General features: G+C 68.8%; 119 protein-coding genes, 3 tRNA genes and 1 pseudogene (1 of these 123 running past the window's edge). 76 read left to right on the forward strand and 47 right to left on the reverse strand.

The features are described 5' to 3' along the window. Window positions 1–285, forward strand: the 3' end of a protein-coding gene (gene cofD / locus ACSG06_RS08655) for a 2-phospho-L-lactate transferase (RefSeq protein ID WP_440989864.1). It extends 708 nt beyond the left edge of the window; 285 of the gene's 993 nt are visible here — the last part of the coding sequence; its start codon lies beyond the left edge, outside the window; the stop codon is at window positions 283–285. Beyond that, window positions 285–1,025 carry a tRNA-dihydrouridine synthase gene (locus ACSG06_RS08660; RefSeq protein WP_440989865.1) on the forward strand — a complete coding sequence of 247 codons (741 nt, stop codon included), beginning with the start codon at window positions 285–287 and terminating at the stop codon, window positions 1,023–1,025. The genes cofD and ACSG06_RS08660 overlap by 1 nt, the downstream gene beginning before the upstream one ends. A 9-nt stretch (window positions 1,026–1,034) precedes the next feature. Here the strand turns inward: ACSG06_RS08660 and ACSG06_RS08665 are convergent, their stop codons facing one another. After that, window positions 1,035–3,224, reverse strand: a complete 2,190-nt coding sequence (locus tag ACSG06_RS08665; protein ID WP_440989866.1) for a sensor histidine kinase — start codon at window positions 3,222–3,224, stop codon at window positions 1,035–1,037. Window positions 3,225–3,313: 89 nt separating this feature from the next. Here ACSG06_RS08665 and ACSG06_RS08670 point away from each other — a divergent pair, with 89 nt between their 5' ends. The 4 genes from ACSG06_RS08670 to asd all read left to right on the forward strand — a co-directional run bounded on the left by ACSG06_RS08670 (window position 3,314) and on the right by asd (window position 6,166). Then, a complete protein-coding gene (locus ACSG06_RS08670) occupies window positions 3,314–4,150 on the forward strand; it encodes a triphosphoribosyl-dephospho-CoA synthase (RefSeq protein ID WP_440989867.1) in 837 nt (278 codons plus the stop codon). Next, entirely contained in the window at window positions 4,147–4,764 is a 618-nt protein-coding gene (locus ACSG06_RS08675; RefSeq protein ID WP_440989868.1) for a DUF447 domain-containing protein, read from the forward strand. Before ACSG06_RS08670 ends, ACSG06_RS08675 begins: the two co-directional genes overlap by 4 nt. Before the next feature lie 24 nt (window positions 4,765–4,788). Then, window positions 4,789–4,983, forward strand: coding sequence for a 30S ribosomal protein S17e (locus ACSG06_RS08680; protein WP_440989869.1), 195 nt, complete (start codon window positions 4,789–4,791; stop codon window positions 4,981–4,983). A gap of 142 nt (window positions 4,984–5,125) precedes the next feature. Then, window positions 5,126–6,166 carry an aspartate-semialdehyde dehydrogenase gene (asd, locus tag ACSG06_RS08685; RefSeq protein WP_440989870.1) on the forward strand — a complete coding sequence of 347 codons (1,041 nt, stop codon included), beginning with the start codon at window positions 5,126–5,128 and terminating at the stop codon, window positions 6,164–6,166. Window positions 6,167–6,312: 146 nt separating this feature from the next. Here asd and ACSG06_RS08690 read toward each other — a convergent pair whose 3' ends face one another. Continuing rightward, window positions 6,313–7,281 (reverse strand): D-2-hydroxyacid dehydrogenase, encoded by a 969-nt coding sequence (locus ACSG06_RS08690; RefSeq protein ID WP_440989871.1) that lies wholly within the window; start codon window positions 7,279–7,281, stop codon window positions 6,313–6,315. Window positions 7,282–7,376: 95 nt separating this feature from the next. On the opposite strand from ACSG06_RS08690, the gene ACSG06_RS08695 reads away from it, so the two are divergent. The 8 genes from ACSG06_RS08695 to ACSG06_RS08730 all read left to right on the forward strand — a co-directional run bounded on the left by ACSG06_RS08695 (window position 7,377) and on the right by ACSG06_RS08730 (window position 14,133). Continuing rightward, window positions 7,377–7,862 carry a YbaK/EbsC family protein gene (locus ACSG06_RS08695; protein ID WP_440989872.1) on the forward strand — a complete coding sequence of 162 codons (486 nt, stop codon included), beginning with the start codon at window positions 7,377–7,379 and terminating at the stop codon, window positions 7,860–7,862. Window positions 7,863–7,932: 70 nt separating this feature from the next. Continuing rightward, on the forward strand, window positions 7,933–10,029 hold the full coding sequence (locus tag ACSG06_RS08700) for an acetate--CoA ligase family protein (RefSeq protein WP_440989873.1): 2,097 nt from the start codon (window positions 7,933–7,935) through the stop codon (window positions 10,027–10,029). Then, window positions 10,026–11,081 carry a phosphotransacetylase family protein gene (locus ACSG06_RS08705; RefSeq protein ID WP_440989874.1) on the forward strand — a complete coding sequence of 352 codons (1,056 nt, stop codon included), beginning with the start codon at window positions 10,026–10,028 and terminating at the stop codon, window positions 11,079–11,081. Before ACSG06_RS08700 ends, ACSG06_RS08705 begins: the two co-directional genes overlap by 4 nt. 63 nt (window positions 11,082–11,144) lie before the next feature. Beyond that, on the forward strand, window positions 11,145–11,462 hold the full coding sequence (locus ACSG06_RS08710) for a hypothetical protein (protein WP_440989875.1): 318 nt from the start codon (window positions 11,145–11,147) through the stop codon (window positions 11,460–11,462). Next, a complete protein-coding gene (locus ACSG06_RS08715; RefSeq protein ID WP_440989876.1) occupies window positions 11,462–11,848 on the forward strand; it encodes a hypothetical protein in 387 nt (128 codons plus the stop codon). Before ACSG06_RS08710 ends, ACSG06_RS08715 begins: the two co-directional genes overlap by 1 nt. Then, window positions 11,832–12,374: a DUF7504 family protein gene (locus tag ACSG06_RS08720; RefSeq protein ID WP_440989877.1), complete on the forward strand. Its 543-nt coding sequence runs from the start codon at window positions 11,832–11,834 to the stop codon at window positions 12,372–12,374. Before ACSG06_RS08715 ends, ACSG06_RS08720 begins: the two co-directional genes overlap by 17 nt. A 279-nt stretch (window positions 12,375–12,653) precedes the next feature. Further along, a complete protein-coding gene (locus ACSG06_RS08725; RefSeq protein ID WP_440989878.1) occupies window positions 12,654–13,763 on the forward strand; it encodes a pyridoxal phosphate-dependent aminotransferase in 1,110 nt (369 codons plus the stop codon). Window positions 13,764–13,842: 79 nt separating this feature from the next. Further along, window positions 13,843–14,133: a PRC-barrel domain-containing protein gene (locus ACSG06_RS08730; RefSeq protein ID WP_089732762.1), complete on the forward strand. Its 291-nt coding sequence runs from the start codon at window positions 13,843–13,845 to the stop codon at window positions 14,131–14,133. Here the strand turns inward: ACSG06_RS08730 and ACSG06_RS08735 are convergent. After that, entirely contained in the window at window positions 14,130–15,581 is a 1,452-nt protein-coding gene (locus ACSG06_RS08735; protein ID WP_440989879.1) for a DHH family phosphoesterase, read from the reverse strand. The genes ACSG06_RS08730 and ACSG06_RS08735 overlap by 4 nt on opposite strands. A gap of 48 nt (window positions 15,582–15,629) precedes the next feature. Next, window positions 15,630–15,947, reverse strand: coding sequence for a quaternary ammonium compound efflux SMR transporter SugE (gene sugE, locus ACSG06_RS08740; RefSeq protein WP_440989880.1), 318 nt, complete (start codon window positions 15,945–15,947; stop codon window positions 15,630–15,632). A 107-nt stretch (window positions 15,948–16,054) separates the two neighbouring features. On the opposite strand from sugE, the gene ACSG06_RS08745 reads away from it, so the two are divergent. From ACSG06_RS08745 to ACSG06_RS08770, 6 genes are all read left to right on the forward strand, one after another. After that, window positions 16,055–16,128: transfer RNA gene (locus ACSG06_RS08745), tRNA-Lys, on the forward strand. A 259-nt stretch (window positions 16,129–16,387) separates the two neighbouring features. Beyond that, window positions 16,388–16,789 carry a class I SAM-dependent methyltransferase gene (locus ACSG06_RS08750; RefSeq protein WP_440989881.1) on the forward strand — a complete coding sequence of 134 codons (402 nt, stop codon included), beginning with the start codon at window positions 16,388–16,390 and terminating at the stop codon, window positions 16,787–16,789. Between the two features lie 9 nt (window positions 16,790–16,798). Further along, window positions 16,799–17,122, forward strand: a complete 324-nt coding sequence (locus ACSG06_RS08755) for a class I SAM-dependent methyltransferase (RefSeq protein WP_440989882.1) — start codon at window positions 16,799–16,801, stop codon at window positions 17,120–17,122. A 71-nt stretch (window positions 17,123–17,193) separates the two neighbouring features. Further along, window positions 17,194–17,913 (forward strand): class I SAM-dependent methyltransferase, encoded by a 720-nt coding sequence (locus ACSG06_RS08760; protein WP_440989883.1) that lies wholly within the window; start codon window positions 17,194–17,196, stop codon window positions 17,911–17,913. A 91-nt stretch (window positions 17,914–18,004) separates the two neighbouring features. Next, a complete protein-coding gene (locus tag ACSG06_RS08765; protein ID WP_440989884.1) occupies window positions 18,005–19,135 on the forward strand; it encodes an outer membrane lipoprotein-sorting protein in 1,131 nt (376 codons plus the stop codon). A gap of 67 nt (window positions 19,136–19,202) precedes the next feature. Next, window positions 19,203–19,538 carry a YrdB family protein gene (locus ACSG06_RS08770; protein ID WP_440989885.1) on the forward strand — a complete coding sequence of 112 codons (336 nt, stop codon included), beginning with the start codon at window positions 19,203–19,205 and terminating at the stop codon, window positions 19,536–19,538. Between the two features lie 22 nt (window positions 19,539–19,560). Here the strand turns inward: ACSG06_RS08770 and ACSG06_RS08775 are convergent, their stop codons facing one another. The 3 genes from ACSG06_RS08775 to guaB form a co-directional block, all read right to left on the reverse strand. Beyond that, complete coding sequence (locus tag ACSG06_RS08775) at window positions 19,561–19,713, reverse strand: hypothetical protein (protein WP_440989886.1); 153 nt, start codon at window positions 19,711–19,713, stop codon at window positions 19,561–19,563. A gap of 79 nt (window positions 19,714–19,792) precedes the next feature. Next, entirely contained in the window at window positions 19,793–20,359 is a 567-nt protein-coding gene (locus tag ACSG06_RS08780; RefSeq protein ID WP_440989887.1) for a hypothetical protein, read from the reverse strand. 90 nt (window positions 20,360–20,449) lie between these two features. After that, window positions 20,450–21,943 carry an IMP dehydrogenase gene (gene guaB / locus ACSG06_RS08785; protein ID WP_440989888.1) on the reverse strand — a complete coding sequence of 498 codons (1,494 nt, stop codon included), beginning with the start codon at window positions 21,941–21,943 and terminating at the stop codon, window positions 20,450–20,452. A gap of 452 nt (window positions 21,944–22,395) precedes the next feature. On the opposite strand from guaB, the gene ACSG06_RS08790 reads away from it, so the two are divergent. The 3 genes from ACSG06_RS08790 to ACSG06_RS08800 all read left to right on the forward strand — a co-directional run bounded on the left by ACSG06_RS08790 (window position 22,396) and on the right by ACSG06_RS08800 (window position 23,675). After that, window positions 22,396–23,181, forward strand: a complete 786-nt coding sequence (locus ACSG06_RS08790) for a DUF5794 domain-containing protein (protein ID WP_440989889.1) — start codon at window positions 22,396–22,398, stop codon at window positions 23,179–23,181. 38 nt (window positions 23,182–23,219) lie between these two features. Then, window positions 23,220–23,447 carry a DUF5795 family protein gene (locus ACSG06_RS08795; RefSeq protein WP_440989890.1) on the forward strand — a complete coding sequence of 76 codons (228 nt, stop codon included), beginning with the start codon at window positions 23,220–23,222 and terminating at the stop codon, window positions 23,445–23,447. Between the two features lie 49 nt (window positions 23,448–23,496). Continuing rightward, window positions 23,497–23,675 (forward strand) — tRNA-Trp (locus ACSG06_RS08800). Window positions 23,676–23,778: 103 nt separating this feature from the next. Here ACSG06_RS08800 and ACSG06_RS08805 read toward each other — a convergent pair. Together ACSG06_RS08805 and ACSG06_RS08810 are read right to left on the reverse strand one after the other, a co-directional pair. Further along, window positions 23,779–24,945: a spondin domain-containing protein gene (locus ACSG06_RS08805; RefSeq protein WP_440989891.1), complete on the reverse strand. Its 1,167-nt coding sequence runs from the start codon at window positions 24,943–24,945 to the stop codon at window positions 23,779–23,781. Between the two features lie 338 nt (window positions 24,946–25,283). Beyond that, window positions 25,284–25,601: a cupin domain-containing protein gene (locus ACSG06_RS08810; protein WP_440989892.1), complete on the reverse strand. Its 318-nt coding sequence runs from the start codon at window positions 25,599–25,601 to the stop codon at window positions 25,284–25,286. Between the two features lie 118 nt (window positions 25,602–25,719). Between ACSG06_RS08810 and ACSG06_RS08815 the strand changes: the two genes are divergently transcribed. Further along, window positions 25,720–26,493: a hypothetical protein gene (locus tag ACSG06_RS08815; RefSeq protein WP_440989893.1), complete on the forward strand. Its 774-nt coding sequence runs from the start codon at window positions 25,720–25,722 to the stop codon at window positions 26,491–26,493. A 44-nt stretch (window positions 26,494–26,537) separates the two neighbouring features. Here the strand turns inward: ACSG06_RS08815 and ACSG06_RS08820 are convergent, their stop codons facing one another. The 3 genes from ACSG06_RS08820 to ACSG06_RS08830 all read right to left on the reverse strand — a co-directional run bounded on the left by ACSG06_RS08820 (window position 26,538) and on the right by ACSG06_RS08830 (window position 28,107). After that, window positions 26,538–27,281 (reverse strand): DNA-directed RNA polymerase subunit epsilon, encoded by a 744-nt coding sequence (locus ACSG06_RS08820; protein WP_440989894.1) that lies wholly within the window; start codon window positions 27,279–27,281, stop codon window positions 26,538–26,540. Window positions 27,282–27,442: 161 nt separating this feature from the next. Beyond that, the gene (locus tag ACSG06_RS08825; RefSeq protein ID WP_440989895.1) at window positions 27,443–27,760 is read right to left on the reverse strand and encodes a DUF7521 family protein; all 318 of its coding nucleotides are present in this window, start codon (window positions 27,758–27,760) and stop codon (window positions 27,443–27,445) included. Between the two features lie 2 nt (window positions 27,761–27,762). Continuing rightward, complete coding sequence (locus tag ACSG06_RS08830) at window positions 27,763–28,107, reverse strand: ArsR/SmtB family transcription factor (protein WP_440989896.1); 345 nt, start codon at window positions 28,105–28,107, stop codon at window positions 27,763–27,765. A gap of 129 nt (window positions 28,108–28,236) precedes the next feature. On the opposite strand from ACSG06_RS08830, the gene ACSG06_RS08835 reads away from it, so the two are divergent. The 4 genes from ACSG06_RS08835 to ACSG06_RS08850 all read left to right on the forward strand — a co-directional run bounded on the left by ACSG06_RS08835 (window position 28,237) and on the right by ACSG06_RS08850 (window position 32,447). Continuing rightward, window positions 28,237–28,761 carry a DUF7523 family protein gene (locus ACSG06_RS08835; RefSeq protein WP_440989897.1) on the forward strand — a complete coding sequence of 175 codons (525 nt, stop codon included), beginning with the start codon at window positions 28,237–28,239 and terminating at the stop codon, window positions 28,759–28,761. 93 nt (window positions 28,762–28,854) lie between these two features. Next, entirely contained in the window at window positions 28,855–29,571 is a 717-nt protein-coding gene (locus ACSG06_RS08840; protein WP_440989898.1) for a queuosine precursor transporter, read from the forward strand. 331 nt (window positions 29,572–29,902) lie between these two features. Continuing rightward, complete coding sequence (locus tag ACSG06_RS08845; RefSeq protein WP_440989899.1) at window positions 29,903–30,289, forward strand: PaaI family thioesterase; 387 nt, start codon at window positions 29,903–29,905, stop codon at window positions 30,287–30,289. An 88-nt stretch (window positions 30,290–30,377) separates the two neighbouring features. Next, window positions 30,378–32,447 carry a histidine kinase N-terminal 7TM domain-containing protein gene (locus ACSG06_RS08850; protein ID WP_440989900.1) on the forward strand — a complete coding sequence of 690 codons (2,070 nt, stop codon included), beginning with the start codon at window positions 30,378–30,380 and terminating at the stop codon, window positions 32,445–32,447. Window positions 32,448–32,465: 18 nt separating this feature from the next. On the opposite strand, the gene ACSG06_RS08855 is transcribed toward ACSG06_RS08850, so the two are convergent. Continuing rightward, window positions 32,466–33,098 (reverse strand): helix-turn-helix domain-containing protein, encoded by a 633-nt coding sequence (locus ACSG06_RS08855; RefSeq protein WP_440989901.1) that lies wholly within the window; start codon window positions 33,096–33,098, stop codon window positions 32,466–32,468. Window positions 33,099–33,282: 184 nt separating this feature from the next. On the opposite strand from ACSG06_RS08855, the pseudogene ACSG06_RS08860 reads away from it, so the two are divergent. The 8 genes and pseudogenes from ACSG06_RS08860 to ACSG06_RS08895 form a co-directional block, all read left to right on the forward strand. Next, a pseudogene (locus ACSG06_RS08860) lies at window positions 33,283–33,351 on the forward strand (twin-arginine translocation signal domain-containing protein); the annotation flags it as partial. A 187-nt stretch (window positions 33,352–33,538) separates the two neighbouring features. Beyond that, window positions 33,539–33,829 carry a hypothetical protein gene (locus ACSG06_RS08865; RefSeq protein WP_440990312.1) on the forward strand — a complete coding sequence of 97 codons (291 nt, stop codon included), beginning with the start codon at window positions 33,539–33,541 and terminating at the stop codon, window positions 33,827–33,829. Window positions 33,830–33,981: 152 nt separating this feature from the next. After that, window positions 33,982–34,926, forward strand: a complete 945-nt coding sequence (gene paaA, locus ACSG06_RS08870; RefSeq protein WP_440989902.1) for a 1,2-phenylacetyl-CoA epoxidase subunit PaaA — start codon at window positions 33,982–33,984, stop codon at window positions 34,924–34,926. Between the two features lie 4 nt (window positions 34,927–34,930). Next, window positions 34,931–35,266 (forward strand): 1,2-phenylacetyl-CoA epoxidase subunit PaaB, encoded by a 336-nt coding sequence (paaB, locus tag ACSG06_RS08875; RefSeq protein WP_440989903.1) that lies wholly within the window; start codon window positions 34,931–34,933, stop codon window positions 35,264–35,266. Further along, complete coding sequence (gene paaC / locus ACSG06_RS08880; RefSeq protein ID WP_440989904.1) at window positions 35,266–36,138, forward strand: 1,2-phenylacetyl-CoA epoxidase subunit PaaC; 873 nt, start codon at window positions 35,266–35,268, stop codon at window positions 36,136–36,138. The genes paaB and paaC overlap by 1 nt, the downstream gene beginning before the upstream one ends. Next, window positions 36,131–36,601 (forward strand): 1,2-phenylacetyl-CoA epoxidase subunit PaaD, encoded by a 471-nt coding sequence (gene paaD / locus ACSG06_RS08885; RefSeq protein ID WP_440989905.1) that lies wholly within the window; start codon window positions 36,131–36,133, stop codon window positions 36,599–36,601. Before paaC ends, paaD begins: the two co-directional genes overlap by 8 nt. Next, the gene (paaE, locus tag ACSG06_RS08890; RefSeq protein ID WP_440989906.1) at window positions 36,598–36,765 is read left to right on the forward strand and encodes a 1,2-phenylacetyl-CoA epoxidase subunit PaaE; all 168 of its coding nucleotides are present in this window, start codon (window positions 36,598–36,600) and stop codon (window positions 36,763–36,765) included. Before paaD ends, paaE begins: the two co-directional genes overlap by 4 nt. 83 nt (window positions 36,766–36,848) lie before the next feature. Beyond that, window positions 36,849–37,667: a hypothetical protein gene (locus ACSG06_RS08895; RefSeq protein WP_440989907.1), complete on the forward strand. Its 819-nt coding sequence runs from the start codon at window positions 36,849–36,851 to the stop codon at window positions 37,665–37,667. 6 nt (window positions 37,668–37,673) lie between these two features. Here ACSG06_RS08895 and ACSG06_RS08900 read toward each other — a convergent pair whose 3' ends face one another. Continuing rightward, entirely contained in the window at window positions 37,674–37,835 is a 162-nt protein-coding gene (locus ACSG06_RS08900; protein WP_440989908.1) for a DUF7331 family protein, read from the reverse strand. 162 nt (window positions 37,836–37,997) lie between these two features. Between ACSG06_RS08900 and ACSG06_RS08905 the strand changes: the two genes are divergently transcribed. The 5 genes from ACSG06_RS08905 (at window position 37,998) to ACSG06_RS08925 (ending at window position 41,818) form a co-directional block, all read left to right on the forward strand. Then, window positions 37,998–38,858 (forward strand): NOP5/NOP56 family protein, encoded by an 861-nt coding sequence (locus ACSG06_RS08905; RefSeq protein ID WP_440989909.1) that lies wholly within the window; start codon window positions 37,998–38,000, stop codon window positions 38,856–38,858. Continuing rightward, window positions 38,855–39,517 (forward strand): fibrillarin-like rRNA/tRNA 2'-O-methyltransferase, encoded by a 663-nt coding sequence (locus ACSG06_RS08910; protein ID WP_440989910.1) that lies wholly within the window; start codon window positions 38,855–38,857, stop codon window positions 39,515–39,517. Before ACSG06_RS08905 ends, ACSG06_RS08910 begins: the two co-directional genes overlap by 4 nt. 51 nt (window positions 39,518–39,568) lie before the next feature. Beyond that, window positions 39,569–40,654: a glutamate--cysteine ligase gene (locus tag ACSG06_RS08915; RefSeq protein ID WP_440989911.1), complete on the forward strand. Its 1,086-nt coding sequence runs from the start codon at window positions 39,569–39,571 to the stop codon at window positions 40,652–40,654. Between the two features lie 47 nt (window positions 40,655–40,701). After that, a complete protein-coding gene (locus ACSG06_RS08920) occupies window positions 40,702–41,259 on the forward strand; it encodes a helix-turn-helix domain-containing protein (protein WP_440989912.1) in 558 nt (185 codons plus the stop codon). Between the two features lie 70 nt (window positions 41,260–41,329). Next, entirely contained in the window at window positions 41,330–41,818 is a 489-nt protein-coding gene (locus tag ACSG06_RS08925; RefSeq protein WP_440989913.1) for a phosphopantetheine adenylyltransferase, read from the forward strand. 1 nt (window position 41,819) lies between these two features. Here ACSG06_RS08925 and ACSG06_RS08930 read toward each other — a convergent pair whose 3' ends face one another. Continuing rightward, the gene (locus ACSG06_RS08930; RefSeq protein WP_440989914.1) at window positions 41,820–42,128 is read right to left on the reverse strand and encodes a cyclin family protein; all 309 of its coding nucleotides are present in this window, start codon (window positions 42,126–42,128) and stop codon (window positions 41,820–41,822) included. An 87-nt stretch (window positions 42,129–42,215) separates the two neighbouring features. Between ACSG06_RS08930 and ACSG06_RS08935 the strand changes: the two genes are divergently transcribed. From ACSG06_RS08935 to ACSG06_RS08950, 4 genes are all read left to right on the forward strand, one after another. After that, a tRNA-Leu gene (locus tag ACSG06_RS08935) sits at window positions 42,216–42,299 on the forward strand. Between the two features lie 693 nt (window positions 42,300–42,992). Then, the gene (locus tag ACSG06_RS08940) at window positions 42,993–43,490 is read left to right on the forward strand and encodes a type IV pilin domain-containing protein (RefSeq protein ID WP_440989915.1); all 498 of its coding nucleotides are present in this window, start codon (window positions 42,993–42,995) and stop codon (window positions 43,488–43,490) included. Window positions 43,491–43,609: 119 nt separating this feature from the next. Continuing rightward, on the forward strand, window positions 43,610–44,422 hold the full coding sequence (gene dacZ / locus ACSG06_RS08945) for a diadenylate cyclase DacZ (RefSeq protein ID WP_440989916.1): 813 nt from the start codon (window positions 43,610–43,612) through the stop codon (window positions 44,420–44,422). 2 nt (window positions 44,423–44,424) lie between these two features. Beyond that, window positions 44,425–45,264 (forward strand): mechanosensitive ion channel domain-containing protein, encoded by an 840-nt coding sequence (locus ACSG06_RS08950; RefSeq protein ID WP_440989917.1) that lies wholly within the window; start codon window positions 44,425–44,427, stop codon window positions 45,262–45,264. Window positions 45,265–45,291: 27 nt separating this feature from the next. Here ACSG06_RS08950 and ACSG06_RS08955 read toward each other — a convergent pair whose 3' ends face one another. Beyond that, window positions 45,292–45,807, reverse strand: coding sequence for an acyltransferase (locus tag ACSG06_RS08955; RefSeq protein ID WP_440989918.1), 516 nt, complete (start codon window positions 45,805–45,807; stop codon window positions 45,292–45,294). 161 nt (window positions 45,808–45,968) lie between these two features. Here ACSG06_RS08955 and ACSG06_RS08960 point away from each other — a divergent pair, with 161 nt between their 5' ends. Further along, complete coding sequence (locus ACSG06_RS08960; RefSeq protein WP_440989919.1) at window positions 45,969–47,099, forward strand: GNAT family N-acetyltransferase; 1,131 nt, start codon at window positions 45,969–45,971, stop codon at window positions 47,097–47,099. Window position 47,100: 1 nt separating this feature from the next. On the opposite strand, the gene ACSG06_RS08965 is transcribed toward ACSG06_RS08960, so the two are convergent. The 3 genes from ACSG06_RS08965 to ACSG06_RS08975 form a co-directional block, all read right to left on the reverse strand. After that, the gene (locus tag ACSG06_RS08965) at window positions 47,101–48,600 is read right to left on the reverse strand and encodes a TrkH family potassium uptake protein (RefSeq protein ID WP_440989920.1); all 1,500 of its coding nucleotides are present in this window, start codon (window positions 48,598–48,600) and stop codon (window positions 47,101–47,103) included. A gap of 81 nt (window positions 48,601–48,681) precedes the next feature. Beyond that, a complete protein-coding gene (gene purD / locus ACSG06_RS08970) occupies window positions 48,682–50,010 on the reverse strand; it encodes a phosphoribosylamine--glycine ligase (protein WP_440989921.1) in 1,329 nt (442 codons plus the stop codon). Between the two features lie 107 nt (window positions 50,011–50,117). Continuing rightward, window positions 50,118–50,291, reverse strand: coding sequence for a glycine zipper domain-containing protein (locus ACSG06_RS08975; RefSeq protein WP_440989922.1), 174 nt, complete (start codon window positions 50,289–50,291; stop codon window positions 50,118–50,120). A gap of 85 nt (window positions 50,292–50,376) precedes the next feature. Here ACSG06_RS08975 and ACSG06_RS08980 point away from each other — a divergent pair, with 85 nt between their 5' ends. Continuing rightward, window positions 50,377–52,512 carry a thioredoxin domain-containing protein gene (locus ACSG06_RS08980; RefSeq protein WP_440989923.1) on the forward strand — a complete coding sequence of 712 codons (2,136 nt, stop codon included), beginning with the start codon at window positions 50,377–50,379 and terminating at the stop codon, window positions 52,510–52,512. Here the strand turns inward: ACSG06_RS08980 and ACSG06_RS08985 are convergent. Beyond that, window positions 52,509–52,895, reverse strand: coding sequence for a TlpA family protein disulfide reductase (locus ACSG06_RS08985; RefSeq protein ID WP_440989924.1), 387 nt, complete (start codon window positions 52,893–52,895; stop codon window positions 52,509–52,511). The genes ACSG06_RS08980 and ACSG06_RS08985 overlap by 4 nt on opposite strands. Window positions 52,896–53,042: 147 nt before the next feature. On the opposite strand from ACSG06_RS08985, the gene ACSG06_RS08990 reads away from it, so the two are divergent. After that, entirely contained in the window at window positions 53,043–54,017 is a 975-nt protein-coding gene (locus ACSG06_RS08990; protein WP_440989925.1) for a PLP-dependent cysteine synthase family protein, read from the forward strand. 3 nt (window positions 54,018–54,020) lie between these two features. On the opposite strand, the gene ACSG06_RS08995 is transcribed toward ACSG06_RS08990, so the two are convergent. From ACSG06_RS08995 to cyaB, 6 genes are all read right to left on the reverse strand, one after another. After that, the gene (locus tag ACSG06_RS08995) at window positions 54,021–54,488 is read right to left on the reverse strand and encodes a hypothetical protein (protein ID WP_440989926.1); all 468 of its coding nucleotides are present in this window, start codon (window positions 54,486–54,488) and stop codon (window positions 54,021–54,023) included. Between the two features lie 51 nt (window positions 54,489–54,539). Continuing rightward, a complete protein-coding gene (locus ACSG06_RS09000; protein WP_440989927.1) occupies window positions 54,540–55,412 on the reverse strand; it encodes an alpha/beta fold hydrolase in 873 nt (290 codons plus the stop codon). Beyond that, window positions 55,409–55,879, reverse strand: a complete 471-nt coding sequence (locus ACSG06_RS09005; RefSeq protein ID WP_440989928.1) for a DUF5804 family protein — start codon at window positions 55,877–55,879, stop codon at window positions 55,409–55,411. The genes ACSG06_RS09000 and ACSG06_RS09005 overlap by 4 nt, the downstream gene beginning before the upstream one ends. Before the next feature lie 50 nt (window positions 55,880–55,929). Continuing rightward, the gene (locus ACSG06_RS09010) at window positions 55,930–57,102 is read right to left on the reverse strand and encodes a tRNA sulfurtransferase (RefSeq protein ID WP_440989929.1); all 1,173 of its coding nucleotides are present in this window, start codon (window positions 57,100–57,102) and stop codon (window positions 55,930–55,932) included. Window positions 57,103–57,174: 72 nt separating this feature from the next. Beyond that, a complete protein-coding gene (locus tag ACSG06_RS09015) occupies window positions 57,175–58,395 on the reverse strand; it encodes a methionine adenosyltransferase (RefSeq protein WP_440989930.1) in 1,221 nt (406 codons plus the stop codon). Between the two features lie 81 nt (window positions 58,396–58,476). Then, the gene (cyaB, locus tag ACSG06_RS09020; protein WP_440989931.1) at window positions 58,477–59,064 is read right to left on the reverse strand and encodes a class IV adenylate cyclase; all 588 of its coding nucleotides are present in this window, start codon (window positions 59,062–59,064) and stop codon (window positions 58,477–58,479) included. 104 nt (window positions 59,065–59,168) lie between these two features. Here cyaB and ACSG06_RS09025 point away from each other — a divergent pair, with 104 nt between their 5' ends. Together ACSG06_RS09025 and ACSG06_RS09030 are read left to right on the forward strand one after the other, a co-directional pair. Continuing rightward, window positions 59,169–60,188, forward strand: a complete 1,020-nt coding sequence (locus ACSG06_RS09025) for an FKBP-type peptidyl-prolyl cis-trans isomerase (protein ID WP_440989932.1) — start codon at window positions 59,169–59,171, stop codon at window positions 60,186–60,188. A 52-nt stretch (window positions 60,189–60,240) separates the two neighbouring features. After that, on the forward strand, window positions 60,241–60,546 hold the full coding sequence (locus ACSG06_RS09030) for a MazG-like family protein (protein WP_440989933.1): 306 nt from the start codon (window positions 60,241–60,243) through the stop codon (window positions 60,544–60,546). A 7-nt stretch (window positions 60,547–60,553) separates the two neighbouring features. On the opposite strand, the gene ACSG06_RS09035 is transcribed toward ACSG06_RS09030, so the two are convergent. The 3 genes from ACSG06_RS09035 to ACSG06_RS09045 form a co-directional block, all read right to left on the reverse strand. Then, complete coding sequence (locus tag ACSG06_RS09035) at window positions 60,554–61,786, reverse strand: digeranylgeranylglycerophospholipid reductase (RefSeq protein WP_440989934.1); 1,233 nt, start codon at window positions 61,784–61,786, stop codon at window positions 60,554–60,556. 121 nt (window positions 61,787–61,907) lie between these two features. Next, on the reverse strand, window positions 61,908–62,534 hold the full coding sequence (locus tag ACSG06_RS09040; RefSeq protein ID WP_440989935.1) for an RAD55 family ATPase: 627 nt from the start codon (window positions 62,532–62,534) through the stop codon (window positions 61,908–61,910). 26 nt (window positions 62,535–62,560) lie between these two features. Then, complete coding sequence (locus ACSG06_RS09045) at window positions 62,561–63,184, reverse strand: MinD/ParA family ATP-binding protein (RefSeq protein WP_440989936.1); 624 nt, start codon at window positions 63,182–63,184, stop codon at window positions 62,561–62,563. An 83-nt stretch (window positions 63,185–63,267) separates the two neighbouring features. Between ACSG06_RS09045 and ACSG06_RS09050 the strand changes: the two genes are divergently transcribed. Beyond that, on the forward strand, window positions 63,268–63,957 hold the full coding sequence (locus ACSG06_RS09050; protein ID WP_440989937.1) for a 2,5-diamino-6-(ribosylamino)-4(3H)-pyrimidinone 5'-phosphate reductase: 690 nt from the start codon (window positions 63,268–63,270) through the stop codon (window positions 63,955–63,957). A gap of 21 nt (window positions 63,958–63,978) precedes the next feature. Here the strand turns inward: ACSG06_RS09050 and ACSG06_RS09055 are convergent, their stop codons facing one another. The 4 genes from ACSG06_RS09055 to grxC all read right to left on the reverse strand — a co-directional run bounded on the left by ACSG06_RS09055 (window position 63,979) and on the right by grxC (window position 68,215). Then, window positions 63,979–64,926, reverse strand: a complete 948-nt coding sequence (locus ACSG06_RS09055; protein WP_440989938.1) for a DNA polymerase beta superfamily protein — start codon at window positions 64,924–64,926, stop codon at window positions 63,979–63,981. Window positions 64,927–64,995: 69 nt separating this feature from the next. Continuing rightward, window positions 64,996–65,283, reverse strand: a complete 288-nt coding sequence (locus ACSG06_RS09060) for a DUF7545 family protein (RefSeq protein WP_440989939.1) — start codon at window positions 65,281–65,283, stop codon at window positions 64,996–64,998. Window positions 65,284–65,321: 38 nt separating this feature from the next. Beyond that, window positions 65,322–66,800 (reverse strand): ATP-binding protein, encoded by a 1,479-nt coding sequence (locus tag ACSG06_RS09065; RefSeq protein WP_440989940.1) that lies wholly within the window; start codon window positions 66,798–66,800, stop codon window positions 65,322–65,324. Between the two features lie 56 nt (window positions 66,801–66,856). After that, window positions 66,857–68,215 carry a glutaredoxin 3 gene (grxC, locus tag ACSG06_RS09070; RefSeq protein ID WP_440989941.1) on the reverse strand — a complete coding sequence of 453 codons (1,359 nt, stop codon included), beginning with the start codon at window positions 68,213–68,215 and terminating at the stop codon, window positions 66,857–66,859. Between the two features lie 131 nt (window positions 68,216–68,346). Between grxC and cysS the strand changes: the two genes are divergently transcribed. Next, on the forward strand, window positions 68,347–69,834 hold the full coding sequence (gene cysS / locus ACSG06_RS09075) for a cysteine--tRNA ligase (RefSeq protein ID WP_440989942.1): 1,488 nt from the start codon (window positions 68,347–68,349) through the stop codon (window positions 69,832–69,834). A gap of 54 nt (window positions 69,835–69,888) precedes the next feature. Next, complete coding sequence (locus tag ACSG06_RS09080) at window positions 69,889–70,542, forward strand: DUF6517 family protein (protein ID WP_440989943.1); 654 nt, start codon at window positions 69,889–69,891, stop codon at window positions 70,540–70,542. A gap of 44 nt (window positions 70,543–70,586) precedes the next feature. Here the strand turns inward: ACSG06_RS09080 and ACSG06_RS09085 are convergent, their stop codons facing one another. The 3 genes from ACSG06_RS09085 to ACSG06_RS09095 all read right to left on the reverse strand — a co-directional run bounded on the left by ACSG06_RS09085 (window position 70,587) and on the right by ACSG06_RS09095 (window position 74,262). Next, complete coding sequence (locus tag ACSG06_RS09085; protein WP_440989944.1) at window positions 70,587–72,281, reverse strand: DUF7289 family protein; 1,695 nt, start codon at window positions 72,279–72,281, stop codon at window positions 70,587–70,589. Window positions 72,282–72,520: 239 nt separating this feature from the next. Next, on the reverse strand, window positions 72,521–73,378 hold the full coding sequence (locus tag ACSG06_RS09090) for an enoyl-CoA hydratase/isomerase family protein (protein ID WP_440989945.1): 858 nt from the start codon (window positions 73,376–73,378) through the stop codon (window positions 72,521–72,523). Beyond that, window positions 73,375–74,262, reverse strand: a complete 888-nt coding sequence (locus ACSG06_RS09095) for a 3-hydroxyacyl-CoA dehydrogenase family protein (RefSeq protein WP_440989946.1) — start codon at window positions 74,260–74,262, stop codon at window positions 73,375–73,377. Before ACSG06_RS09095 ends, ACSG06_RS09090 begins: the two co-directional genes overlap by 4 nt. A 94-nt stretch (window positions 74,263–74,356) precedes the next feature. Here ACSG06_RS09095 and ACSG06_RS09100 point away from each other — a divergent pair, with 94 nt between their 5' ends. Then, a complete protein-coding gene (locus ACSG06_RS09100) occupies window positions 74,357–74,779 on the forward strand; it encodes a DUF6069 family protein (protein ID WP_440989947.1) in 423 nt (140 codons plus the stop codon). Window positions 74,780–74,797: 18 nt separating this feature from the next. On the opposite strand, the gene ACSG06_RS09105 is transcribed toward ACSG06_RS09100, so the two are convergent. Together ACSG06_RS09105 and ACSG06_RS09110 are read right to left on the reverse strand one after the other, a co-directional pair. After that, entirely contained in the window at window positions 74,798–76,231 is a 1,434-nt protein-coding gene (locus ACSG06_RS09105; RefSeq protein ID WP_440989948.1) for an OB-fold domain-containing protein, read from the reverse strand. Then, complete coding sequence (locus tag ACSG06_RS09110) at window positions 76,228–77,403, reverse strand: thiolase C-terminal domain-containing protein (protein WP_440989949.1); 1,176 nt, start codon at window positions 77,401–77,403, stop codon at window positions 76,228–76,230. The genes ACSG06_RS09105 and ACSG06_RS09110 overlap by 4 nt, the downstream gene beginning before the upstream one ends. Window positions 77,404–77,493: 90 nt before the next feature. On the opposite strand from ACSG06_RS09110, the gene ACSG06_RS09115 reads away from it, so the two are divergent. The 15 genes from ACSG06_RS09115 to ACSG06_RS09185 all read left to right on the forward strand — a co-directional run bounded on the left by ACSG06_RS09115 (window position 77,494) and on the right by ACSG06_RS09185 (window position 92,556). Beyond that, a complete protein-coding gene (locus ACSG06_RS09115; RefSeq protein ID WP_440989950.1) occupies window positions 77,494–77,826 on the forward strand; it encodes a hypothetical protein in 333 nt (110 codons plus the stop codon). An 89-nt stretch (window positions 77,827–77,915) separates the two neighbouring features. After that, a complete protein-coding gene (locus tag ACSG06_RS09120) occupies window positions 77,916–78,269 on the forward strand; it encodes a hypothetical protein (RefSeq protein ID WP_440989951.1) in 354 nt (117 codons plus the stop codon). Window positions 78,270–78,333: 64 nt separating this feature from the next. After that, on the forward strand, window positions 78,334–78,891 hold the full coding sequence (locus ACSG06_RS09125; RefSeq protein WP_440989952.1) for a ribbon-helix-helix protein, CopG family: 558 nt from the start codon (window positions 78,334–78,336) through the stop codon (window positions 78,889–78,891). Window positions 78,892–79,039: 148 nt separating this feature from the next. Continuing rightward, the gene (locus tag ACSG06_RS09130; RefSeq protein ID WP_440989953.1) at window positions 79,040–80,392 is read left to right on the forward strand and encodes an ABC transporter substrate-binding protein; all 1,353 of its coding nucleotides are present in this window, start codon (window positions 79,040–79,042) and stop codon (window positions 80,390–80,392) included. Window positions 80,393–80,483: 91 nt separating this feature from the next. Continuing rightward, window positions 80,484–82,520 (forward strand): hydantoinase/oxoprolinase family protein, encoded by a 2,037-nt coding sequence (locus tag ACSG06_RS09135; protein WP_440989954.1) that lies wholly within the window; start codon window positions 80,484–80,486, stop codon window positions 82,518–82,520. Further along, window positions 82,517–84,250, forward strand: a complete 1,734-nt coding sequence (locus ACSG06_RS09140) for a hydantoinase B/oxoprolinase family protein (protein ID WP_440989955.1) — start codon at window positions 82,517–82,519, stop codon at window positions 84,248–84,250. The genes ACSG06_RS09135 and ACSG06_RS09140 overlap by 4 nt, the downstream gene beginning before the upstream one ends. Continuing rightward, window positions 84,250–85,383 carry an MFS transporter gene (locus ACSG06_RS09145; RefSeq protein ID WP_440989956.1) on the forward strand — a complete coding sequence of 378 codons (1,134 nt, stop codon included), beginning with the start codon at window positions 84,250–84,252 and terminating at the stop codon, window positions 85,381–85,383. The genes ACSG06_RS09140 and ACSG06_RS09145 overlap by 1 nt, the downstream gene beginning before the upstream one ends. Before the next feature lie 61 nt (window positions 85,384–85,444). Next, window positions 85,445–86,650, forward strand: coding sequence for a branched-chain amino acid ABC transporter permease (locus ACSG06_RS09150; protein ID WP_440989957.1), 1,206 nt, complete (start codon window positions 85,445–85,447; stop codon window positions 86,648–86,650). Then, window positions 86,650–88,098 (forward strand): branched-chain amino acid ABC transporter permease, encoded by a 1,449-nt coding sequence (locus tag ACSG06_RS09155; RefSeq protein WP_440989958.1) that lies wholly within the window; start codon window positions 86,650–86,652, stop codon window positions 88,096–88,098. Before ACSG06_RS09150 ends, ACSG06_RS09155 begins: the two co-directional genes overlap by 1 nt. Next, a complete protein-coding gene (locus tag ACSG06_RS09160; RefSeq protein WP_440989959.1) occupies window positions 88,091–88,858 on the forward strand; it encodes an ABC transporter ATP-binding protein in 768 nt (255 codons plus the stop codon). The genes ACSG06_RS09155 and ACSG06_RS09160 overlap by 8 nt, the downstream gene beginning before the upstream one ends. Continuing rightward, window positions 88,855–89,559: an ABC transporter ATP-binding protein gene (locus tag ACSG06_RS09165; protein ID WP_440989960.1), complete on the forward strand. Its 705-nt coding sequence runs from the start codon at window positions 88,855–88,857 to the stop codon at window positions 89,557–89,559. Before ACSG06_RS09160 ends, ACSG06_RS09165 begins: the two co-directional genes overlap by 4 nt. A gap of 143 nt (window positions 89,560–89,702) precedes the next feature. Continuing rightward, the gene (locus ACSG06_RS09170; protein ID WP_440989961.1) at window positions 89,703–90,146 is read left to right on the forward strand and encodes a DUF5518 domain-containing protein; all 444 of its coding nucleotides are present in this window, start codon (window positions 89,703–89,705) and stop codon (window positions 90,144–90,146) included. 93 nt (window positions 90,147–90,239) lie between these two features. After that, window positions 90,240–90,671 carry a hypothetical protein gene (locus ACSG06_RS09175; protein WP_440989962.1) on the forward strand — a complete coding sequence of 144 codons (432 nt, stop codon included), beginning with the start codon at window positions 90,240–90,242 and terminating at the stop codon, window positions 90,669–90,671. A 58-nt stretch (window positions 90,672–90,729) separates the two neighbouring features. After that, window positions 90,730–91,218, forward strand: coding sequence for a MaoC/PaaZ C-terminal domain-containing protein (locus tag ACSG06_RS09180; RefSeq protein WP_440989963.1), 489 nt, complete (start codon window positions 90,730–90,732; stop codon window positions 91,216–91,218). Between the two features lie 438 nt (window positions 91,219–91,656). Continuing rightward, window positions 91,657–92,556, forward strand: a complete 900-nt coding sequence (locus ACSG06_RS09185) for a poly-gamma-glutamate hydrolase family protein (RefSeq protein WP_440989964.1) — start codon at window positions 91,657–91,659, stop codon at window positions 92,554–92,556. On the opposite strand, the gene ACSG06_RS09190 is transcribed toward ACSG06_RS09185, so the two are convergent. From ACSG06_RS09190 to ACSG06_RS09200, 3 genes are all read right to left on the reverse strand, one after another. Beyond that, window positions 92,553–93,644: a poly-gamma-glutamate hydrolase family protein gene (locus ACSG06_RS09190; protein ID WP_440989965.1), complete on the reverse strand. Its 1,092-nt coding sequence runs from the start codon at window positions 93,642–93,644 to the stop codon at window positions 92,553–92,555. The genes ACSG06_RS09185 and ACSG06_RS09190 overlap by 4 nt on opposite strands. 131 nt (window positions 93,645–93,775) lie before the next feature. Further along, window positions 93,776–94,993, reverse strand: a complete 1,218-nt coding sequence (locus ACSG06_RS09195; RefSeq protein ID WP_440989966.1) for a Mur ligase — start codon at window positions 94,991–94,993, stop codon at window positions 93,776–93,778. Then, window positions 94,990–96,096, reverse strand: coding sequence for a poly-gamma-glutamate biosynthesis protein PgsC/CapC (locus tag ACSG06_RS09200; protein ID WP_440989967.1), 1,107 nt, complete (start codon window positions 96,094–96,096; stop codon window positions 94,990–94,992). The genes ACSG06_RS09195 and ACSG06_RS09200 overlap by 4 nt, the downstream gene beginning before the upstream one ends. Before the next feature lie 435 nt (window positions 96,097–96,531). Here ACSG06_RS09200 and ACSG06_RS09205 point away from each other — a divergent pair, with 435 nt between their 5' ends. The 4 genes from ACSG06_RS09205 to ACSG06_RS09220 all read left to right on the forward strand — a co-directional run bounded on the left by ACSG06_RS09205 (window position 96,532) and on the right by ACSG06_RS09220 (window position 100,584). Beyond that, window positions 96,532–97,407 (forward strand): amidohydrolase family protein, encoded by an 876-nt coding sequence (locus ACSG06_RS09205; protein WP_440989968.1) that lies wholly within the window; start codon window positions 96,532–96,534, stop codon window positions 97,405–97,407. 42 nt (window positions 97,408–97,449) lie between these two features. Then, entirely contained in the window at window positions 97,450–98,280 is an 831-nt protein-coding gene (locus ACSG06_RS09210) for a VOC family protein (protein WP_440989969.1), read from the forward strand. 124 nt (window positions 98,281–98,404) lie between these two features. After that, a complete protein-coding gene (locus tag ACSG06_RS09215) occupies window positions 98,405–100,015 on the forward strand; it encodes a long-chain-fatty-acid--CoA ligase (RefSeq protein ID WP_440989970.1) in 1,611 nt (536 codons plus the stop codon). Between the two features lie 86 nt (window positions 100,016–100,101). Then, the gene (locus ACSG06_RS09220; protein WP_440989971.1) at window positions 100,102–100,584 is read left to right on the forward strand and encodes an RDD family protein; all 483 of its coding nucleotides are present in this window, start codon (window positions 100,102–100,104) and stop codon (window positions 100,582–100,584) included. On the opposite strand, the gene ACSG06_RS09225 is transcribed toward ACSG06_RS09220, so the two are convergent. Beyond that, a complete protein-coding gene (locus ACSG06_RS09225; RefSeq protein WP_440989972.1) occupies window positions 100,585–101,349 on the reverse strand; it encodes an enoyl-CoA hydratase/isomerase family protein in 765 nt (254 codons plus the stop codon). It lies immediately after the preceding gene. A gap of 102 nt (window positions 101,350–101,451) precedes the next feature. Between ACSG06_RS09225 and ACSG06_RS09230 the strand changes: the two genes are divergently transcribed. From ACSG06_RS09230 to ACSG06_RS09240, 3 genes are all read left to right on the forward strand, one after another. Further along, complete coding sequence (locus tag ACSG06_RS09230; protein ID WP_440989973.1) at window positions 101,452–101,652, forward strand: YMGG-like glycine zipper-containing protein; 201 nt, start codon at window positions 101,452–101,454, stop codon at window positions 101,650–101,652. A 53-nt stretch (window positions 101,653–101,705) separates the two neighbouring features. After that, window positions 101,706–102,704 (forward strand): tyrosine--tRNA ligase, encoded by a 999-nt coding sequence (locus tag ACSG06_RS09235; RefSeq protein WP_440989974.1) that lies wholly within the window; start codon window positions 101,706–101,708, stop codon window positions 102,702–102,704. A gap of 79 nt (window positions 102,705–102,783) precedes the next feature. Further along, complete coding sequence (locus tag ACSG06_RS09240; RefSeq protein WP_440989975.1) at window positions 102,784–103,749, forward strand: biotin--[acetyl-CoA-carboxylase] ligase; 966 nt, start codon at window positions 102,784–102,786, stop codon at window positions 103,747–103,749. Window positions 103,750–103,786: 37 nt separating this feature from the next. Here the strand turns inward: ACSG06_RS09240 and ACSG06_RS09245 are convergent, their stop codons facing one another. The 5 genes from ACSG06_RS09245 to ACSG06_RS09265 all read right to left on the reverse strand — a co-directional run bounded on the left by ACSG06_RS09245 (window position 103,787) and on the right by ACSG06_RS09265 (window position 107,071). Next, complete coding sequence (locus tag ACSG06_RS09245; RefSeq protein WP_440989976.1) at window positions 103,787–103,969, reverse strand: hypothetical protein; 183 nt, start codon at window positions 103,967–103,969, stop codon at window positions 103,787–103,789. Continuing rightward, entirely contained in the window at window positions 103,966–104,400 is a 435-nt protein-coding gene (locus ACSG06_RS09250; RefSeq protein WP_440989977.1) for a universal stress protein, read from the reverse strand. Before ACSG06_RS09250 ends, ACSG06_RS09245 begins: the two co-directional genes overlap by 4 nt. 69 nt (window positions 104,401–104,469) lie before the next feature. Then, window positions 104,470–105,540, reverse strand: coding sequence for an amidohydrolase family protein (locus ACSG06_RS09255; RefSeq protein ID WP_440989978.1), 1,071 nt, complete (start codon window positions 105,538–105,540; stop codon window positions 104,470–104,472). Then, window positions 105,537–106,760 carry an HD domain-containing protein gene (locus ACSG06_RS09260; RefSeq protein WP_440989979.1) on the reverse strand — a complete coding sequence of 408 codons (1,224 nt, stop codon included), beginning with the start codon at window positions 106,758–106,760 and terminating at the stop codon, window positions 105,537–105,539. Before ACSG06_RS09260 ends, ACSG06_RS09255 begins: the two co-directional genes overlap by 4 nt. Window positions 106,761–106,897: 137 nt before the next feature. Next, a complete protein-coding gene (locus ACSG06_RS09265) occupies window positions 106,898–107,071 on the reverse strand; it encodes a hypothetical protein (protein WP_440989980.1) in 174 nt (57 codons plus the stop codon). Window positions 107,072–107,175: the final 104 nt, after the last annotated feature.

The following is a 107,175-nucleotide window of genomic DNA, read 5'->3' on the forward strand; positions in this document are numbered from 1 at the left end:
TTCGGCGCCGCGCTGAACGACACGACCGTCGTCGCGGTGTCGCCGTTCCTGGGCGACGAGGCGTTCTCCGGCCCTGCCGGGAAGCTGATGCAGGCCGTCAACGCCGAGCCGAGCACCGAGGGGCTGGCGACGGCGTACCCCTTCGCCGACGCGTTCGTCGTCGACGAGGGTGACGACGCCGAGTTCGGGAAACCGGTCGAACGAACCGACATCCGCATCGACGACCGACGGGACGCCGGTCGGGTCTGCGAGGCGGTGGCCCGCGCCATCGAGGCCGTCGAGTGATGTTCGAGCCACGCGTCGCCCTCGCGAGCCTCAGCGGCGAGGCGGACGCGGCGTGGGCCCGCGCCGGCAGCGGGTACGCCGGCATGGCGTTCCTCGGTGGTATCGCGCTCGACGAGGCGAGCCGCGAGGCCGCTCGCGAGCTGGTCGCCCGCGACCGGAACGAGTTCCTCCCCGCGGATCCGCTGGCGTTCGTCGACGCACAGCTGTCGGCACTCACCGACGTGGACATCAGGGCTGGATTCAACGTCCGGAGCGCGACCGTCGAGCCCGTCGGCGACGTCGCCAGGGTCTGTGCGGCACACGACGCCGTCGTCGAGGTGAACGCGCACTGCCGGCAGGAGGAGCTGTGTGCCGTCGGCTGTGGCGAGTCGCTGCTCCGCGACACCGACCGCCTCGCAGACTACGTGGCGACGGCCGCCGGGACGGACGCGACCGTGTCCGTGAAGCTCCGGGCCGAGGTCGACGGTGTCGACCTCGTCGAGACAGCGAGGCGGGTCGAGGCCGCCGGAGCTGACGTCCTGCACGTCGACGCCATGGACGCCGAGGAGATGGTCGCTGCAGTCGTGGACGCGACGGACTGCTTCGTCGTCGCCAACAACGGGGTCCGCGACCGGGAGACGGTCCGAGAGTACCTCGCGTACGGGGCCGACGCGGTCAGCGTGGGCCGTCCGAGCGACGACCCACGCGTGCTCGAACGGGTGCGCGAGGCGACCGTCGAGTGGTTCGCCTCACCGGCCTGAACGGCTGGCTCAGGCTGGTTCGACGCCGGTTATCTCGACCCGTGCACCACCGAGCTCGCTCTCGACGACGTCGACCGTCCAGCCGTGCGCTTCGGCGAGCTGGCGGACGATGGCGAGCCCGAACCCCGTCCCCGTCTTCGAGGTCGTGTAGCCGGAGTCGAACACCGCCGACTGTTCCGACGCGGGGATTCCGGGACCGTCGTCGGCGACCGCGAACCGGACGGTCCTGCTCTCCGGGTCGGTCGAGGCGTCGATGCGGATGGTGCTGCCACCGTGCTCGACGGCGTTCCGGACGAGGTTCTCCAGCAGCCGCTGGAGGCGGGGCTCGTCGGCGACGACCGTGGCCGACGCCGACACCTCGACGTCGTGACCTGACGTATCCACACTGCCGACGGCAGCCGCTGCCACCTCCTCGAACCGTATCTCTGTCGGCTCCGTCACTGCTGCGCCATCCTTGGCGAGCGTCAGCGCGTCGTCGACGATGTCTGCCATCCGCTGGTGGGATTCGCGGAGCACGTCGAGGTGTTCGGTCCCGTCCCCGGGGTCGTTCTCGAGCTGTTCGACGGTCGCCTGGGCGACGTTCAACGGGTTCCTGAGGTCGTGGCTCAGGAGGCTCGCGAACTCGTCCAGCCGCTCGTTCTGCCGTTCGAGCTCGCGTTCGCGGCGCTTGCGCGTGGAGATGTCGCGGATGACACCGACAGACCCGACGTAGCTCCCCCGGTCGTCGCGCAGCGGGGTGACGTTGTCCTCGACGCGGATCCGACCGCCGTCCGGTCGGGCCACCGTGAACTCGTAGGTGGCACAGCCCCGGTCGGGGTCCGTCAGGACGGTGGCGATGAGCTCGCTCCCGCGTTCGAAGTCGCCCTCGCTCATGAAGGTCGAGGCGTGCTCGCCGACGACCTCCGCTTTCGGGATGCCTATCGTGTCGGCCATCGCCTCGTTCGTCGTCTCGATGAACCCCTGGTCGTCGAGGACGTACATCGGGTCACCGATGGCTTCGACGAGCTGGCGGTAGGCCTCCAGCTCCTGCTGTCCCTCGTCCGTGTCGATCGGTCTGGCGATGCCGACCCTGAACGTCGACTCGCCGTGGTCCACACCGAACGCCTCGAACTCGTGGGGGAGCCGCTCGCCATCGGCGGTCAGGAGGTCGAAGGTCCCCGTCGCCGTCCCCGAACTCTCGACACGCTGCACGTAGGTGGCGGCGCCGGCTTCCGCCTCGTCCGGGACGAACTCGAGCGGACTCATCCCCGCGAGTGTCGACTCGTCGTACCCCAGCGTCTCCGTCACCTGCTCGTTCCAGCGGACCAGCGAGTCGTCCTCGAAGACGTAGACGAGGTCGTCGAGCGTGTCGATGATGGCCTGGACGAGGGACTGCTGGGCGTCGATCCGCTCCTTCGCGTCCAGATACGACGAGATGTCGTTGACCACGACGTGCGCCGCCGGCCGGCCCTCGACCGTCGTCGGGACGGCGGAGACGATGCCCGTCCTGACCTCGCCGTCCAGCCCGACAAACCGCTCGGGCTCGCCGGGGAGGGGCTCGCCGTCCTCGAACAGCGAACCGATGCGCTCGGCGACCGAAGCCCTGTCATCGGGATGCATGAGCGAGACGGGGCTCCGACCGAGCAGCGCATCGGCGCTTTCGGCGCCGAAGAACTCGACCGAGGCGTCGTTCACGTAGACGATGCCGTCGTCGGGAACGTGGATGCCCATCGGGACGGGGGACGCGTCGGCCAGCTCCCGGTAGCGGCGCTCGCTGTCTCGCAGGCGCTGCTCGCTGCGGTGGCGGGCGACCACGTTCTCGATGCGGTTCGCGAGCACCTCGTACTGGTCGCGGCTCCCCTCCTTCTGCAAGTAGTCCGTCACACCTGCGGAGATGGCCTCGCTCGCGATCTCCTCGCTGCCCTGTCCGGTGAACAGGACGAACGGGATGGACCCGTCGCGTTCGCGGACGAGCGAGAGGAAGTCGAGGCCGTCCACCTCGGGCATCTGGTAGTCGCTGACGACGCAGTCGAACTCGCCGACGTGGTCGATCGCGGTGGTCGGTTCCGCGAACGAGACGACCTCGAACCCGTCGCGGAGTCGTTCGAGGAACGTCTTCGTCAGGTCCCGGAACGAGGCGTCGTCGTCCACGTGGAGGACCCGGATCTCCCCATCCACCCGGGGGGAGAGGACCCCGTCGTCGAACCCACCACCAGTCATGTCCCCCGGTACTCGGGGGGTGACAAAAAGGGTTCTTGCCCGTCTCCGGTGGCGCGACTTTCATACCGACGCCGGTCGAACGGACGGACATGCGGACAGCACAGCACGCCCAACTCGCCCTGCTGCTCGAGGTCGCCGGCACCCCGAAGCCGGGGAACGTCGACCGGGAACGCGACTTCGACGACCTCCGCTTCGAGCACTTCCTCGCGGGGGCGGTGGGGTCGTGCGACGGACTCGACGCCGCCGCGGCCGGCGAGCCGGTCGGTGACTCGTTCGAGACGGCAGTCGAGGGGATGAGCCAGCAACGCGGCGGCAACGCACAGTTCGGTGCGTTGCTCCTGCTCGTACCCCTGGTCCGGGCGGCGGCGACGTGGGGGCTCACGCCCGACGACACGGTTGCCGTCGTGGAGGCGACGACCGTGGACGACGCGGCAGGCTTCTACCGGGCGTTCGAACACGTCGACGTCTTCGTCGACGACCCACCCGCGGACGCCGAGGAACTCGACGTCCGTCGCGGTGCCGACGCGATTCCGGCGGTCCGGGAGCGCGGGCTGACGCTCTCCGACGTGATGGAGCTGAGCGCACCCGAGGACGGTGTTGCCACCGAGTGGACGAACGGCTTCCCGCGGACGTTCGCCGCCGCGGAGACGGTCAGCGAAGGTGACGGACCGGTTCCCGACCGGGTCGCGGCGGCGTTCCTCGAACTGCTCGCGGCGGAACCGGACACGATGGTCGCGAAACAGCACGGCGCCGAGGTCGCCGAGTCCGTCCGGGAGCGTGCGGCGGCGCTCCGCGACGCCGACCGCGACGAACTCGAGACGTTCGCCGACGAACTGGTCGAGCGCGGCGTGAACCCCGGGACCACGGCCGACGTCGCGGCGGCCGCGACGTTCGTCGCGCTGGAACGAGACGGGGTGATCCCGTGAGCGACGGTGGCCGGCCCGCGACCGACGGAGACGACGGCTGGCCGGTCCCGCTCCGGGGCGTCACCGAGTCGGTCGTCGCGACGCGCGGCCCGAACGGTCGCTGGAACGTGGCCGCACTGGGACTGCACGCCGGCGATCCGGTGACTGCCCGCACGTGGGGCCGGACCCGGACCCGGCTGAACTTCGACCGGCGAGGCGGCGGTGTCGTCCAGTTCACCCGCGACCCCGTCGACTTCACGCGCGCAGCGCTCGACGTGTACGAACGGGCGGAGCCGGTGCTCGATAGCTCGCAGGCGTGGGCCCGCGTCGAGGCCGAACACGTCACGACCGGCGACGACGGGCACACCGGGTGGGCCGAGTGGCAGCTGCACCCCGTCGAGTCGACTGTCGTGTCCCGGTCCGTCGAACCGGTCAACCGGGCGTTCGGCGCGGTGATCGAGGCGACCGTCGCCGCCTCGCGTCTCGACGTCCCGAGCTACGACGAGACGACGCTCCGGCAGCGGCTCTCGTACTTCGAGGCCGTGGTCGAGCGCTGCGGCGGCCAGCGCGAGCGCGAGGCGATGGCGCTCATCGGCTCGCTGACGGACTGGAAGACGGAGAACGAATCATTTTAGGGGGCGAACGAGGAACGGATGGGTATGGCAATCAAGCCCGACTACGTCAAGAAGACGGGGAGCATCCTCCTCGAGCGATACCCCAACGCGTTCACGGACGACTTCGACATGAACAAGAAGAGCGTCACGAAGCTCACCAACATCGAGTCCAAGGGTGTCCGGAACCGCATCGCTGGCTACGTCACCCGGAAGAAGGGCACCGCCGCGGCCGAGCAGTAACTGCGACTCTCTCTGCGGACGTAGGTGCGGCCACGGTCCACGGGAGGGGCGACCCGTGGACGACCCGAGCAGGCACCGAGACGCCAGCAATCACTGACATCACCCGAAGGGTTTTCTCCCGGCGGGGCCGAGGGCATCAGCAATGACCGTACAGGTAGGCATCCTCGGCGCGACGGGTGCCGTCGGCCAGCGCCTCGTACAGCTCCTCGCACCACACGACGACTTCGAACTCGCCGCGCTCACAGCCAGCTCGGACAGCGCCGGCGAACTGTATCGGGACGCCGCGAAGTGGCGCGTCGACGCGCCCATCCCGGAGCACGTCGCCGAGATGACCGTCACCGAGACCGACCCCGACGCGGTCCCCGACGACGTCGACCTGCTGTTCTCCTCGCTCCCGTCCGCCGTCGGCGCCGAGGTCGAACCGGCGTTCTGCGAGGCCGGCTACGTCCTCTCGTCGAACTCCTCGAACGCGCGGATGGCCGACGACGTCCCGCTCGTCATCCCGGAGGTCAACGCCGACCACCTCGACCTGCTCGAGGTCCAGCGCGAGGAACGCGGCTGGGACGGGGCCCTCGTCAAGAACCCGAACTGCTCGACCATCACCTTCGTCCCGACGCTCGCCGCGCTCGCCGACGCCGGCTACGACCTCGAACGCGTCCACGTCGCGACCCTCCAGGCGGTCTCCGGCGCGGGCTACGACGGCGTCAGCTCGATGGAGATCATCGACAACGCCATCCCCCACATCGGGAGCGAGGAGGAGAAGCTGGAGACCGAGTCCCGGAAGCTGCTGGGCGAGTTCGACGGCGTCGACATCGACCAGCACGAGGTCGGCGTCTCGGCCTCCTGCAACCGCATCCCGACCATCGACGGCCACCTGGAGAACGTCTGGGTGGAGGCCGCAGAGGAACTGACCCCGGCCGATGCGAAGGACGCGATGGCAGACTACCCGAGCCTCGACCTGCCCTCCTCGCCGGAGCCGCTCATCCACGTCTTCGACGAGCCGGACCGACCCCAGCCCCGCCTCGACCGTACCGTCGGCGGCGGCATGGCCGTCGCGGCGGGCGGCTTCCAGGAGTCGACGTTCGGCCTGCAGTACAACTGCCTCGCGCACAACACCATCCGCGGCGCGGCCGGTGCGAGCGTGCTGAACGGCGAACTGTTGCTCTCGGAAGGCTATCTCTAAGCCGACCATCTTTTTCCCGCTCGGGTTCTCGCTGCGCTCGAACCGCTCGCGGCAAAAACATGGGTGAAAAAGGCCGGGCGCTCACTGCGTTCGCGCCCGGTGAACCGCGCTCGCTTCGCTCGCACGGACGACAACTGCGACGCTGACTACAGCGGCACCTGGTTCGCCAGCCTGTCGTACTCGCCGGACTCGGTGACGTGGCGGACGTTGGAGGCGACGATGTCGGCGAGTCGCTCGTAGTACTCGGGGGTGTGCCCGGCGTTGTGCGGGGTAATCTGGACGTTCCCGAGGTCCCAGAGCTCGTGGTCGGCGGGCAGCGGTTCGGGGTCGGTGACGTCGAGCGACGCACCGCGGATCCAGCCGCGCTGGAGCGCGGTGACGAGCGCGTCCGTGTCGAGGACGGGACCGCGGGCGACGTTGACGACGACGGCCTCCGGCGGGAGGGTGACGAGCTCGGAGGTCCCGACGAGGCCCCGTGTGGTCTCGGTCAGCGGACAGGCGAGCACGAGGTACTCCGTCTCGGCGAGCGCCTCGTGGAGGTCGTCGTCCTCGAACCCGACGACGCGGTCGGTCTGGCCGCCTTTCTCCGGCGAGTAGCGCACACCGATGGTCTCCACGTCGAAGCCCGCGAGCCGGTTGACCGTCGCCTCGCCGATGGCGCCGAGACCGACGACCGTGACCGTCGAGCCCTGCAGTTCGTGGGTCTCGAACGAGCGCCACTCGTTGCGGCGCTGGCGGCGGAACCCCTCGTGGAATCGCCGGGAGAACGTGAGCAGAGCGCCGAGGACGTGCTCGCCGATGTTCGGACCGTGGACGCCGGACGCGTTGGTGACGGTCACGTCGAGCTGGGCCAGGCGCTCGCGCGGGAGGTGACCGGTGCCGGCGTAGCCGCAGGCGAACAGCCGCAGGTTCTCTGCCTCGTCGAGCAGCTCGTCGGTGAGCCACATCCCGGTGACGATCTCGGCGTCGCGGATGGCATCGCGCTCCTCGGCGGGCGTCCGCGCGAGGCGGACGTCGTGGTCGGGCAGGCGCTCGCGCAACGCGGCGGCGTACTGCTCGATGGGCATCCCGTGGGCGGCCTTCCTGAGGACGAGGACGGCGGGCTGCTCGGTCATGGTCCCACTCACTCGGGGCGGGCACAAAACTGGTTGCCCTAGCAGCGTTGCCCGATTGCGTGGCTTTTTGGTGTGCTGTCGCACACCGGTACGGTATGCATTCGACCGCAGCGCGCTTCGGCGAGGTCGCCCGCGAGGAGTACGGGTTCGACCCGACGGTGACGGAGTTCCCCGAGGGGACGAAGACGGCGGCCGATGCGGCGGCGGCCATCGGCTGCGACGTGGCCCAGATCGGGAGCAGTATCGTACTCGTCGTCGACCCCGGAACCGAGGCCGAGCAGGTGGTCGTGTCGGTCACGTCGGGCGCGAACCGCGTCGACACCGAGACGCTGGCCGACCTCGCCGGTGGAGAGACGGCCCGCATGGCCGAGCCCGAGGAGGTGAAGGAGGCGACGGGCTGGACCATCGGCGGCGTACCGCCGTTCTGCCACGAGAACGATCTACCGGTGTTCGTCGACGAGACGCTGGAGGAGTTCGAGACGGTCTGGGTGGCCGCCGGGACGCCGGACGCCGTGTTCCCGCTCGACCCGGGACGGCTCGCCGAGCTCTCCGGCGGGACCGTCGCCGACGTGGCCGAGTAGTCCCACGACCACCGTCGGTTCCGGCGACGGATACGTACCTTTATCGGCGAGCCGACAGTCGTTTCGAACGATGGGAACGCTGTCAGGACTGTTCGCGCCGGAGCGAGTCGCCGTGGTCGGAGCGACCGACCGCGATGGCTCGGTCGGGCGTGCGATACTGGAGAACCTCGGCGCGTTCGACGGCGACGTCGTCGCCGTGAACCCGAACCGCGAGGAGGTGCTCGGCTACCGCTGCTACCCGGACGTGGCGAGCGTGGGCGAGCCGGTCGACCTCGCGGTCGTCGTCGTCCCACCGTCGGTCGCGAACCCGGTGGTGCGCGAGGCCGCCGAGGCGGGCGTCGAGAACGTCGTCGTCATCACCGCCGGGTTCAGCGAGACCGGCGCCGACGGCGCCTCGCGCGAGGCCGAACTGAAGGCCATCGCCGAGGAGTACGACCTCAACGTCGTCGGACCGAACTGCCTCGGCGTGATGAACACGACCGTCGACATGAACGCGACGTTCGGTCCGGAGATGGCGCTGCCGGGCTCGGTGTCGTTCATGAGCCAGTCCGGGGCGTTCATCACGGCCGTACTGGACTGGGCGGCGGACCAGGGAATCGGCTTCAAGGACGTCGTCTCGCTGGGCAACAAGGCGGTCCTGGACGAGACCGACTTCGTCCGCGAGTGGGGCGACGACCCCGACACCGACGTCGTGCTCGGCTACCTCGAGAGCGTCCAGGACGGACAGGAGTTTATCGAGGCCGCCCGCCAGACGACCCGGGAGACGCCCGTCGCGGTCGTCAAGTCCGGCCGGACCGACGCCGGTGCGAAGGCCGCATCGAGCCACACTGGCGCGATCGCCGGGAGCGAGGCGGCCTACGAGGCCGGACTCGAACAGGCGGGCGTGCTCCGGGCCGACTCCGTGCAGGAGCTGTTCGACTCGGCACGGGCGCTGTCGGGCCAACCACTCCCGGAGTCCGACGCCGTGGCAGTGGTCACGAACGCCGGCGGGCCGGGCGTGATGGCGACCGACGCCATCGGCGACGCGTCGCTGTCGCTCGCGAGCTTCGCCGACGACACGCTCGACACCTTCCGCGAGGTGCTGCCCGACGAGGCGAACATCTACAACCCGGTCGACGTCATCGGCGACGCCTCCGTCGAGCGGTTCACGACGGCCATCGACGCCGCGCTCTCTGACCCGAATGTCTCGGCGGCGGTCGTCGTCAGCGCGCCGACGGCCGTCCTCGACTACGGCGAGCTCGCCGCCGAGGTCGTCGACATCCAGGCCCAGCACGGCAAGCCGGTCGTCACCAGTCTGATGGGCGGCTCGCGCACCGGGCCGGCCGTCGAGACGCTGCGTGAGGCGGGCATCCCGAACTACTTCGACCCGGCACGCGCCGTCGACAGCCTCGACGCGCTCGCCCGCCAGCGCCGCATCAGCGAGCGCGAGTACGTCGAACCCACCGAGTTCGACGTGGACCGCGAGGCGGCCCGGGAGGTCCTCGTGGGGGCGAAGGAGCGCGACGACAACCGTCTCGGCGTCGAGGCGATGGGGCTGCTCGACGCCTACGGCATCGACACGCCGGCCGGCGAGGTCGTCGACGAACCCGCCGACGCCGTCGCCGCCGCACAGGACATCGAGGGACCGGTCGTGATGAAGATCGTCAGCCCGGACATCCTCCACAAGTCCGACATCGGCGGCGTGAAGGTCGGCGTCGCGAACGAGGACGTCTACGACGCCTACGAGGACCTGATCGCCCGGGCGACGAACTACCAGCCCGACGCCACCATCCTCGGCGTCCAGGTCCAGGAGATGGTCGACCTGGACGAGGGCACCGAGACCATCGTCGGCGTCAACCGCGACCCGCAGTTCGGCCCGCTCGTGCTGTTCGGCCTCGGCGGCATCTTCGTCGAGGTGCTGGAGGACACGACGCTCCGTGTCGCGCCGGTCTCCGAGCCCGAGGCACGCGAGATGATAGACGAGGTGAAGGCCGCCCCGCTGCTCCGTGGGGCTCGCGGCCGGACGCCTGCAGACGTGGAGGGGGTCATCGAGACCATCCAGCGGCTCTCGCAGCTCGTCACCGACTTCCCCGCGATACTGGAACTGGACATCAACCCACTCGTCGCCGGTCCGGACGGGGTCCGGGCGGTCGACGTCAGACTCACCGTGGACACCGATCAACTATGAATCCGTTACTCGTCACCGCGAACGCAGAGAGCACCGGCAAGACGGCGGTCACGCTCGCACTCGCCCAGGCGGCGCGCGAACGTGGGGCCGACGTCGGCTACATGAAACCCAAGGGCACCCGACTCCAGTCGAACGTCGGCAAGACGCTCGACGAGGACCCGATGCTCGCCCGCGAGCTGCTCGGTCTCGACGAGGAGATGCACGAGCTAGAGCCCGTCGTCTACTCGCCGACGTTCGTCCAGGAGGCGATCCGGGGCCGCGAGACGGCCGCGGAGGTGCGTGCGAACATCCGCGACGCGTACGACGCACTCGCCGGGAAGCACGACCGGCTGTTCGTCGAGGGTGGTGGACTGACCGCGGGCAGGATAGTCGACATCGCAGACGGCGACATCGCCGAGCTGCTCGACGCGTCCGTCCTGCTCGTCTGCCCGTACGACTCGGTGACCGACGTGGACGACGTGCTGGCGGCGGTGGACGACCTCGACGGCTCGCTCTCCGGCGTCCTGTTCAACCGCGTCTCCGAGTCGGCGTACGACCAGCTCCAGGAGGACGTGGTGCCGTTCCTCGAGGGGCGCGGCATCAGCGTCCACGGGGTGCTCCCACGGGAGCGCGACCTCGCGGGGGTCACCGTCGGGGAGCTCGCAGACGACCTCGGTGCGGACCTGCTGACCGACGTGCCCACCGACGCGTTCGTCGAGCGGTTCAGCGTGGCCGCGATGGGCCCGGACGCCGCCCTCCGTGGGCTGCGCCGGACGAAGGACACCGCCGTCATCACGGGCGGCGACCGCTCGGAGATCCACACCGCGGCACTCGAGGCACCGGGTGTGAAGTGCCTCATCCTCACCGGTGGCCACCGGCCGTCGGGCGCGGTGCTCGGCAAGGCTGCCGAGAAGGGGATTCCGGTCATGGTCGTGAACTCGAACACCCTCACGACCATCGAGCGCGCGGAGGACGTGGTCCGCGTCGGACGGACCCGGGACGAGGCGACCGTCGAGCGCATGAGCGAACTGCTCGCGAGCCACGCGGACCTCGACGCCATCCTCGGCGAGTGAGGTCACAACGCTTTTGAGACCGCCACCCACACGGGAGATAGTGACACGGAGCGTGGGTTCGTGATGGTGTCCGCCGAGACCTACTGGCTCGTCGTGCAGCTGCTCTCGCTGGCGAACGTGCTGGTGCTGACGGTCGCGTTCTGCCTCTCTCTCGTCGCGGTCAGGGGCTTCTCGGGGGCGCCCATCAACCGGATGCTCAAACCGCTCCCGGTCGCGTTCGGCTGCTTCGTCCTCGTCAACGTCCCGTGGGTGGTGTTCGGGGTGGCGAGACTCCCCGGCTACGGGGTCGCCTACGCGACCACGTTCTCGGTGGGCACGCTGGCCGTCGTCGTGGCCGCCCTCCGTGGGATGGTGCTGTTGACCGAACGGAGGGACGTCTGATGGTCCTCGACGCGCTCCTCGGGAACCCGCGTGCGGTCCTGAGCAGCGTCCAGATCGCGGCACTCCTGGCTGCGACCGGGCTGTTGCTCTACCCAGTGGTGGCCTACGCCGAGAACGTCGCGTACACCGAGGGACTGGTCGCACTCGCACTCGCGCTGTTGCTCCTGACCGCGTCGAACTTCCTCGGGCTGCTGATCGACGCCGGCTTCGTCCCGTTCCTCGGGAGCTCGCTGTTCGTCCGGAGCGTCATCAACCTCGGTGCGAGCGTCGCGGGCACCGTCGGGATCTACTACTTCGCCGGCCAGTTCATCGACACCTCGCGGGACGAGTTCGCCCCGTACGAGACCGAACACGAAGGAGGGTTCGAGGATGTCGACGACGACTGAGCGGGAGCCCTACGACCGGCTCACCCCCGGCACGCAGGCGCTGGTGCTCACGCCGTCGTTGCAGTCGCCGCTCGCGACGCTCCCGCCGGAGGCGTTCGAGAATCTGCTCGTCGTCTCGACGACGCGGCCGCCACGAAAGGTCGAGCAGTTCGTCCGTGACCGTGGTGGTGACCCGAACAAGGTCGGCGTGGTCCCGGTATCGGGCTCACCGGTCGACTACGAGGGCCCGCTGTGGACCACCTCGGTCGTCCACCCGAACGACCTGACCGGCATCCACGACCGGTTCGACCGCGCGATGGTCCACGTCAAACCCGGTGAGGGCTGGGTGGTGTTCGACAACGTCAACGTGCTGTTGATGTACGCCGAACGCTCGGCGGTCGGCCAGCTCGTCGACTCGGTCGCCGCGAAGACCCGCGAGCGGGCCGCCCGGGGTGTCTTCGCGCTCGTCCGTGACGCCGTCAGCGACGCGACCTACGAACGGTTCCAGGGGCCGGTGGATCTCGAACTCGACAGACGGGATGGGTGAGGGCGAAACGTACCGTTACCACTCGTAGGCGATCGGTGCTGCGTAAAACGAACAGGGAAGAACCCTGTACGACGGTCGGCCCGGGCACGACCGACCGTCGAGGGCCGGATTGTCAGAGGCACCCCGGCACGATTGCCTAGCAGATGCGTACGTTTACACTCATCCCCTGGATGTAGTAGCGGGTAATGAATCATAGTACAAAAAAGGATGTGGCCATTTATAAGGGGCATCGTCGTCTCGAACCGAACACTCAACATCTGGGCCGACGAGCGCGGGAACGTGTTCCCCACCATCGCGTACCTGGACTGGATCACCGGTCGCCCGGAAGCCGCAGCCTACGACCTCGGTTCCAGCGACCTCCGTGGCACCGGCGGTGACCGCCGTGACCCGATCCCGGGGCGGCTCTCGGGGCTCGCGGAACCCCCCGACTCCGTCACTCTCGCGGAGCAGATCGCGACGGAGTACGACGTCGAACCCCGAAACGTGCTCGTCACCGCGGGGGCGAGCATGGCCAACGTCATCGCGATCGCGACGGCGCTCGACGGACCGTCCGGGGCGACAGAACCGGGCGACGGCCAGCCGACGGTGCTCGTGGAGAAGCCGGGCTACGAACCGCTCCTCGCCACGCCACGCGCCTTCGGGGGGCAGATCCATCGGTTCGTCCGCCCCGCAGACGACGACTACCGCCTCGACCCCGACCGCGTCGGTGGTGCGCTCACCGGCGAGGTCCGTCTGGCCGTCGTCACGAACCGACACAACCCGTCCGGACGGCTATCCGCCCGCGAGACCCTCGACGCGACCGCCGACAGGGTCGGCGCAGCCGGGGGGCGACTCCTCGTCGACGAGGTGTACGCCCCGTTCACGCTCGACCCGACCGCCCGTGGGCTGGGCGGTCCAACCGCGGCGGGGCTCGACGACGTGGTCGTGACCGGCTCGCTCACGAAGTTCTTCGGCTTCGGCGGCCTTCGCGTCGGCTGGCTCGTCGCCGACGAGGCGTTCGTCGAGCGCGCCGAGCACGTCGCACACCACTTCCCCGCCCTCGCCCAGCCGAGCGTCTCGCTGGCCCGGCGGGCGTTCCACCACGAGGAGCGACTGCTCGCCGACCAGCGGGAACTCGCGGCGACGAACCACGACCTGCTCGCCTCGTTCGTCGACGAGCGCGACGACATCGCGGGCACGGTGCACGACGGCGCGACCTACGCGTTCCTGGAGCCGACGGCCGCGGACGGCGACACCGTCGCCGAGGCGGCGTGGGCGGAGGATATCCTCGTCGTCCCGGGTCGCTTCTTCGACGAACCGGACCGCGTACGGGTCAGTCTCGGCCGCAGCCCCGAGCACTGCGAGGAGGCCCTGTCGGCCCTCGGGACGGTGCTCGACGGGCTCCGCTGAGAACCGCGCGGGAGTCGCGTCTCGCGGTCCCACCTGCGTCTGACCAAGTTATAAGACCCGTCTCCACTACAGGACGGGTATGAACGGTACTCCCCAGGAGATCACGGCCCTCGTCGGCCGGGAGGTCTACTCGAACAACGGCGTGTTCGTCGGCGAGATCGAGGACGTCCGCCTCGACGTGGAGAACGAGGTCGTCACCGGGCTCGCGCTCGCGAACCTCAATCAGGAGCTCTTCAGCAACCGCATCGGGGACCATCGCGGCGTCCTCGTCCCGTACCGCTGGGTCCGCGCGGTCGGCGACGTGGTGCTCATCAACGACATCATCGAGCGCCTGAAGACGCCGGACGAGGAGGAGGAGGTCGTCGCCTAGCTCCCGTTGCTCGACTCGCCGCTCTCGACACCCATCGCCTCGAACAGCTTCCGCTTGACCGCTTCCTCGGTGAGCGAGAGGAGCGTGTCCCGGTTCTCGTCGTTCGTCTCGATGCCCGTGAAGATGCCCAGCGAGATCTCCGCACTGGCCTGCGTGGAGTGACCGGCCGCCTCGCCGATGCCGCCGTAGGCGTCCGAGAGCACCTTCCCGATGTTCATCCGGATGTCCTTCGAGCGTGCCGCGAGGAAGATGGTGTCGTCCGCGATACCGAAGACGGCCGTCGTCGTGATGCCCTCCAGGTTGAGGAGGTGCTGGGCTGCCTGTGCGAGCGCCTCGCGGTCGCGGATGAAGCCCGCGTTCGAGACGAGATGGCTGCCCTGCACCTCGCGGTTCTGGATGGCCTCGGCGAGCACGTCGAGCGTCTCCGGGCTCATCGACGGCGACTCCACCTGTTCGAGCAGGTCGTGGTTCGCGAACGGGTAGAGGTAGGCAGCGGCGGTCAGGTCGGCGGGGGTCGTGTCCCGCTTGAAGTCGAGCGTCTCCTCGCGGATGCCGTAGAGGAGCGCCGTCGCGACAGCCTCGTCGACCTTCATGTCGAACTCCTGGATGTACTTCGTCATGATGGTCGACGTGGAGGAGACGTTCGGCCGCACGTCGACGAACGCCGCGTCCCACTCCTCGTCGGACTCGTAGTGGTCGATGACGATGTCGACGGAGAGGTCGAACTCCTCGCCACCCTTCGCGTGGTCGACGACCGCCATCGTGTCGTACTGGTCGCGGTCCTCGACGTCGGCCCAGTTCAGCAGCTCGATGCCGAGCAGGTTGACGAACGCCCGGTTCTCCTGGTGGCCGATGTCGCCGAGGTAGCAGATGTCGGCCTCGACGCCGAGGTGCGAGGCGATGGCCTGCAGCGCGGCCGCGCTCGCGATGGAGTCCGGGTCGGGGCTCTCGTTGGTGAAGATGGCGACGCGGTCGTCAGAGTCGGTGAGCACCTCCGAGAGCTGCGTCGCACGGTACTCCAGCTCGCCCGATTCGAGCGAGCGCATCGCCGCGTCGGCGATGACCGAGGACGGGTTGATGACGACGTCCGCACCGAGCTCGGTGAGCTCGTCACCGGAGACGGGGTCGGAGGCGCGGACGACGACGAACTGGTCGCCGTTGCGCTCGCGGATGTTCGCGACGGCCTCCTTGTTCGCCTCGATGTCCGAGGACATGATGAGGACCACGTCGCAGTCGTCGACGGTGGCGGCGGTCTCGGGGTCGCGGATGTCCGCAGCCTGCGCGTTGAGGTCCTGGTCCCGGAGCGCCTCGACGCGCCCCTCGTCTCTGTCGACGATGAGCACGTCCTTGCCCTGGTCGACCAGTTCCTCGGCGACCGCGTGACCGACGCTCCCGCACCCGAGAATCGCGTATCTCGACATCGCAGCGATGCTGACCCCGGTACTCATGTACGCAACACCTTTGCCCGGGCACACTTAACGGTCCCGACCCTGGCCTCACGCGCCAGTCGAGTGCAGTCCCACGATTCCGGCGACGATGAGGCCCACGAAACCCGCTCGCGCCAGTGTCGCCGGCTCGTCGAACAGCAGCACACCGAGGATGGCGGTTCCGACCGCACCGATGCCGGTCCAGACCGCGTAGGCGGTGCCGACCGGCAGGCTCTCAACCGCCCGTGCGAGCAGCAGCATACTGATTGCGAGTGCGAGCACCGTCAGCGCCGAGGGCACCGGCTTCGAGAACCCCTCGGAGTACTCCAGTCCGACCGCCCACGCGATCTCGAACAGGCCCGCGACGACGAGGATTCCCCAGGACATGACTCCCGTCTGTCGCCGGAGGAGGTTACGGATTGCGGTTCGGGGGCGGGCGGTGCCCTGGAATGAAAACCCTTTTTAACACTACCACGCAACCAACGAGTGCACTCGGGCCGGTAGCTCAGTTAGGCAGAGCGTCTGACTCTTAATCAGACGGTCATGGGTTCAATTCCCATCCGGCCCGCTTCTCTTGCGAACGAAGTGAGCAATGAGAAGCGACTGCCGGTGGGAATTGGATCAGGGAGGGCACGCGCAGCGAAGCGAGCATGTCCGACCGCGGTTCAAGGTCCCATCCGGCCCGCTTCTCTCGCGAACACCCTACGCAGTGCCGACCCCGTACCACCCGACAGGATACCACTCCACGACTGGATAGACCACCGTCGGTGTCGGGGTAGCGACCGAGTAACAGTACGTCGGGGTGCCGCCACACGGTTCGAGGGGCCATGAGCACCGAGGAACGCCAGTCAGCAGCGGGAAGCGCCGTTCGCCGGAACGAGACCGTGTACGAGGAGCGGGCGATGGTCGACCGGTACGACAGCTTCGGCGACGACGGCTGGTTGACCGAGCGAGAGGCGGCCATCGTCGACGAGTACTTCGCCGAGCCGGGACGGGTGCTGGACGTCGGCTGTGGCACCGGGCGCACGACGCGGCCGCTCGCCGACCGGGGCCACGACGTCGTCGGCATCGACGTGAGCGAGCGGATGGTCGCGCAGGCACGGGAACGGCATCCGGACCTCACGTTCCGGGTCGACGACGCGACCGACCTCGCGTTCGCCGACGGCTCGTTCGACTACGTGCTGTTCTCGTACTACGGGCTCGACAGCGTCTCTCCGGCGACGGCGTGAGAGCGAGCGATGCGGGAGCTCCATCGGGTGCTGAAACCGGGCGGCGTGTTCGCGTTCAACTCGCACAACTGGCGGTACGTCCTGCCGGCACTGCTCACCGACCCGGGCTACATCCGGGAGTACTACCTCTCGAACGGGAACCTCCGGCGACTTCTCTCGCCGTACAAGCGCGACGCGTCCGAACTGGACCTGGACGTCTACCGGGGATCGCCCAGACGGACCCGCCGCCAGCTGGAGGCGGCCGGGTTCGACGAGATCGAGGTGCTGGCAAGGCGCGACGGGCTGCTCGGGCAGTTCGAGATCCAGCACCACTACGTCGCCGAGAGAGCCTGACGGGGTCGCTGAAATAGGGGCTGGCTAACCAAGGTCCGTCCGCTCCGTGGTCGGTCAGGGTGCCAGCGACGATGGGTACGGAGGGATTCGATGGACGACGGGAGGTCTCCGTGTACGGCTCCGCGGAGACGGCCGACGAGTACGACGGGACCAGCGCGGACGGCTGGCTCCACGACCGCGAGCGCCGGGTGGTCGACCGATACTTCACCGACATCGACGGTCGGCTGCTCGACCTCGGCTGCGGGACCGGACGGACGACCGGTCCGCTGGCCGAGCGAGGGATCGACGTCGTCCGGGTGGACAGCAGCGAGGAGATGGTGGCGCGGGCTCGCGAGCGCCATCCAGGGGTGGCGTTCATGGTCGACGACGCCACCGACCTCGCGTTCGCCGACTGTTCGTTCGACTACGTCCTGTTCTCGTACTACGGCATCGACTGCCTCGTGCCGGAGTCGGCGCGACTGGCCGCGATGACGGAGGCACATCGTGTCCTGCAGTCCGGTGGTCGGTTCGCGTTCAGTTCGCACAACCTCTGGTACGTGTTGCCCGCGCTCGTGAGCGACCGCGAGCACTTCTGGACGTACTACGTCGCGAACGGGAACCTCCGCCGGGCGCTCTCGCGGTACCGGTGCGACCCGGACGAGTACGACCTGGAGTACTACCGCGGGTCGCCGAGACTGACCCGGAGACAGCTTCGCGACGCGGGGTTCGACCACGTGACGGTGGTGGGAAAACGCGATGGTCCGCTCGTGAACTTCGAGATCAGTCACTACTACGTCGCAGAGAAAGGGTGACGCAGGCGCGTCGTTTCTTCGGTGCCGACGCTGCACGAAACGGGTTCGTATCAGTTCCTTTATCAGAGGTGCGGTCGAACGGCGAGTCGATATGGTCCATCGATCCCTCCGCGTCGCCTGCCTCTGTCTGGTGTTACTGTCGTCGACGACGCTCGCCGGCTGTCTCGACGACGCCGGCACCGACGACGCCGCGATGGCACCCGAGACGACGGCCGACGGAGCACCGACGCACACCGAGACGGCGAGCCAGGCCGACGAGCCCGACGGCGAGGCGGTCGTCGCGGCGTTCCGCGACCGGATGTCCTCGCTGGAGGGCTACGTCGCGACCCGCCGGACGAACCTGACTGTCGGCGACGACAGCACGACCACCGAAGTTCGGCTCTGGGCGCGCCCGGCCACGGGCGAGCTCCGGCAGGAGATACTCGCACCCGAGGCGCGGGCCGGGACGGTGGTGCTCGTCAACGAGAGCGCGACGACGGTGTACGACCCGGACGCCGAGCAGGTGACGACGTACCAGCGGTCGTCGGGCTCGCTCGCGGTGGCCGGGCTCCCCATCCAGTCGCTCCTCGAACGGACGACCGTCGAGTTCGTCGGGACCGAGGAGCGAGACGGCGAGGAACAGTACCGCGTCCGATTCGTGCCCGACGAGTCGACGGCCGGGAACACGACCCTCGTCGGCTGGCTCGACACGGAGACGTACTTCCCGGAGCGAATCGTCTCCACCTCGACGGTCGGCGAGGACGAGTACACCACGGTTACGACGTTCGAGAACGTGGAACTCGGCGTCGACATCGCTGACTCGCGGTTCGGCCTCGACCTGCCCGAGGGCGTGGCGAGGGACGAGTACGACACGCCGGACGTGACGACGTTCGACAACATCGACCTGCTCCGGACGAACACCAGCCTGCACGTACCCGCGGCCGACGTGCCGAGCGGGTTCGCCCTCGGTCGCGCGAGCCTGGCGGTCGGCAACGAGGAGCGGGCGACGCTCCGGTACACCAACGGCTCCGCGTCCCTGTACGTGCTGGTGCAGAACCGCACCGGCGAGACGGTGCCCTCGAACGCCGAAGCGGTCGACCTCGACGGGCGGACGGTTCACTACGCGGGCGACGGAGAGGGCGGCTACCTCCAGTGGGAGTGTGGCGGTCAGACCTACGTCGTCAGCGGCCCGCTCTCCCGCGCGACCCTGCTCGAGATCGCGGCGTCTATGCACTGCGCCTGAGCGCCGCCCCTCGACGGACGTTCCGGTTCGCCGATGGCTTGAAAGTCGCCCGGTCCCGTGAGTCCGTATGGTCCTCCGGACGGCGAACCGTGCGCTTCGCTTCCTCCTCGAGGTGCTCGCCGTGCTCGCCATCGCGTACTGGGGGTTCGAGAGCGGTGATACACTGCCGGTCAGGATCGCGCTCGGGCTCGCCGCACCGCTGGTCGTCGCGGTCGTCTGGGGCGTGCTCGGGTCCCCGCAGGCCGCGCTTCCGGTGTCGGAGCGCGGGCGCCTGCTGCTGGAGGGACTGGTCTTCGGCTCGGCGACGGCGGGACTCTACGCGGTCGGCCAGCCCATCCTCGCGGGCCTGTTCGTGGCGCTCGTCGTGGGCAACCACGCACTCATGCGGCTCTGGGACCAGTGACCGGCGCTCGCGTGTCGGGTTCTCAGTCGGCCTTCACCACTCGTTCGCTCCCACAGCCGGGGCAGATGCTGTAGGCCGTCTCGAACGTCTCGTCGCAGAACTCACAGCGGAAGGCCGGGACGGTCGGTTCCTCTGTGCGCTGGAACACCCGCCTGATCGAGTCGATGACACCCATGGTGGTTCTCGCGTACGTACGACCCACCCCGTGTTAATTGTTACCAAATATCTGACAGTGGCGATAGGTCACCCGGCAGTCACTCCGCCTCGTCGCCAGTCCCGTCCGACCGGCTCGTCCGTCCGGTCGGGCGTCCGTAGAGTCGGCGAGCCAGCGAGCCGAGCGCCTCGATGGTGACCTTGACGTAGAGTCCGACGAGGAACGAGAGACCGGCGACCTGCCGTGTCGAGGGTGCGTCGAGGAAGAACCGCATCAGCAGGTAGATGCCCGCCGCGAGCAGCGGCGCGGCCAGCAGGCGGAGGCCAGCCCGACCCAGCTCCTCGGTCGTCTTCTCGAACTCGACGACGAGACTGGTGAAGACGTACGCGAGCCCGCCGAGTCCGCCGTAGAGGTAGACGTACGGCGGGATGGCGGCCTCGGCCGAGGGCTCGAACTCCGTGAACGCGGGGGCGACGACTCCGGTCGATATGGCGAGGCCGACCCCCGTGAGGACGACGAGGACGCCGGCCGTGACGATGCCCGGTGTCGTGCGGTACCAGCGCTTCCCGAGCCACCGACTGGCCCGTGTCTTCCCTGGTGTCCCCTCGGTCGTCACGCTCCGTCCCCCGTCGGTCTGCCCCTCGCTCTCGGGCTCCTCTGTAGCCATCGGCTATCCGATTCGGACCCCACCGACAAAAATGACGAGGCCGCATCGACGACTGCCCGGTGGGTCGCCGCGCCGTGCTGAGCCGACCGTTCAGCTCCCGTCGGGGGTGTAGTTCGGCGCCTCGTCGGTGATGAGCACGTCGTGGGCGTGGCTCTCGGTCTGGCCCGCCGCAGAGACGCGCACGAACTCGGCGCGCTCCTTGAACTCGGGGATGGTGCCGGCGCCGACGTAGCCCATGCCGGACTGCATCCCGCCGACGAGCTGGTGGAGCTCCTTCGCCAGCGGGCCCTTGTACGGCGTCGCCGCCTCGACGCCTTCGGGGACGTAGTCCTCGTCCTCGTCCTCCTCCTTGAGGTACCGCTGGCTGTCGCCGGACTGCATCGCGCCGACGCTGCCCATGCCGCGGTACTGCTTGTACTTCTTGCCCTGCATCGTGACGACGCGACCCGGTGCCTCGTCGGTCCCCGCGAAGTACGAGCCGAGCATCACCGCGTCCGCGCCGGCCGCGATGGCCTTGATGGCGTCGCCGGAGTACCGGATGCCGCCGTCCGCGATGACGGGCACGTCGTGCTCCGCGGCGACGTCGGCGACCTGTGAGACCGCCGTGATCTGGGGCATCCCCGCGCCGGAGACGACCCGCGTCGTGCAGATGGAGCCCGGACCGATGCCGACCTTCAGCCCGTCGGCGAAGTCGACGAGCGCCGCCGCCGCCTCTCGCGTGCCGATGTTGCCGACGACCACGTCGGCCTCCACCTCGGCCTTGATCTCGCGCGCGCTGTCGACCACGTTCCGGTTGTGGGCGTGCGCACAGTCGATGAACAGCACGTCGGCACCCGCCTCGTCTGCGGCGACGGCGCGGTCGACCTCGAACGGCCCGACGGCGGCACCGGCGATGAGCCGGCCGTCCTCGTCGCGCGCCGCGTTGTCGTACTCGCGGCGCTGGAGGATGCCCTGCATCGTCACGAGCCCGATGAGCCGGTCGTCCTCGCCCACGATGGGGACCCGCTCGATCTTGTGCTCGTACATCAGCTCGAGCGCCTCCCGCGCTGTGACGCCCTTCTCGGCGGTGATGACCTCCTCGGTCATGGCCTCGCGCACGCTGTCCTGCTCGCCGACCTCGAGGTACGGCCGGATGTCCGTGCCGGAGATGATCCCGAGGACGACGCCGTCCTCACCGACGACAGGTGCCCCGTTGACGCCCTCGCGGTCCATCATCTCGTCGACCTCGCGGACCGTCTGCTCCGGTGTCGCGGTCACCACGTCGCGGATGATGAGCTCGTCTGCGCGCTTGACGCGCTCGATGTGCGCCGCCATCTCGTCGACGTCGAGGTTGCGGTGGATGACGCCGAGCCCACCGTGACGGGCCATCGCGATGCCCATGCCGGCCTCGGTGACGGTGTCCATCGCCGCCGAGAGCACGGGGACCGGCAGTTCGACGTTTCTGGATACACGCGAGGTGAGGTCCGCGTCGTCCGGTTCGACCCGGCTCTCCTTCGGTCGGAGCAGCACGTCGTCGAACGTCAATGCCTCTGGAACGTCGAGTTTGCCCGAGAACTGGCCGCTGCGTGGAGCGTCTTTCGCCATATAAGCGGTCCGCACGATTCGCACAAAAACGTTCCGAGACGGTCCCTCATTGGCGCGCAGTCGCATACGTGCGCACCCCGATAGGACCGATCGTGACTGAACACCACACGGCCAAACAACCCTATGTCCGAAATATCGTAGCCAATAACCCAAGCAGGACGATGATGATTCGGTGTTGGGTGACTTTGACACAGAATTCTTATTAGCATCACGTCCCGAGTGGTGTGTATGTCCACCGTCACGACGGACGGAGCACGCATCGGTTTCGAGCACGACGACCACACCGGGTGCTCGTTTCCGTTCCTTCTCGTGACAGCGACACCGGTCCGCCCGGCCACCGAAGCCCGGTCTGACCAGCTCGAGCTGCAGCACGACGGGGCACGGCGAGACGGGGCCAGTGCGGCACGCGTGACCGACACCGGGTCCGAATCCACGACGAGGGCTCTCGCAGAATGAGCCCGGCCTCCCACCCCGTTGCGGCCCGTCTCGAGTCCCTCGTCGGCGGCGACGCCAGACTCCTCGCGACCGTCATGGGCCTCCCGCTCGTCGACGGCATCTTCCCGGCGCTCGTCCTCGCGGGCGCACTCGACGGCCCGATGAACGTCCTCCAGGTCGGACTCCTCGTCTTCGGCGGCAGCGCGACGGTCGCCGTCGTCCTCGCCGAGATGGAGGGCAGCCGCCGGGAGATCTCGACGACCGTCGCCGCGGTCGGCGTCGGCCTCGTCGCCCTCGCCACCGTCGAGGCCGCCCTCGCACCCACCATCGAGAGCGTCCTCGACATCCACACGTTCGAGCGCGCCGCCGCACTCGTCGTCCTCGCGGTCGCCGCCAAGACCGCCTCCGCACGCGTCGGCGAGTACCTCCCCCGCCCCGCGGTCGTCGTCGGCCTCGGCCTCCTCGTGAGCCTCGACCTCTCGAACCCACAGCTCGAGGTCGTCCCCGACCCGCAGCTCGTCGCCGCCGCCGCCGCCGCGGCCGCCGTGGGAGCAGGCTTCGCGCTCGCCGTCGCTATCGCCGGCCCCCACCTGCGCCGGCGCATGGACGTCGACCGCTTCCGCTTCGGCAGCGCCGTCGCCCTCGGTCTGCTCGCGCTCTCGATCCTCGGGCTCGAGGTCGGCTCCGCCCCCCTCGCAGTGGTCGGGGTCGCCGCCCTGTTCGCGCTCGAACCCGGCTGCGCCGACGACTGCCCTGACGACCCCATCCGCGACTCAGCCACCCACGCCGAGGCCGCCGACTGACCGGAGCGCTTACGGCCGTCCGCGCATCCCTTTCGTCCATGCCAGACAACCGCGTCGTCCAGGGCCGGATGGTCACCCCGAAGAAACTGGCCGAGCTCGTCGAAGGCGACTCCGTCATGGAGGCCGAACCCATCGCCGACGCCGACCGAGAATGCCCCGATTGCGGCGGTGACGTCCTCGAGGTCGTCTACATGCCGAGCGTCACCGAACTCGTCACCGGCTACAAGTGCCAGGACTGCGACTGGGCCGACGACGACCGCGACTAGCTCACGAATCGAAACCCCTTTAGTGAGAACCGCCAAACGAAAGACCTGCGGGGACGTGGCCAAGCCAGGCATGGCGACTGACTCCAGAGGCCACGCGCCCGGGACGAGACTCCAGACTGATATACCGAGCGACCGACTGATCATCGGCTCGCGACGACGACCCTCTGGAGTTCCGAGGCGCACACCGGAGATATCAGTCGATCGGGGGTTCAAATCCCTCCGTCCCCATTCTTTCGGCTAACGCAATCCACCACCTGAGGGTCTGTCTGCCGGCTGCTCGTATCTCTGTGAACGGTGAGTCGGGGCGAGACCCCCGAGTCACCAGACATGCTCAGACGATCTGTCCCCGGACCTCGCCACCGGGATTGGCCTGGGTGTGGACGTTGACGTAGGTGTAGTCGCCACGGAGTGCGGTGACCACGTCGTCGAGTGACTCCCAGCCGCAGCCGTTGTCATCGTCTGGCTCGGTGATCGTCCCCTCGGCCAGCACCCCGTCCGGTGACACCGGGCCGCCGTCGAACAGCGTCACGCCGGGTGGGCCGTTCGCGTCACTCGCTCCGCAGTGGATGTGGGCGGCGACGACGTTCTCGATGTTCTCGACGCTGACCTCGTAGTCGAGTTCGTCGCCGTCGCGGTCGAGTTCGAACGTCGCAGAACCCATCGCGTCGGTCTCGACGGGCGGGACCTCACTGGTGCCGCGGAGCGTGGCACCGAACTCCTCCTGGAGCCCCTCGAGCCGCTCGACCTGGACCATCGCGGCGGGTTCTCGCCAGCCGTACACGGCGGGGTCGAGGTCGCCGTCGCCCTGGATGCCGGGGTGGGGGCGGATGACGCCGTTCTCCGCGAGCGCGGGGTCGCTCTCGGTGGTACCCTCGGGCTCGCCGCCGACGATGAGCGTCTTCGCCGGGGGGACGAGGTCCGCGAACAGTTCGGTGTTGCGTTCGGTGCCGACGTCGTAGCCGTTGGCGTAGTACGTCCGTGACTCGTTGACGTCCTCGGGGAGCGGGACGGTGTCGAGGCCGGTGATGCCGTCGTTGGTGGCGACGAGCATGCTCGCGAACGTGAGGTAGCCGGCGCTGGCATCGGTCGTGAGGTGGACGGTGTCGTAGTACGGCAGCCCGGTCTCGCCGGGGTCTGCTTCGGGGACGAGCGGGCTGGCGCCGGCTGCGGCGCCACGGATGCTGTTGGTGCTGCCCGCGAGATCGACGAGCGGGCCGAGGTTGCCGTTCTCGGCGAGCTGTCGGGTCGGCTCGTTGGCCTGGTCGCCGACGGCGAACACCTCGACGTCGGGGCGGTGGGCCGCCACGAGCGGTGGCGTGAACGGCTGGCCGGGGGTGAGGTTGGTCACCGTGACGCGGTAGGTGCGTGCGGACTGGTTGCCGCCGTCCTGGGCCCCGGTGAGGGTGACGCCGCCCAGGGCGAGTCCACCGAGCGTCGCGCCGGCCGTCGCCAGTGCGGTCCGCCGGGTCATCGGCAGGCCGCGGGCGCCGGTCGTCATGTGTCGATTCCTCGCGGCTGTGTCGTGTGCAGTACTGGTGTCATTGTCGGGTCCGCGGAGGGTCCTGGACCGGTCAGGATGGCGGATACGGTGTATGCATAGCCAGTGCTTTGTTATGAACGCCGGTCAGAGAGCGCCTCACGTCACGTGGGGCGACAGTCACTCAAAACGCCAGATTTCGGGCCCGTCGGGTTCGGGAGGGATGAGTGGAGCGACCGACGGGCCCCCGACACGGTAACCGTGCCCCGTTCGATGCAGTAACGCTCGCTTTGCGGTCGACGGTCGTTCCGCGCAGCGGAGCAGCGAGTCGCGTCCCGAGTCTCGCGACGCCGCCTCGGTCACCCCGACCCGGGCATGGGACAGAGACTCGCGGTGAACACGGCGCGTTCGTCGGTGTCGTTGCGCGCACCGTGGACGACCCCGCGGTCGTGCTGGACGACGCCGGGCGCTTCGATGACCGACTCCTCGTCTCCCCGGATCACGGTGACCGTGCCCTCCAGCACGTGGAACACGTTCGTCGAGTCGGCGTGCTCGTGTGGGGTCAGCTCCGCACCGGGACCGAGGGCGAACGCCTTCACGAGCACGTCGTCGGTCACGACGACCTCGCGGTCGAGGACCTCGCCGTCGTCGGGGTCGAGCTGTGGGTAGCTGTCCATGGACGATGCGTCGACGGTCGGGTGCAAAACGTTTCCCCCGGATGCGTGCCGGGCCTTCCGCCGGCGCCTCTAGCTACTGAGCGTCTACAGATATGATGGCGACCGGCTTCGGTAGGCTATGGGACCGACGACACGACGGCGGATGCTGGCACTGGCGGGCGGGACCACGGCGACGACCCTCGCGGGCTGTCTCGGTGGGGGCGGCGGCTCGGGTGTCGACGGGGACGGAACGCAGGCCGGTGGCGGCGACGGGAGCGGCGGAGGCGGTGCGAGCACGACCCAGGCCGGGGGCGGCGGCGAGGCTGGCGGCGAGAGCACGACCGACGACGGGCCGAACGACAGCCCCGACCCGGACTGCACGCGGCTCACCGGGCAGCCGACGCCGTACGACACCGCCGGGACGCCGTTCATCTTCCGGTTCGACTACGTGGACAGCTGGGAGCTGCCGGAGGCGCTGCAGGGACCGGGTGGCCGGAGTCAGGGGATTTCGAGCCCGGTCGTGACCGTCGACGGGGAGACCGAGCGCGCGGGCATCCGCGTCGGCCAGCCGTTCGAGGCGCTCACGGCGACGGCGGTCGACGAGAACATCTCGGATGCGGTCAGCGGCGAGTACACGCCCTTCGCGGTGGTCCGGGAGCTCGAGTACGCCGGCGAGACGGTCCGCGTCGTGGGCCTGCCCGACGCCGAGTTACCGTCGTACCGGTTCTGGCTGCCCCACGGCGCCGATGGGACGCAGTACTACCCCGTCGAGGTCGACACGCTGACCTCCATCCTGCGGACGGGCGAGGAGGGTGCGGACCGGCTACTCTGCGTCGAGTCGACGGTGGCCGCCGTCGAGACCATCGTGACGAGTCTGGAACCGAACCCGGAGACGACCATCGACGAGTTCTGAGAACGGAGGGGCCGGCCGACCCGGAGAGCAGGGCGATTCACGTATCAGGCCGACTCGCCGTCCTCGGCCGGCGGTTCTGGCCGGAGCGGTGGCAGGCTCGGGTCACGGTAGGGGGAGCGCCCGAACACGGCGTCTGCGAGCTCCTGTTCCTCGAGCTGGTCCCGGAGGATGCGCGTGAGCCGGTTCACCGCGGTCACGTCGAGGCCGTGCTCGTCCATCAGCAGGCGGAACTGGCCGTCGTCGGTGAGCGACTCGAACTGCTCGGAGAGGTCGGCGAGCTCCTCGGGCGAGCGCGCCCGCACCCACTCGTCGTCGTGGAGGCCGAGTCGTCGCTTCCGTTCCTCGTCGACGACGTGCCGGATGACGACGAGCGCGACGCGCTGGATCGCGCGCTGGCTGCCGAACGCGGTGAGGTCGAGGTCGGCCATGATGCCGAGTGCGCGGTCGCGCTCCCAGGGCGTGAGCGAGAGGTTGTTGCAGAAGGCGTGGGTGATGCGGACCTTCTCCAGACGGTGCATCCGCTCGCTGTGCCCGGCCATCGCGGGGTGCTGCTCGTCGTGGAGCCGGCGGAGGCTCTCGCTGACGTCCTCGTGTGCGTGTCTGGGGCGGCCGATGAGCGTGGCGCTCGGCGTGACGATATCCCAGCGGCGGAATCGTTCGTCCTTCACCGCGTCGATGCGGCCGAGCGAGCCGTCACCGGGGCCGGCGTGCACGTCGCGCGGGTCGCGACGTTCCGGTGGCTCGGGTGCCCGTGGGTCGGCCGCCGGAGGGACTGCGGAGTCGGTCATTCGACTCCCCGTTGCGGCTCCAGCGTATAGAAAGGCTGGGCTCTGCGGTCGGTGACGTCAGAACCCAGCTCCGCTCACTACGAACCCTTGTGACGAGAATGACTTAAAGGAGCTCGGCGAACCGGTCGAACCGTACGCCACGAGCACGGAGGGTGTGGTCGCTACCGCGAGTACAGCGAGTAGAGGATGCAGCTCAGGCCCGCGAGCTGGGTCACGCGAACCAGCACGGTGTGGGCGTCCTGGTACGCGAGCGGCAGGATCCCCTCCCGCATGAGGAGGGTCCCGCCGAAGGAGATGCTGTAGGTCACGGCCGTGATCAGCAACAGCCCGACCGAGAGCAGCTGCATCGGGCGGCTGTCGTGTCGGCGGAACCCCCGGTAGGCCTGGTAGCCGATGAGCAGGCCGACGGCCGTCGACAGTGCCGCCAGTGTCACGACCAGTGCCTGCACCGGGTCGCCGATGAGTTGGAGCCCGAGCATGGTCAGAGTCTGTGCCACATGTCGGTGAACGTGTCCGCGACGTCCCGTTCGGTTCGCTGTAGTTCCATGTCGAATGAGCCCTCCGTGAGTTCGACCGAGAACCGTTCCAGCGTGGCGAGGTAGACGCTGTAGTGGTTGCCGTCGTCCTGGAGACGTGTCTCCTCGCGCAGCAGGCCACACTCCTGCAGGGACTCGGCCCGTCGGTACACCGTCGGGAGCGAGGCGTCGCACTCCTCGCTCAGCTCCTTGGCCGACTTCGGCCCCTCGCTGGTGGCTTCGAGGATCGCGCGGGCGTACTCGTCGTCGAGCAGCGCGACGACGTCCGGGAGCGCCGGGTCCTCGGTCACTGCCACCGGGTTCACGCCCGCCAACGTAAAAACTGTCCGTCGTGTTCCGTGTCGGAAAACGCGGGCGGTCGTGGCGACCGTGCCGCACAGACCGCGGTGTTTATCGGGGACGGGTGCGGGGCTCTCGGTATGACCCTCGCGGCACGGACACGAGAGGCAGCAGCGGACCACCCGTTCCTCCTCGACGCGCTGCGCGCCGGCGTCGTCAACTACGCCGCGGCGGCACGGTTCGTCGACGTCGACGGCGAGCCGGACGCCATCGCGACCGCCTTGCGGCGCTACGCCGAGGCCCTCCCGGACTACGCCCCGTCGTCCCCGTCGGTCCGGGTGACGATGCAGCGCGGACTCGGTCGCCTCGACGGTACCGAGGCCGACGGCTCGCCGGACGGGGCACTGCTCGCGGTGAACGACGCGTGGTACGGTCCGACGGCCGACGGCGATTGGACGGCGGTGCTCGCGACCGGCGCGGTCGACGCGGCGTTCGCCGCGGCCGCACTCGACCGACTCGCCCTCGCGGACGTGGCCGTCCACGGGATGGGCTTCGACGAGGACGCCCTCGTCGCACTCGTCGGCCGTCGAGCCGGTGCGGACGCCATCCGTGCGGTCGAGGCGGCCGCCGGATCGGTGCCCGACCGCCCGTCGTCCGAGAGCTGAGGTCGGGGCAGACCTCCACCGGTGGACCGGCACGGTCCGGCGGCGAGACGAACCAGAATCCTCAAACGAATCGCGGGTGTTCGCCCGGTAGACATGAACGAACCCGTCCGGAAGGGCGACGCTGCGGACGTCGGACAGATCGCACTCGTCGGCCTGTTCGTCACCGCGCTGGCGACGGCACAGGTCACGGCGAGCAAGCTGCTGGCGTTCGGCATTCCACTCTCGCTTCCGCACACCGGCGAGGTACTGATCCTGCCGGGTGCCGCCCTGGCCTACGCACTGACGTTCTTCGCGAGCGACTGCTACTCGGAGCTGTACGGGCGGCGCGCGGCGACCGCGATGGTGAACGTCGGGTTCGCGATGAACTTCGTCGTGCTCCTGCTCGTCTGGAGCACCATCGCCTCGCCGGTGGCCGGCAACAGCCCCGTCGCCGCCGAGACGTTCGAGACGGTCCTCGGCGCGAGCACGAACATCGTCGCCGGCTCGCTGCTCGCCTACCTCGTCAGCCAGAACTGGGACGTCTACGTCTTCCACCGGGTCCGCGAGGCGACCGATGGAGAGTCGCTGTGGCTGCGGAACATCCTCTCGACGGCGACGAGCCAGGCCATCGACACTGTCATCTTCGTCACGGTAGCGTTCTACGTGGCCCCGCGCGTCTTCGGGGTCGGTGGAGAGATCCCCGTGCCGGTCATCTTCGCGCTCATCGTCGGTCAGTACGTGTTCAAGCTGCTCGTCGCCCTGGTCGACACCCCGTTCGTCTACGCCGTCGTGTCGCTCGTCGAGCAGTACGAGACGGAACGGACGGCGTAGTAGGGGACTACCACCGGTTCGATGTGGCTACCTGGTGGGCGCAATCGCCCGTCGGCGATGGAACTCTCTGGTCGGTTGTGGTTCCAGGAAGGGGGGTTGGGGGGAGTATGGGGGTGGCGACAGCACGTCGCTGTAATTCGCCACTTCCTGCTTGGGTGGCAGGGTAGGTAACGTTTGACTCTAATGAGTAAGTATCGATGCGAACCGACATCTAACTGTTTAGAGTCGGGGCGGTGGACGGCGCTGCAGCCGGAGGGAGCAGGTGACGGAGGATACCACGCAGGCGTTGCCTTCCTGAAGGGTTAAGAGGATGCACCGAGCAGGGCCGACCATGGACATCGAATCGTTCTTCGAGGAGATGCCGTTCGCCGACCTGCTGGGTGTCGAAGTGACCGAAGCAGCCGACGGACACGCCGAGGGACGGCTGGAGATGCGCGAGGAACTGTCCTGGAACGCCGACCAGCTGATGGCACACGGCGGCGTGACGTTCACCCTCGCCGACACGGTGGGTGGGGCGGCCCTCGTCTCGCTCGTCGACCAGCCGGTGCCGACCATCGACATGCGGATCGACTACCTCGACGCCGGGACGGGCGACCTGTACGCCGAGGCCGACGTGGTCCGCTGCGGTGGCGACGTCGGCACGGTGGACGTCGACGTGTTCGCGGCGGAGGACGACACCCTCATCGCGGACGCACGCGGCGTCTACAAGACGGGATAGCGGCCCCGGACACTCCTGCAGTCGCGGGCCGGGGGTCGCCCATCAGAGTAAAGCGTATCCGGACCCCCTTCTCCCACAGACCCGCTGCATGGAATGGCAACCAACCGTCTACATCATCCCGTTCGTCTTCTCCGCGCTCCTGTCGTTCGGGCTGTTCCTCTACGTGGCCGTCGGCCGGACGCACCTGCTCGACCGGCCGGTCGTCCGGATGTTCGTCGCACTCACGTTCAGTATCGCGGTCTGGGGCGTTGGTGACGTGTTCCAGCTGCTCACCACCGACCTCGTCGCCAAGCGCGCCTGGCTGGTGGTCCAGTTCATCGGCGCCGGTGGCTCGACGCTGGGGCTCCTCGGGTTCGCACTGGCCTACACCGACAACGACGAGTACCTGACGTCGCGACTGTTCGGCCTGCTGGCGGTCGAGATGACCGTCGCCCTCGGCCTGCTCGCGACGAGTCCGACCTACCACCAGCTCTACGTCGTCGCCGTGGACACCGCGCTCGACCCCGAGACCGGACTGGTGATGCTCGACCGGAGCCTCGGGCCGGCCGCGACGTTCCACGTGATCTACTCCTACGCCCTCATCGTCGCCGCCATCGCCCTGCTCCTCCGGGCCGCGCTCCGGTCCGAGCAGTTCTTCCGCTCGCAGTCGCTGGCCGTCGTCGCCGCCATCGTCGTCCCGTTCGTCGTCAACATCGGCTGGTTCGTCAGCCTCGGCTCGGGTGGCAGTCTCGACTACACCGTCCTCGGGTTCTCCTTCTCCGCGGTCGCCCTGTGGTACGCCATCTCGCGGTACTCGCTGCTCGCCGTCTCACCCGTCGCCCGCAAGACCGTCATCGAGAACATGCAGGACGCGGTGGTCGTCGTCGACCAGGAGGGTCGCATCATCGACGCCAACCCGGCCGTCCAGGCGCTCGGCGTCGCCCGTCCGAGCGAGTTGATCGGCGAGACGGCAGTCCAGGCGGTTCCGTCGCTCGAACCGGTCCTCGCGGACGACGAACCGACCGACGAGCTGTCGGTCGAGATGGACGACGGGACCCGGCACTTCGCGGTCAGTAGGCAACCTCTCGAGTCAGCGTCGGCGGGAACCCGGCTCCTCATCCTCAGGGACGTGACCGAGCAGCGTCGCATCGAACAGCGCTACCAGCGGCTCATCGAGAACTCCTCGGACATGATCACCGTCCTCGACGCGAACGGCCGCATCAAGTACGACAGCCCGGCCGTCGAGGGGGTCCTGGGATACGAGCAGGACGAGTGGGTCGGCCACCATGGCAGCGACCGGCTCCACCCCGACGACCGCGACCGGATGGTCGCGGAGTTCGACCAGGCGGTCGACGAACACGACCACAGCTCGCGTCACGAGTACCGTATCCGCCACGCCGACGGTTCCTGGCGTATGTTCGAGTCGTTCGCCTCGAACCTGCTCCACGACCCCGTCGTCGAGGGCATGGTCCTGAACTCGCGGGACATCACGGACCGGAAACGACGTGAGCGCGAGCTGGAGCGGACGAACGAGCGGCTCGACGAGTTCGCGAGCGTGGTGAGCCACGACCTCCGGAACCCCTTGACCGTGGGCAACGGCTACCTGCAGGCCGCGAAGGAGGGGGACATGGAGGCACTTTCGGTCGTCGAGGAGACCCACGAGCGCATGGAGCGCATCGTCGACGACGCACTCGAGCTCGCACGACAGGGGGACGCCGTCGAGCAGACCGAGACGGTCGAGCTCGCCGCCGTGGCCCGACGTGCCTGGGCCACCGTCGAGACGGGCGACGGAGTCCTGCGGTTCGACGGGGGCGGGACCGTTGGGGCCGACCCCGACAGGCTCCGACGGCTGTTCGAGAACCTCTTCCGGAACTGTGTCGAGCACGGGACGACCGACGAAGGGGCTGTCACCGTGACCGTCGACACCGAGGTCGACGCGACGGCCGAGGACCCGGCTGTCGTCCGGTTCTCCGTCACCGACGACGGGCCGGGCATCCCCACCGACCAGCGCGAGCGGGTGTTCGAGTCGGGCGTCACGACCAACGACGAGGGGACGGGCTTCGGGCTCGCCATCGTCGAGAGCATCGCCCGCGCCCACGGCTGGTCGGTCACCGTCAGCGAGGGCGAAGCTGGCGGCGCCCGGTTCACCTTCGAACTGGACGGGTCGGCCGCGCGATGAGGGCCGGCCCCGGAACGGCTACTCGAACACCTGGGCCATGAGCGCGGCCTGTCCGCGACGGAGACGCTCGAGGAATGCCGACTTGCCGATTCCCAGCTGGGCCGCGACGTCGCCCGCGTCGGCCCGTCGCGGCACCTCGAAGTAGCCCATCTCGTTCGCCAGCCGGAGTGCCTCCTCCTGGGCGGGGGTGAACCCCCAGCGACGGGCGACGGCCTCGTCGTCCTCGCTCCCGAGCGGGTAGATCCGTTCGAGGGTGACCCCGACCGCCTCGCCCGCCGCCTCGAGCACCCCTTCGAGCACGTCGTAGCCGACGACCGCGCCGGTGTACGTCTCGACCCCGTCGTCGTAGCGCAGCGACTCCGCCATGAAGCCCGCGTCCGTCAGCTGGTGGACGACACACGGGTGCTTGGACAGGCAGCGGTAGTTCACCCTGTCGTCCGTCGACGAGGCGTGGAGGTACCGGATGCGTTCGTCCGCGTCGAGCACCTCCGCGATGGCCGGGTCGCCACTGAACTGGAGGAGTGCGTTGCCATCGGAGCGCCGCTGCGGCGGTTTGGCCTCCACCGCGGTGTCCGTCTCGCGCGTCGCGGTCGCGAGCGGGCAGTCGTCCCCTGTCACCGCGAACTCGACGACGAGACACTCCTCGATCATGTGGCTCCGTTCGGGGGGGCGACGTATGGGGCTATCGGCGGGCGAACCCGGTTATGGATGGCCCGACAGTTCGGGTCACGGAGTGGTCCACGTCGGCGGCTCCCGACACATACAGAGTACATACATTACCTTTTTGTTATGGTAGCCATCAGTGATGTTGTGTGGCAATGTGCCACGGTAACACATGAACAGACGGAACCTGCTCAAGAAGACGGGTGCTGGCGCGGTCGCCGGCGTCGGACTGACCGGCGTGGCGAGTGCCAGCTCGACGGTCGAATCGGAACCGCTGTCGGAGGCCGACACCCGGTCCGCACTCCGACGGGACCGCACACTGTTCGGCGAACTGTCCGACGACGACGTTCTGGCGACCCCGCGGGTCGAGGAGCTGTCGCTCTCTGACGCCAGACTGACCGCGGTGAGGGTCGGCGAGGAGCGTCCCGGTGATCCAGGCGACAGAGCGCGTCGACGAGGGGCGGCTCACCGTCGGGATGTTCACCGGCTCCGACCGGTCGTTCGCGGTGCTCGACCGGGACGACGGCGGCTTCGAGACCTACGGCATCATGACCGCCTCGACCGACTGTGACGGCTGCGAGGAGACGGTGTGCTACTGCGACGGCGAGTGGGTCGACTGCCCCATCATCGGTGGCGACTGCTGCGACGGGGAGATCATCTGTAACTGCGTTCCGACCTGCCCCTGCCCCAACCAGCCGTGTATCGAGTCTGAGAGGTAGTCGAGCTCACTACCTCCCGACCATTCCCTCCCGACTGGCTGCTGCGAGACGCCACTCGAGAGCCGACAATCGCCGGGAACGTACTTATAAACACCACACATGTACGGGTGAACCTGTTAGTCGGTGGCGCGCAAAATAGGGAACGAACTATCATGGACATCGAGGAGGTCAAACAGCGGGCCGGACCGCGGGAGTTCAGTCCGAAGGACGACATGCCGGAGGAGTACCGGAAGGCGGCGACGCGGATGATCCAGTTCCACGCGAACTCGGAGATCATGGGCGCGTACCTCGAGAAGCCGTTCATCCGGCAGGCACCGAGCCTCGACCGCAAGCTCGCGTTCAGCGCGAAGGTGCAGGACGAGATCGGGCACGGGCAGCTGCTCTACCGGGCCGCCGAGAGCCTGGGTATCAAGACGCGAGACGAGATGCTCGACGAGCTCGCCGAGGGGACGGGGAAGTTCCTCAACTGCTTCCACTACCCGATGGACAGCTACGTCGAGACGCCGATGATCGCGTTCTTCGTCGACGGCGCGGCGATGCGCCGGCAGGCCACACTCAAGTCCACCTCGTGGGAGCCCTACGCCCACGCGATGGACAAGGTCTGCTTCGAGGAGGGCTTCCACGTCAAGCACGGTGAGGCCATCCTCTACGAGCTCATGACCGGCTCGAAGAAGGAGCAGGAGCTGACCCAAGAGGCCTTCGAGCTGTGGTGGCCGCGCATCATCCAGTTCTTCGGGCCCACCAACGAGAAGTCGACGCACCACGGCTTCGCCAGCGAGGTCGGCCTCAAGCAGATGAGCAACGACGACCTCCGGAACGCGTTCCTCAACGCGTACATCCCGAAGGCGAAGAAGTACGGGCTCGAGATCCCCGACACGCCGCGCATCACGGAGAACGACGACGGCACCTACGAGGTCGTCGAGGAGGACCTCGACTGGGACGAGTTCTTCACCATCGCGAAGAACGACTACGAGCCCGGCGTCGGCCAGATCGAGGGCCGGAAGGCGGCCCAGGACGCCGTGGAGTGGGTCCGCGAATCGCTCGACAACCACGAGAACCGGCTCTACGGTTCCAGCCAGCCGCAGGCGGCAGACTGAGACCATGATCTGGGAAGTATTCAGACAGGAGAAATCGGGCGACTACCACAAGCACTGTGGGAACGTCCACGCACCGGACCGGGAGATGGCGCTGCTGTTCGCCGAGATCCAGCACGGTCGACGCAAGCCGACGAACAGCCTGTGGGTCACCCCGCAGAAGGAGATCGGGGAGGTCGACACCGAGGACGCCGCGTTCGGCGGCACCACGGACAAGTCCTACCGGTGGGCCATGACCTACAACTTCGAGGCCGCGGCCTCCGAGGTCGAGGAGTCCGAGAGCGAGCAGGCGACGGCCGAGCGCGAGCGCAAGGCCCAGATCGAGAAGGCAGGTGGGAAGTGATGGCGGCCGTCGAGGAGCTCTCCGAGCCCGGCTCGCTGTCCGAGGAGGAGCGCGAGGCCGTCCGGCACCAGCTGTTCCGGCTGGCCGACGACGAGTTCGTGCTCGCCGAGCGCTACACCGAGTGGCAGGTCAAGGCCCCCACGCTGGAGTCCGATCTCGCCCTCTCGAACATCGCACAGGACGAGCTGGGCCACGCCCGGCTCTGGTACGACCTGCTCCAGGACTGGGGCGCCGAGGAGTCCGAGCTCATCTGGGAGCGCGACCCGTCGGAGTGGCGCCACTCCACGCTGGTCGAGCTGCCGTTCGACGAGGGCGACTGGGCCGACCCCGTCCTCCGGTCGTACCTCTACGACGTCGCCGAGGACATCCAGCTCCGCGCGCTGCAGGACTCGTCCTACCCGCGCATCCGCGACCGCGTCGGCAAGATCCTCGGCGAGGAGGACTACCACCGCGAGCACGCGGCCAGCTGGCTCGAACGGCTCTGCGAGGAGGACGAGGGCCGTGCCCGCGTGCAGGACGCCCTCGACCGGCTGTTCCCGTACGCGCTGACGCTGTTCGCACCGACCGACGAGGCTGTCGAGGACCGCATCGACGAGCTCGGCATCCGCAGCGACCCCCTCGTGACCATGCGCGAGGAGTGGCTCGACGAGGTCGTCCCGTTCCTCGAGTCGCTGGGGCTCAGCGTCGAGGACGCCGAGCTGCCCGAGCAGTACGACGTCCACCACAGCCAGTTCGAGCTCCCCGAGCACGTCGGCCGCGACCAGTCCCACACCGACGACTGGTTCGACCTCTACGACGAGTTCACGCACTCGTACCGGGAGCTCGGCCGGACCAGCGCCGCACGCATCATGAAGGACCCCGACGATGAGTAACGCCTACGACACGGACATCCCGGACTCGGTCGACCCCGTCGAGGACGACTGCGTGGAGCCGGCCGGGGAGGCCTGCGCGTACACCGAGTACGTCGAGGGCGAGGCGTACGACGACGTGCCGGCGACCGGCGAGGGCGCCGAGGGCGTCGAGCGCGAGGTCTGGGACACGCTGTACGAGATCGAGGACCCGGAGATGCCCGTCTCCATCGTCGACCTCGGGCTCATCTACGGCGTCAGCGTCGACGCGGAGGACGGCGAGACCGTCGCCACGGTCGACATGACGCTCACCTACTCGGGCTGTCCCGCGCGGGACATGCTCCAGGACCAGATGCGCGAGGCCGTCGAGGCCATCGACGACGTCGACCGCGCCGACCTGCGGCTGGTCTGGTCGCCCGAGTGGAACCTCGAGCTGGTGACCGAACAGGGCAGAGAGGACCTGCGGGCGTTCGGACTGAGCATATGAGACGCGCAGACCCATCCGTCACGACCAGCGGCGACCTGGAGGGCGCGGAGTGTCCGTACTGCGGCTCCGAGGACACCGTCCGCGACCACCCGAAGGGGCCGTCGCTCTGCCGGTCGATGCACTACTGCAACGACTGCGAGCAGCCCTTCGAGAAGTTCGAGTGAGCCGACCACCTCCTCCGTTTTCACCGTCGTGAGCGTCGGCGACGACCGTCGGAGCTTTGGTCGTCCGGCCTGACCCGGGTCGTATGGACGCGCAGCCGCTCGCGGAGCTCGCTGCACCGGCCGCCGTGTTCGAGCGGATGCTCTCGCTCGCGGCGGTCGAGCCCCCCGGCAGCGACGAGCCGTACTACGACGAGATGCTGTTGCGTATCGACGAGTCGTCCCTCCGGACGCCGGCGGGGAGCGTCGACGCGCCGCTCTCCGCCTACTGCACGGTCGAGACGGGGCTGCTCGACGCCTACGACGGCGTCGCTGGCGGGACTGTCACGGCGGTGTTCGACATCGTCGAGCTACGGGACTGGATGGACTGGGTCGACGACGGTGGCGGGGTCGCGGTCCGATTCGACGGGGACCCGGAGTCCGGCCAGGCCACCGAGGTCGTGATCCAGAGCGACGACGCGACCGCCCGCGTCGACTGTGTCCGTGACTCCGCACTCCTCGCGGACGTCCCGCTGGAGCTGCCCGGACGGTTCACCGACGACGAACGGTTCCGGCTCGACGACGGGACGCCGGCCCCGACGGTCGTCGAGACGGAGGCCGACCAGCTCCGACGGCTCGCCGACGGTGTCGCGACGGCCGACGCCGCGACCTTCCCGGTGGTCGTCGCGGACGGCTCGTTCCGGTTCGAGCTGGTCGACGACGGCAGGCTCCGGGCGAGCGCCGAGCTGGCGGGCGATGTGAGTGGCCCGGACGTGTACAACGAGTACGGCGATGCACTCGGCCGTGTGGCGGCCGTGCTCGAGGGGCCCGTGACGCTCCAGACCGGACCGGACGCGCCGCTGGCCGTCGTCACCAGTCGCTCCGGGTTCACGCTGCGGTACGTGCTGTCGCGGGTAGAATCGTGAGCGCGCTCAGTTCGGTCCCGCTACCTCGAGTGTGTAGTCGGAGCGGATCCACGCGTCGTCGTTCTCCGAGTCGAAGATCTCGACTCGGCCGTCGTCGGACTCGCGTGCTCTGAATCTCGTGTCGATAGCTGGGGGGCCGTCGGAACTCGTGTTGTTCGCGCTACTCATTGTCTGTGTCGGGCATTGGCGCCCGAATCGGGTATCTCAAGGAGACGGGTCTGCAGGCATAAGCTTTCCGCCGTGACTGTTTGGGTGCACCAAACTATTTAATCACGTTCTAGGACGGGCGAGTCGGTGGCCTTTACTCGGCTGGCCGGCGAAGACGTGTCCATGACAGGAGACGGGTGGTTCGTCGGCACGGAGCGCGACGACACCACCACGGGGGCCGAACACGTCCGCGAAGGGCGTGCCGACGCGCCGGCAGACTGGCCCGCACGGGCCGTCGAGACCGGTTTCGCACCCGACGAGGAGACGTACTACGCGGCGCTGCACGGGGCCTGCGTCGCCGCGACGCGGGCCGAGGCGACCGAGGCCGAGCGCGCCGGCGACCAGCAGCTCGTCCACGCGGTCCGCGCGATGGACGACTGCACGCGGACGGCGAACGAGCTGGCCGAGCGCCTGAGCGAGTGGGCCGGCGCGCTGTTCGACGAGGAGGGCGGCGGCATCGCGTTCGCGCGGGAGGTCGCCGCCCGGGAGCCGACGACTCCCGACGAGGAGCGGGCGGTGTCGCTGGCAGAACGCGTCGTCGACCTCGCAGACGAGGCCGCCGAGCTGGAGAGCTACGTCGAGACGCGCGCGCCGACGGTCGCACCGAACCTCGCCGCGATGGCCGGGCCGGTGCTCGCCGCACGGCTCGTCGCGCTGGCCGGCGGGCTGGAGTCGCTGGCGAAGAAGCCCAGCGGGACGGTGCAGGTGCTGGGCGCGGAGGACGCACTGTTCGCGCATCTCCGCGGACACGCCTCCTCGCCGAAGCACGGCGTCATCTACACCCACGAGTACGTCCGCGGGACCCGGCCCGAGGACCGCGGGTCGGCGGCCCGCGCGCTCGCCGGGAAGCTCACCATCGCAGCGCGCGTGGACCACTACTCCGGCGACCGGAAGCCGGAGCTCGACGAGGAGCTCGACGAACGGATGGCGACCATCCGGGCCCGTGCGGAGGGAGACGCGGCGGACGAGGAGGGCGACGGATGAACCGCCGCGACCGCCCCGACGGTGGCGACGGTCACCTGCCCGACGGCGTCGAACCGAGAACCTTCGACGGCGACCGGCGCCTCACGACGCGCGGGGAGCCGGTGTACGGAGAGCCCGTCCAGGACGGCTGGCGGGCGTGGGACCCCGGTCGCTCGAAGCTCGGGGCGATGCTCGGCCGCGGCATCGAGACCGGCTTCGAGGGCGGCGACACGGTGCTCTACCTCGGCGCGGCGAGCGGGACCACCGTGAGCCACGTCGCCGACTTCGCCGGCCCGACGTACGCCGTCGAGTTCGCGCCGCGACCGGCCCGCGACCTGGTTCGCGTGGCCGAGAGCCGACCGAATCTCTTCCCGCTGCTGAAGGACGCCCGCAAGCCGGAGACGTACGCCCACGTCGTCGAGTCCGGCGTGGACGTGCTGTTCCAGGACGTGGCGACACGCGGGCAGGGTGACGTCGCCTGTCGGAACAAACAGTTCCTCGCGGACGACGGCTGGCTCGTCGCCACGATCAAGGCCCGCAGCGAGGACGTCACCGGCCCGACGGAGGTCACGTTCGGGCACGTCGTCGAGACCATCGAGAAGGAGTACGAGGTCGTCACGACCGAGCGGATGGACCCGCTCCACGAGGACCACCTCGCGGTGGTCGCGCGTCCGCGGTGAAGATACCCGACTCCGCACGCCTTTTGAGGCGCCCCCTCGAAGGGTCGTCCGATGGAGCGAGGGTCACCCGACGCGTTCGCCGAGCAGGGAACGCTCGGGGTCGAGGAGGAGTTCTTCGTCGTCGACGGGGCCGGCGTTCCGGTCTCGGGCAGTGACGAGCTGGTCTACGAGGGTGAGCCACCGGAACTGCTCGCCGACCGGGTCGACCACGAGCTGTTCAAGACCGTCATCGAGACGCAGATACCGAAGTCCCCGGACCTGGCGGCCGCCCGCGAGTACGTCCACGCCGTCCGGGAGGCGCTCGTCGAGTACGCCGCCGAGTACGACTTCCAGATCGCGGCGGCGGGGCTGCACCCCGCCGCACGGTGGCGCGAGCTCGAGCACGCGGAGAAGGACCGCTACCGCGCCCAGCTCGAGCGCATCCAGTATCCGCAGCACCGAAACACCACGGCGGGGCTGCACGTCCACGTCGGCGTCGACGACGCGGACAAGGCCGTCTGGGTGTCGAACCGCATGCGCTGGCACCTCCCGGTGATGCTCGCCCTGTCGGCGAACTCGCCGTACTGGAACGGCTACGACACGGGGCTCGCGTCGGCGCGGGCGAAGATATTCGAGGGGCTCCCCAACACGGGGATGCCGACCGCCTTCGCGGACTACGACGAGTTCGAGCGCTTCGAGAACCGGATGATCGACAGCGGTTCGATCAACGACCGCGGCGAGCTCTGGCACGACGTGCGCCCGCACTCCGGCCACGGCACCGTCGAGGTCCGCGCGCCGGACGCACAGGCCGACCCGGCTGTCGTCCTGGCGTTCGTCGAGTACACCGAGGCGCTCGTCAGGGACCTCTCCGAGCGCTACGAGGACCGCGCGGACCCCGACGGAACGGACGGCTGCATGCGTCGCGAGGTGCTCGACGAGAACAAGTGGCGGGCGCTCCGGTACGGGCACGACGCCTCGTTCGTCGAGCGCGGGAGCTCCGAAACCGTCGACCTCGGCGAGGTCGTGGACCGCGAGTGCGACCGCCTCGGCGTCACCGGAATCCGCGACGTGTACGACGCCGACAGCGGGGCCACCCGACAGCGGCGCATCCTCGCGTCGGAGGGGCTCGACGCCCTCTGTCGGGACCTCGTGCTGTGAGCAATGGGTTTTTACCACTCCGATACTTGTGTCCTCCTGTAGAGGACATGTCTTCTGACGACACAGACCACGACGAGCACGTGACCGACGACGACCTCGACGAACTCGACGACCGGTCGAGGCGGGACAGAGCCGTCGAAGGGTTCGACCAGGGCCTCGTCGACCTCCTCTCGTGGGTTCTCGACACCGAGACCCGCGCGAAGATCTACGTCTTCCTGCAGAAGCGCCCGGGCAGCACGAGCGAGGAGATCGCCCAGGGGACGGGACTGTACCCCTCGACCGTCCGCGAGGCACTCGCCGAGCTCCACGACGAGGAGAAGGTCCACCGCGAGAAGCGCGAGAGCGCCGGCGCGGGCAACAATCCCTACGAGTACACGGCCATCCCGCCGAGCGAGCTCGTCGGCGGTGTCGTCGGACAGGTACAGGAGGAGCTGAACACCGTCTTCAACCTCGACAAGGTGCTCGACGGGGAGCGCCGGACCGGGGACAGCACGGCCGAGCCCGTCACCATCACCGTCGAGGAGGTCTCGGACGACGACGAGGACGACGACGAGGACGCCGACGACGGCTCCGCGGCCGACGACGGCCAGCCCACCTCGGAGTAGGCGATTTCTACGGCGCCCGGTAACCCGCTGTTTCGACTCTTTTATTGCACGGGCAGGCTTTGGCCCGTGCATGAAAGTCGCGCTGGGCGGGACGTTCGACCCGGTGCACGACGGGCACCGTGCACTCTTCGAGCGAGCGTTCGAACTCGGTGACGTGACGGTCGGCCTCACGAGCGACGAGCTCGCTCCGAAGACCCGCAACGTCGACCGGTACGTCAGGCCCTACGACGAACGACTGGCCGACCTCGAACGCGAGCTCGGCCGCTTCGCCGAGGAGCACGACCGCACGTTCGAGGTGCGCGAGCTGACCGAACCGACCGGCATCGCTACCGAACCACAGTTCGACTACCTCGTCGTCTCCCCGGAGACGCGCGACGGCGGCGAACTGGTCAACGAGGTCCGCCGCGAACGCGGCCACGAACCCCTCTCCGTCGAGGTCGTCGACCACGTCTACGCCGAGGACGGCGCGGTCATCTCCAGTACCCGCATCGTCGAGGGAGAGATCGACGAACACGGCAACCTCACGCCCGAGCGCGACGGCCGCTCCGCGACCCGATAGCCTACCAGGTGGGCGGCCGCAGCCCCGCCGATTCGAGCACGTCCTTCCACCGTTGCTGGATGGACAGCCGCGACACGTCAGCAGCTTCGGCAACCTCCGTCTGACTCCGGCCGTCGCTCGCCACCAGTGCGCCCGCATAGAGGCTCGCCGCCATCGCCGGGCCCTTCGAGCGGTCCGACTCCGGCACCGACGAGAGGAACATGTCGACCGCGTACGAGCGTGCGTCGGCGCTCAGGTCGAGACGGTCGGCGGCGGCCTCCATCTCGGCCAGCCACTCCTCGTTCTCGACCTGGTCACGTGCGCTGTACATGTCCGGTCGTAGCGCGTTCTCCTACATAAATGGCCTGCCGTCTGAACCCGACAGGTTCTTACAGCCCTCGGGTGAAATTCGGGCCGAGCGCGGGTAGCCAAGCCAGGAAACGGCGCAGCGCTTAGGACGCTGTCCCGAAGGGGTCCGCCGGTTCAAATCCGGTCCCGCGCATACCGTCTCGAACGCACGTGAGAGACGTGTGTGCGCGGCAACCGGATTTGAGCCAGGGAGCGAACGCAGTGAGCGACCGCGGTTCAAATCCGGTCCCGCGCACTGAGCCAGGGAGCGAACGCAGTGAGCGACCGTGGTTCAAATCCGGTCCCGCGCATGAGCCAGGGAGCGAACGCAGTGAGCGACCGTGGTTCAAATCCGGTCCCGCGCATGAGCCAGGGAGCGAACGCAGTGAGCGACCGTGGTTCAAATCCGGTCCTGCGAAGCATCATCGTCCAGGACTCAACTGTCCAGCCACGGAGAGCACCGCAGTCGCTCTCGGGAGACCTCCGAAGGGAGTCCAGACCCCCGTGGCCGATTCGAGGGGTCGACGGCGACCGGACACGGCCTGACAGAGCGAATGGAGACCGTTGGGAACGGAGTCGGTAGAGACGTCGTCCGGCAGTGCCAGTTGGATATTCCGAGCGCGGGAGCTGGGCGGTGTTCGACGTCGACCGACGGTGTGCGAGGTCAGTGGTCAGCGGCCTTTGGAACGAGTTCCAGCAGTGAACCACCACCGCCACGGAACCTCTCAACGAGTCCGGATTACTCGAAAACAAATCCGTCAGACATATCTTAATATTCAAAAGTATCCCAGTATAAAATTCTCGGTCGGCCAACAGGCATTAATACCCGAACGGCCATGTGGCGTCTATGAGAGGGCAACGGGGCGTGTCGTCGGTGGTGGCGACGGTACTCCTCATCGCGGTGGTGCTGGTGGTCGCGGTCGCAGCGGGGAACTTCGCGCTCAGTTTCGCGGACAGCACGCAGGAGCCAGCACCGCAGGTCCACGCGTCGATGGCGCCGGTCGAGGCGTCGGACGGGTACCTCAACATCACGAAGAACGGCGGCGACGAGCTCCGGGTGTCGGAGCTGGAGATACAGATCCGCAACGCGAGCGGTGGCGGGACGGTTCGGCTGGTCGACCTGCCAGCGTCGGGTGGGCTCGGGGGTTCGAATCTCGAAGGCGACGGGGGCATGGTCGACAACGGAAGCGGCGTTATCGTGGGTGGCTCGGGCGTGGAGTGGACCGCCGGCGACGAGATCGGCGTCAGGCTCCCGAACGTCAAATCCGGGGACCGCATCGTCGTGCGCATCATCCACCCCGAGACGGACAGCATCGTCTGGGAGGACATGGTGACCGTTTCGTAGTCGGGTTAGGTGACTGCTTTCGAGCACGGCAGACTCCGGACCGCGGCGACCTGCAGAGAGCGATATATTCTCGCCGCACCCCGCAAACCTTTTTCATACCGGCTTTGTTGTCTTGCCCAATGGCGAACATGGCAGCGTTGTTCGGCGAGATCTTGTCGGACGTCGACACGGTGGTGCTCTTCTCCCCCAGCGGGTCGTACTACGAGCGGTTCGCGGAGGAGGAGGACCTCGACGTGCTCGTGGTCGGGACGGAGAACGCGGTCGGTGCCGAGACGTTCGTCGAGCTCCCGCTGGAGTTCGAGGAGATCGCCCAGCGGGTGCACTTCGGGCTGGAGGGCGCACTGGAGGCGGGCTACATCGACGACGGGGACGTGTTGCTCTGTGCGACGAGCGTGTTCGACGGGAGCATCGACACCGTCTCGCGGGTCCGTGCCGACGCGTCGGACCAGTCGGGCGTGTACGACCTGTTCTCGAGCTCGCGCGCGGACCCTGCCGTCATCAAGGACGTGCTCGAACTGGCCGTCGAGCTGGGGAAGAAGGGTCAGAAGGGCAAGCCGGTGGGTGCGCTGTTCGTCGTGGGCGACGCGGGGAAGGTGATGAACAAGTCGCGGCCGCTGTCGTACAACCCGTTCGAGAAGTCCCACGTCCACGTCGGCGACCCCATCGTGAACGTGATGCTGAAGGAGTTCTCCCGGCTGGACGGCGCGTTCGTCATCTCCGACTCGGGGAAGATCGTCTCGGCGTACCGGTACCTCGAGCCGTCGGCGGAGGGCGTCGACATCCCGAAGGGGCTCGGTGCGCGGCACATGGCGGCGGGCGCCATCACCCGTGACACGAACGCGACGGCCATCGTGCTCTCGGAGAGCGACGGGCTGGTCCGGGCGTTCAAGAACGGCGAACTGCTGCTGGAGATCGACCCGGAGGACTACTGAGGATGACCGTAGCCGGTGGGTTGCTGTGGCTCGCACAGCAGACGAACGCCACGGCGGACGGGGCCCCGACCGAGGTCCCGACGTGGGAGGCGCTCATCAACGAGCCGCTCGTCCGTGCTGCAGTCGTGCTGTTCCTCGGTATCATCCTCGGCATCGTCGTCGGGAAGCTGAACCGGCGGCTGCTGAAGGCCGCGGGCGTGCCGGAGATGGTCGAGGGGACGCCGTTCGAGAGCAGCGCGCGCAGCCTCGGCAGCTCGACGGTCGACATCGTCGCCCGGCTGAGCGCGTGGTTCACCTACGGTATCGCGGCCCTGGCGGCGGTCCACGTGGCGAACATCGTCCGAACGGACCAGTTCTGGCTCGGCGTCGTCCGCTTCATCCCGGACGTGTTCGTCGCCGCGCTGGTGCTCATCGTCGGCTTCGTCGTCGCGGACAAGGCCGAGCTCGTCGTCTCCGAGCGGCTCCGCGGCGTCAAGCTGCCGGAGGTGAACCTGCTCCCGCGGGTCGTGAAGTACAGCGTCATCTACGTGGCGTTCCTCGTCGCGCTCGCCCAGCTCGGGGTGCACATGCTCGCGCTGCTCGTGCTCTTTGCCGGGTACCTGTTCGCGCTCATCTTCCTCGGTGGGCTGGCGTTCCGCGACCTGCTCCGCTCCAGCGCCGCGGGCGTCTACCTGCTGCTCGACCAGCCGTACGGTATCGGCGACCAGATCGAGATCGACGGCCACGAGGGCGTCGTCCAGGAGGTCGACCTGTTTGTCACGCAGATCGAGTCCGACGGCCGCGAGTACATCGTCCCGAACCACCGCGTGTTCAAGACCGGCGTCGTCCGCGTCCGGGAGTAGTCCGGTCCCTGCTCGCTTCTGCTGCGTTCAGTCCTCCGCCAGCTCCTCGCTCGACATCGGTCGGGCCGGCACGCCGGCGACGGTCTCGCCCGGCGGCACGTCCGCGGTGACCAGCGAGTTCGCGGCGACCTGTGCGCCCTCGCCGATCTCGACGCCCGGCAGCACGATGGCGCCGGCACCGATCATCGCGCGGTCGCCGAGGACGACCTCGCCGACGCGGTACTCCTCCTGCAGGAACTCGTGACAGAGCAGCGTCGCGTCGTAGCCCACGATGACGTGGTCGCCGAGGGTGATGTGCTCCGGCCAGAACACGTCCGGCGTCGCCTCCAGTCCCCAGGAGACGCCCTCGCCGACGGTGATGCCGAGCCGGCGCATGAGCCAGTTCTTCAGCCGCAGGCTCGGCGAGATACGGACGAGCCAGATGAGGACGTAGTTGAACGCGACGCGCAGCGGCGACTTCGCGTCCGGCCAGTGCTGAAGGGAGTTCCGCGGTCCGGTCGTCGGGTGTCTGGTGACGCGCTCGCGCCGTGGTTCGTCGCTCACTACCGGTCGTAGTCGGCCGGGGATATTGAAACCGGTCGGTCCGGTGCCCACCCGTGCAGCGATGACTATCGGGTTGTTACCGGTTGCAACCTGTTGCCTACAGGAACCGTACCCTGTAACTACCAATTGCGGTCCCGGACGAGAGACCTGCCAGAGGACGCATGTCGCAGGCGCTACCGCGGAACGAACGGGCGGAACAGCAGTACAGCATTCGACGATACAGACCGGCAGACAGGGAGGCGTTCCTCGCGCTGTACGAGTCCGTCTGGGGACGGCGCCGGAGCGAGGAGTGGTTCGAGTGGCGTTTCGAGGCGAACCCGTACGGAGACGGTGTGTCGATGGTCGTCGCGGAGAAGGACGACGAACTCGTCGGCGCCGAACCGTGCCTGCCGTTCGAGGTCGGGACCGGACGCCGACGGCTGTCCGCACTCCAGCCGGCAGACTGGATCGTACACCCGGAGCACCGCCGTCGGGGGGTGTTCAGCCGGATGACGAGCCATCTTCTGGAGCGGGACGCAGGCGGCCGGTTCGAGCTGTACTACAACTTCCCGACCGACGCACTCCTGCCCGGGCTGGACTCGTTCGACTGGCACGTCGTCGGAGAGCGGCCGACGTACTACCGCATCGAGCGACCGGTCAGACTCGTCGAGGCGAAGGGCGGCCGCAAGCTCCACCGTGACGTTGCGAAGCTCGCGTCGCCGCTGTCGCGGTTCCGGCTCCGACTCAGGGACCGGTTGACGTCCGTTCCAGACGACGTCACGGTCGTGCGGTACGACGAGGTGCCGGCCAGGCTGTTCACCTCGCTCTACCACGAGGGCGTGCCGACGAAGCTCCACGTCGCCCGGGACGAGGCGTTCTACGACTGGCGGTTCGAGAACCCGGCCTGGGAGACGACCGCCTTCGTCGCGCGGCGTGACGGGAGGGCCGTCGCCGGTGTCGTCGCCTGTCAGGAGGAGCTGAAGGGGGCCACCTGCACCCGCATCGCCGACGTGCAACCGATGGACCCCGACGAGGATCTGACCGGCGCGTACGCGGCCCTCGTCGAGGCCGTGGTCGACGACACGACGACGGACGTCTACAAGGTCGCCGGCGACGTGCTCCCGGCGCAGGTCCTCACCGGGTGTGGGTTCTGGGCCGACAGCTCGTTCCCGCTGTCGAAGCTCGGCCGCCGGACGGTCCACGCGGTCAGACCGACGGACACCGTCGACGGCGAGCGATGGCGCATCCGCGGTCGCGACCCGACCGACCCGCGGCACTGGCTGCTCTCGCTCGCCGGCCAGGACATCGCCTGAGTCAGCCGCCGGTCCAGAACGACCGTCGGAGCATCACCAGGATGGGGATGATCTCGATGCGGCCGATCCACATCACGAACGTGAGGACGAACTTCGTGGAGCGAGGGAACGCCTCGTAGCTGCCGAACGGGCCGGCCTGCCCGAACGCGGGGCCGATGTTGAGGAACATCGAGGCGGCGACCGACAGCGCCTCGAGTTCGGTCACGTCGTGGCCCGCCCGGGCGCTGTTGACGACGACGAACACCGAGGCGAGCCCGAAGCAGACCAGCGCGACGAGCGTGTAGGCGTACACGTCGCGGATGGTGTCCTCGTCGACCACGTCGCCGCTGAGCCGGACCGGGCGCACGGCGTCGGGCGACGCGGCGACGAACAGGTCGCGGCGGAACGCCTTGAAGACGACCAGCCAGCGGACGGTCTTGATGGAGCAGGTCGTGCTGCCGGACATCCCGCCGACGAACATGCACAGGAGGAGTATCTGCTTCGCGGGCGCGGACCAGGCCTCGAAGTCGGTCGAGGCGTAGCCCGTCGTCGTGACGATGGAGACGGTCTGGAAGACGCCGTGGCGGACCGTCGCCTCCGCGGAGCCGTCGAACTGGGTGTCGACGGCCAGCAACGCGATCATGATCGTCGAGATGCCACCGAGTACCGCGAGGTAGAAGTGGAACTCCTCGCTCTGGCGGATGCGGCTCAGGTCGCCACCGACGACCGTGTAGATGAGGACGAAGCTGGTCGCTCCGACGGCCATGAACGGGATGACGGCCCACTGCACCGCCGGGGAGAACGCGCCGACGCTCTCGGCACGGGGGGAGAAGCCGCTCGTCGAGACGGACGTGAGGGCGTGGGCGATGGCGTCGAAGGGGGTCATCTCCGGCGCGAGGCCGACGACGTGGAGCGTGTAGAGGGTGACCGCTGCCAGCGCCGTCAGCCCGATGTACAGCGTCCAGATGAGCCGGGCGGTCCGCTCGATCTGGGGCGTGAGCTTCGTCACGTCCTGGGTCTGTGTCTCGGTCTCCATCAGCTGGGCGCCACCGACACCCAGGCGGGAGAGGAGCGCGGTCGCGACGATGAGGATACCGAGCCCGCCGAGCCACTGGATGACCTGTCGCCAGAGGAGGACGGGACGGGAGTGGGCGTCGAACTCCGTGATGACCGTGGCCCCCGTGGTCGTGATTCCGCTCATGCTCTCGAACAGGGCGTCGACCGGGTCCGCGAACTCTCCGGTGCCCGCGAGGTAGAGCGGAATCGCGCCGATGATGGCGACGAGGAGCCACGCGAGCGCGACCAGGAGGAACGCCTCGCGGCTCCGGACGCGACGCTCCGTGGAGAGCCGCTCCATGCCCTCACCCAGCGCACCTGCCACGATGATGGCGACGACGAACGGGACGACGTCCGTGCCGTCGTAGAGGGCCAACACGAGCGGGGCGGCGAGCGGGAGCGTCAGTATCTTGCAGATCGAGCCGACGACGCTACAGCTCGCACGCCAGTCGACGCGGATTCGCATTCGTTCCCCGACTCGGGCGGGGGGTGCCTCAATCTATCGCCGACGGGTGCGGATTGCCGGTGCGTCACGCACCACCGTCGGTCACTCGGTGAGCTGTTCGACGTGGTCGATGCGGCTCTGGACGAGCTCCTCGGTGCCGATGTCGTGCCGGACGTGGAAGCCCTCCTCGCCGGCGACCGCGATGGCGTCCTCGGCGATGGCCTCGGCCTCGGCGATGGTGTCGGCGACACCGACGACCGCGAACGACCGCGACGTCGTCGTGTAGAGGCCGTCGTCGCGCTCGTCGACGGAGGCGTAGAACAGGAACGCGTCGCCGTCGTGGTCGGCCGCGGCGGCGGCCGCGCTCTCCTCGTCGACCTCGATACGCGTACCGGCCTGCGGGTCGGTCGGGTAGCCCTCCGGAACGGCGTACTTGCAGACCGTGGCGCGCGACTGGAACTCCAGCTCGGGGATGCGCGAGCCGCCGTCGCGGGCGCCGACGAGCACCTCGTAGAAGTCCGTCTCCAGGATGGGCAGGACGTTCATCGCCTCGGGGTCGCCGAAGCGGGCGTTGAACTCGACGACCTTGACGCCCTCGCTGGTGAGCATGAACTGACCGTACAGCACGCCGCGGTAGTCGTCGAGCGCCTCGACGGTCGACTCGAGCACCTGCAGCGCCTCGAAGCTGTGCAGCTCGGTCATGAACGGGAGCTGGAAGCTCGCGTCGGTGTAGCTCCCCATGCCGCCGGTGTTCGGCCCCTCGTCCCCCTCGTAGGCGCGCTTGTGGTCCTGCACGGCCGGTGTGATGAGCACGTCGTCGCCCGCGACGAGTGCCTGTACCGTGAACTCCTCGCCGACGAGGCGCTCCTCGAGGACGACCTTCTCGTAGTCGGACTCGCGGAGGTACGCCTTTGCCTCCGCCTTGGTGATCTGGTCGCCGGTGACGCGGACGCCCTTGCCACCGGTCAGGCCGGCGGGTTTGACCGCGAGGTCGCCGTCGTACTCGTCGATGTACTCGCAGGCCAGCTCCATGTCGGTGAAGATGGCGTAGTCCGGACAGCCGGGGATGTCGTTGGCCTCCATGAACTCCCGCTGGAACGACTTGTCCGTCTCGATGCGCGCGTCGGCCTGGCGCGGGCCGAACGCGTAGATGCCGGCGTCCTCGAGCGCGTCGACGATGCCCTTCGCGAGGGGCTTCTCCGGCCCGATGACCGAAAGCGTCGCGCCGACCGACTCGGCGTAGTCGACGACTGCGTCGGTGTCGCTCGTATCGAGCGTCTCGAAGCCGTCGGTGAGCGCGGCGATGCCCGGGTTCCGGTTGCCGGCACAGGCGTAGAACTCGAACTCGTCGCGTTCCTCGGAGCGGTCGAGTGCGTGTGCGATGGCGTGTTCGCGGCCGCCGCCGCCGACCAGGAGCACGGTCTCTGTCATACCCGATGACGGTACGCAAGAGAGTGTAATGGTTTCGGTTCGACCGGTTGCAAGTATGCACGTGGGTGGATATACCCATCTCCGCGCCCGGCCCGAGCCGACTGCCGCTACCGCGCGGACAGCCCCGCGCCGAGGGCGATACCGACGCCCATCCCGATTGCGATTCCGAGTGCGATGTTGTCCATCGCGACCCCGAGCGCGACGCCGATTCCAGCACCGAGGGCGATTCCGACGCCCATCATCTGCCCGTCCAGCTCCACGTCGTCGGTTTCGTCCGTCATTGCTCCCGGTACACGGACAGCCGCGAAGTACGCTCCGTTCCTGGAGTCGGACGCTTTTACCCGTCACCGGACCAATGGCAGGGATATGAGCGACCCCACAGCCCGGAACCGACTCGACGAGGAGGCGTCGCCCTACCTGCGTCAGCACGCGGACAACCCCGTCAACTGGCAGCCGTGGGACGACGACGCCCTCCAGGCCGCGAAGGAGCGCGACGTGCCCATCTTCCTCTCCGTCGGCTACTCTGCGTGTCACTGGTGCCACGTCATGGCGGAGGAGAGCTTCGATGACGAGGAGGTCGCCGAGGTGCTGAACGCCGATTTCGTCCCGATCAAGGTCGACCGCGAGGAGCGCCCCGACCTGGACTCCATCTACCAGACCGTGTCGCAACTGGTCTCGGGACGAGGCGGCTGGCCGCTCTCGGTCTGGCTCACGCCCGACGGGAAGCCGTTCTACGTCGGCACGTACTTCCCGCGGGAGCCGCGCCGGAACATGCCCGGCTTCCTGAACCTCCTCGGGAACATCGCGAACTCCTGGAGCCGTGCCGAGGACCGGCGGGAGATGGAGAACCGCGCCGAGCAGTGGACCCGCGCCGCGAAGGACCAGCTCGAGGACGTTCCCTCCGCGGGCGAGGACGCGCCCGACGAGGGCGTGCTGACGGACGCCGCGGACGCCGTCCTCAGGGCCGCGGACCGCGAGCACGGCGGCTTCGGCACCGGCCAGAAGTTCCCGCAGGAGGCCCGCCTGCACCTCCTCCTTCGGGCCTTCGACGCGACGGGCAGGGACGCCTACCGCGACGTGGCCCTGCAGACCCTCGACGCGATGGCCGACGGTGGGCTGTACGACCAGCTCGGCGGGGGGTTCCACCGGTACTGCACCGACCGCGACTGGACCGTGCCGCACTTCGAGAAGATGCTGTACGACAACGCCGAACTCCCGCGCATCTTCCTCGCGGGCTACCAGCTCACCGGCGACGAACGCTACCGGACGGTCACCGAGGAGACCCTCGCGTTCGTCCGGCGCGAGCTGACCCACGACGACGGCGGGTTCTTCGCGACGCTCGACGCGCGCTCGCCCGACGAGGACGGCGAGAACGTGGAGGGGGCGTTCTACGTCTGGACGCCCGACGAGGTCCACGAGGTGCTGGACGACGAGACGGACGCCGACCTGTTCTGTGACCGCTACGGCGTCACGTCGTCCGGGAACTTCGAGCACGGCCAGACCGTGCTGACGGTCGACCGGGGTGTCGAGGAGCTCGCCACGGAGTACGACCTCGACGCGGCGACGGTCCGTGAGCGGCTCGACGAGGCCCGTGAGGCACTGTTCGAGGCCCGCGCCGACCGACCACGCCCCCGGCGCGACGAGAAGGTCCTCGCCGGCTGGAACGGGCTGATGGCGTCCGCGTTCGCCGAGGCCGCACTCGTGCTGGACCCCGAATTCGCCGACGACGCCGCGGACGCACTCGGGTTCGTCCGGGAACATCTCTGGGACGCCGAAGCAGGGAGCCTCTCGCGGCGGTACAAGGACGGCGACGTCAAGGGCGACGCCTTCCTCGAGGACTACGCCTTCCTCGCCCGCGGCGCGTTCGACACCTATCAGGCGACGGGCGACCCGGCGCACCTCGGCTTCGCGGTCGACCTCGCCCGGGTGATCGTCCGCGACTTCTGGGACGCCGACGAGGGGACGGTGTTCTTCACGCCGCGCGACGGCGAGGAGCTGGTCGCCCGTCCGCAGGAGCTCCGGGACCAGTCCACGCCGTCGAGTCTCGGCGTCGCGCTCGACGTGCTCCTCTCGCTCGACGGGTTCGCCCCCGACGAGTCGTTCGACGAGGTGGTCGAGACGACACTCGCGACGCACGGCACCCGGGTCGAGACCAGCCCGCTGGAGTACCCCTCGCTCGCCCTCGTCGCGGACCGGTGGCGTTCGGGCGACGCGGAGCTGACGGTCGCTGCAGGGACCGAGGACCTGCCGCTGCCCGAGGAGTGGCGCGAGACGCTGGGGGAGACCTACGTCCCGCGACGGCTGCTCGCACCGCGCCCCGCGTCCGACGACGAGCTCCAGGGCTGGCTCGACGCGCTCGGGCTCGATTCGGCACCGCCGGTCTGGGCCGAGCGGGCGGCCCGCGACGGCGAACCGACGGTGTACGCCTGCCGTGGCTTCGCCTGCTCGGCGCCGCAGCACGACTTCGAAGCAGCGCTCGACTGGTTCGAGGGAGGAATCTAAATCTCGTCCGCGAGCTGCTCCGCCAGCCAGACCGCGATGGGGCGGTCCTCCTCCTCGACGAACCGGGCGAGCTCCGCGCCGGTCTCGCGGTCCTCGACGACGACCGTCGGGATGTACTCGATGCCGTACTCGGAGACGCCGGGGCCGACCTTCGCGCCGTCCTCGCGCTCGACCGGGTAGTGCTCGACGTGCTCGACCTCGGCCGCCCGGAGAGCCGCGCCGAAGTCCGGCAGCTGGCTCCGGCAGTCCTTGCACCAGTCGCCGCCCCAGACCTTGACGACGATGCGGTCCGCGAGCGCCTCCCAGACCGCGATGGTGTCCTCGTAGGCGTCGGGTGCCCAAGCTGGGTTCGGCCGCATCGTCTCGAGTTCTGCCTCGCTCATACCCCGGCATACCCCGCCGACGGGCAAAACGCTCCCGCTCCTCGCATGGGTTGCCGGCGTCGGGGCGACGGTCCACCGGGGTCGAGTCCCCGGCCACATCTGCCGCCGCCGTCCGCCCCTTAGTCGTCGGGGCCGTACCGAAGCCCGATGAAACGGAGCATACTGGACGCCATCGGCTCGCCGCTGGTGCAGGTGACCTCGCCCCCGGGCGCGACGGTCGCCGCCAAGGTCGAGTCGTTCAACCCCGGCGGCTCCGCCAAGGACCGACCCGCCCGCGAGATGGTCCTCGACGCCGAGCGACGGGGCGAGATCGAACCAGGTGACGGTCTCGTCGAGCCGACAAGCGGGAACACCGGCATCGGCATCGCGATGGTCGGTGCGGCACGCGGATACGACGTGACCATCGTCATGCCGTCCGGCATGTCCGAGGAGCGCAAGGGCATCCTCCGGGCGTACGGAGCCGACATCGAACTCGTCGACGGCGGGATGGTCGACGCGAAGGAGCGCGCCGACCAGATAGAGCAGGAGACCGGCGCGTACCAGCTCCGGCAGTTCGAGAACCCCGCCAACCCGCGGGCACACTACCGGACGACCGCCGAGGAGATCATCGAGCAGGTCGACGGCCGCGAGATAGACGCCCTCGTCGCGGGCATCGGCACCGGCGGCACCATCTCGGGCAACGCCCGCCGATTGAAGGAGGAGTTCCCCGACATGCGCGTCGTCGGCGTGGAACCCGAGGACAACGCGGTCCTGACGACTGGCGAGGCCGGCGACGACGAGTTCCAGGGCATGGGGCCCGGCTTCGTCAGCGACAACCTCGACCGCGACCTGCTCGACGAGGTCCGCACGGTGAACTTCGACGAGGCCGAGGCCGAGTGCCGACGACTCGCCCGCGAGGAGGGCATCTTCGTCGGCCAGTCCTCCGGCGCGTCGTCGCTGAAGGCCCGCGAGGTCGCCGCCGAGATCGCAGAGCCCGGGGCAGACTGTCCCGCGTCGGGGCGGGACGCCGTCGTGCCGGGTGGCGTCGAGACCGACGGCGGCGACTACAGGGACTGCCCGCTCGTGGTGACGGTGTTCTGGGACTCCGGCGAGCGGTACATGTCGGCGGGAACGTTCGACTGAGGGTCAGGTCAGCTCCATATCGTAGACGTCCATTTCGAGGTCGTAGTACGTGCCCGACGCGTGGATGGCGGTCGACTCCGCTCCGTAGAGGTGCTCATCCCGGTACGGTTCGAGTGCGAGTTCGTCGAGGTCCCGCAGTACTGTAATGAATCTCCGCGCACCGTCGTCGGAGCAGGTCTCGGCGTGGACGTGTTCCACCGCGAACCGGACGACGAGCTTCGATTCGTCGGAGAGGTCGGCGTAGTCGGCGACGGCGGTCGTCTCCGAGACGGAATCACCCGCGTTCCAGAGATAGAGCGAGGCTGTCGAGTGGCCCCCGGAGCAGTCGCGGTCCGTTCCAAGCCAGTCGGGTGGGTCCTCGACGGGTTCGAGGGTCTCCACACCGGAACCGCCCCCACCGAGACTCGACAGACAGCCACCGCTCGCGGCCAGTGCTCCGGGGAGGGTGGCGAGGACCTGACGTCGCCTCATACGGCCTGTTTGTCGGCCCGCATACAAAAATCCGGGTGCGGACTCCCCGAACTACTCCTCGTCCCGCACCGCCGACGGCACCCGCTCCCGCAGGAACCCGAGCAGCGTCGCGTCGAACTTCTCTGGGTGCTCCCGCGTCGGCCAGTGGCCGCAGTCCTCGAACACCACGAGCTCCGAGTCGGGAATCCGCTCCGCCGCTAGCCGGGCCCACGCCGCGGGGAACAGCGGGTCGGACTCGCCGTGGACGAGCAGCGTCGGCACGTCGACCTCGCCGAGTCGGTCGGCGAAGTTGGTCCGGGCCCGGCCGTCGGGCGTGATCTCGTTGCGCTGGAAGGCGGTGAACGCCCGGCCAGCACCACGCTGGCTGGCGCGGTCGTTGACCGCCTCGACGAACGCCGAATCGAGCGTCGAGGGGTCGTGGACGACGTTCGCGAGGCCGGTGACGGTGGCGGTCCTGGAGCTCCCGAGCATCGACCAGCCCGTCGCGTTCGCACCGGGGACGTTCGAGAGCGCGTACAGCAGCGGCCCGCCGGGGACGTGCCCGCCGAGCCCGTAGCTGTCGACGAGTCCGAGCGCCCGGACGCAGTCGGGGTTGTCGAGGGTGTAGCCGAGCGCGACCGCCCCGCCCATGGAGATGCCGACGAGGCCGAACTCGTCGAGGCCGACCGACTCGACGAACCCCTCGAAGATCTCGCGGTAGGTGTCGATGGAGGGGTCGGCGACGGGGTCGCTGTCGCCGTACTCGGGCCAGTCCGGGGCGTACACCTGGTACTCCTCGGCGAGGGTCTCGACGGTGTGCCGCCAGGAGAGGTCGGCGTCGTCGACGCCGCCGCCGTGGAGGAGGACGACGGTCGGGCCCTCGGTGCCGGCCCGTCGGTAGTGGATCCGGAGCCCGTCGACGCGGGCGACGCCGTGGCCCGTCATCCGGCGAACTCCTCCTCGCTGACGCGGACGACCATCGTCTCCTCGACCTCGGGCCGGAGGTCGTACGTCGGTAGCTCGCCGTCGACGCGCTGGGCGAACAGCGGCTCGACGGGCTTCGGCGGTCCATCCTCGGGTTCGAGCAGGCCGTAGAGCTTGCAGAACTGGTCGGTGTCGGTGGGCGCGACGGCGTCGTTCCTGACCTGCGTGGCCAGCCCGCGCGAGAGCCACTCCTCGTCGTCGACCGACGGCTCGCGCACGAGCACCTCGTCGACGAACCGGACGATGTACCAGTCGAGGTCGTTCAGCAGCGAGACGGCCGCGCCCAGGCTCACGGTGCGCAGCGCGATGGCGTTCTCGTATGGCTCCCAGAGGTCGTAGGTCGACAGGGCCTCGCGGGAGGTCTCCCGCGAGAGCAGCTCGTACCGGAGGACCACGTCGGACGAGCCGATGAGACAGACGTCGGTCACTGCAGGGCCGTTCGCACCCAGGGGGTTTGTGGATTTCGCTCGGGACGGTGTCAGAACGAGAGTCGCTCTGCCTGTTCGACCGCGGTTCGGGCCCGCTCGCGGAGGTCGTCCGGTTCCTCGCGGGCGACCGTCTCGGCGGAACCGTGGGTCTCGGGCTGGTCGGGGACGACCCGGTTGCAGCCCGCCGGCACCGTCGAGTCGACGAAGGTGCCGATATCGCGGGACTGCGAGACGATGTCCTGCTTGTCCCGGGAGAACAGCGGCCGGTGGACCGGCAGGTCGATGGCGCGCGAGGTGACCGACATGTTCCGGGCGGTCTGGCTCGACTTCTGGCCGAGCGCCTCGCCGGTGACGACGCCGACCGCCCCCGTCTCCTCGGCCACGGCCTCGCCGACCACGAGCAGGAACCGGCGGAACGCGAGCATCCGGCCGGTGCCCATCGTCTCGACGAGTTGCTCGACGACATCGCCCGCGGGCACCCGCCAGAGCTCGAGGTCGGCGTCGGGTACCCGCTCGGCGAGCGTCCGGACGGTCTCGACCGCGCGCGCCTCGTGGTCCGCCCCGCCGTACTCGCCGAGGTCGACGTAGACCGGGACGACGGGACTCCCTCGACGCATCGCCTCGTAGGCAGCGACGGGCGAGTCGATGCCGCCGCTGACGAGCGCGACGAGCGGCTCCTGGGTGCCGTACGGCAGCCCGCCGGGGCCGTCGTACCGGTCACAGAACACGAACGCCTCGTCCTCGCGGAGGTCGACCTCGAAGGTCAGGTCCGGGTCGTCGAGGTCCACCGCGGGCTCGAACGAGTCCGCGACGGCATCCCAGACGGCCTGTCCCCCGGAGCGTTCGAGGTCCTCGCTGGTGTACGGCAGCGACTTGTCGGCCCGGTTGACGCTGACCGCGAACGTGCCACCGTGGTAGACATCGGCGGCCGCGTCGGCCAGTGCGTTCTCGATGGTATCGCGCTCCGACGGCACCGTCACCGCTGGACTCGTCGAGACGACCCCGAAGGCCCGGGCGGCGACCTCGGCTGCCCGCTCGGCCTCGTCGGCCACGCCCCGTACGATGGGCCGGGACCAGCGCCGGTCGACCTCGGCGTCGATGCCCGCCGCGTCGAGCAGCGACTCGACGTGGTCCAGCAGCCGGTGCTCCATGCGCCGCTTGACGTGGGTGCTCTTGACGTTGAGGTCGCCGTGGCGCACGAGGACGGCGTCCGCACCATGCATGGAGGGCGATAGCCGGTCGACGTATAAACCGCCGTCGGAGCGTGTCCGGTCGGGCGTGGGTCCCCGGCGTCCTCAGAAGGTCGTCAGCTCGCCGTCGATGACGCGGCGGGTGATGTCGGTCACGGCGGCCAGCTCGCGGTCGACGATCTCGGTGACCTCGTCCTCGATGTCGGCGACAGCGACGCCGTCGGCGGTGACGACGTGTGCGTCGGCGACGTGGGGCTGGTCGATGGGACGGCCGATCTGGCTCAGGAGGCGGATGCGCAGGTCGCGGATGCCCTCGACCTCGTCGACGACGGACTCCGCGATCTCCGTCGAGAGCAGGTTGTATATCTTCCCGATGTGGTTGACGGGGTTCTTGCCGGAGGTCGCCTCCATCGACATCGACCGGTTCGGCGTGATGAGCCCGTTCGCGCGGTTGCCGCGCCCGACGGAGCCGTCGTCGCCCTGCTCGGCGGAGGTGCCGGTCGTGGTGAGGTAGATGGCGCCCTCCTCGTAGTCGTCGGCGGTGTTGACGTGCACGTCGACGCTACGGTCGGTTATCTCGTGGGCGACCTCGGTGACGAACTCGCGGATGCCCTCGACCTCGTCGACGTAGTCGTCCATCCCCTCGACGTAGCTGTCGACGATGGCGGCGGCGACCGTGATCTCGACGTGGTCGCCCTCGCGCTTGCCCATGATCTTGATGTCCTGGCCGACGGCCGGGTTGTCGGCCGCGTAGGGACCGTTGAGGCGCTGCTCGGCCTCGTGGACGATGCGCTCGGTCTCGGTCAGCGGTGCGTGGCCGACGCCGAAGGAGGTGTCGTTGGCCATCGGGACCGTCGCGCCCTCCTCGCCGAAGACCTCCTGCAGGTCGCCCGAGCCCTCGCCCAGCTTCACGTCGACGATGATGTCGGTGCCGAACTCCAGCTCGGGGAAGTGCTCGCCGAGGTAGTCGCGTGCGGCACGGAGCGCGACCGTCTCGGTCGGGATGTTGTACTCGGTGCCGTCCTCGTCGACGTAGTGCTTCGTCGCGCGCCCCACGACCAGCAGGTAGATGGGTTCGATGACCTCGCCGCCGCCGAACGCCGGCGCCGCGGAGCCGGCGACGAGCTGGGTCTCGTCGGTGTTGTAGTGGAGGACCTTGCCGACGCGGTCGAGGTAGATCTGGGCGAGTGCCTGCGAGACGCTCTCGGCGATGCCGTCGCAGATGGAGTCGGGGTGGCCGAGCCCCTTTCGCTCCACGATCTCGACCTCCTGGTCCTCGACCGCGAAGCGGTCGATGGGTTCCACGCGAATATTGCGCTCTGTCATTGCTCCGAGTTGAGCAGGGCAGGTTCTATAACTTGCGAATCGATTCACGGCCGGAGGAATGCACAGCAGTAATCGTGCGGGTCAGCTGTCGAGCAACAGACCGAGGTACGAGGTCCGGATACCGTCGTCGGCATCGAGGCCCAGCGACTCCAGGACGGCGACCGCCCCGTCGCGGGCAGCGCCGATGTCGTCGGTGTCGACCTCGGTCTCCACCTCGACGAACTCACCGAGTCCGTCGACCTCGTCGAGCGTGACGGTGTAGCCCGACAGCGCGAACCGCCGGCGGCGTTTCCGGACCGTCGCCGCCGGCTCGAAGCTCAGTCCGTCGAGGATGCCCTCCATGGCAGCACGCTCTGCGACCGCGGTCTCGAACTCCTCGCGGGTCTTCGAACTGTCGTCGACGAGCGGGCCCTTGTAGGTCACCTTCGTCGTTCCGCCGTCGGCCGGCCAGTCGAAGTCGGCCCCGACGTCGCCACGGTCGGCCACCTCGTCCAGCGTCACCTCCTGCCGGATGCGCAGGGCCTCGTCCGTCGCTGCGAAATCACGGTGTGGCGCATCGTAGTACACGTCCGTCTGCCCGACGGCGTCGACCGGTTCGGCGTCGAGTTCGTCGAGCCGTCGTCGGACTGTCCCGTGGTCGGCGCGGACCTTCAGTTCGACCTCGTACATGGCTTGCCCGTCACCACGGGGGACAATAGCCCTCCCGACTCCGAGCCGGTGACTCGCGGGTCCAAAACGTGGTTCTTAAATGCCGCGTGGGAGACGTTCCTTGTATGACCGATGACCAAGAGGCCGAGATGGCCGACAACGAGGAGACAGCCGACGTCGAGGACGAGGCCGCCGAGGCCGAGGAGACGACGGAGGAGACCGAGGAAGTAGCTGAGACCGAAGAGACCGAGGGCGGGCTCCAGGACGGCGACTTCGTCAAGCTCGACTACACCGCACGCACCGTCGAGACCGACCGTCTCGTCGACACCACCGACCCCGAGGTCGCCGAGGAGGAAGGCATCGAGGAGGAGGACCGCGAGTTCGAACCGCGCGTCATCGTCCTCGGTGAGGGCCACATGTTCGACGAGGTCGAGGACGAGATCCGCGGCAAGGAGGTCGGCGACTCCGGCACCGTCATCATCCCCGCCGTCGACGCGTTCGGCGAGTACGACGACGAGCAGGTCCGCACCGTCAGCGTCGAGAAGCTCCCCGAGGACTCCCGGCGCCCCGGCGCGCAGGTCCAGGTCGACGGCGAGCAGGGCTTCGTCAACGCCGTCATCGGCGGCCGTGCCCGCGTCGACTTCAACCACCCGCTCGCGGGTGACGACATCGAGTACGAGTACGAGATCGTCGACGTCGTCGACGACCGCGTCGAGAAGGCCAAGGGCCTGATGGAGATGTTCTTCGACGTCGACCTCGAGATGTGGTTCGAGACGGACGAGGTCGAGGAGGAGGTCCAGGTCGAGTCCGACGACGACGACGAGGACGCAGAGCCCGAGTTCGAGACCCAGACCGTCGAGAAGGAGACGCTGTACATCGAGTCCGACCCGCAGCTGCAGATGAACCAGCAGTGGATGTTCGGCAAGCAGCAGGTCGCACAGCAGCTCATGCAGCACCTCGACATCGACCGCGTCATCGTCCAGGAGACCATCTCCGGCGGCATGGGCGGCATGATGGGTGGCATGGGCGGCATGATGGGCGGCATGGGCGGCGGCGCAGGCGGCGCCGACGCGGCCGACATCGAGGAGGCCCTGGAGGAGGCCGACATCGACGCCGACGACATCGAAGCCGACCTCGAGGAGTAGATCGCGACCCGGAGGCGGAACGACTTTTGCGGTGCCGTTTCTCCGCCGGAGCATGGACGAACAGCGACGCGTCGCGGAGTTCGTCGCGACGCACGACATGGAGACGGAGCCCGCGTATCGACTGCTGGACCTCAGCAGCGAGCTGGGGGAGCTGGCGAAGGAGATCTGCGCGTCGACAGCGTACGGCAGCAGGCCGGCGGACGTGGCGGTCTCGGAGGACGAACTTGGCGACGCGTTGTTCGCGCTGCTGGCGCTCGCCGAGGAGCTGGACGTCGACGCGGGCGCAGCGCTCGAGACGTCGCTCGCGAAGTACGAGCGTCGGATCGAGAAGACCGGGGACGCGGGGTCCGGGCAGTAGGTGAGCGCTAGCGGCGGTACCAGTCCTTCAGCGTGTCGAACACCAGCTTCGCGTCGCCGAGCCGGAGCATCTTGGCCAGCTCGAGCTTGTTCCCCTGGTTCGCCTCGGTGAGGTCCTCGGCCGACCTCCGCGAGAGGTCGTCCATCAGGTCGTCGTAGCGCTGGTTCGAGGCGCGGTAGAGCAGCTCGGTCATGAACAGCCGGGTCTTGACCTTCGGGGCGACGCGGTCGTGCCAGAGCTGGTCGTAGATGGCCATCTCGGAGGCGCTGGTGTCGCGTTCACTGTGGGTCAGCACGCGGTCGGCGACCGCCGCCGCCGCGCGGCCGGAGCGCATGCACTTGTCGATGCCCTCTCCCCAGAGCGGGTCGACCGTCGGGACGGTGTCGCCGATGGCCATGAAGCTGTCCGTGCTCATCTTGCCGGGGAGCTGGATGTGCGCCGAGCCGCGGTGCTGCTCGCCCTCGATGCGGGTCGCGTTCTGGAGTCGCGGGTCCTTCTCCTCCCAGTACGAGAGGTAGTCGTCGATGCTGAACCCCTCCTTCGCGTTCTCCTGGTGGGCGGCGTTCTGGATGTAGCAGACGCCGACCTTCGCGGTGTCGCCGCCGGTGTGGAAGATCCACGAGTAGCCGCCCGGCGCGAGGTCGTGGTCGAGCCGCAGCATCATCGCGTCGGTCAGGTCGGCGTAGCCGCCCGCGTTCACGTCGACGCCCTCCATCTCGAACTCGACGCCGATCGCCTGTCGCTCGCGCTTGAGGTCCACGACGTCGAGCGCCTTCGCGAGCGGCGCGCTCGGGCCCGTGGCGTCGATGATGATCTCGCCGTACACCTCCTCGTCGCCGTTGTAGCGGACGCCGACCGGCTCGCCGCCCTCGACGATGGGCTTCGAGACGCGGGCGTCGAAGATGTACTCCGCGCCGTCGTCGCGCGAGTCCTCGACGAGCCAGCGCTTGTAGTCGGCGAACTCGAGCACGGCGCCGGGCTGATGGCGCGCGTAGTAGTGGTTCGGCGACTCCAGGACCACCTCGTCGGTGAAGTTCATCACGACCTCGTCCGGGATGTTGAAGTCGGACATCGTCGACGGGAACGTCCCGGCGGTCGACTTGTTGCTCCGGCTCGGGAACTCGTCCTCACCCTCCGTCTCGAGCACGACCACGTCGTACCCCCGTGCGGCGAGGTCCCGGGCGGCTTGCCCACCAGCAGGCCCGGCACCAGCGATGACCGCGTCGTATGTTTCAGTCATGGTAGAGTAGACAGCGTCGCAGTGTTCGGTGAACGCCGTTGTCCCTACATTCGAATCCGGAGTGTAATTCTTTCTGATTCGTGTCCGCCGGGTGAACAGGTGAACGAACCGACAGGAGAGCCTACGCGATGTCGCGACTGGTGTCGATTGCGACCTCGTCCGCGAGTTCGAGCTTGACCGTCTCGACGAGGGCGGTGCCACCCCGGAACTTCGGCACGGAGAGGCGGTTCTCGAGCTCCGCCCCGCGGACCTGGGTCTCCAGGGCGAACACCACGTCGGCCATGTGCTTCGTCGTGTCCCTGTTCGTGGGGATGTGGTGACCGTCGAGGCAGTGCATGAACGCGATGGAGCCGGTGTTGACCATGTGGGTCTGGAGCTCGGTCATGAAGCTCCGGTAGCGGTTCCGGTCGCCGCGTTCGAGCACGTCGGCGGTGTCGATGATGAGGTTCGCGCCCTCGGGCAGCGCGCGGATCAGTCGGTTCGCCTGGTCGAGCGGCTCCGACCCGGAGATGTCCCGGACCGTCGGCGAGCCGACGGGCGCGTTGGTGTTCTCGATGGCGTCGCGGACGGCCTGGTCGGACCGTTCGGTCGTCAGGTAGAGCGTTCCCCGGGCGGCGGTCAGTTCGTAGAGCAGTAGCTCGGACTGGCTCGCCGGAGATGCGGTGAACGCGACGATGGAGCCCGGGGGAAGTCCACCGTTCAGCTTCCGGTCCAGAACGTCGATTCCAGTCTCTAACCGACCGGCCATGTACGTCCTTCGTTAGCCGGCCCTGCCTAAATAACTGTTTGCCTCCGGAGGCGTTCGGCGACCCGGTCGTAGGCGCTCCACACCGCGGGATCCGAGAGGGGGTCGGTCGCCCCGGGGACCGTTCCGAGGACCGGCGCCTCCAGGAATCGCTCGACACCGTCGGGACGTGTACGGCTCCGGACGAGGACCACACCGACGACAGTCACGCCGAGCTCCCGGGCGATGGCGCCCGTCTTGGCCGCGTCTCGGAGCGCCTGCGGCGTCCCGTCCGCCACGAGAAGCGCGTGGTCGGCCACCCGGAGCGGGGCGACCGCGTCCGGCCCCGCTCCGGCGGGCGTGTCGACGACGGTCGGTCGGTCCCGAAGCCGGCCGAGCGCCGACGCCACGGTGGAGCCGTCCGCCGCACGCGGCGCGGCGACGACCCGTACCCCGGGGATCGTCGCGACGGGCTGTTCCGGCACCCGCTCGCCGTCGAGCACCGCGGCGAGCGACGGGTCCCGGTCACAGCCAGCGAGCGCGTGCAGGTCGGGCATCTCGCAGTCGGTGTCGACGGCCCGGACTGGGCGGCCGTCGCGGGCGAGCGCCCCCGCCAGCCCGAGCGTCGTCGTCGTCTTCCCCACGCCTCCCTTGCCGCCGGCGACTGCGAGCATGCCCACTCTGGCCGCGGCATCCCACTTGAACCCCGGCCGCCACGACCGAAACCAGTTTGCCGCCCCCCGCCGTGGCTCCTGCCGTGTACGTCCACGTCAACGCCGCGACGAGCGCGGACGGGAAGCTCGCCTCGCGAGAGCGCAGCCAGCTCCGCATCAGCGGCCCCGCGGACTTCGACCGCGTCGACGCAATCAGGGCCGAGAGCGACGCCGTCGCGGTCGGCGTCGGCACCGTCCTGGCCGACGACCCATCGCTGACGGTCAAGGACGAGGACCGCGTCGCAGGACGCGAGGCCGACGGGCTGTCCCCGCATCCAGCACGGGTCGTCTTCGATTCGCGGGGGCGGACGCCGACCGACGCCGCCGTCCTCGACGGCGCAGCGACGACGTACGTGCTCGTCGCCGAGAGCGCGTCCGTGGAACACCGGGAGGCACTCGCGGCGGCCGGCGCCGAGGTCGTCGTCGCCGGTACCGACCGCGTCGACCCCGCCGCGGGCGTCGCCGCACTCGCCGACCGCGGCGTCGACCGCCTGCTGGTCGAGGGCGGCGGCGAGCTCATCTTCTCGCTGTTCGAGGCCGGCCTGGTCGACGAGCTCACCGTCTACGTCGGTGCGATGGTCGTCGGTGGCCGCGACGCACCGACGCTCGCCGACGGCGACGGGTTCGTGGACTCCTTCCCCGGGCTGTCGCTAGAGAGCGTCGAGCGACTCGACGACGGCGTGCTCCTGGGGTGGGGCGTCGAGGGGCGCTCCGACGGTGGCACCGACGCGTAGCTTGCGAGGGCACCGCCGCCGTCAGTCCGCCTCGAACACCGCCTCGAGGAACTCGTTCACCCGCCCGGCGTCGATGCCCCGGACCGCGTGCTCGGCGGGCGGGATCTCCGCCGGGAGCGCCAGCGAACCGTCGGTGAACAGGTCAGGGACCGACTCGTCACCGCGGCCCGCCCGTTTGCGTTCGACGAGCAGCCTGGCGCGGTCGAGCACGTCGTCGTCGAGCCGGTCCGTCGAATCGCACTCGTCGAGGAACGCCGGGAAGTCGAGCGTCGGGAACTCGTGGGTGTCGCGGACGAACCGGGCGTAGAGCGCGGCCCTGACGAGGTACGTCGTCCGGTCGACGGTCGGGTCCCACTCGCCCAGCTCGTACCGGTCGTCGTCCTTCGGGATACGAGTGCGACCCCTCGACGGCGGCGCCGCCAATCCCTCGCCGTCGTCCGGCGCACAGACCCATTCCTCGTCGGTCTCGCCGACGACGAGGTACGCGGGCTCGCCGTCACGGAGGAGTCGACGCTGGCAGTACTTCCGGAACTGGCGGTCCGCGAACGAGCGGTAGTGGTGGTAGAGCCGGATGGGCTCGAACTCCGACCCCACGTCTGTCTCCAGCGCGGCGAGGGGATCGCAGGTCCGGTACCGGAGCGGCGAGTGGAGGAACTCCAGCGTGGCCGGGTTCGAATCCACCAGCAGCTCCCCGAACCGGCGGACGTTCCAGGCCGTCACCTCGACGTCCGCGGTGTCGTAGTGGACCGTGGGAACGTACTCCCCGAGCGTCGCGTAGTGCACGAGCGGCTGGCGGAACAGCACGGTGACGTCGTAGTCGCTCCCGGGGTGGGAGAGACCCCACGCACGGCTCCCGACGTCCCGAGCCGCGACGACGGTGCAGTCGTGGTCGGCCTCGAGCGCCGCGATGGCGTCGGCGAGGGCGGACGGCGGAGCGACGACGCGGTGGTCGGTCGGGGCTGGACTCATGTCTGCTGCTGGTCGTTCCGGTGTGAAAAGCGTCCGTCGGGTGTGAGAGCTCGTCGCAGGGTCGCCGTCTCAGTGCTGGTGGCCGGTCGCCTCGCCGAAGGTGACGCCGAAGCGCTCCTCGAACAGGTCCATCGCCTTGCCCTCGACGGCGTCGATCTCCGGGCTGCCGCCCTCGCCGTGGTGGGCGAGGTGGTGTGCGCGGGAGGCGAACGAGAGCAGTGTGATGTCGGCGACGACCTCGGCGGGGGACTGGCCCTGCTCGGCGAGCATGTCGATGAGGTCCGCGGGGAGCTCGACCTCGTCTGCGTCGTCGTCGGATTCGATGGCGAACGTGATAGTCTCGACGTCGTCTGACATAGTTCGGGATTCGTTGGCAGGCATAAACCTCTGTGGGTTCAGAACTCCGAGACGGTTCGACGTGGGCCGTGACGCACGTCGACGTCCCCGAACACGAACCGCGCACCGCCCGCGTCGCTCTCCGCCACGGAGACGGTCCAGCCGTGGCCCTCGGCGACCGTCTCCACGATTGCCAGCCCGAAGCCCGTGCCGTCGTCGCTGGTCGTGAAGCCGCGGTCGAACACCGACGCCCGCTCGTCCGTGGGGATGCCGGGCCCGTCGTCGGAGACGGCGAAGCCGCCCGATGTCGATTCGACGGTCACGGTGACGTCCTCGCGGCCGTGTTCGACCGCGTTCCGGAACAGGTTCTCGAACACCGTCTGGAGCCGCCCCGGGTCGGCGGTCACCGTCGCGTCGTCGTCGACGACCAGCGTCGCGTCAGCCGTCGGCAGCGACCGCCACGCCCGCGTCGCCGTCTGGACGAGCGACACCTGCTCCGGCTCGCCGACCGCCTGGCCCTCCCGTGCCAGCGTCAGCACCTCGCCGATGAGGCGGTCCATCCGCTCGACGGCCCGGTCGACCTCGTCCAGATAGCTCGTGTCGCCGGTCTCGCGGGCGAGCTCGACGTTGCCGGAGATGATCGACAGCGGGCCCCGCAGGTCGTGGCTGACGACGCTGGTGAACTGGTCGAGCCGCTCGTTCCGGCGTTCGAGCTCCCGGTGCTTGCTCGCCCGGTCGAGGGCCACGCCGACGTTCCGTGCGAGCAGTGTGAGCAGCTCGACGGTCTCCTCGCCGACGTCCCCGGCGTGCGGGACCGACGTACCCAGCAGGCCGAACTCGCCGACCGGGACGAGCAAAACCGACGAGAGCGGGAGGTCGGGGAACGCCCGGTCGGGTCGTGCGGCGTAGTCCTTGACGAGTGTCCGCTCGCCGGACTCGAAGGTGGACATCTCGAGCGTGTCCGTCGGTACCGGACGGAGTTCCAGGTCCTCGTAGCCGGCGAGCACCCGTGCTGCATCGCTGCCCGCGATCGGGACGAGCCGCTCGCCGTCGTCCTGTGCCAGCCAGAGCGTGACGAACGGCTGGTCGAAGACGCAGTTCGCGACGTCGATGGCGGTCTTGGCGATGACGCTCGTCCGCTCGGTGGCGAAGAGGTCCTGCGTCGCCTCGTTCAGCGCGGCGAGCTGGTCCTCGTGGCTCAGCCCGTGGTCGCCCTCGCGAACGACCACCACCGTCTCACCGGTCGTCGATCTGACGAAGGTCAGCTGGTACTCCTGCTCCTCGCCGTCGTCGTCGAACTCCCGGACGGTCCCGAACCAGCGGCCTGTGCGCTCGACAGCGCTCAGCCCGTCGGCGACACAGTCGTGGTGGCTCGACGGTAGGCACTCCCGCCACCGCTCGTCGAGCAGTTCGACCGGGTCGTCGTGGCCGTAGAGGCTCGCGTACTCACCGTTCGCGAAGACGTGCCGGCCGCCTTCGTCGAACACTGCGACGCCCACCCTGGTCGACGACCGGACCCCATCCCCACTGGCGTCCATTCGAACGTGTAGACTTGCCGAAGGAATATAAAACCGCTAGCGTAGCATTCAGGGTCTCAGTCGTCCGCTTCGGCGGCCGTCTCCGCCGTCGCGTCGACGGTCCGCGCCTGCTCCTCCAGGTAGTCGTCGGCGTCCAGCGCGGCCTTACAGCCCATGCCGGCGGCGGTGACGGCCTGCTGGTAGTGGTAGTCGACGACGTCGCCGGCGCCGAAGATGCCCTCGACGCCGGTCTCGGTCTGGCCGCCGCCGAAGCCGCCGACGGTCTTGAGGTAGCCCTCCTCGTCCATCTCGACGCCGGTGCCCTCCAGGTAGCCCGTGTTCGGCGTGTGGCCGATGGCGTAGAACACCGCACCGACGTCCTTCGCGTACTCCGTGGTGTCCGGGTCGTCGAGCTTCTCCGTCGGGTGTCCCTCGGGGTGCTCGACGAGCGTCACGTGGTCGACGCCGTCCGCCTGGCTGCCGTGGATCTCGGTCAGCTCGGTGTTCCAGAGGATCTCGACGTCTCCCTGTTCGACCTTGTCCATGATGCGGTCGATCCAGACGTCCTCGGCGCGGAACTCGTCGCGCCGGTGGGCGATGTAGACGGTGTCGGCGAACTTGGTGAGGAAGTTCGCCTCCTCCATCGCGGCGTCGCCGCCGCCGACGACGAGCATGTCCTCGCCGCGGAAGAACGCGCCGTCGCAGGTCGCACACGTCGAGAGCCCGTACCCCATCAGCTCGTCCTCACCGGGGACGCCGAGGGTGCGGGCGGACGCGCCCGAGGCCGCGATGACCGCGTCGGCGGTGTAGACGTCGCCGTCGGTGAGCTCGACGCGGAACGGTCGCGAGGAGGCATCGACGTCCGCGATGATGCCGTTCCGGGTGTCGGCACCGAACTTCTTGGCCTGCTCCTTCATGTTGTTGATGAGGTCCGGCCCGGAGATCCCCTCGGGGAAGCCGGGGTAGTTCTCCACGTCCGTCGTCAGGGTGAGCTGCCCGCCCGGCTCGTCGCCCTCGACGACGAGGGGTTCGTTGTTCGACCGCGCCGCGTAGATGGCGGCCGTGAGACCGGCGATGCCGGTGCCGGCGATGAGCATCTTGCGGTGCTCGACGACGTCGTCGGTGTCGTCACAGACCTCCGCGGTGTCTTCGCCGCCGTCGGTCACCTCGGCCAGTCCGAGCAGCTCGTCGAGTTCGCCCTGCTTCTCGAGCTCGCAGGTGTCGTCCCAGCCACCGATCAGCTGGTCGTCGATGAACACCTCGGGCGCGGTCTTGCGGCCGTCCGCACGCTCGACCATCTCGTCGAACAGCTCCTCGTCGCCGGTCACGTTGTACAGCTCGTACTCCACACCTTTCTCGTCGAAGAGGTCCTTCGCCTTCTCGCAGTACGGGCAGTTCTCCTTCGTGTATATCTCTACGTGCGGCGTGTCTGTCATGGACAGAGATAGCCCTCGTAGGTGTTTTATATTTGCGTTGTCCGACGCACCTGTTGCACACCCGGCATGTGATGACGAACCACGGCAGGGCACCAATCGTTTTAACCGGTCCCGACGGGAACCACGGGGTAATGACCCTGCACGTGACGAACACGTTGACGGGCGAGAAGGAGCCGTTCGAGCCGACCGACCCCGACGACGTCCTCCTCTACTACTGCGGTCTGACGGTGTCGGACCCGGCACACCTCGGGCACGCACGTGGCTGGGTCCACGTCGACGTGATGCACCGCTGGCTGGAGCACCTGGGCTACGGGGTGCGCCACGTCGAGAACTTCACCGACGTGAACGAGAAGATCGTCGCCCGCGCTGGCGACCCCGACCTCGGCGAGACGGAGGCCGAGGTCGCCGCGTACTACATCGGCGACGTGCTCGCCGACATGCGTGGGCTGAACCTGAAGCGCGCCGAGGTGTACCCCCGGGTCTCCGAGTCCATCCCGAAGATCGTCGACCTCGTCGAGACGCTGGTCGAGAAGGAGTACGCCTACGAGTCGAACGGCTCGGTGTACTTCGACGTGACCGCCTTCGCCGACTACGGCAAGCTCTCGAACCAGCGCGTCGAGGAGATCGAAGAGCAGGGCGACCCCGACGAGCTCGGCGAGAAGCGCCACCCGGCCGACTTCGCACTCTGGAAGGCAGACGGCGTCTCCCCCGACGCGGTCCACGAGCACCGGAAGGCCGACCACCCGGGCGACGACGGGGAGACACCGACCGGCCAGACGTGGGCATCGCCGTGGGGCGAGGGGCGACCCGGCTGGCACATCGAGTGCTCGGCGATGGCGATGACGCACCTCGACTCCACCATCGACATCCACGTCGGCGGGCAGGACCTCGTCTTCCCCCACCACGAGAACGAGATCGCCCAGTCCGAGGCTGCGACCGGCCAGCAGTTCGCGAAGTACTGGCTGCACGTCCGCCTGCTGGAGACGAAGGCCGAGAAGATGTCCTCCAGCCTGGGCAACTTCACCACCGTCGGCGACGCGCTCGAATCGGACGGCGCGAACGTCGTCCGGATGTTCCTGCTCTCGACGGCGTACCACAACGAGGCGGTCTACAGCGACGAGACGCTCGACGAGGCCAGGGAGCGCTGGGAGCGGCTCGAACGCGGCTACAGGACCGCCGTCGGGGCCTGCGACTCCGTCGACGCCCGCACCGGCGTCGACGACCGCGACCTGCGCACCACCCTCGACCGTACACGTCGGGAGTTCGCCGAGGGCATGAACGACGACTTCAACACGCGCGAGGCGACGACCGCGCTGCTCGAACTCGTCGGCGCGGTGAACCGCCACGTTGACGACGGCGACGAGTACGACTACCGCGGACTCCGCAGGGCCGTCGAGACGTTCGACGAGCTCGGCGGCGACGTGCTCGGGTTCCAGTTCGCCGGCGAGACCGACGGGAACGCCGACCTCGCCGCCGAGCTGGTCGAGCTGGTGCTCTCGGTCCGCGAGGCCGAGCGCGAGGCCGGCAACTACGAGCGCGCCGACGAGCTCCGCGACGAGCTGGAGTCCCTCGGCGTCACGGTGGAGGACACCGACGAGGGCGCCACGTTCCACATCTGACTCCCCAGATACGTTGCCACTCCTTTTAAGCCCCCGTACCGATTGCACTCGGTCATGAATACCAATCGACGGACGTTCCTCGCGACGACCGCCGGCGCATCGCTTGCCGCGACAGCAGGCTGCCTGGGCCTCCTCTCGGACGCGACGACGTTCGAGGCGAAGCAGGCCGCGACGGCAGAGGCGGTCGCGAGCGAGGGGAACTACGTCAAACAGGAACCGCGCAAACTCGAGGCCGAGCGCACGTTCTCCGTCGCCGACCAGGAGCAGACCGTGAAGGTGGTCAACTGGGTGACGGAGTACTACAAGACCATCGACGTGGGGCCGCTCAGCGGCCAGCGTGCGGGCGTGTTCGCCGCCGTCTCGACGCCACAGGTCGAGATACTCGGCGAGTCGTTCAACCCGCTCGCCGACGCCACGCCTCGCGACATCATCAGTCGCTTCCAGCAGCAGTACGACAGCATGAGCGTCGGCGACCGGATCGGACAGACGAACCTGAGCGCGCTCGGCGCGAGCGCCCTCGTGTCGACGTTCGAGGGGTCGGCCACCATGGGCGGCCAGCAGGTCGACACCAACTTCGTCGTCAGTGGCTCCGTCGAGAACGCGGGCGACCACGTCGTCTCGCTGGGTGTCTTCCCCAGCCAGCTCGACGAGCAGGGGGCCGTCCACGCGATGATCGAGAACCTCGAACACCCGGTCTCGAGCGAGTAGCGCGCCGGCCCACGCGGCCGGAGAAGGTGGATTCCTGGAACCGGTCAGGCGGCTCTCGCCCGCGGTTCTGCGGCCAGCTCCATCGCGGATGGAGCCACGGGCGCGGCGACCGAACTGTTCGAACCGGCCTGTGAGACGAGGATCTCGTAGACCGAGAGGTGGAGGTACGTGATCGGCGGCGGGTAGAGCCCGTGTTCGAGCTGGAGCGAGGGCTGGACGTCGATCAGGTCGGTGTCGTAGACGACCTCGGTGCTCTGACCGACGATGGTCGGTCCGGCGATGATGGCGCCCGAGACCTCGCTGCTGCCGGCGACGATGCAGGTGTCCCAGCCGTCGCACTTGCTACCGGTCCCGAACGGCTCCGCGGCCTGGTTGACCTCGTTGCCCTCCAGCACCGGTTCCTCGCGGGGTGCATAGATGGTCCCGAACAGCTGCGCCTGGCTCCCACCGGTGATCGCGATCTGCATCTCGGAGGTGCCGTAGATCTGCAGGTACTCCGCACCGTCTTCGACGCCGGCCTGGCTGTTCCCCATCCCAAAGTTCCCTGTCGAGTAGATGCGGAACGCACGGTTGTCGCTGCCGTTGACGACGTTGATGTCACCGCCCTCCAGCGAGATGTTGCCGTCGACGATCATCGTGACGTTCCCGCCGCTCAGGTCCACAGTGAGGTCGTCGCCGTTCTCGAGCGTGAACCCGTCGTCGTCGTAGTACGTACTTCCCCAGTTCAGGTGTTCACCGCCATCTTCGGGGTCGACCCGGGGCATCGTCGTCTCGTTCTCCGCGTCCCTGACCTTCTTCTCGATGACGTCGTCGAGGATGCGCAGGTCGTTCGTCGCACCCTCGGTGACGTTGCCGGTGACCCGGCTGTGGTCGGAGACGTTCCCGCCCGCGGAGACGTCGCCGTCGATGACTGCGGAGCCGCCGTCGAACTGGACGTCGCCACCGGTGGCGTAGACACCCTCCGAGAAGGTGCTGTCGATGGCGGGCTCGCCGAGGCGCATCACGACGGTCTCGTTCTCGTGGTCGACGGTGATGCTGACGTCGTTGGTCTGCTGACGCAGGTAGTCCGCCCAGCCGCCGTAGTACCTGCTCTGGATCTCGACGGTGACGAGCTGCCCCTCGACGACCGCCTGACGGTCGAGTGCCTGGCCGGTCCCGTTCCGGCGGAGGTCGATGGCGTCGCCGGTGAGCGTGCGCTCACCCGTCACCAGCGGTATCCAGGCGTTCAACGACCCGTCGTCGTACTCGAACGGGGGCGGTGAGATCATCGTCGCGTCGTCACCGGTCCCGCGCCACACACCGCCCGCCTGGTACGCCATCGTGCTCCCGTCACGGGTGTACTCGACCGACCCGAAGGTCCGGTTCGCGAGGAGCGTATCGTCCGTGTAGACGCGGATGCGACCGGTATCGTCGTGTCGCACCGCTGCGTCGTTCGCCCGGATGTCGAACGGCACGCGCTCGGTCGTTCCCTGCCCGAAGGCGACCGACGTGACCGACTGGCTGAACTCGACGAACACCATCTCGACGCGCTGGTTCTGTGCGTTGTCCTGCGCCCGGTCGAGCGTGACGCTCCCGACGAGTGCGACCGACAGCATGCCCACGACCACGAACCCGATGAGCAGTGCCACGGCCAGCACGGACGACTGTCCCCGTTCGTCCGCTCCGCTCGTTCGTCCGCCCGATGCGCCCGTTGCTTCCCTCTGTTTCGACGCTCCCCCTTCCCAAGGGGCTCGTCTCATCGGTAACTGAAACGCAGGGCACACGTAAATAAAGAATGTAATATAAATATCACAAATGTAGATGGTAACAGAACCGCCCCTGGGCAATCAACCCAGATATTCGAGAAACGAACCCTCAGAAGGCAGCATATCGAATATGGAGCCACCTCAGCTGCTACCGATTCCAACGGCAACAGCGGCCACAACCCTATTGTGTCGGCACTCGTCAGCTCGTTGAATAGAAAACCGCTCGACGGCGGTTACTGCCCTGACCACTCAGGCTCGCGATCCTCGAAGAAGGCGTCGATGCCCTCGTTCTTGTCCTCGCCTGCGAACAGCAACGCGAACAGCTCCGCCTCGTACTCGATGCCGGCCTCCAGCTCCATCCGCGACGCGGCCTTCACGGCCGTCTTCGCGTGCTCGAGGGCGACCGGCGACTTCGACGCCATCTTGCCAGCGAGGTCGTACACCCGGTCGTCGAGCGCCTCGGGCTCGTACACCTCGTCGACGAGGCCGATGTCGTCCGCCTCCTCCGCGTCGATGAGCTCGCCCGAGAGCACCAGTCGCATCGCCTGGCCCTCGCCCACGAGCCGGGGCAGCCGCTGGGTCGCGCCGCCGCCGGGCATGATGCCGAGGTTGATCTCCGGCTGGCCGAACTTCCCGCCGTACTGCGCGATGCGGACGTCGCAGCCGAGCGCGAGCTCGGAGCCGCCGCCCAGGCAGTGTCCGTTGATGCGGGCGATGACCGGCTTCTCCAGGTCGTCGACGTACTCGTACACGCGGGGGCGCTTCGACGCCTCGCGCTGTTCGAGCGCGTCGCGCTCCCGCAGTTCCGTCACGTCCGCGCCCGCGACGAACGCGCTCGACTCGTCCGACCCGGTGAGCACCACGACGCGCACGTCGTCGTCGGCCTCGACCGCGTCGAGCACGTCCTTCAGCTCGCGTCGGAGCTGGGCGTTCAGCGCGTTCCGGGCGTCCGGCCGGTCGAGCGTGACCGTCGCGACGCCGTCGGCCTCGTCGCCGACCGCGACGCGGACGAGTTCGCACTCCGCGGCTGCGGCCTCGGCGTCGATGGAGTCGGCCGCCGTGGCGTCCGCATCGTCGTCGCCGTCGCTCATGCGTCGTCACCCCAGTCGCCCGAGGTGCCGACGATCTCGCCGTCCTCCCAGACGTAGAACCCCTCGCCGGTCTTCTTCCCGAGCTTGCCCGCGCGGACCTTCTGCTTGAGCAGCTGTGGCGGCTTGAAGCGCTCGCCGAGCTCCTCGCGCAGGTACTCGAGGATGTCCAGCCGCACGTCGAGCCCGACCACGTCGCCCAGCTCGATGGGGCCCATCGGGTGGTTGTAGCCGAGCTCCATCGCGGCGTCGATGTCCTGCGGCGAGGCGACGCCCTCCTCGAGCATCCGGATCGCCTCGACACCGAGCGTGACCCCCAGCCGCGAGGAGGCGAAGCCCGCCGAATCTCGCACCGTCACGGCCGTCCGGTCGATGCCCTCGACGAACTCCTCGGCGAACGCGACGGTCGACTCGCTCGACTGCTCCGGGACGACGACCTCGACCAGCTGCATCAGGTGCACCGGGTTGAAGAAGTGCAGGCCGACGGCGCGCTCGTCGTGCTCCAGCGCACTCGCGATCTCCGTGATGGAGAGCGAGGAGGTGTTCGTCGCGATGACGGTGTCGGTGTCGACGAGCGCCTCGACGTCGGCGAACGTGTCCCGCTTCAGGTCCATCTGCTCGGGCACGGCCTCGATGACGAGGTCGGCATCCTCGACCGCCGGTTCCAGCTCGACCGCGGTGTCGATGCGCGCCAGCGTGGCGTCCATCTCCGCCTGTGTGACCTTGTCCCGGTCGACGCCGCCCTGGAGGTTCGACTCGATGGTCGCCAGCCCGTCGTCGACGAACTCCTGTTCGATGTCGCGCATCGTCACGTCGTGGCCGGCCATCGCCGTGACCTGTGCGATTCCGTTGCCCATCGTCCCCGCACCGAGTACAGCAACCTTCATACCTGAGAGCGTGTTTGCCCGGCAAGTAAGCGTTGTCCGTTCCGGCGGCCTGTGCGGTACTAGCTTGAAGTTCGTTCCCGCCGTCGGTAGCGGTATGAGCCAACGCACGACGACCATCGAGCGACTCCGACAGCCGGTCGCGGGCTACGGGCTCCCCGTCCGGACCGTCGTCGCCCTGGTCGCCGCACTACTCGGCAACCTCGCCATCGTGAACCTCGCCATCTCGGCCGCCCTCGCACCGGACCTCATGGCGCTCTCGTACCCACCCGTGGTGTTCCTCACGACCGTCGGCGTCGTTGGCGCGGCCGTGGTCTACTGGCTGCTGTCGACGCGCGTCGACTCGCCCACGCGGACGTTCACCCGGCTCGCGATGGGTGTGCTCGTGCTGTCGTTCGTGCCGGACATCGGCATCCTGGTCGTGGACGAGACGGCGACCGCGGCGGGCGTCGGCGCGCTCGTGGTCATGCACGTCACGGCCGCTGTCGCCTGCATCGCCTTCATCCCGTCCGGGGACTGAGAACCAGCGTGACGGCGGTCACTCCGCCGCTGTGACCTTCGCACCGTAGCGCGTGACGCCCTCCTGCGTGTAGATGCGACGGAACTCGGCAGCGACCGCGTCACCGACCGACACCGAAGCGGGCTCCACGTCGGTCACCTGCACCGGCACGCTGACGCTCCCCCCGTCCGGCCCGTCGAAGGCGACGACCGCGACGGCGAAGTCACCGGATCTGGACTGCTGTTCGGCGAACTCCGGGGGTGCGCCGCCCTGGGAGATGGTGGTGACCGCCTCGACGGTGCCCGTGCCCGGGAGCTCGACCGGCTCCACGCCGGCGCGCTCGTTGCAGGACTCACACGCCCCCTCGGGCGGGAAGTTCAGGGCGCCACAGGCCTCGCAGCGACCGGCTTCGAGGCGGTAGCGCTGCGGGATGGAGCGCTTCCACGACGGCACGGAGACGTACGCACCGCCACCCTCGGGTGGGCCGGAGGTGACCTCGCCGCGCTGGCGGAGGTACTCCGCGTACGAGAGCGTCGGCCCGCCGTCGAGCGCGATGTCGGTGGCGACACCACCGTACTCGTCGTACTCCACGACGAGCGCGTCCGCCCCCGCGCCGGAGCCGACGCCGACGACGAGCGTCGTGTCGACCTCCTCCGCGAGCGCTCGGGCGAGCGAGAGCGGGGCGCTTGCCGCGCCGGTATCGCCGAGGTTCTGGACCGTTGCGACGTCGTAGATGGTCGCATTGTCGACACCGAGCGCACCGGCGACCCGGTACGGCCGCTTCCCGTCGGGCGCCTGGATGGCCACCGCGTCCGGCTCGGGGTCGCTGTCGAGCGCGTCGACCGCGCCCGTGACGACCTCGCCGAACGCCGCGCGGTCGTAGGTGGTCACGTCCAGTCCCTCGGTCCGCTCGCTACCGGCCTCCCGGAACCGGGTGCCGGGGTAGGGCGTCGCGTACTCGGCGCTGTCGGTGACCGTCGCGCCATCGTCCTCGGGCCCGCCGAGCACGAAGGCGGCCGCGCCCGCACCTGCGGCGTGGTCCACGGCGTCGTCGAGGTGGCCCCTGGGACAGTCTGCCGCGACGACGAGCGCGACGCCGTCGTCGAGGTCCGCCGCCACGGCGTCCGCGAGCGCCGAGGTACCGGCGCGGGTGCTCCCGCCGTGGAACCTGCGGGTCGCCGTCTCGGCCACGCCGAGCGCCGCGCCGAGCCGGCTCGTCAGGTCCTCCTCGGCCAGCGGCGGTGTGGTCGAGGCGAACGCGAGGTGGTCGACCGCCGCACCGTCGCTCTCGTCTGCGGCGAGGGCGCGCTTCGCGGCCGCGACGGCCATCGTGAGCGCGTCCTCGTCGGCCCCAGGGACCGCCTTCTCCTCGATGCCCGACGCGTGGAACTGGCCCCACGCCTCCTGGAAGGCGTCGGCGGTGATGCGGAACCGGGGCGCGTACGCGCCGACGGCACGGATCCGGTTGCTCATGCACCGATCACCTCGCGCTCGAAGGCGTGGACGACGGCCGCGCCGCCGCTCCCGCCGACGTTGTGGGTCAGGCCGCGCTCTGCACCCTCGACCTGTCGCTCGCCGGCCTGCCCGGTGAGCTGCTTGAACGCCTCGACGACCTGGCCCGCGCCCGTCGCGCCGATGGGGTGGCCCTTCGACTTCAGGCCGCCGGAGGTGTTGACGACCACCTCCCCACCGTAGTCGCTCCGACCGTCGGCGACGAACTGCCCCGACTCGCCCGGTTCGCACAGCCCGAGGTCCTCGTAGGCCATCAGCTCCGCGATGGCGAAGCAGTCGTGGACCTCCGCGAAGTCCAGCTCCTCGGGGCCGAAACCAGCCATCTCGTAGGCCGTCGCGGCCGCGTCGGCGGAGGCGGGGACGTTCACGTAGGAGTCGCGCTGGAACAGGCCGACGCGGTCCGATGCCGCGCCGACGCCCGCGACCCTGAGTGCCTCGTCGGCGTACTGGTCCACGACGTCCTCGCTGACGACGATGGCCGCGGCTGCACCGTCGGTGGTCGGACAGCAGTGGTAGAGGTTCAGGGGGTCGGCGACGACCGGCGCGTTCATCGCGTCCTCGAGGGAGCAGGTGAACCCGAGGTGGGCGTGGGGGTTGGCCGCACCGTGGGCGTGGTTCTTCACGGCGACGTGGGAGAGCTGCTCGCGCGTGGTGCCGTGCTCGGCCATGTGCGCGCTGGCCATCTGGGCGTAGACGCCGGCGAAGGTGGTGCCGGAGAGGCGCTCCCACTCCGTCTCGCCCGACACGCCGAGCCAGTACTTCGTCGCGTCGCTGGAGGCGTCGGTCATGACCTCGACGCCGCCCGCGAGCACCACGTCCGCCATGCCCGACTTGACTGCCTGGACGGCCTGTCGGACCGCGTAGCCGGAGGCGGCGCAGGCGTTCTCGACGCGGGTCGTCGGGACACCGTGGAGCCCGACGTGCTCGGTGACCGCCGGCCCCGAGAGCCCGAGCTGGCGACCCCCGACACCGAGTGTCCCCACGACGGCCTCGTCGAACTCGTCCGGGTCGATGCCCCCCGCGACGCTGTCGACGGCCGCGTCGTAGGCCGTCTCGAACAGCGACCGGTAGCTCTCGTCGGGGAAGGAGCCGAAGTCGGACTGCCCCGCCCCGACGACGTACGCATCTCGCATATCGGCAGTCGGACGTCGGAGCGCATATAGGTCGGGGAAAGCGGCGGTTCCGACGGGAAGGCTCTTGTCCGGGGGCTGATAGCATCGGGTATGCTCGAGCACCCGGAGCAGTACGCGAAGGGGATCCTCTACGGCATCCCCCTCATCGCGTTCGTCTTCCTCGTCGCGCTCAGTCCGACCGTGCAGTCCGTGGGGACCGTGCTCCTGCTCTCGCTCGGACCGGTGCTGGTCGGCCTCGCGTTCCTGGGGCACGTGAGCGGGGTTCGGTCCATCGGGTCCTGGCGGGTGTTCGGCTTCGGTGGCTGCGCCGCCGTCGGGGCGCTGCTGTTCGCGTCCGTCGCAGTCGTCACCGGGTCGGGTGCGACCGCGATTCCCGGGTTCGGGGCCTCGTTGTTCGCGGGTGTCGCCGTCCTGCTCTCCTGAGGTTGCTGGCGATGCGAGTACTGGGCCCCGGAGAGAGCATCGTTCCGACTAGCAGAAGACTTATACCAATATCGTGTGCCTTGCGAATTATGAAGGTCGGGGAGGTCGAGGTCGGGGGGAACGCACAGCGGCACGCCCGCGACATCGGCGCCTGCATCGTGCTGATAGCGGTGTTCGTCGGCGTCCCGCTCGGGTCCGGTATCACGTCCGCGCCGAGCCTCCTGCTGCTCCTCCTGGGGCCGTCGCTCGTCGGCTGGGTCGTCGGCGCACAGGTCACCGGCTACCGCGACATCGACCGCTGGCGCGTGTTCCTGTTCGGCCTGTTCGTCGCCATGGAGTCGGTCCTGCTCACCCTGCTCCTCCTGGCCACCGGTGCGGGGACGCTCGCGGTGTTCGGCTACGGGTTCGCGCTGCTCGCGGGCGTCGCAGCGGTCCTCTCCTGACAGCGTTTGCCGGTGGCGGTCAGCTCGCCGTGAGATACAAGCCCGTCCCCCGTCTCTACCGACCATGAGCAACTCGCGGATCACCGTCTCGCTCGACGAGGACGCCCAGGAGGCCCTCGCGGACGTCACCAAACGGACCGGGCAGGGCCAGAGCGAGCTCGTCCGACGGGCGCTGACGTTCTACGCGGCGAACTTCCAGGCGGCGACGACGGACGCGAGCGAGAAGCTGGAGGACTACCACAAGATGCTCTCGGGCGGCGAGCACGTCCTCCTCGACGTCGACTTCCTGCACTGCTTCCTCGACTTCGTCTCCGACGAGGAGGGGAACCGGGCCGAGGAGTTCCTCGAGGCGGCCGACGAGGTATCGGCGTACCACGCCCGGGAGTACGAGGACGAGTTCGAGAGCCTGGACGAGATGCTGGAGTGGCTCTCGCTCTGTGGCTTCCTCTCGGTCCGTCGGAGCGACGAGAACCGCTACCACGTCGTGTTCCCCTCCGAGGAGATCCGCTGGTTCATGACCCGGTTCATCGAGCGCAGCGCGGTCAGGCTCCCCTTCGACATCGAGATCGAGGAGGGCTACACGAAGGTCATGATGACCGAGATGCCGGTCGAGGAGACCTGAACGGCCTCATCGCGCCACCCTGCCGTTTCTGTCACGAGGCGAGTATGAACTCTTCATACGTCTTCATACGACCGCGTAATCCGCGGCAGAGCCGTGTTACTCGGTAACAACAGACTATAAGCGGGTCGACGGCCTGGTACCTTTCGTCATGGCACAGGATGACACGTTCGCGGACAGGCTGCGGCGGCGGCGGTTCCTGCGCCTGAGTGGGGCGGTCGGTGCGGCGGGCCTCGCTGGGTGTCTGAACCAGGGTGAACTGCAAGGTGAGACCGACGACGGCGGCGACGAGACGGACGGCGGCGGCGGTGGCGGTGGTGGCGGGGACGATGACGACGACGGTGGGGGCGGCGGTGGTGGCTCCTCCGAACCCATCCAGGTCGGAGCCGCGATCCCGTTCTCGGGCGACCTCAGCGACTTCGGTGAGCCGATGCTCAACGCGATGCAGATGGCTGTCGAGGACATCAACGCGGCCGGCGGGCCGCTCGGGCGCGAGGTCGAGATTCTCGACGAGGACACCGGGACCGACCCGACACAGGGCGTCAACGCGGCGAACAAGCTCGTCGAGACCGACGGCGTCTCCGGGCTCATCGGCGCGGTCTCCTCCGGGGTCACCATCAGCATCGCGCAGTCGGTGACCATCCCGAACGAGGTGCTCCACATCACCTCGGCGTCGTCCTCGCCGAGCATCTCGACGCTGGACGACGACGACTACGTGTTCCGCACCCGGACGAACGACCGGTTCGTCGCGAAGGTGATGGCGCGCATCATCCAGGAGCAGGCGGACAGCGCGGCCGTCATCTACGTCAACAACGACTTCGGGCAGGCGCTCGCGGACACGTTCGAGTCCTCGTTCGAGGGCACGACGACGGCGAAGGTCGGCTACACGTCCGGCCAGTCCAGCTACGAGCAGATCCTCTCGGAGGCGTTCAGCGACGACCCCGAGTTCATCGCATTCGCCGGCTATCCGGAGTCCGGGACGACCATGCTCAGCCAGTGGAACGAGGGCGGCTACGGCGGCAACTGGGTGCTGCACACCAGCATGCTCTCGGAGGACGTCATCAGCAACGTCGGCGCCGACGTCATCGACGGGATGTACGGCGTGCGGACGCGCCCGCCGACGGGTGACGCGACGGAGTCCTTCGTCAGCGACTACGAGAGCGCCTACCCCGACGCCGACGTGTTCTCGCCGTACTCGTGGAACTCCTACGACGCGCTCGTGTCGTACTGCCTCGCCGTCCACGCGGCGGGCACGACCGACTCGTCCGCCGTCAAAGAGGAGATGCGCACCGTGTCGAACCCGCCGGGCGACGCGTACAGCTACGCCGAGTTCGGCGACGCCGTCTCCGCGCTGGACGACGGCGGCGAGATCGACTACAGCGGGCCGAGCGGCAACGTGAACTACGACGACAACGGGGACGTGGCCAGCGACATGGTCGTCGTCGAGGTCGTCGACGGCGAGTTCCAGGACCAGGAGGTCATCCCGGCGGACGAGCTGGTCTGAGACGACAGTCTGTCATCCCCCCATTTTCGATACACATGCACGCTGCAACAGCACGACGGAAACGCAGGCAAGGGACGGAGGTGAGGCTCGCGTGAACGGCGATGCCCGTGTCGGCGTCGACATCGGCGGCACGTTCACCGATCTCGTGACCATCGCGGACGGGGCCGTCCGCGTCCACAAGACGCCCTCGACGCCCTCGGACTCCGAGCAGGGAGTCATGGACGGGCTCGAAGGGGTCGCCGAGCAGTACGGCATCGACCCCGAGGACATCGGGTTCTTCGGGCACGGGACGACCGTGGCGACGAACGCCGTCCTCGAGGGCGAGTGGGCCGACACCGCACTCGTGACGACCGCGGGCTTCCGCGACGTCCTCGAGATCGGTCGGCAGGCCCGTCCGGACATCTACGACTTCGACGCCGAGAAGCCGACCCCCGTGGTCGAGCGCGACAATCGGTACGAGGTCGCCGAGCGCCTCGACGAGCGCGGCGAGGTCGTCGAGGTCCTCAACGCCACCTCGGTCAGGGCGCTCGCCGACGAGCTCGACGACGTCGACAGCGTCGCGGTCAGCCTCCTCTACTCGTTCGAGAACGACGCCCACGAGCGTCGGGTACAGGAGCTGCTGGAGGCGGCGGGCGTCGACGCCTCGTTCTCGCTCTCCTCGCGGGTGCTCCCCGAGATCCGGGAGTACGAGCGCACGCTCACGACGGCGCTGAACGCCGCGCTCAAGCCGGTGATGGACCGGTACATCGGCCGGCTCGAGTCCCGCGTCGCCGAGGAGGGTGTCGGCACGGACGTGAAGATAATGCAGTCCAACGGCGGCATCATCACCGCCGACGCCGCACGCGACCGGCCGGTGAACACGCTGCTCTCGGGCCCCGCCGCGGGCGTCCAGGGCGCGACGTACGTCGCCGGGCTCGCGGGCATCGAGGACTGCATCACGATGGACATGGGCGGCACCTCCTGCGACGTGTCGCTCGTCGAGGGCGGCGAACCGCTCGTCACGACGGACGTGGCGGTCGGCGACTACCCCGTCTCGGTGCCGATGATCGACATCCACACCGTCGGGGCCGGCGGCGGCTCCATCGCCTGGACCGACGCGGGCGGCGCGCTCCGGGTGGGCCCACGCTCCGCGGGCGCGGAGCCCGGCCCGGTCTGCTACGGCCGGGGTGGCGAGCGGCCGACCATCACGGACGCCCACGCCATGCTCGGGCGTATCGACCCCTCGCGGTTCCTCGACGGCCCGTCGCCGGACGACGCGGTCCGGCGGGCGGTCAGCGAGCACGTCGCGGACGACCTCGACATGGGTGTCGAGGAGGCGGCACAGGGCATCCTCGACGTGGCGAACGCGAACATGGCGCGGGCGCTCCGGGTCGTATCCGTCGAGCGCGGCTACGACCCGCGGGACTTCGGCCTCGTCGCCTTCGGCGGCGCCGGCCCGCTGCACGCCTGCAAGCTGGCGCGGGAGCTCGAGGTGCCCCGCGTCGTCATCCCCCGGACCGCGGGCGTCCTCTCCGCGCTCGGGCTGCTCATCAGCGACGTGCTGTACGACTACTCCACCTCGAAGGTCCGGCCGTGGACCGACGTCGAACCCGAGACGCTCGCCGAGAGCTTCGCGACGTTCCGCGAACGCGGGAGCGACCGGCTCGACACGGAGCGCGGCACCGCCGACACCGTGCAGTTCGAGCGCTCGGTCGACCTGCGCTACGCGGGCCAGTCGTTCGAGCTGACGGTGCCGGTGCCGGGCGGCGAGGTCGACGCGGATACACTCGACACCGTGGTCGAACGGTTCCACGACCGGCACCGCCAGCGCTACGGCCACGCCTACGAGGACGAGCCGGTCGAACTCGTCACGGTGCGGCTGCGGGCGCGCGGCATCGTCGAGACGCCGGACCTGCACCCGGAGCCCGTCGAGGGCACCGTGGACGACGCGGTGCGAGAGACGCGCGACGTGGTGTACGACGGCCGGGTCCACGGGACCCGCATCTACGACCGGCGACTGCTGCCGACCGGCACGAGCTTCGACGGGCCGGCAATCGTCGAGGGCACGGAGAGCACGGTCGTCGTCCACCCCGACCAGGCGGCCAGGGTGGACGAGTACGGCACGCTGCTCGTGGAGGTGAACGCATGACCGACTCTGTCACGCTCGAAGTCATCAGGAACGCCTGTATCGCCGTCTGCGAGGAGATGAACGCGAACCTCATCCGGACGGGTTACTCGCCGAACATCAAGGAGCGCCGCGACTGCTCGTGTGCGCTGTTCGACGCGGAAGGCGAGATGATCAGCCAGGCCGAGAACATGCCGGTCCACCTCGGCGCGATGCCCTTCTCCGTCGAGGCGGCCATCGACCGGTTCCCACCGGAGACGCTCGAACCCGGCGACGCGATCCTGCTCAACGACCCGTTCTACGGCGGGGCGCACCTCCCTGACCTCACCCTCGTGACCCCCGTGTTCCACGAGGCTGACGACGGGAGCACCGAGCTCGTCGCGTTCGCGGCGAACCGCGCGCACCACGCCGACGTCGGCGGGGCACGCGCCGGGAGCGTCGCCGCGGACTCCACGGAGATCTATCAGGAGGGGCTCCGGATCCCGCCCGTGAAGCTGTTCGAGGGCGGCGAGCCGAACGACTCCGTGTTCGACATGGTGCTCTCGAACGTCCGGACGCCGGACGAACGTCGCGGCGACCTCCGGGCACAGGAGGCCGCCAACCAGACCGGCAGGCGCCGGTTCCTCGAACTCGTCGAGAAGTACGGTCGCGAGACGCTCACCGAGGCGCTCGGCGAGATCCAGGACTACTCGGAGGCCCGGATGCGGGCGGAGATCGAGGCGCTCCCGGACGGCACCTACCGGTTCCACGACGTGCTCGACGACGACGGCCTCGGCAACGAGGACCTGCCCATCCAGGCGACGGTCACCGTCGATGGCGACGGCGTCACCGTCGACTTCGACGGCACAGCCGACCAGACCGAGGGACCGGTCAACGCCGTGCTCGCGGTCACCGCGTCGGCGACGTACTACTCGGTCCGGTGCGTGACCGACCCGGACATCCCACCGAACCACGGCTGCTACCGGCCCATCGACGTCCAGGCCCCCGAGGGCAGCATCGTCAACCCGGAGCCGCCGGCGGCCGTCGTCGGTGGCAACCTGGAGACCTCACAGCGCGTGACCGACGTCGTGCTCGGCGCGTTCGCCGAGCAGGCACCGGAGCGGGTCACCGCGGCCGGCCAAGGGACGATGAACAACATCACCTTCGGCGGCACGGACCCCCGGACCGACACGCCCTACGCGTTCTACGAGACGCAGGGCGGCGGCTTCGGCGGCCGGGCGGGCAAGGACGGCATGGACGGCGTCCACGTCCACATGTCGAACACGATGAACACGCCCGTCGAGGTGCTGGAGACGGCATACCCGCTCCGGGTGCGCCGGTACGAGCTGCGGCAGGACTCCGGCGGCCCCGGCGAGTACCGGGGTGGCCTCGGCATCCGCCGGGACATCCAGGTCCGCGACCACGAGGCGCACTTCAGCCTGCTCGCGGACCGCCACCAGCACCAGCCGTACGGACTGGCCGGTGGCGAGCCGGGGGAGTGCGGCGCGGCCGAGCTCGAGACCGCGGACGGCGAGACGGGACGGCTCCCACAGAAGTCCACCCGGGAACTCCCGCCGGGCTCGACAGTGAGCATCCGCACGCCCGGGGCCGGTGGCTACGGCGACCCCGACGACCGCGACCCCGACGCCGTCCGCCGCGACGTGCGCCACGGGAAGGTGTCCCCGGAGGCGGCCCGGGACGCCTACGGCGTCGATGTCGCGGCCGCGGAGCCGGCAGCGGAGACGAGCACCGACGCGGAGGGAGACGATGACTGATGGCTCGCGACCCGCTCCGGTACGTCCCGCACGTGCTGGTCACGAGCGTCGGCTACGTCGTCTTCGCCTACGCCGCGTTGCCGACGCTGCTGCCGGCACGACTCGGCATCGGGCTCTCGGCGTTCGGGCTCCTGATGAGCGCGCCGCTGGCGGCGTTCGTCGTCGTCCAGCGGCCCGCATCGCGCTGGGTCGGTCGGTACACCACGACGAACGTGCTGTTCGCGGGCGGGCTCGCCCACCTCGTGCTGGGGCTCTCGCTGGACCTCTCGGCGTCGTTCCCCGTCGTGCTCGCGCTGCGCGGGCTCTGGGGGCTGACCGGCGGGCTGTTGCTCACGGTCGGCGCGACGCACATCTCGCGACTCTCCGAGGGAGCGAACGCCACCAGACAGCAGGGCGTCTACGGCGGCCTGCTCACGATGGGCGGGATGCTGGGCTTCCTGCTCGCGCCGACGCTCGTTCGGGAGTTCGGCTGGCTGGCCCTGCACGCACCGGGCGCGCTGCTGTCGGTTCCGGCCATCGCTGTCGCCGGCCTGCACCTGTCGGACCGGCGGACGGAGCCCACGGGGACGACGACGGAACGTGGTGGCGTCGTGCTGCACCCGGTCGTCGTCCTCGCGTCGGCGTGCTACGTCGCCATCATCGGCTCGTACATCACGCTCTCGACGTTCGTGACGGCGTACTTCGCGGACCTCGGCGTGGTCGCACGGCTGAACGTGGTCGTGCTCGCGTCGGCGACGGCGGGCCGGATCGTCGGCGGGGAGACCTCGTGGCGGATCGCGCTCTCGGACCGGCGACTCATCGCGGCGAGCACCGCGGCCGCGGCCGTGGGGTTCGGCGCGATGGCGGCGACGAGGAGTTCGGCCGCGCTGGTCGTCCTCCCGTTCGTCGTCATGCTCGCCGTCTCGGTGCCGTTCGGGGCGGTGTACAACCTCGCGGCCGGAGCGACCGAGTCGGAGGGGACGGCCATCGCGACCATCGTCGCGGCGGGCAACGTCGCCGCGCTCGTGCTCCCGCCGGTCACGGGGACCATCCGGGAGACGACGGGGAGCTACGGCGGCGCGTTCCTCGTCCTCGGTGGACTGAATGCGGTGGCGGCCGTCGCGACGTACTACACGATACGGAGGACGCAATGAGACACGACGGACGGTCCGGCGGGTCGACGCACGCCCGTCGGACGCAGGGGGTGAGCATCGCGTGGTAGACACCGGACTCCTCGACGCGCTGGCGCAGGGGCTGGTCACCGGCAGCATCATCGCCGCCGGGGCCATCGGCCTCTCGCTGGTGTACTCCATCGCGGAGGTGCCGAACTTCGCCCACGGGGACATGATCACCGTCGGGGCGTACTTCGCGCTCGTCGTGAACCGGCCCGCGGAGATCTCGCTGTTGCCGGGGCTGCCCGGCGGTGCGGTGTCGCTGGTGGCCGCCGGCGTGTTCGCGCTCGTCGCGGCGTCGGTGTTCGGCGCGCTGTACGAGCTCGCCATCTTCCGGCGGTTCCGCTCGAAGGAGGCGGACCTCATCACCATGGTCATCGTCTCGCTGGGACTCGCGCTCGTGTTGCGCAACCTCGTGCTGTTCGTCGCCGGTTCGCGCAACATCGCCTACGAGACGCCCGTGGTCCGCGACGTGAACTGGGACCTCTACCTCACCGGCTCCGGGGTCACCGTCCAGCGGACCCAGCGGCAGGCAGGCGACATCGCCCTGCTCAACGAGTGGGGCTACCCCATCTGGCTGGTGCTCGGCATCGTCGTCGCCGCGGTCGCCGTCGGCTACGGCGTCTACCGCTGGCGGACCACCGACGACGACTTCCGGACGGTGCACCTCGTCGCGCCGCGCGTGCTCGGCGTGCTCGGCGGGCTCGCGACGCTGCTCGCGCTCGCCTACCTGCTCCGGTTCGACCCGCAGGGCACCGAGGCGTTCTGGTCGACCCGGGTCGGGACGAGCTACAAGGACATCGCCATCGTGGTCATCGTGGCCGTGGCGATGTTCCTGCTCAACCTCGTCCTGAAGGCGACCAGGCTCGGCAAGGGGATGCGAGCGACCGCCGACAACATGGACCTCGCGGAGGTCCGCGGCGTCGACGTCGACCGCATCCAGCTCGTGGTCTGGGTCATCGCGGGGCTGCTGACCGCACTCGCCGGCGTCCTCGCCGGCTGGAGCGCGTCGAACGTCAACCCCAACATGGGCTTCACCCTGCTGTTGCCCGTCTTCGCGGCGGTCATCCTCGGCGGCATCCGGTCGCCGTACGGGGCCGCTGCCGGGGCCATCCTCATCGGCATCAGCATGGACGTCGGGGTGTACCTGCTCCCCTCGTCGCTGGCGACGTACCGCATCGCGATCGCCTTCGTCGTGCTCATCGGCGTCCTGCTCGTCAAGCCCGACGGCCTGTGGGGTGATGTCTGATGGCGTTAGCCGACTTCGCCGTCTCGCTCGTCACGTTCATCGCCATCTACGGGCTGTTCGCGCTCGGCCTCAACCTCAAGTTCGGCTTCACGGGGCTGATCGACTTCGGCCACGTGGCCTACTTCATGGTCGGCGGCTACGTCACCGCCGTCCTCACCATGCCGGCGCAGGTGACCGGCTACGACGGCCTCGGGGGCTACGCGCTCCCCGCGATGCTCGCCGTCGTGCCGGGCGGCGACGTGCTCGGCTGGCTGCTCGGCGTGGCCGGCGGCATGGTCGCCGCCGCGCTCGTCTCGCTGCTCGTCGGCGTGCCGACCCTGCGCCTGCGCGAGGACTACCTCGCCATCACGGCGCTCGGCATCGCCACCATCCTGAACGAGGTCGTCCGGAACGAGCGCTGGCTGTTCAACGGCCCGTTCGGCATCCGGACCGTCCACCAGCCCGCCGCGGGCGCGTTCCCGGTCGGGTTCGGCTCGTTCACCCTGAACCTCGTCGTCCTCGGCGGACTGAGCGTGCTCATCCTGGCCTACGCCGGCTACCGCGTCGGCTCCTACGTCCGGGACATCGACGCGACCGGTGCCGGACTGGGGCTGGCCAGCGTCGCCGTCTTCGGTGCAGCCATCGGCGCACTGACCCGGGGCGGGTCGCTGCTGGTCGTCGGCGTCGCGCTCGCCGTCGTCGGCGTGGCCGTCCTCCGCGAAGCGGTCCGGCGGTCGGCCGAGCCGGAACGCACGCTCGCGCTCGTCGTCGCACTGGCCGTGGCGGCCTGGTACTTCCTCCAGCCGCTGCTCGCCGCGTCGAACCCGACCGTCACGCTGCAGACGAACGTGATGTTCCTGTTCGACCCCGTCGCCGGGCCGAACGGCGGCCTCGACTACGACCGGTTCTTCATGCTGCTCTCGCTGGGCTTCCTCGTCGGCGGCTACTGGTGGTGCCAGCGCACCATCAACAGCCCGTACGGCCGCGTGCTGCGTGCCGTCCGCGACGACGAGGACGTGCCCCGGGCGCTCGGCAAGGAGACGTTCCGCTACAAGATACAGGCGCTCCTGTTCGGCTCCGGGCTCGCCGGGGCGGCCGGTGCGCTGTACACCATCCACCTCGGCTTCATCAGCCCCGAGCAGTTCGGCGCGATGATCACGTTCTTCGCGTTCGCGTCGGTCATCATCGGCGGGACCGCGAACAACGCCGGGGTCGTCCTCGGGACGGCCGTGTTCTGGGTCATCAACAGCGGGACGCAGTTCCTCAACGACTACTTCCCGTCGGAGTACGCCGTCAAGCTGGCCGCGGCACGGCTCATCTTCATCGGCGTGCTCCTCATCGTCATCCTCTACTACCGGCCGGAGGGCATCCTCGGCGAGCAGGACTACGACATCAGCCTGCCCGGGGACGACCCCGTGCCGAGTCGCGACGAGACCGCGGCGGCAGCCGGAGGTGACGCCGATGACTGACGAGCCCATCCTCTCGGTGTCGGGGCTCGAGAAGTCGTTCGGGGGTATCACCGCGCTCGACGGCGTCGACGTCACCGTCGACCAGGGCATCACGGGCCTCATCGGCCCGAACGGGGCCGGGAAGACGACGTTCTTCAACTGCGTCACCGGCTATCTGGAGCCCGACGGCGGCTCGGTCGAGTTCCAGGGGACCGACCTGACCGGCCAGCGCACCCCGCGCATCGTCCGCGAGGGGCTCGTGCGCACGTTCCAGATCCCGCGCGAGCTGGAGAACATGACCGTCCGCGAGAACCTGCTGCTTGCGCCCGGCGGCCAGTCCGGCGAGAAGCTGAGCCGGGCCTGGCTCCGCGGCGGGCAGTTCGCCGACGACGAACGTCGGAGCCGGCGCGAGGCCGTCGAGATGGCCGAGTTCTTCGAGCTCGACCACCTGCTCGACGAGCCCGCCGGCTCGCTGTCGGGCGGCCAGCGCAAGCTGCTCGAGCTCGCCCGCGTGCTGCTCACCGAGCCCGAGATGGTCCTGCTCGACGAGCCGCTGGCGGGCGTCAACCCGACGCTCGAACGGAAGATCCTGGAGCGCATCCACGAGCTCGAATCGCAGGGGCAGACGTTCCTGTTCGTCGAACACGACATCGAACTCATCATGGAGCACTGCGACCACGTCGTCGTCATGCATCAAGGGCAGAAACTGACCGAGGGTGCGCCCTCGGAGGTCAGGAGCGACCAGCGCGTCATCGACGCCTACCTGGGTGAGGAGCTATGAGCCTGCTCGAACTCGACGCCGTCGACGCGGGCTACGGCGACCTCCAGATCCTGACCGACGTGGAGATGCACGTCGACGGCGGCGAGTACGTCACCATCGTCGGGCCGAACGGGGCCGGCAAGTCCACCGCGATGAAGACCGTCTTCGGGCTGACGACGCACATGGACGGTACCGTCCACTTCGAGGGGCGGCCCATCCACGAGCTCGGGACGCAGGAGATCATCCGCGAGGGCATCGCCTACGTCCCGCAGACCGAGAACCTGTTCCCCCGGATGACCGTCCGGGAGAACCTGGAGATGGGCGCGTACATCTTCGACGACGTGCCGCAGGACCGGCTCGCCGACGTGTTCGACCGGTTCCCCATCCTCGAGGAGCGCCAGCGCCAGCGCGCCGGCACGATGTCCGGCGGCCAGCAGCAGATGCTCGCCATGGGCGCGGCGCTCATGCTCGACCCCGAGCTCCTGTTGCTCGACGAGCCCTCGGCGGGGCTGGCACCCGACCTCGTCGACGAGATGTTCGACCGCATCGACGAGATCAACGACGCCGGGACGGCCGTGCTGATGGTCGAGCAGAACGCCAAGGAGGCACTCCGTCGCTGCGACCGTGGCTACGTCCTCGTCAACGGCGAGAACAGCTTCGAGGGCCCGGGCGACGAGCTGCTGGCGGACGAGGAGGTCCGGCAGCGTTTCCTCGGGGGCTGACGCCCGGGCCACCGACACCCCAGACAGACCGCCCTCGTTTTTCATCCCCACAGATACAGGAGATAGACACGAAAGCGTCGCTGACGGGCATCCACGAGGCACCTAGAGCGCACCTTTATATATGCAACTGTCTTTTCAGATGCATGGCACTCAACTTCGACGACCGCAGCTACGAGAACGGTTTCTGGATCAACGCGCTCATCGGCGCCGTCGCGGCGTTCGTGCTCGGGTTCATCCCGTTCTCGACCGTCATCGGCGGCGTGGTCGCCGCGTACCTACAGAAGGGCGAGACCCGGATGGAGAACGTGAAGGTCGGCGCAGCGGCAGGGGCGATCTTCTTCGTCCCCTCGCTGCTCGGACTGTTCGGTTTCGGCTTCCTGGGCATCCTGACCGGGGACGCGACCGGGTTCATCGTGCTGATGATCTTCGGCATCATCCTGCTCGTGATGGCCGGCATCTACACCGTCGGCCTCTGTGCACTCGGCGGCTTCATCGCCCACGCGGTCTGGGAGGACGACTTCCGCAAGGCCCGCACCACCGCGAGCACCGGCACCAGCACCGAGACCTACGAGGAAGCGCAGTACTGAACGGCCCCCATCGTACCGACCGCCGGTCGTCGACCGTCCGGTGACGGCGAGCGGAACAGTTTTTATTTCGGCCTATCTTCCCGGACAGTAACGGTGTCCCGCGACAGTGACGTCGACACGACGGACAGCCAGCCCGGTCGGGGTCGATTCCTCCTGTCCGTCCTGCTCGGGGTGCTCGCCGGAGTGACGCTCGGCACGGGCGGACAGCACGGTGCCGACTTCCTGCCCCTGGTCGCCGGGTTCGTCGCCGCGACTGTGCTCCGGCGGCGGCTCACGGTCGTGCTACTCGCGGGGCCGCTCGCGGGCCTCCTCTCGTTCCTCGCGGCGTGGCTCGCCAGCGGTGGCCGTGGGGAGTTCGAACTCTTCCGGGTCGAGGCGGGCGAGAGCATGCTCGTCGTCGCACTCCTCGGCTCCGTCTTCGCCGTTCTCGTCGGGGGTATCGGTGCGTACGCCGCCACCCTCTTCTTCACCGAAGCGGGCCGTGACGCGTGGGTCCGCCACTGGCGGCGCTGGTGGTGGTGGTGAGCGGCCCACCCTCGCTGCTACCCGTACGATTTTATGCTCGGTTGGAGAAGGCCCGGATATGCCATACAGCTACGAGCCGCACTACTTCGAGGACATGGAGGTCGGGAAGACCTTCGAGAGCGTGGGCCGGACGGTCACGGAGTCGGACTTCGTCTTCCACTCGATGTTCGCCGACGACTGGACCGAGCTCCACACGAACGCGGAGTACAGCGAGGAGGGCCCGTTCGGCGAGCGCATCGGCCACGGCCCGATGACGTTCATCCTCACGACCGGCATGGTCCAGCGCTGTGGCTTCGTCGAGCGGACCGTCATCGCCTTCCTCGGCATGAACTACATGGACGTCCCGAACCCGCTGACCATCGGCGACACCATCTCCTCCGAGTTCGAGGTCACAGAGAAGAAGGAGTTCGAGTCGCGCGAGGACGCTGGCCTCGTCGTCATCGACGCCGAGACGCGCAACCAGGACGACGAGATACTGCTGCAGGGCGACATGAAGTTCATGTTCAAGAAGCGATCCGCGTACGGCGACGACCCCGAATCGCCGTAGCGCGCCCGAGACGGTAGCCGGGCTGTCCATCGTCGGTCGGTGACTGCGAGCGAACGGGTGACTCTCGGATCGCCGGGTCCGTATCCGTCGAGAACCCAGCCGAAGGTCTTCGCTACCGGGACGACAGTCGAACCCGGTTACCCGACGCCGCGGTCACGCAGGACGGCATCCTGTCAACACCGGAGAGAGGGAGCGGGGCAGCCGGCCGTTCTGCATCCCACCTCCAGAAACAATCACCGACGGTGATTTTTTGGTCCTCGCTCCCCTCTGTCCACTGGAACGATGAGTCCCCCGACCGACGGTACGACCCGCCGACGGATGGTGTCACTTCTGATAGGTGCTGGCGTCACGACCACGGCCGTCGACCGGTTCAGTGGCGGTGCCTCCGGGGACAGGACCGTTGACACCTGCCCTTCGTCCACGGGCGGGGGTTCCGGCGTGGTTACCACGACGACCTGCGAGGACGCCAGCGTCCCGAGCCCGTCCACGGAAGTCACGGTCGAGGGGCCGGTCGACATCGCACACGACTCGCGTGGCGAGGACGAGTGGATCGCAGTCAGCTCGACCGCCGTCTCGACGCTCGGCCTGTCCGTCGGCCAGCAGTGCCGGCTCGCCCCGACCGGAAACGGACAGTTCGAGTCAGCGACGTACACGATCTCCGAGAGCTACGAGTGTCCGGACCCGGAGATACAGTGCGAATCCGGTGCCATGGAGCGCCTCGGGCTGAGCAACGGCAGTACGGCGTACCTCGTCCCGTGGGCAGTCCACCCGGAGTACGAGTCACGGCTCGACGCGGCGCGGTTCGACGAGTTCGTCGAGCTGTCGAACCAGCGGTCCGGCTCCGACACGTGTGTGCTGGCTCCTCACGGCGGTAACATCGAGTACGGGACCGACCAGCAGGCGGCGGCGTTCGGCGAGCAGGCTGGTGCGAGCGACTGGCGCTGCGTCGGGTTCAACGACGGCCCCGGCTCGTACGACAGGTGGCACATCACGTCCGTCGACATCTCCCCGGAGTCGTTCCCCCAACTCGCCTCGCTCTCGGCTCCGTTCCAGAGCACGGTTGCACTCCACGGCTACAGCGGCTCCGGTGTCCTCGTCGCGGGTCTCGCCGACCAGTCGCGAAAGGAGTCGGTCACGACGGCGCTCCAGGGCCACCTGCCGGACGAGGAGATCACCCTCATCAGCGGTACAGACTCCTACGGTGCGACCAACCCGGCGAACATCATCAACTGGCTCGCCGCCGGCGAAGACACGATCCAACTCGAGCAGTCCTGGACGGTCCGGAACGAGAAGCGGGAGGCGGTCGTCTCGGCGCTCCTCGACGTCTACGGCGGTTAGAGCGCCTCGACGACGGCCTCGGCGACCTCGTCGGCGTGCTCGTCACGGATCTGCCGCGGCTGGCCGACCCAGACGCCACCGTCCCCGGCGGCACGGTTCACCAGCACGTCCGGATCGGTGCGGGCATAGCGTCCGTCCCCGACCTGGGTCGACGGGAACGAGAGCGGGAGCACCTCGTCGATGGCGTCGCGAACCGCCGTCTTTGTCTCTATCGAGGCCCCACCACCCACGAACACCCGGCTCGTGCAGGTGCCGTGGAACGAGACCGCCTGGTCGTACTCGGTCCCGAGGACGCCGCCGAGTTCGGGATAGGAGTTCCCCGAGATGTCGTCGGACGGGACGTGCCAGCGGACGTAGGCGTCGCCGCCCGGACGGTACCCTCTGGTCCGCCAGACCGTCGTGGCTGCCTCGGCGCTCAGACCGGCGTGCTCTGCCTGGTCCGCGGTCTGTGGTTCGATGTCGCCACCGTTCGGTGCGAGGACCGCGAGCTCGTCGCCGTCTCCGTCGACCCGCTCGATGAGCTCGCCGTTCGCCTTCGCCTCCTCCTCGTCGTAGGACGGATGCGGGACGACCGGGTCGAGCTCCGACTCGAACACCTCTGTCCCGATGGAGCAACCGCCGCTCGGGCGCGGGCAGGCGTCGCCGTCCTGGACGTAGTCGACCTCGTTCAGCGCGAGGCGACACCGCCCACGGCGGGCGATGCGAACCCTGTTGTCGTCGTCATCCTGGATGGTCTCATCGATGGTGTACACCGCGTACTCCGCACCGTCGTCGCGCCAGAGTCGAACCTGGTCGCCGACAGTCACGTCGACGGCGCTCAACAGCGCCGGGTCGACGGTGACCTCGGTCAGTCCGCCACCGGGTGCGACACCCGTCTCCGGGAAGTCGACGGTCACGTCGACCGTCGGTTCGTCGTCGTCCAGGCGTGAGCGCCCCGCGACGAGTCGTTCCGGTTCGGGTCGCGTCAACGCCTCGGTGGCGCCGACGCCGACCGCGGCGACCGCCGGGACGGTCAGCATCCCGGCGAGCGCGCTTCGTCTCGATATGCCGTTCGATTCGTCGTCGTCGTTCGAGTAGTCCCCTGTCATGCTTCGAAGATCGCAGTTCGGTCGAAACCCTGTACTCCCGACGGGCGAGACCCGGACGGGGGGTGGAATCCCCCGTCTGAACCGCGGCCGTGCGGTCGTGGCCGAGGACCTGCGTCGGCGGCCTGAAGCGGTCACGGTCTGAGTTCGCCCTCCAGTCCGGTCTCCGCATCGCGCGCCGGCCGGTCGTCGACCGGGTCGGAGCGCCACTCCAGCGACGGGTCCTCGGCCGCCTCAGCGGCTACATCGTCAGCCGCCATCTCCTCGATCGCCTGCTCGAGGTCCCGCATGAACGAGGCGACCGTGTTACCCATGACGAGGACCGGCCAGCCGTCCGAGAGCGCCGTCGAGAGCACCGACTCGGCCGACTCCGACTCCTCGTCGTGTTCGACGACCGGGAACGGCGCCTTCCGTGCGAACACGTCGGTGTTCGCACCGACGACGCGGACCTGCTCTACGTCGCCGCGGTCCGCGAGGGTGGTGAGGTAGTCGAGGAACGCCGCGGACCGTGCACGACGGTCGCGCCGCAGATAGACGAGCGGCTGGACGACGTCGAAGTAGCCATCCGTGAGAGACCGCCTGATGGCCTCCGTGCTCTCGACGTCGTTGACCGACGCCGCGTTGAACACGTGACCCGCCGGGACGCTCGTCCACTCGACACGCATCTCGTCGAGCAGCGCCTCCCGCGTCCGGGGGTCCATCGGCTCCAGCCCCAGTGCCTCGAGGACGGTGTCGACACCGTAGACGACCTCGGCACCAGGGACCGTCTCGTGAACCTCTGGCACCTCGACGAGTGAGGCGACGGTCCCATCGGCCCGCAGCTCCCGCAGCAGGAACGACCGGAGCGCTTCGTCCTGTTCACCGATGACGACCTTCGTCTCCTCGGGGATGGACCACGCGAGCGACCGGGCGATGTGTGCACGGGTCCGCCCGAGGGTGTCGCGGTGGTCCTGTCTGACGTTCGTGAGCAGGACCACGTCCGGGTGCGCGAACTGCTGGTTGACGACACGGGTGGTGTAGTCGCTGATGCCCTGGTTCTCGAAGATTGCGACGTCTTCGGCACCGTGGGTTCGCAGCTCACGCTCGTTCTCGTAGAGGGTGACACGCCCGTCGCGCTGGATGGGCGTCGCCTCGCCGTTCCGGTACGACTTCGGTTTGTTGCCGGTCACCTTCGCGTACACGTCGTAATTCCGGGACGCGAGGACATCGTGGAGGTACTTCGTGGCACTCGACTTCCCACGGACCCCGGAGACGACGACCGATGTCTGGACGTCGTCGATCCGGCCCCGATGCGATGGGCCACGCGCCAGCAGCCGTCGCAGCCAGTCGGTCGCGGCACCGAGCGCGGTCACGACCCGACACCCCCGGCACGTTCTCTGACCGGCTCGTGACGGTCGTCGAGCTCTCGCGCGACGGCGACGCCGACCGCGAGGAGCCCTCCCGCGAGCAGTGCCGTCGTCGCAGGCCGCCAGCCAGGCGGCGTGTGGCCGAGCGCGATCGCGACCAGCAGGAACCCGCCGAACACGGCGCCAGTGAGCACCACCGAGAGGTGGCGCTCGTGTGCCGGCACGCGGTGGAGGTTGTACCCGCCGACGCCGACGAGGACCCCGACGAACAGCCCGGTGAATCCGGGCAGCACGACGACTGTCCCGGCCACCGTGGTCGTCAGGACGCCGAGCGCGATACCTGTCGAGAGGAGCACGCGGCCGTACAGCAGCGTCCGACGTGCGACGATTTCGACCGCCACCGTGACCAGCACCAGCCCGGTCACGTACACCGCGAGCGAGGACGGGGCGATGGTCACGAACATCGCCATGAGGGGTGCGCTGATCATCCCGAGCAATCGAACACCCCATCGGTCGTACACCGCCTCGTTGAGGACGAGGCCGAGGACGATACTCGCGGTCGCGAACAGCTGTCCGGGTGCGAACGACTGCTGTGGCTCCACGGCCCCGGCGCTCCGCAATCGGGCGACGTCGGACCCCTTGTTGAACAGCACGGGAACGCCGACGTCGGCGAGGAGCTCCGACGTCGTGGGGTTGACCAGCGCGAGACCACAGACGAACAGGCTGGCGATCGCTGCGAGACTGAACAACGCGTCCCAGACGCGTTTGTCGCTCTCGAGGCGGTGGAAGTTGTACGCAGCGACACCGGGCATGATACTGCCAAGGAAGATGACCTCGGAGGTCAGGTCCACCGAGACGAGTGCCATATCCGCACACAGGAGGATGCCGAGTGGGATGACCGCACCCGCGACCATACTCGACAGCAACAGCATCCGTCCGAACAGGAACGTCCGCCGTCGAAGGACGGAGAGTGCGACGTAGGCGACGACGGTACTGCCCACCAGTATCGGGAGCGATTCGAAGTCGTACAGTCCGTAGATGGCGGTGATGGGGACCACCAGCACACCCCCCAACCGCAGCCCGGCGAACTGAACCGCGAGGACACTCATCCCGACCCCCAGGAGGAGCAACCCCGCACTCAGCAGCAACGGGATAACACCCCCCTGCCGTTCGGTGTGATCCGGCACGTTCGTCTCTCACAGCCCGGTCCTCTCGGGTCCCCGGGACCGCAGCGACCCGAACTATCATTCGAATAAACTATGTCTGACATCATATACATCACCAATGGATATTCTCCATCGGAGCCAATTATGCTTTTTGGAATCAGATATTTTTCTCAATACCTAGATGCGAATCTTTGACAGTAGGCGAGTCTACCTCGCGATTTTTGTGAACCGGGGTTTAGTCGAGGATAGCCTAGAATATTGTAGCACGCGCCCGAAAAGATATACTATATCAATTACTATTCTCGTATGTTGTTGATTCACATTCAGTACTACAGGCGAGCCGGCACCACTTAACTACCGTCGGACCAATCACCGGATATGGCAACCCTGGACCTGCTCGCGGACGAACCGCGGGCGATCGACACCCACGCCCACCAGCCGACCGAGGAGTTCCTCTTCGACGCGGGCGGCGAGATGATGCAGGACGCCGCGAAGCGCTTCGGCAAGGAGATGGTGCCGAACTCCTACGAGGAGATGATAGAGGAGTACCGCGCCGTCGGCATCGACCGGGCGGTGCTGCTCGGCTGGGACGCCGAGACCAACACCGGCAACCCGCCGGTGCCGAACGAGTACGTCGCCGAGGTGCGCGACGAGCACGACGACTTCTTCATCGGCTTCGGCAGCGTCGACCCCCTGAAGGACGACTGCGTGGAGGAGGCCCGCCGCTGCGTCGAGGACCTCGACCTCGTCGGCTTCAAGTTCCAGCAGATCGCCCAGGGCTTCGACCCGAGCGACCCCGAGCACGAGGAGCTGTTCGACACCATCGAGGACCTCGGCGTCCCCTGCGTGTTCCACGGCGGGAACTCCACGCTCGGCGCCTGCGCGCCCGGCGGCCGCGGCCTGAAGATCAAGTACGGCGACCCGATGCTGCTCGACGACGTGGCCGCCGAGCACCCCGACCTGCAGATACTCATCGCCCACCCCGCGTTCCCGTGGGAGAAGGAGCAGCTCGCCATCTGCCAGCAGAAGGGCAACGTCTACATGGACCTCTCGGGCTGGATGCCGGCGTACATCGACGAGCAGGTGCTCCACTACGCGAAGACACTGCTCAAGGACAAGGTGATGTTCGGCACCGACTACCCGATGCTCGACCCCGGGCTGTGGCTGGAGCAGTTCGCCGAGCTCGACTTCCCCGAGGAGGTCCAGCGGAAGATCCTCTGGGAGAACGCCGAGGAGTTCTTCGACCTCGACTGACCGCCCACGAACGCTTTTCTCGCTGGCGACCGCGTAGCCGTCATGGACATCAGAATCGACCACGTCGCGAGCGCCTGGGCCGACCGCGAGGCGGGCGAGGCCGCGTGCGACGCCGTCGGACTGCCGACCACCTACGGCGGGGAACACGCAGACGGCAGCACCGACATGAGCATCGTCGGCTTCCCGGACGGCAGCTACCTGGAGCTCATCACGAACACCGGCACGGCGACGCCCTCGCGTTGGCCCGCGTTCATCGCCGCAGACGCCGGGCCCGCGGCCTGGTGCGTCGAGGTCGACGACCTCGGGGACGCGCTCTCCCGGGCGCTCGACGCGGGAGTGCGCGTCGCCGGGCCGGACCGCGACGGGCGCGACCGACCCGACGGCGTCTCGGTCGAGTGGGAGACGGCCATCCTCGGGGACTCACTCGGAGCGACGCTCCCGTTCTGCATCGAGGACCGCACCCCACGCCGCTACCGCATCACACCCCACCCCGACCTCGTCGAGTCACGGCTCACGGGCATCTCGGAGGTCGTCGTCCTGACCGACGAGCCGGGCGAGCTGACGCGACCGTTCGACCGGCTGTTCGGGGTGCCACGGCCGGAGACGCTCGACGTGGCCCGCCTCGACGCCACGCTGCACCGGTTCGCGGGTTCGGGCGTCGCGCTCGCCGAACCCAGGGGCGGTCGCCTCGCGGACCGGCTCGACGAGTTCGGACCCGCGCCCTGTGCCGTGCTGGTGGAGACGACCGACCTCGACGCGTCGCGGGAGAGGTTCGCGCTCGGCGAGGCTGAGGAGTGGCACGACGACCGCGTCGCGTGGTTCGACCACCCGGCGCTGCGGGACTGGCTCGGCATCGTGGAGTACGCGCACTGAGGGCTCCTGAGCCACGTCGGCGACCGGGGTGGGCGTCCCCGGCCCTGAGGACACCCGTGCCGTAATTCAGGTAACTATTGAACGAACAGGGGGTTTTGAGCCCTCGGGAACCGAATCATCGTTCATGCACAAACCGCTCCTGGTGACAGACTTCCTCGATCGCGCGCGCCGACACTACGCCGACGAGACCGCCGTCGTGGCGACGACGGGCGAACGGTACACGTACGACGAGTTCGGCGAGCGGGCCGACCGGTTCTCGGCGTTCCTCCAGTCGGCGGGCGTCGAGCAGGGTGACCGCGTCGCCGTCCTCGACCCCAACACGCACTACCACCTCGAGGCAGCGTACGGCTCGATGCAGGTGGGCGCGGTGCACACGCCGCTGAACTACCGGCTGACCGCCGACGACTACGCCTACATCCTCGCGGACGCCGACGTGACGGCGATCTACGCCGACCACGCGTACGCCCACCGCATCGAGCAGATCCGCGACGACGTGCCGACCGAGACCTTCGTGACGAACGACGTCGACGCCGTCGACGGCGACTGGCGCTCCTTCGACGACGAACTCGACGCTGCCGGCCCCGACTACGAACGCCCCGAGATGGTGGAGGACGACGTGGTGACCATCAACTACACCTCGGGCACCACGGGCGACCCCAAGGGCGTCTGTCGCACCCACCGCGCCGAGACCATCCACTCCTACCTCGTCACGGCCCACCAGGACATCTCGGACGACGACGTCTACCTCTGGACGCTCCCGATGTTCCACGTCAACGGCTGGGGCCACATCTACTCCATCACCGGGAACGGTGCGACACACGTCTGTACGCGCGGCGTCGACGCGGAGGCGGTGTTCGACGCGGTCCAGACCGAGGACGTGAGCTACCTCTGTGCAGCACCGACCGTTCTCAACATGCTGATGAACCACTACGACGAACACGACGGCGACGTGCAGACGACCGGCGCGAACCCCGTGCGCGCCGCCACGGCCGGTGCCGCCCCGCCCGAATCGACGCTCAGGACCGTCGAGGGCGAGTTCGGCTGGACGCTGATGCACGTCTACGGCGCGACGGAGACCGGCCCGCTCATCACCACCTCCCACGCGCCCCGGCACCTCGCCGGCAAGACGGACGACGAACGGTTCGACCTGATGAAACGGCAGGGGATCGGCTACCTCGGCACCGAGGTCCGGGTCGTCGACGAGGACGGCGACGACGTGCCCCGCGACGGCTCGACCATCGGCGAGATCGTCGTCCGGGGCAACCAGGTCATGGAGAAGTACTGGAACAAACCCGAGGAGACCGAGACGGCGTTCAGCGAGCGTCGGGAGGGCTACTACCACATGGGCGACCTCGCGACGTGGGACCAGAACGGCTTCGTCGCCATCCAGGACCGCAAGAAGGACATCATCATCTCCGGCGGCGAGAACATCTCGACCATCGAACTGGAGGACGTGCTCTACGACCACCCCGAGATCGCGAAGGCGGCGGTCATCCCCGCGCCGAGCGACAGGTGGGGCGAGACGCCGAAGGCGTTCGTCGTCCCGACCGTCGACGCCACCATCGACCCCGACGAGGTGAAGGCGTTCGTGGCGGACCGCGTCGCGAACTTCAAGCGCATCACGCGGGTCGAGTTCGTCGAGCAGCTCCCCGAGACCGCGACCGGGAAGGTCCAGAAGTACGAACTCCGCGAGCGGGAGTGGGAGGACGAGGACTCGATGGTCGGGCAGGGGTAGGGACCCACGATCGAGCCTGGGCAGCGGTTCTCGCCCGGTGAGACCGACGACACACAGTTATCTTCCCGGCGAACGTCTCGGTAGTCATGAACGAAACCACCCACCGGACGCTCCATCTCGCGAAGTGGGAGACGCGATTCTTCGCGTGGCTCATCGACATCATCCTCGTCGCCGCGGTCGTCGAGGTGTTCAACCAGGCCCTCGTCACGCTCCCGAGCGTCCTGAGCGTCGAGTTCGGCACCGTCGGTGGCTTCGGCGTGTTCTTCGGCGCGAACGGGTTCGCGCTGTTCGTCTACTGGACCATCTCGGAGGGCGTCTGGGGCCAGTCGGCCGGGAAGCGCGTGCTCGACCTCCGCGTGACCGACCGCCGTGGTGACCAGCCGAGCATCCTCGCGGCGGCCGGCCAGGCGTTCGGGAAGGCCTTCTTCCTGCCGTTGGACTGCCTCGTCGGCTGGTTAGCGATGGAGGGCGAGAAGCTCCGTCTGACGAACAAGCTCACGAACACCATCGTCGTCGAATCCCCGAGCGAGGACCCCGAGGGTGTCGAGTACGTCGTCCCGGAGGAGTAGTCAGTCCCAGTCCGGGTTCCGGCCCTCGAGGAAGGCGTCGACGCCCTCGGCGTGTTCCTCGGACATGTACGCCTGCACCTGCAGCATGTTCTCGTAGTCGAGCGCCTTCCGCCAGTCGTTGTCGAGGTTCTCGTGGATGGCCTGCTTGGTCATCCCGACCGTCCGCGTCGGCCGGCGGGAGAGCTTGCCGACGATCTCGTCGACCGCCTCGTCCAGCTCGTCCTCGGGTACGGCATCGTTCACCAGCCCCATCTCTGCGGCTTCCTCGCCGTCGAAGAACTCGCCCGTCATGGTGAGTCGCTTCGCGGTGCGGAGCCCGACCAGCCGCGGCAGGGTGAACGTCGCGGCGGTGTCCGGGACCAGTCCCACACGGATGAACGCACAGGAGAACGTCGCGTCGGGCACCGTGTACGCCATGTCCGACGCCGCGACGATGGCCAGGCCCGCACCGACGCAGTCGCCGTTGACCTTCGCCACGACCGGGACGTCGCTGTTCAGGAGCTCGGCCGCGGCCCGGTTGAACGTCTCCGCGACGCGTTCGTAGGACTCCCGTGGCCCCTCCTCGCGCTCCTTCATCGCCTGGATGTCGCCCCCGGCGGAGAACGCGGGGTCGTCGCCCGTGAGCACGATGGCGTCGTGCTCGACGGGGTCGGCGCCCGCGACCGCGTCGGCCAGCTCCGTCGCCACCTCCAGGTTCATCGCGTTCATCACGTTCGGTCGGTCGAACGTTATCGTGCGTACGCCGTCGTCGTCCTCGACTCGCATACGTGCTGCAACTTTCCATGAGTGCTTAATTGTTCGGTCGTCGGGCATCGAGCACGCTGGTCAGGATTTTTGTATCGACGGTCCGAACGTCGAAGCGAACCAATGAATCCGCTGAAACCGCCGTGCATGCGCAAGAACTCCCACGCGAAGCAGGGCGCCGAGGAGGGCGCGAAGATCGGTGCGAAGATCGGACGACCCCTCGGCCCCGTCGGTTCCGGCATCGGCGCGGGGATGGGTGCGGCGAGCGGCCACATCGCCGGCGCGATGCGGGACAACGTCGAGAACGTCCTCAAGCCGTTCTGAGCCGTTCGCACGGCTTGGCAAGGTTCAAAGCCCCCGGGCGAATTCGTGTCCGTATGGACACGTACGAGTTGATGACCCGGAACACCGACGAGGTCATCACCGAGTCCGAGGTACGCGCACTGGCCGACGACCCCGACGGGAAGCGGGTCTACGTCGGCTACGAACCCTCGGGCGTCCTCCACGTCGGCCACCTCCTGACGGCGAACAAGCTCATCGACCTGCAGGAGGCAGGGATGGAGGTGGTCGTCCTGCTGGCGGACGTCCACGCCTACCTCAACGGCAAGGGCACGTTCGAGGAGATCAGGGAGACGGCAGAGCGGATGCGCGCGCAGTTCCTCGCGTACGGGCTCGACGAGGAGCAGACGGAGTTCGTCTACGGGAGCAGCTTCGAGATGGACGAGGACTACGTGCTCGACCTGCACCAGCTCGAGCTGGAGACCAGCCTGAACCGCGCCCAACGGGCGATGGCCGAGCTCCAGGGCGGGGAGACCGCGAAGGTCAGCCACGTCGTCTACCCGCTCATGCAGGCCCTCGACATCGAGTACCTCGATCTCGACCTCGCCATCGGCGGGATGGACCAGCGCAAGGTCCACATGCTCCACCGCGAGGAGCTCCCGTCGCTGGGCTACGACGCCCGTCCCTGCCTGCACACGCCCATCCTCGCCGACCTCACCACCGGCGTCGGCAAGATGTCCTCCAGCCAGGGCGTCACCATCTCGATGGAGGACTCCGCCGACGACCTGCAGGAGAAGGTGAACAAGGCCTACTGCCCGCCGACGGCGGACCCCGAGCCCGACGAGGACGGCAACGACCGGCACAACCCGGTGCTGGAGCTGTTCCACTACCACGTCTTCCCGCGGTTCGAGTCGGTCACCGTCGAGCGCCCCGAGAAGTACGGCGGCGACCTCGTCTACGAGAGCTACGACGCCCTCGAGGCGGACCTCGAGTCCGGCGAGCTCCACCCGCAGGACGCGAAGAACACGCTCGCGAGCTACCTCGACGAGCTCATCGCACCCGGTCGCGAGAAGCTGCAGGAACTGCGCGCGAACTGACACAGCAGGCCACCCCGACGCTGCTTTCTCGGCCGCCCAACCGGCCGCTTCAAGTCGCGCCGTCACGAACCCGTCCCGCATGAACGAGACACGACGGCGCGTCCTCGCAGCACTCGCCGACGGCCCGGTGAGTGGCCCCGCACTCGCCGATGAGCTCGGCGTCTCCCGCGCCGCCGTCTGGAAGCACGTCGAAGCCATCCGCGAGGCCGGCTTCGGCGTCGAGAGCGGTGACGAGGGCTACCGACTCACCTCGGTTCCGGAGTACGGGGGGCTCGCCATCGCCCACGGGCTGGACGCACCCTACGAGATAGAGTACCACGACACGGTCGGGTCGACGAACGACCGCGCCCGCCAGCTCGCCGACGACGGGGCGAGCGACGTGGTGGTCGTCGCCGACGAGCAGACCGGCGGCAGGGGGCGGCTCGACCGCGAGTGGGCTGCCCCGCCGGGCGGCGTCTACGCCTCCATCCTGACGCGGCCGACCGTCCCGCCATCGCAGGTGCCACTCGCGACGCTCGCCGCCGCCGTCGCGGTCACCCGCGCCGCCCGCGAGGCTGGTATCGATGCCCGCATCAAGTGGCCGAACGACGTCCTGGTGGCGGTCGACGACGGAGCGGACGACGAGGAGCCGGCACACCGCAAGCTCGCCGGCATCCTCACCGAGATGGAGGGGGAAGCCGACCGCGTCTCCTGGCTGGTCGTCGGTATCGGGGTCAACGCGAACGTCGCGGCCGCGGATCTGCCACCGACGGCGACGAGCCTCCGGGAGCAGCTCGGCGAGGAGGTCGACCGTCGGGTGTTCCTCCAGCGCGTGCTCGAGGAGTACCACGAGCTGGGCACCGACGCCGACGCCGTGCTCCCGGCCTGGCGCGAGCACGCCCTCACGCTCGGCCAGCACGTCCGGGTGGAGACCCCCACGGGCGAGGTGGTCGGTGACGCGGTCGACATCGAGTCGCCTGGCGCGCTCCTCGTCGAGACAGACGACGGCATCGTCAGGGTGAGCGCGGGCGACTGCGAGCACCTCCGCCCGGTCGACGCAGCGTAGGTCGCGTCGGCGACGGCAGCGATCGAGATCCGACGGCTCACCTGAAGACGACGACGGCGAGCAACGGGAGCGACGCGAGCAGGGCGAACACCGCCATCCAGGGGACGACCATGACGAACGCGGCGTTGATGAACGCGATGGCCGCCACCGCGACGACGCGCTCGCCGAGGGTCATCGCGGCACGGTCGTCCCCTCGAAGCCGCGCCGCCGTCCGTCTCATCCCGAGACCTGCACCGTCAGCACGGGGACCTCCGAGGACCTGACGACGCGCTCGGCGACGCTCCCGAGGAGGAGCCTGTCGATACCGCCGCGGCCGTGGGTCCCCATCACGACGAGGTCGCAGTCCTCCGACTCCGCGTATCTGACGACCTGTTTGGCCGGTGTCCCCTCCAACAGCGCCGTCTCGACGGGCACACCGGCCTCGTCGGCGAGTTCGACGACCCGTTTCAGGGCCGCATCGCCCTCCCGTTCGAGCATCTCGTGGAGCCCCTCCCACGCGGTCTCCATCGGGACGCCCCCGTAGCTGGCCGAGTCGACGACGTAGACGGCGTGGATGGTCGCGTCGTGGGCGACCGCGAGGTCGATGGCGTGGCGGACCGCCCGCTCGCCCTCCTCCGAGCCATCGGTCGGCACCAGTATCCGGTCGTACATGTGGTATGCTATCACGTTGGTCGGGGCGGGTCTTGAGTGTGCCGTCGGTCCACACCGGCCCACCGCCAGCTACCGGACGACCGTGCGGATGTCGTCGACACCGGCGCGACGGACCACCGCCCTGACCACGTCCTTCGCTCCGGTGAGGTTGTTGGAGTCGCCGTCGAGCACGAGCAGTTTCGCGTCCCGCCCCGGCTCGACGAGGCCGCAGTTCAGGTCGGCGATGTCGGCACCGGCGACGGTGGCCATCCGGAGCACCTCGGTCGCGGAGACGTCGAACAGCTTCGCCGCGAACTCCATCTCGCGGAACATCGAGGGCGAGTTCAGGAACACGTTGTCGGTGCCGAGTGCGACCGACGTCCGCTCCAGCAGCTCGGAGACCGGCGAGAGGCCGACGTCGGTGACGAGGTTCGACCGCGGGCAGACGACGACGGGCGTCTCCGAGTCCGCCAGCCGGTCGAGGTGCCACGACTCGGGATGGACCATGTGGACGAGGAAGTCGGGGTTCAGGTCCATCGCGCCGTCGATGTCGGAGCTGTCGACCTCGCCCGCGTGGATGCCGAACAGCTTGCCCTCGCGGGCGGTCGCCGCCCGCTCGCGCTCGAAGTCCGCGTCGTTCGTCCCCGACGCGCCGTAGCCGTCGGCCGCGTGCATGGCGTCGATGCTCCCTCGACCGAGCACCACCGAATCGACGGGGACGTTCTCCCCGGCGGCGCGGATCTCGCGCACGCCGGCGACGTCGCCCTCGCGGAACTCGATGTGGGCCGCGGTCCCGGCCTCGGCCATGAACTCGAGCGAGCGGTGCATCGCGGCGATGGTCTCCTCGGTGCTCGCCTGCCGGAGCAGCCGATGTTTCAGCCCGTCCGGCGGGGCGACCAGTTCTTCGAGCGAGAGGCCACCGCCGGCCTCCTTCGCGATCGAGTCGCCGATGTGCGTGTGGGCGTTGACGAACGCCGGGAGGACGATGGCGTCGCTGTCGACCCGCTCCTCCTCGATGGCCGCGATCTCGCCGTCCGCGACGACGACACGGCCCTCGACCGGCTCGAAATCGCGACCGCGGAGGATGGTCCCCTCGACGAGTCGCCGGCCATCGCTCGGGTCCCCGGCGTCTTCGCCCGCCGCATCGCCGTCACCCGTCATTGCCCGTACTGGTCGAGGGTCCCCTGCAGGCCCCGGACCTCGGTGACGAGCGCGCCGTCGATCTCGAGGTCGAGCACGCGCACGGCGGCGGTGCCGACCTGGTCGGTCAGGTCGGCGGGACAGTAGACGCCGAGGCGCCACTGCGCGAGCTGGGCGGACTGGAGTGCCTCGACCAGCGGGGACTGCTCGTCGAGCCGCCGGGCCTCGCCGCCGACGAGGACGCGCGTCGAGGACTCGTCCATCGACGGCTCGCCGGGCACGTCGAGGACGACCTGGTCGGGCTCGACGCCCGCCCGCTCGGCGATCTCGAGCTCGTACCCCCGCACGTCCTCGTGCTCGATGTCGAGGACGTCCCCGGGCACGTCGGCGCGCTCGGCCCAGACCGCCCGCTTGTACAGATCGCGCTCGTCGAACCGGCGGGCCACCTCGGCGGTCGCCTCGGCGTTGCGGAGCGCGACGAGGAAGCCGGGGTCGTCCATCCGCCGCAGGTCCTCGGCGTCGTGGTCGGTGGCGTCCAGCAGTCGCTCGCCAGCCCGCCGGAGCATCGCCTTCGAGATGCGGGTGACGTGGTGGTCGTAGACCGTCGGTGTCATGAGCGCCCGGGCGACCAGGAGGCTCTCGGCGGTCTGGACGTTGCCCTCCGCGAGGACCAGTTCGCCGTCCTGGAAGGTGAGCTCGCGGACGAGACGGGCGTGGTCGATGGTGCCGTACGGGACGCCGGTGTGGTGGGCGTCGCGCACGAGGTAGTCCATCCGGTCGACGTCGAGCTCGCCGGAGACGAGCTGGCCGAACCGTCCGTCGCCGGCGACGAGGTCGGCGACCTCGCGCGGTTCGATGTCGTGCTCGCGCAGGACTGCGGCCACGTCGCCGCGCTCGAACAGCTCGTGGACGTCGTCGTGGTACTTCCCGGTACGACGGTGCGTGAGCGGTTCGAGGTTGTGGCTGAACGGACCGTGACCCACGTCGTGGAGCAGCGCCGCCGCCTTCACCTTCTCCGCCCGTGGCCCCTCCACGTTGAGGTGGTCGAGCGCCTCGCAGGCGTTGTGGTACACCCCCAGCGAGTGCTCGAACCTGGTGTGGTTCGCCGACGGGTAGACGAGCGACGCGGTCCCCAGCTGCTTGATGTGCCGGAGTCGCTGCATCTCGGGTGTGTCGAGCAGCGCCCGAGCCACGCCCTCGACCTCGATGTGGTCGTGGACGCTGTCCTTGATGGTCTTCATTGCCCACCGATTCGGCGTGTTCGTACTAAAGGAGCCGGGTCAGCGGGGGACTCCGGCAGTCCCTCCGGGCGCTCACGCCGCCGACCGGACGCATCGCTCGGGACGTTGGTTGCGCGAGAACGTGTGGAGGTACCCGTTCAGGCGGCGTTCGCCTCGTCGTACGCGGTTCCCAGCGACTCCACCAGGCGGTGGACGGGGAGGGAGACCCCGAGTTGCCGCATCGCGAGCGCGAGCGGCATCAGCACGATGCCGGCGGCGATGCTCAGCTGGTACAGCGCGAACAGGCTTGCCGTGTATGCCCGGTCTATCATCGGACTTCACGCGACGGTCAGCTTGGCCCGTATATAAGCTTTCCTGCCGAATGCGAGTGTGAGAACGCCACACAAACCCGCCGCCGTACTGCGATTAAACTGTG

It is taken from the genome of Haloarchaeobius baliensis (assembly GCF_052060055.1).
Taxonomy (GTDB): Archaea; Halobacteriota; Halobacteria; order Halobacteriales; family Natrialbaceae; genus Haloarchaeobius; species Haloarchaeobius baliensis.

Excerpts from the sequence above, each read along its gene's own strand:
- ACSG06_RS09000 (WP_440989927.1), bottom strand. The coding sequence starts at position 55,412 with ATGACGGGCCACGGCGTCGCCCGCGTCGACGGGCTCCGGATCCACTAC.
- cyaB (WP_440989931.1), bottom strand. The coding sequence starts at position 59,064 with ATGTACGAGGTCGAACTGAAGGTCCGCGCCGACCACGGGACAGTCCGA.
- ACSG06_RS09265 (WP_440989980.1), bottom strand. The coding sequence starts at position 107,071 with ATGATAGACCGGGCATACACGGCAAGCCTGTTCGCGCTGTACCAGCTG.
- ACSG06_RS08940 (WP_440989915.1), top strand. The coding sequence starts at position 42,993 with ATGAGAGGGCAACGGGGCGTGTCGTCGGTGGTGGCGACGGTACTCCTC.
- ACSG06_RS08700 (WP_440989873.1), top strand. The coding sequence starts at position 7,933 with ATGGGAACGCTGTCAGGACTGTTCGCGCCGGAGCGAGTCGCCGTGGTC.
- ACSG06_RS08820 (WP_440989894.1), bottom strand. The coding sequence starts at position 27,281 with ATGACCGACTCCGCAGTCCCTCCGGCGGCCGACCCACGGGCACCCGAG.
- ACSG06_RS08690 (WP_440989871.1), bottom strand. The coding sequence starts at position 7,281 with ATGACCGAGCAGCCCGCCGTCCTCGTCCTCAGGAAGGCCGCCCACGGG.
- ACSG06_RS09140 (WP_440989955.1), top strand. The coding sequence starts at position 82,517 with ATGACCGACTCTGTCACGCTCGAAGTCATCAGGAACGCCTGTATCGCC.
- ACSG06_RS08905 (WP_440989909.1), top strand. The coding sequence starts at position 37,998 with ATGACAGGAGACGGGTGGTTCGTCGGCACGGAGCGCGACGACACCACC.
- ACSG06_RS08825 (WP_440989895.1), bottom strand. The coding sequence starts at position 27,760 with ATGCTCGGGCTCCAACTCATCGGCGACCCGGTGCAGGCACTGGTCGTG.
- ACSG06_RS08755 (WP_440989882.1), top strand. The coding sequence starts at position 16,799 with ATGCGGGAGCTCCATCGGGTGCTGAAACCGGGCGGCGTGTTCGCGTTC.
- ACSG06_RS08985 (WP_440989924.1), bottom strand. The coding sequence starts at position 52,895 with ATGAGCGAGGCAGAACTCGAGACGATGCGGCCGAACCCAGCTTGGGCA.
- grxC (WP_440989941.1), bottom strand. The coding sequence starts at position 68,215 with ATGACAGACACGCCGCACGTAGAGATATACACGAAGGAGAACTGCCCG.
- ACSG06_RS09235 (WP_440989974.1), top strand. The coding sequence starts at position 101,706 with ATGGACACGTACGAGTTGATGACCCGGAACACCGACGAGGTCATCACC.
- ACSG06_RS09160 (WP_440989959.1), top strand. The coding sequence starts at position 88,091 with ATGACTGACGAGCCCATCCTCTCGGTGTCGGGGCTCGAGAAGTCGTTC.
- ACSG06_RS08695 (WP_440989872.1), top strand. The coding sequence starts at position 7,377 with ATGCATTCGACCGCAGCGCGCTTCGGCGAGGTCGCCCGCGAGGAGTAC.
- ACSG06_RS08780 (WP_440989887.1), bottom strand. The coding sequence starts at position 20,359 with ATGGCTACAGAGGAGCCCGAGAGCGAGGGGCAGACCGACGGGGGACGG.
- ACSG06_RS08930 (WP_440989914.1), bottom strand. The coding sequence starts at position 42,128 with ATGTACAGCGCACGTGACCAGGTCGAGAACGAGGAGTGGCTGGCCGAG.
- ACSG06_RS09015 (WP_440989930.1), bottom strand. The coding sequence starts at position 58,395 with ATGACAGAGCGCAATATTCGCGTGGAACCCATCGACCGCTTCGCGGTC.
- ACSG06_RS08845 (WP_440989899.1), top strand. The coding sequence starts at position 29,903 with ATGGACATCGAATCGTTCTTCGAGGAGATGCCGTTCGCCGACCTGCTG.
- ACSG06_RS09040 (WP_440989935.1), bottom strand. The coding sequence starts at position 62,534 with ATGGCCGGTCGGTTAGAGACTGGAATCGACGTTCTGGACCGGAAGCTG.
- ACSG06_RS09025 (WP_440989932.1), top strand. The coding sequence starts at position 59,169 with ATGACCGATGACCAAGAGGCCGAGATGGCCGACAACGAGGAGACAGCC.
- ACSG06_RS09220 (WP_440989971.1), top strand. The coding sequence starts at position 100,102 with ATGAACGAAACCACCCACCGGACGCTCCATCTCGCGAAGTGGGAGACG.
- ACSG06_RS08975 (WP_440989922.1), bottom strand. The coding sequence starts at position 50,291 with ATGACGGACGAAACCGACGACGTGGAGCTGGACGGGCAGATGATGGGC.
- ACSG06_RS09125 (WP_440989952.1), top strand. The coding sequence starts at position 78,334 with ATGAGCAACTCGCGGATCACCGTCTCGCTCGACGAGGACGCCCAGGAG.
- ACSG06_RS08770 (WP_440989885.1), top strand. The coding sequence starts at position 19,203 with ATGGTCCTCCGGACGGCGAACCGTGCGCTTCGCTTCCTCCTCGAGGTG.
- ACSG06_RS09255 (WP_440989978.1), bottom strand. The coding sequence starts at position 105,540 with ATGACGGGTGACGGCGATGCGGCGGGCGAAGACGCCGGGGACCCGAGC.
- paaB (WP_440989903.1), top strand. The coding sequence starts at position 34,931 with ATGATCTGGGAAGTATTCAGACAGGAGAAATCGGGCGACTACCACAAG.
- paaD (WP_440989905.1), top strand. The coding sequence starts at position 36,131 with ATGAGTAACGCCTACGACACGGACATCCCGGACTCGGTCGACCCCGTC.
- ACSG06_RS09045 (WP_440989936.1), bottom strand. The coding sequence starts at position 63,184 with ATGCTCGCAGTCGCCGGCGGCAAGGGAGGCGTGGGGAAGACGACGACG.
- dacZ (WP_440989916.1), top strand. The coding sequence starts at position 43,610 with ATGGCGAACATGGCAGCGTTGTTCGGCGAGATCTTGTCGGACGTCGAC.
- ACSG06_RS09130 (WP_440989953.1), top strand. The coding sequence starts at position 79,040 with ATGGCACAGGATGACACGTTCGCGGACAGGCTGCGGCGGCGGCGGTTC.
- ACSG06_RS09180 (WP_440989963.1), top strand. The coding sequence starts at position 90,730 with ATGCCATACAGCTACGAGCCGCACTACTTCGAGGACATGGAGGTCGGG.
- ACSG06_RS08965 (WP_440989920.1), bottom strand. The coding sequence starts at position 48,600 with ATGCGAATCCGCGTCGACTGGCGTGCGAGCTGTAGCGTCGTCGGCTCG.
- ACSG06_RS09200 (WP_440989967.1), bottom strand. The coding sequence starts at position 96,096 with ATGAGTGTCCTCGCGGTTCAGTTCGCCGGGCTGCGGTTGGGGGGTGTG.
- purD (WP_440989921.1), bottom strand. The coding sequence starts at position 50,010 with ATGACAGAGACCGTGCTCCTGGTCGGCGGCGGCGGCCGCGAACACGCC.
- ACSG06_RS09080 (WP_440989943.1), top strand. The coding sequence starts at position 69,889 with ATGAATACCAATCGACGGACGTTCCTCGCGACGACCGCCGGCGCATCG.
- ACSG06_RS08900 (WP_440989908.1), bottom strand. The coding sequence starts at position 37,835 with ATGAGTAGCGCGAACAACACGAGTTCCGACGGCCCCCCAGCTATCGAC.
- ACSG06_RS09055 (WP_440989938.1), bottom strand. The coding sequence starts at position 64,926 with ATGAGTCCAGCCCCGACCGACCACCGCGTCGTCGCTCCGCCGTCCGCC.
- ACSG06_RS08765 (WP_440989884.1), top strand. The coding sequence starts at position 18,005 with ATGGTCCATCGATCCCTCCGCGTCGCCTGCCTCTGTCTGGTGTTACTG.
- ACSG06_RS09230 (WP_440989973.1), top strand. The coding sequence starts at position 101,452 with ATGAATCCGCTGAAACCGCCGTGCATGCGCAAGAACTCCCACGCGAAG.
- ACSG06_RS08760 (WP_440989883.1), top strand. The coding sequence starts at position 17,194 with ATGGGTACGGAGGGATTCGATGGACGACGGGAGGTCTCCGTGTACGGC.
- ACSG06_RS09260 (WP_440989979.1), bottom strand. The coding sequence starts at position 106,760 with ATGAAGACCATCAAGGACAGCGTCCACGACCACATCGAGGTCGAGGGC.
- ACSG06_RS09065 (WP_440989940.1), bottom strand. The coding sequence starts at position 66,800 with ATGGACGCCAGTGGGGATGGGGTCCGGTCGTCGACCAGGGTGGGCGTC.
- ACSG06_RS09155 (WP_440989958.1), top strand. The coding sequence starts at position 86,650 with ATGGCGTTAGCCGACTTCGCCGTCTCGCTCGTCACGTTCATCGCCATC.
- ACSG06_RS08660 (WP_440989865.1), top strand. The coding sequence starts at position 285 with ATGTTCGAGCCACGCGTCGCCCTCGCGAGCCTCAGCGGCGAGGCGGAC.
- ACSG06_RS08855 (WP_440989901.1), bottom strand. The coding sequence starts at position 33,098 with ATGATCGAGGAGTGTCTCGTCGTCGAGTTCGCGGTGACAGGGGACGAC.
- ACSG06_RS08730 (WP_089732762.1), top strand. The coding sequence starts at position 13,843 with ATGAACGGTACTCCCCAGGAGATCACGGCCCTCGTCGGCCGGGAGGTC.
- ACSG06_RS09090 (WP_440989945.1), bottom strand. The coding sequence starts at position 73,378 with ATGAGCGACGGCGACGACGATGCGGACGCCACGGCGGCCGACTCCATC.
- ACSG06_RS08835 (WP_440989897.1), top strand. The coding sequence starts at position 28,237 with ATGACCCTCGCGGCACGGACACGAGAGGCAGCAGCGGACCACCCGTTC.
- asd (WP_440989870.1), top strand. The coding sequence starts at position 5,126 with ATGACCGTACAGGTAGGCATCCTCGGCGCGACGGGTGCCGTCGGCCAG.
- ACSG06_RS09245 (WP_440989976.1), bottom strand. The coding sequence starts at position 103,969 with ATGAGACGGACGGCGGCGCGGCTTCGAGGGGACGACCGTGCCGCGATG.
- ACSG06_RS08735 (WP_440989879.1), bottom strand. The coding sequence starts at position 15,581 with ATGAGTACCGGGGTCAGCATCGCTGCGATGTCGAGATACGCGATTCTC.
- ACSG06_RS08815 (WP_440989893.1), top strand. The coding sequence starts at position 25,720 with ATGGGACCGACGACACGACGGCGGATGCTGGCACTGGCGGGCGGGACC.
- ACSG06_RS09210 (WP_440989969.1), top strand. The coding sequence starts at position 97,450 with ATGGACATCAGAATCGACCACGTCGCGAGCGCCTGGGCCGACCGCGAG.
- ACSG06_RS08960 (WP_440989919.1), top strand. The coding sequence starts at position 45,969 with ATGTCGCAGGCGCTACCGCGGAACGAACGGGCGGAACAGCAGTACAGC.
- ACSG06_RS09190 (WP_440989965.1), bottom strand. The coding sequence starts at position 93,644 with ATGACAGGGGACTACTCGAACGACGACGACGAATCGAACGGCATATCG.
- guaB (WP_440989888.1), bottom strand. The coding sequence starts at position 21,943 with ATGGCGAAAGACGCTCCACGCAGCGGCCAGTTCTCGGGCAAACTCGAC.
- ACSG06_RS09120 (WP_440989951.1), top strand. The coding sequence starts at position 77,916 with ATGAAGGTCGGGGAGGTCGAGGTCGGGGGGAACGCACAGCGGCACGCC.
- paaA (WP_440989902.1), top strand. The coding sequence starts at position 33,982 with ATGGACATCGAGGAGGTCAAACAGCGGGCCGGACCGCGGGAGTTCAGT.
- paaC (WP_440989904.1), top strand. The coding sequence starts at position 35,266 with ATGGCGGCCGTCGAGGAGCTCTCCGAGCCCGGCTCGCTGTCCGAGGAG.
- ACSG06_RS09205 (WP_440989968.1), top strand. The coding sequence starts at position 96,532 with ATGGCAACCCTGGACCTGCTCGCGGACGAACCGCGGGCGATCGACACC.
- ACSG06_RS08925 (WP_440989913.1), top strand. The coding sequence starts at position 41,330 with ATGAAAGTCGCGCTGGGCGGGACGTTCGACCCGGTGCACGACGGGCAC.
- ACSG06_RS09165 (WP_440989960.1), top strand. The coding sequence starts at position 88,855 with ATGAGCCTGCTCGAACTCGACGCCGTCGACGCGGGCTACGGCGACCTC.
- ACSG06_RS09225 (WP_440989972.1), bottom strand. The coding sequence starts at position 101,349 with ATGCGAGTCGAGGACGACGACGGCGTACGCACGATAACGTTCGACCGA.
- ACSG06_RS08920 (WP_440989912.1), top strand. The coding sequence starts at position 40,702 with ATGTCTTCTGACGACACAGACCACGACGAGCACGTGACCGACGACGAC.
- sugE (WP_440989880.1), bottom strand. The coding sequence starts at position 15,947 with ATGTCCTGGGGAATCCTCGTCGTCGCGGGCCTGTTCGAGATCGCGTGG.
- ACSG06_RS09215 (WP_440989970.1), top strand. The coding sequence starts at position 98,405 with ATGCACAAACCGCTCCTGGTGACAGACTTCCTCGATCGCGCGCGCCGA.
- ACSG06_RS09060 (WP_440989939.1), bottom strand. The coding sequence starts at position 65,283 with ATGTCAGACGACGTCGAGACTATCACGTTCGCCATCGAATCCGACGAC.
- ACSG06_RS08805 (WP_440989891.1), bottom strand. The coding sequence starts at position 24,945 with ATGACGACCGGCGCCCGCGGCCTGCCGATGACCCGGCGGACCGCACTG.
- ACSG06_RS09095 (WP_440989946.1), bottom strand. The coding sequence starts at position 74,262 with ATGAAGGTTGCTGTACTCGGTGCGGGGACGATGGGCAACGGAATCGCA.
- ACSG06_RS08775 (WP_440989886.1), bottom strand. The coding sequence starts at position 19,713 with ATGGGTGTCATCGACTCGATCAGGCGGGTGTTCCAGCGCACAGAGGAA.
- ACSG06_RS09030 (WP_440989933.1), top strand. The coding sequence starts at position 60,241 with ATGGACGAACAGCGACGCGTCGCGGAGTTCGTCGCGACGCACGACATG.
- ACSG06_RS08790 (WP_440989889.1), top strand. The coding sequence starts at position 22,396 with ATGAGCCCGGCCTCCCACCCCGTTGCGGCCCGTCTCGAGTCCCTCGTC.
- ACSG06_RS08750 (WP_440989881.1), top strand. The coding sequence starts at position 16,388 with ATGAGCACCGAGGAACGCCAGTCAGCAGCGGGAAGCGCCGTTCGCCGG.
- ACSG06_RS08915 (WP_440989911.1), top strand. The coding sequence starts at position 39,569 with ATGGAGCGAGGGTCACCCGACGCGTTCGCCGAGCAGGGAACGCTCGGG.
- ACSG06_RS08680 (WP_440989869.1), top strand. The coding sequence starts at position 4,789 with ATGGCAATCAAGCCCGACTACGTCAAGAAGACGGGGAGCATCCTCCTC.
- ACSG06_RS08720 (WP_440989877.1), top strand. The coding sequence starts at position 11,832 with ATGTCGACGACGACTGAGCGGGAGCCCTACGACCGGCTCACCCCCGGC.
- ACSG06_RS09035 (WP_440989934.1), bottom strand. The coding sequence starts at position 61,786 with ATGACTGAAACATACGACGCGGTCATCGCTGGTGCCGGGCCTGCTGGT.
- ACSG06_RS09010 (WP_440989929.1), bottom strand. The coding sequence starts at position 57,102 with ATGCATGGTGCGGACGCCGTCCTCGTGCGCCACGGCGACCTCAACGTC.
- ACSG06_RS08810 (WP_440989892.1), bottom strand. The coding sequence starts at position 25,601 with ATGGACAGCTACCCACAGCTCGACCCCGACGACGGCGAGGTCCTCGAC.
- ACSG06_RS08995 (WP_440989926.1), bottom strand. The coding sequence starts at position 54,488 with ATGAGGCGACGTCAGGTCCTCGCCACCCTCCCCGGAGCACTGGCCGCG.
- ACSG06_RS08670 (WP_440989867.1), top strand. The coding sequence starts at position 3,314 with ATGCGGACAGCACAGCACGCCCAACTCGCCCTGCTGCTCGAGGTCGCC.
- ACSG06_RS08705 (WP_440989874.1), top strand. The coding sequence starts at position 10,026 with ATGAATCCGTTACTCGTCACCGCGAACGCAGAGAGCACCGGCAAGACG.
- cysS (WP_440989942.1), top strand. The coding sequence starts at position 68,347 with ATGACCCTGCACGTGACGAACACGTTGACGGGCGAGAAGGAGCCGTTC.
- ACSG06_RS09170 (WP_440989961.1), top strand. The coding sequence starts at position 89,703 with ATGGCACTCAACTTCGACGACCGCAGCTACGAGAACGGTTTCTGGATC.
- ACSG06_RS08840 (WP_440989898.1), top strand. The coding sequence starts at position 28,855 with ATGAACGAACCCGTCCGGAAGGGCGACGCTGCGGACGTCGGACAGATC.
- ACSG06_RS08980 (WP_440989923.1), top strand. The coding sequence starts at position 50,377 with ATGAGCGACCCCACAGCCCGGAACCGACTCGACGAGGAGGCGTCGCCC.
- paaE (WP_440989906.1), top strand. The coding sequence starts at position 36,598 with ATGAGACGCGCAGACCCATCCGTCACGACCAGCGGCGACCTGGAGGGC.
- ACSG06_RS08710 (WP_440989875.1), top strand. The coding sequence starts at position 11,145 with ATGGTGTCCGCCGAGACCTACTGGCTCGTCGTGCAGCTGCTCTCGCTG.
- ACSG06_RS09145 (WP_440989956.1), top strand. The coding sequence starts at position 84,250 with ATGGCTCGCGACCCGCTCCGGTACGTCCCGCACGTGCTGGTCACGAGC.
- ACSG06_RS09115 (WP_440989950.1), top strand. The coding sequence starts at position 77,494 with ATGCTCGAGCACCCGGAGCAGTACGCGAAGGGGATCCTCTACGGCATC.
- ACSG06_RS09110 (WP_440989949.1), bottom strand. The coding sequence starts at position 77,403 with ATGCGAGATGCGTACGTCGTCGGGGCGGGGCAGTCCGACTTCGGCTCC.
- ACSG06_RS08950 (WP_440989917.1), top strand. The coding sequence starts at position 44,425 with ATGACCGTAGCCGGTGGGTTGCTGTGGCTCGCACAGCAGACGAACGCC.
- ACSG06_RS09250 (WP_440989977.1), bottom strand. The coding sequence starts at position 104,400 with ATGTACGACCGGATACTGGTGCCGACCGATGGCTCGGAGGAGGGCGAG.
- ACSG06_RS09240 (WP_440989975.1), top strand. The coding sequence starts at position 102,784 with ATGAACGAGACACGACGGCGCGTCCTCGCAGCACTCGCCGACGGCCCG.
- ACSG06_RS08795 (WP_440989890.1), top strand. The coding sequence starts at position 23,220 with ATGCCAGACAACCGCGTCGTCCAGGGCCGGATGGTCACCCCGAAGAAA.
- ACSG06_RS08665 (WP_440989866.1), bottom strand. The coding sequence starts at position 3,224 with ATGACTGGTGGTGGGTTCGACGACGGGGTCCTCTCCCCCCGGGTGGAT.
- ACSG06_RS08850 (WP_440989900.1), top strand. The coding sequence starts at position 30,378 with ATGGAATGGCAACCAACCGTCTACATCATCCCGTTCGTCTTCTCCGCG.
- ACSG06_RS08910 (WP_440989910.1), top strand. The coding sequence starts at position 38,855 with ATGAACCGCCGCGACCGCCCCGACGGTGGCGACGGTCACCTGCCCGAC.
- ACSG06_RS09100 (WP_440989947.1), top strand. The coding sequence starts at position 74,357 with ATGAGCCAACGCACGACGACCATCGAGCGACTCCGACAGCCGGTCGCG.
- ACSG06_RS09085 (WP_440989944.1), bottom strand. The coding sequence starts at position 72,281 with ATGAGACGAGCCCCTTGGGAAGGGGGAGCGTCGAAACAGAGGGAAGCA.
- ACSG06_RS08895 (WP_440989907.1), top strand. The coding sequence starts at position 36,849 with ATGGACGCGCAGCCGCTCGCGGAGCTCGCTGCACCGGCCGCCGTGTTC.
- ACSG06_RS08715 (WP_440989876.1), top strand. The coding sequence starts at position 11,462 with ATGGTCCTCGACGCGCTCCTCGGGAACCCGCGTGCGGTCCTGAGCAGC.
- ACSG06_RS09105 (WP_440989948.1), bottom strand. The coding sequence starts at position 76,231 with ATGAGCAACCGGATCCGTGCCGTCGGCGCGTACGCGCCCCGGTTCCGC.
- ACSG06_RS08990 (WP_440989925.1), top strand. The coding sequence starts at position 53,043 with ATGAAACGGAGCATACTGGACGCCATCGGCTCGCCGCTGGTGCAGGTG.